Source organism: Amycolatopsis australiensis, assembly GCF_900119165.1.
GTDB lineage: Bacteria > Actinomycetota > Actinomycetes > Mycobacteriales > Pseudonocardiaceae > Amycolatopsis > Amycolatopsis australiensis.
Map to the genome: position 1 here is coordinate 3600326 of NZ_FPJG01000006.1, position 111135 is coordinate 3711460.

General features: G+C 70.1%; 122 protein-coding genes, 1 tRNA gene and 3 pseudogenes (1 of these 126 running past the window's edge). 81 read left to right on the plus strand and 45 right to left on the minus strand.

Annotated features, from left to right (window positions below; genetic code table 11):
- The 3 genes in view from hydA to BT341_RS18460 are tightly spaced (at most 10 nt apart) and all read right to left on the minus strand, a layout consistent with a single transcriptional unit that may run on beyond the window.
- Positions 1-494, minus strand: partial view of a dihydropyrimidinase gene (gene hydA / locus BT341_RS18450; RefSeq protein ID WP_072477490.1) — the 5' portion only. The gene continues 889 nt to the left of window position 1, outside the view; 494 of the gene's 1383 nt are visible here — the first part of the coding sequence; its start codon is at positions 492-494; its stop codon lies beyond the left edge, outside the window.
- Positions 494-1276 (minus strand): nitrilase-related carbon-nitrogen hydrolase, encoded by a 783-nt coding sequence (locus BT341_RS18455; protein WP_245805324.1) that lies wholly within the window; start codon positions 1274-1276, stop codon positions 494-496. The genes hydA and BT341_RS18455 overlap by 1 nt, the downstream gene beginning before the upstream one ends.
- A 10-nt stretch (positions 1277-1286) precedes the next feature.
- Positions 1287-2840: an NCS1 family nucleobase:cation symporter-1 gene (locus BT341_RS18460; protein WP_072477492.1), complete on the minus strand. Its 1554-nt coding sequence runs from the start codon at positions 2838-2840 to the stop codon at positions 1287-1289.
- 241 nt (positions 2841-3081) lie between these two features.
- Between BT341_RS18460 and BT341_RS18465 the strand changes: the two genes are divergently transcribed.
- From BT341_RS18465 to BT341_RS18475, 3 genes are all read left to right on the plus strand, one after another.
- Complete coding sequence (locus tag BT341_RS18465; RefSeq protein ID WP_072477493.1) at positions 3082-3756, plus strand: response regulator; 675 nt, start codon at positions 3082-3084, stop codon at positions 3754-3756.
- On the plus strand, positions 3753-4736 hold the full coding sequence (locus tag BT341_RS18470; protein ID WP_072477494.1) for a HAMP domain-containing sensor histidine kinase: 984 nt from the start codon (positions 3753-3755) through the stop codon (positions 4734-4736). Before BT341_RS18465 ends, BT341_RS18470 begins: the two co-directional genes overlap by 4 nt.
- Before the next feature lie 661 nt (positions 4737-5397).
- Positions 5398-6786: a DUF4153 domain-containing protein gene (locus BT341_RS18475; protein ID WP_245805012.1), complete on the plus strand. Its 1389-nt coding sequence runs from the start codon at positions 5398-5400 to the stop codon at positions 6784-6786.
- Between the two features lie 91 nt (positions 6787-6877).
- On the opposite strand, the gene BT341_RS18480 is transcribed toward BT341_RS18475, so the two are convergent.
- Together BT341_RS18480 and BT341_RS18485 are read right to left on the minus strand one after the other, a co-directional pair.
- On the minus strand, positions 6878-7240 hold the full coding sequence (locus BT341_RS18480; protein ID WP_245805013.1) for an SSI family serine proteinase inhibitor: 363 nt from the start codon (positions 7238-7240) through the stop codon (positions 6878-6880).
- Positions 7241-7268: 28 nt separating this feature from the next.
- Positions 7269-8903 carry a PucR family transcriptional regulator gene (locus tag BT341_RS18485; protein WP_072477496.1) on the minus strand — a complete coding sequence of 545 codons (1635 nt, stop codon included), beginning with the start codon at positions 8901-8903 and terminating at the stop codon, positions 7269-7271.
- A 134-nt stretch (positions 8904-9037) separates the two neighbouring features.
- On the opposite strand from BT341_RS18485, the gene BT341_RS18490 reads away from it, so the two are divergent.
- On the plus strand, positions 9038-10528 hold the full coding sequence (locus tag BT341_RS18490; protein WP_072477497.1) for a CoA-acylating methylmalonate-semialdehyde dehydrogenase: 1491 nt from the start codon (positions 9038-9040) through the stop codon (positions 10526-10528).
- 2 nt (positions 10529-10530) lie between these two features.
- On the opposite strand, the gene BT341_RS18495 is transcribed toward BT341_RS18490, so the two are convergent.
- Genes BT341_RS18495 through BT341_RS18510 form a run of 4 tightly spaced genes read right to left on the minus strand, consistent with a single transcriptional unit; the run spans position 10531 to position 12963 of the window.
- A complete protein-coding gene (locus BT341_RS18495; protein WP_072477498.1) occupies positions 10531-11067 on the minus strand; it encodes a hypothetical protein in 537 nt (178 codons plus the stop codon).
- Complete coding sequence (locus BT341_RS18500) at positions 11064-12269, minus strand: PPE domain-containing protein (protein WP_072477499.1); 1206 nt, start codon at positions 12267-12269, stop codon at positions 11064-11066. The genes BT341_RS18495 and BT341_RS18500 overlap by 4 nt, the downstream gene beginning before the upstream one ends.
- On the minus strand, positions 12266-12583 hold the full coding sequence (locus BT341_RS18505) for a type VII secretion target (RefSeq protein ID WP_072477500.1): 318 nt from the start codon (positions 12581-12583) through the stop codon (positions 12266-12268). Before BT341_RS18505 ends, BT341_RS18500 begins: the two co-directional genes overlap by 4 nt.
- Positions 12583-12963: a YbaB/EbfC family nucleoid-associated protein gene (locus BT341_RS18510; protein WP_177328844.1), complete on the minus strand. Its 381-nt coding sequence runs from the start codon at positions 12961-12963 to the stop codon at positions 12583-12585. The genes BT341_RS18505 and BT341_RS18510 overlap by 1 nt, the downstream gene beginning before the upstream one ends.
- Before the next feature lie 229 nt (positions 12964-13192).
- On the opposite strand from BT341_RS18510, the gene hrcA reads away from it, so the two are divergent.
- The 19 genes from hrcA to BT341_RS18605 all read left to right on the plus strand — a co-directional run bounded on the left by hrcA (position 13193) and on the right by BT341_RS18605 (position 28482).
- Complete coding sequence (gene hrcA, locus BT341_RS18515) at positions 13193-14218, plus strand: heat-inducible transcriptional repressor HrcA (protein ID WP_072477502.1); 1026 nt, start codon at positions 13193-13195, stop codon at positions 14216-14218.
- Between the two features lie 31 nt (positions 14219-14249).
- Positions 14250-15413 (plus strand): molecular chaperone DnaJ, encoded by a 1164-nt coding sequence (gene dnaJ, locus BT341_RS18520; RefSeq protein WP_072477503.1) that lies wholly within the window; start codon positions 14250-14252, stop codon positions 15411-15413.
- A 3-nt stretch (positions 15414-15416) separates the two neighbouring features.
- Complete coding sequence (locus BT341_RS18525) at positions 15417-16169, plus strand: 16S rRNA (uracil(1498)-N(3))-methyltransferase (RefSeq protein ID WP_072477504.1); 753 nt, start codon at positions 15417-15419, stop codon at positions 16167-16169.
- Positions 16170-16599: 430 nt separating this feature from the next.
- A complete protein-coding gene (locus tag BT341_RS18530; protein WP_072477505.1) occupies positions 16600-16962 on the plus strand; it encodes a histidine triad nucleotide-binding protein in 363 nt (120 codons plus the stop codon).
- An 86-nt stretch (positions 16963-17048) separates the two neighbouring features.
- Positions 17049-18125, plus strand: coding sequence for a PhoH family protein (locus BT341_RS18535; RefSeq protein WP_072477506.1), 1077 nt, complete (start codon positions 17049-17051; stop codon positions 18123-18125).
- On the plus strand, positions 18122-18682 hold the full coding sequence (gene ybeY / locus BT341_RS18540; RefSeq protein ID WP_072477507.1) for an rRNA maturation RNase YbeY: 561 nt from the start codon (positions 18122-18124) through the stop codon (positions 18680-18682). Before BT341_RS18535 ends, ybeY begins: the two co-directional genes overlap by 4 nt.
- A gap of 149 nt (positions 18683-18831) precedes the next feature.
- Complete coding sequence (locus tag BT341_RS18545) at positions 18832-20178, plus strand: hemolysin family protein (protein ID WP_072477508.1); 1347 nt, start codon at positions 18832-18834, stop codon at positions 20176-20178.
- A complete protein-coding gene (locus tag BT341_RS18550; protein ID WP_072477509.1) occupies positions 20171-20509 on the plus strand; it encodes a cytidine deaminase in 339 nt (112 codons plus the stop codon). Before BT341_RS18545 ends, BT341_RS18550 begins: the two co-directional genes overlap by 8 nt.
- Complete coding sequence (era, locus tag BT341_RS18555) at positions 20506-21402, plus strand: GTPase Era (protein WP_072477510.1); 897 nt, start codon at positions 20506-20508, stop codon at positions 21400-21402. The genes BT341_RS18550 and era overlap by 4 nt, the downstream gene beginning before the upstream one ends.
- Before the next feature lie 152 nt (positions 21403-21554).
- Entirely contained in the window at positions 21555-21947 is a 393-nt protein-coding gene (locus BT341_RS18560) for a CD225/dispanin family protein (protein WP_072477511.1), read from the plus strand.
- Between the two features lie 26 nt (positions 21948-21973).
- Positions 21974-22330: a CD225/dispanin family protein gene (locus BT341_RS18565; protein ID WP_072477512.1), complete on the plus strand. Its 357-nt coding sequence runs from the start codon at positions 21974-21976 to the stop codon at positions 22328-22330.
- Positions 22327-22782: a DUF2752 domain-containing protein gene (locus BT341_RS18570; protein WP_072477513.1), complete on the plus strand. Its 456-nt coding sequence runs from the start codon at positions 22327-22329 to the stop codon at positions 22780-22782. The genes BT341_RS18565 and BT341_RS18570 overlap by 4 nt, the downstream gene beginning before the upstream one ends.
- Before the next feature lie 180 nt (positions 22783-22962).
- The gene (locus BT341_RS47325) at positions 22963-23979 is read left to right on the plus strand and encodes an RDD family protein (RefSeq protein ID WP_072477514.1); all 1017 of its coding nucleotides are present in this window, start codon (positions 22963-22965) and stop codon (positions 23977-23979) included.
- Positions 23980-24044: 65 nt separating this feature from the next.
- The gene (locus BT341_RS18580) at positions 24045-24491 is read left to right on the plus strand and encodes a CD225/dispanin family protein (protein WP_177328845.1); all 447 of its coding nucleotides are present in this window, start codon (positions 24045-24047) and stop codon (positions 24489-24491) included.
- 49 nt (positions 24492-24540) lie between these two features.
- Complete coding sequence (gene recO, locus BT341_RS18585; RefSeq protein ID WP_072477516.1) at positions 24541-25365, plus strand: DNA repair protein RecO; 825 nt, start codon at positions 24541-24543, stop codon at positions 25363-25365.
- Between the two features lie 41 nt (positions 25366-25406).
- Positions 25407-26222, plus strand: coding sequence for an isoprenyl transferase (locus BT341_RS18590; protein WP_072477517.1), 816 nt, complete (start codon positions 25407-25409; stop codon positions 26220-26222).
- Positions 26219-26644, plus strand: coding sequence for a YbjN domain-containing protein (locus tag BT341_RS18595; protein ID WP_072477518.1), 426 nt, complete (start codon positions 26219-26221; stop codon positions 26642-26644). The genes BT341_RS18590 and BT341_RS18595 overlap by 4 nt, the downstream gene beginning before the upstream one ends.
- Positions 26645-26743: 99 nt before the next feature.
- The gene (locus tag BT341_RS18600; RefSeq protein WP_072482030.1) at positions 26744-27754 is read left to right on the plus strand and encodes a permease; all 1011 of its coding nucleotides are present in this window, start codon (positions 26744-26746) and stop codon (positions 27752-27754) included.
- The gene (locus BT341_RS18605) at positions 27751-28482 is read left to right on the plus strand and encodes a TIGR03943 family putative permease subunit (protein ID WP_072477519.1); all 732 of its coding nucleotides are present in this window, start codon (positions 27751-27753) and stop codon (positions 28480-28482) included. Before BT341_RS18600 ends, BT341_RS18605 begins: the two co-directional genes overlap by 4 nt.
- Before the next feature lie 560 nt (positions 28483-29042).
- Here BT341_RS18605 and BT341_RS18610 read toward each other — a convergent pair.
- Positions 29043-29456: a Fur family transcriptional regulator gene (locus tag BT341_RS18610; RefSeq protein WP_072477520.1), complete on the minus strand. Its 414-nt coding sequence runs from the start codon at positions 29454-29456 to the stop codon at positions 29043-29045.
- A complete protein-coding gene (locus tag BT341_RS18615) occupies positions 29453-29821 on the minus strand; it encodes an ArsR/SmtB family transcription factor (protein ID WP_072477521.1) in 369 nt (122 codons plus the stop codon). Before BT341_RS18615 ends, BT341_RS18610 begins: the two co-directional genes overlap by 4 nt.
- A gap of 273 nt (positions 29822-30094) precedes the next feature.
- Between BT341_RS18615 and BT341_RS18620 the strand changes: the two genes are divergently transcribed.
- The 13 genes from BT341_RS18620 to BT341_RS18680 all read left to right on the plus strand — a co-directional run bounded on the left by BT341_RS18620 (position 30095) and on the right by BT341_RS18680 (position 43836).
- Positions 30095-31180 carry a hypothetical protein gene (locus BT341_RS18620; protein WP_072477522.1) on the plus strand — a complete coding sequence of 362 codons (1086 nt, stop codon included), beginning with the start codon at positions 30095-30097 and terminating at the stop codon, positions 31178-31180.
- Positions 31181-31819 (plus strand): class F sortase, encoded by a 639-nt coding sequence (locus BT341_RS18625; RefSeq protein WP_072477523.1) that lies wholly within the window; start codon positions 31181-31183, stop codon positions 31817-31819.
- Between the two features lie 445 nt (positions 31820-32264).
- Complete coding sequence (locus BT341_RS18630) at positions 32265-32909, plus strand: class F sortase (RefSeq protein ID WP_072482031.1); 645 nt, start codon at positions 32265-32267, stop codon at positions 32907-32909.
- An 86-nt stretch (positions 32910-32995) separates the two neighbouring features.
- A complete protein-coding gene (locus BT341_RS18635; RefSeq protein ID WP_072477524.1) occupies positions 32996-34384 on the plus strand; it encodes a glycine--tRNA ligase in 1389 nt (462 codons plus the stop codon).
- 94 nt (positions 34385-34478) lie between these two features.
- Positions 34479-35411 carry an ABC transporter ATP-binding protein gene (locus BT341_RS18640; protein WP_177328846.1) on the plus strand — a complete coding sequence of 311 codons (933 nt, stop codon included), beginning with the start codon at positions 34479-34481 and terminating at the stop codon, positions 35409-35411.
- Positions 35408-36145 (plus strand): ABC transporter permease, encoded by a 738-nt coding sequence (locus BT341_RS18645; protein ID WP_072477526.1) that lies wholly within the window; start codon positions 35408-35410, stop codon positions 36143-36145. Before BT341_RS18640 ends, BT341_RS18645 begins: the two co-directional genes overlap by 4 nt.
- Positions 36146-36170: 25 nt before the next feature.
- Positions 36171-37373, plus strand: coding sequence for a sensor histidine kinase (locus BT341_RS18650; protein ID WP_072477527.1), 1203 nt, complete (start codon positions 36171-36173; stop codon positions 37371-37373).
- Positions 37370-37975 carry a response regulator transcription factor gene (locus tag BT341_RS18655; protein ID WP_072477528.1) on the plus strand — a complete coding sequence of 202 codons (606 nt, stop codon included), beginning with the start codon at positions 37370-37372 and terminating at the stop codon, positions 37973-37975. The genes BT341_RS18650 and BT341_RS18655 overlap by 4 nt, the downstream gene beginning before the upstream one ends.
- Before the next feature lie 32 nt (positions 37976-38007).
- On the plus strand, positions 38008-38661 hold the full coding sequence (locus tag BT341_RS18660; RefSeq protein WP_072482032.1) for a YdcF family protein: 654 nt from the start codon (positions 38008-38010) through the stop codon (positions 38659-38661).
- Positions 38662-38708: 47 nt separating this feature from the next.
- The gene (locus tag BT341_RS18665) at positions 38709-39983 is read left to right on the plus strand and encodes a deoxyguanosinetriphosphate triphosphohydrolase (protein ID WP_072477529.1); all 1275 of its coding nucleotides are present in this window, start codon (positions 38709-38711) and stop codon (positions 39981-39983) included.
- Positions 39984-40371: 388 nt separating this feature from the next.
- Entirely contained in the window at positions 40372-41466 is a 1095-nt protein-coding gene (locus BT341_RS18670; RefSeq protein WP_072477530.1) for a serpin family protein, read from the plus strand.
- Positions 41463-43274 carry a glycosyl transferase gene (locus BT341_RS18675; RefSeq protein ID WP_425426386.1) on the plus strand — a complete coding sequence of 604 codons (1812 nt, stop codon included), beginning with the start codon at positions 41463-41465 and terminating at the stop codon, positions 43272-43274. The genes BT341_RS18670 and BT341_RS18675 overlap by 4 nt, the downstream gene beginning before the upstream one ends.
- Positions 43275-43296: 22 nt before the next feature.
- Positions 43297-43836: a DinB family protein gene (locus BT341_RS18680; protein WP_072477531.1), complete on the plus strand. Its 540-nt coding sequence runs from the start codon at positions 43297-43299 to the stop codon at positions 43834-43836.
- 214 nt (positions 43837-44050) lie between these two features.
- On the opposite strand, the gene BT341_RS18685 is transcribed toward BT341_RS18680, so the two are convergent.
- Positions 44051-44656, minus strand: coding sequence for a TetR/AcrR family transcriptional regulator (locus tag BT341_RS18685; RefSeq protein ID WP_177328847.1), 606 nt, complete (start codon positions 44654-44656; stop codon positions 44051-44053).
- Positions 44657-44753: 97 nt separating this feature from the next.
- On the opposite strand from BT341_RS18685, the gene BT341_RS18690 reads away from it, so the two are divergent.
- Positions 44754-45470, plus strand: coding sequence for a carboxymuconolactone decarboxylase family protein (locus tag BT341_RS18690; RefSeq protein ID WP_245805014.1), 717 nt, complete (start codon positions 44754-44756; stop codon positions 45468-45470).
- Here the strand turns inward: BT341_RS18690 and BT341_RS18695 are convergent.
- Complete coding sequence (locus tag BT341_RS18695; RefSeq protein WP_072477533.1) at positions 45467-45916, minus strand: MarR family winged helix-turn-helix transcriptional regulator; 450 nt, start codon at positions 45914-45916, stop codon at positions 45467-45469. The two genes, BT341_RS18690 and BT341_RS18695, sit on opposite strands and share 4 nt — an antisense overlap.
- A gap of 24 nt (positions 45917-45940) precedes the next feature.
- Between BT341_RS18695 and BT341_RS18700 the strand changes: the two genes are divergently transcribed.
- The 3 genes and pseudogenes from BT341_RS18700 (at position 45941) to BT341_RS18710 (ending at position 48724) form a co-directional block, all read left to right on the plus strand.
- On the plus strand, positions 45941-47299 hold the full coding sequence (locus BT341_RS18700) for an MFS transporter (RefSeq protein ID WP_072477534.1): 1359 nt from the start codon (positions 45941-45943) through the stop codon (positions 47297-47299).
- A 23-nt stretch (positions 47300-47322) separates the two neighbouring features.
- Entirely contained in the window at positions 47323-47889 is a 567-nt protein-coding gene (locus BT341_RS18705) for a carboxymuconolactone decarboxylase family protein (RefSeq protein WP_072477535.1), read from the plus strand.
- 63 nt (positions 47890-47952) lie between these two features.
- Positions 47953-48724 (plus strand): annotated as a pseudogene (locus BT341_RS18710) (hypothetical protein).
- On the opposite strand, the gene BT341_RS18715 reads toward BT341_RS18710, so the two are convergent.
- Positions 48696-49643, minus strand: coding sequence for a sigma-70 family RNA polymerase sigma factor (locus BT341_RS18715; protein ID WP_072477536.1), 948 nt, complete (start codon positions 49641-49643; stop codon positions 48696-48698). The pseudogene BT341_RS18710 and the gene BT341_RS18715 overlap by 29 nt on opposite strands.
- 33 nt (positions 49644-49676) lie before the next feature.
- Between BT341_RS18715 and dnaG the strand changes: the two genes are divergently transcribed.
- The 3 genes from dnaG to BT341_RS18730 are packed head-to-tail and all read left to right on the plus strand — an operon-like array spanning position 49677 to position 52923.
- Positions 49677-51590, plus strand: coding sequence for a DNA primase (dnaG, locus tag BT341_RS18720; protein WP_072477537.1), 1914 nt, complete (start codon positions 49677-49679; stop codon positions 51588-51590).
- 1 nt (position 51591) lies between these two features.
- On the plus strand, positions 51592-52113 hold the full coding sequence (locus tag BT341_RS18725; RefSeq protein ID WP_072477538.1) for a hypothetical protein: 522 nt from the start codon (positions 51592-51594) through the stop codon (positions 52111-52113).
- Positions 52114-52161: 48 nt separating this feature from the next.
- Complete coding sequence (locus tag BT341_RS18730; protein WP_072477539.1) at positions 52162-52923, plus strand: trans-aconitate 2-methyltransferase; 762 nt, start codon at positions 52162-52164, stop codon at positions 52921-52923.
- Here the strand turns inward: BT341_RS18730 and BT341_RS45355 are convergent.
- Positions 52920-53090, minus strand: a complete 171-nt coding sequence (locus BT341_RS45355) for a hypothetical protein (RefSeq protein WP_177328848.1) — start codon at positions 53088-53090, stop codon at positions 52920-52922. The genes BT341_RS18730 and BT341_RS45355 overlap by 4 nt on opposite strands.
- Positions 53091-53256: 166 nt before the next feature.
- Here BT341_RS45355 and BT341_RS18735 point away from each other — a divergent pair.
- Positions 53257-53329, plus strand: a tRNA-Asn gene (locus BT341_RS18735).
- Positions 53330-53865: 536 nt separating this feature from the next.
- Positions 53866-54054, plus strand: coding sequence for a hypothetical protein (locus BT341_RS18740; RefSeq protein ID WP_072477540.1), 189 nt, complete (start codon positions 53866-53868; stop codon positions 54052-54054).
- A 753-nt stretch (positions 54055-54807) separates the two neighbouring features.
- On the opposite strand, the gene ligD (BT341_RS47640) is transcribed toward BT341_RS18740, so the two are convergent.
- The gene (ligD, locus tag BT341_RS47640) at positions 54808-55188 is read right to left on the minus strand and encodes a non-homologous end-joining DNA ligase LigD (RefSeq protein ID WP_342750221.1); all 381 of its coding nucleotides are present in this window, start codon (positions 55186-55188) and stop codon (positions 54808-54810) included.
- Positions 55189-55407: 219 nt separating this feature from the next.
- Between ligD (BT341_RS47640) and BT341_RS18745 the strand changes: the two genes are divergently transcribed.
- The 4 genes from BT341_RS18745 (at position 55408) to BT341_RS18755 (ending at position 59065) form a co-directional block, all read left to right on the plus strand.
- Positions 55408-56706, plus strand: a complete 1299-nt coding sequence (locus BT341_RS18745) for an alpha/beta hydrolase (RefSeq protein ID WP_143168585.1) — start codon at positions 55408-55410, stop codon at positions 56704-56706.
- Positions 56707-56883: 177 nt separating this feature from the next.
- The gene (locus tag BT341_RS45360) at positions 56884-57036 is read left to right on the plus strand and encodes a hypothetical protein (protein WP_177328849.1); all 153 of its coding nucleotides are present in this window, start codon (positions 56884-56886) and stop codon (positions 57034-57036) included.
- A gap of 537 nt (positions 57037-57573) precedes the next feature.
- A complete protein-coding gene (locus BT341_RS18750) occupies positions 57574-58107 on the plus strand; it encodes a TetR/AcrR family transcriptional regulator (protein ID WP_245805015.1) in 534 nt (177 codons plus the stop codon).
- Positions 58108-58207: 100 nt separating this feature from the next.
- Complete coding sequence (locus tag BT341_RS18755) at positions 58208-59065, plus strand: NmrA family NAD(P)-binding protein (protein ID WP_072477543.1); 858 nt, start codon at positions 58208-58210, stop codon at positions 59063-59065.
- Positions 59066-59395: 330 nt separating this feature from the next.
- Here BT341_RS18755 and BT341_RS18760 read toward each other — a convergent pair whose 3' ends face one another.
- Positions 59396-60262: a helix-turn-helix transcriptional regulator gene (locus tag BT341_RS18760; protein ID WP_072477544.1), complete on the minus strand. Its 867-nt coding sequence runs from the start codon at positions 60260-60262 to the stop codon at positions 59396-59398.
- Positions 60255-60401, minus strand: a complete 147-nt coding sequence (locus BT341_RS45365) for a hypothetical protein (protein ID WP_177328850.1) — start codon at positions 60399-60401, stop codon at positions 60255-60257. The genes BT341_RS18760 and BT341_RS45365 overlap by 8 nt, the downstream gene beginning before the upstream one ends.
- Before the next feature lie 18 nt (positions 60402-60419).
- On the opposite strand from BT341_RS45365, the gene BT341_RS18765 reads away from it, so the two are divergent.
- Together BT341_RS18765 and BT341_RS47330 are read left to right on the plus strand one after the other, a co-directional pair.
- Positions 60420-60782 (plus strand): cupin domain-containing protein, encoded by a 363-nt coding sequence (locus tag BT341_RS18765; protein WP_072477545.1) that lies wholly within the window; start codon positions 60420-60422, stop codon positions 60780-60782.
- Positions 60779-60904, plus strand: a complete 126-nt coding sequence (locus BT341_RS47330; RefSeq protein ID WP_281255993.1) for a hypothetical protein — start codon at positions 60779-60781, stop codon at positions 60902-60904. Before BT341_RS18765 ends, BT341_RS47330 begins: the two co-directional genes overlap by 4 nt.
- A gap of 666 nt (positions 60905-61570) precedes the next feature.
- Here the strand turns inward: BT341_RS47330 and BT341_RS46500 are convergent.
- From BT341_RS46500 to BT341_RS18785, 4 genes are all read right to left on the minus strand, one after another.
- Positions 61571-61720, minus strand: a complete 150-nt coding sequence (locus BT341_RS46500; RefSeq protein ID WP_245805016.1) for a hypothetical protein — start codon at positions 61718-61720, stop codon at positions 61571-61573.
- A 221-nt stretch (positions 61721-61941) separates the two neighbouring features.
- Positions 61942-62394 (minus strand): amidohydrolase family protein, encoded by a 453-nt coding sequence (locus tag BT341_RS46505; protein ID WP_245805017.1) that lies wholly within the window; start codon positions 62392-62394, stop codon positions 61942-61944.
- 218 nt (positions 62395-62612) lie between these two features.
- On the minus strand, positions 62613-62990 hold the full coding sequence (locus tag BT341_RS18780) for a VOC family protein (protein ID WP_245805018.1): 378 nt from the start codon (positions 62988-62990) through the stop codon (positions 62613-62615).
- Between the two features lie 35 nt (positions 62991-63025).
- On the minus strand, positions 63026-63583 hold the full coding sequence (locus BT341_RS18785) for a TetR/AcrR family transcriptional regulator (RefSeq protein WP_072477546.1): 558 nt from the start codon (positions 63581-63583) through the stop codon (positions 63026-63028).
- A 103-nt stretch (positions 63584-63686) separates the two neighbouring features.
- Here BT341_RS18785 and BT341_RS18790 point away from each other — a divergent pair, with 103 nt between their 5' ends.
- From BT341_RS18790 to BT341_RS18805, 4 genes are all read left to right on the plus strand, one after another.
- Positions 63687-64073, plus strand: coding sequence for a nuclear transport factor 2 family protein (locus BT341_RS18790; protein WP_072477547.1), 387 nt, complete (start codon positions 63687-63689; stop codon positions 64071-64073).
- A gap of 118 nt (positions 64074-64191) precedes the next feature.
- Positions 64192-64797, plus strand: coding sequence for a hypothetical protein (locus BT341_RS18795; RefSeq protein WP_072477548.1), 606 nt, complete (start codon positions 64192-64194; stop codon positions 64795-64797).
- A gap of 91 nt (positions 64798-64888) precedes the next feature.
- Positions 64889-66094, plus strand: coding sequence for a sensor histidine kinase (locus BT341_RS18800; protein ID WP_072477549.1), 1206 nt, complete (start codon positions 64889-64891; stop codon positions 66092-66094).
- Entirely contained in the window at positions 66091-66780 is a 690-nt protein-coding gene (locus BT341_RS18805) for a response regulator (RefSeq protein ID WP_072477550.1), read from the plus strand. The genes BT341_RS18800 and BT341_RS18805 overlap by 4 nt, the downstream gene beginning before the upstream one ends.
- 31 nt (positions 66781-66811) lie before the next feature.
- Here the strand turns inward: BT341_RS18805 and BT341_RS45370 are convergent, their stop codons facing one another.
- From BT341_RS45370 to BT341_RS44335, 15 genes are all read right to left on the minus strand, one after another.
- A complete protein-coding gene (locus BT341_RS45370) occupies positions 66812-67216 on the minus strand; it encodes a hypothetical protein (protein ID WP_177328708.1) in 405 nt (134 codons plus the stop codon).
- Between the two features lie 31 nt (positions 67217-67247).
- Positions 67248-67691: an LppA family lipoprotein gene (locus BT341_RS18810; protein WP_072477551.1), complete on the minus strand. Its 444-nt coding sequence runs from the start codon at positions 67689-67691 to the stop codon at positions 67248-67250.
- A gap of 384 nt (positions 67692-68075) precedes the next feature.
- The gene (locus BT341_RS18815; protein ID WP_177328851.1) at positions 68076-68666 is read right to left on the minus strand and encodes an LppA family lipoprotein; all 591 of its coding nucleotides are present in this window, start codon (positions 68664-68666) and stop codon (positions 68076-68078) included.
- A 199-nt stretch (positions 68667-68865) separates the two neighbouring features.
- A complete protein-coding gene (locus BT341_RS18820) occupies positions 68866-69600 on the minus strand; it encodes a DUF3558 domain-containing protein (RefSeq protein WP_245805019.1) in 735 nt (244 codons plus the stop codon).
- Between the two features lie 158 nt (positions 69601-69758).
- Entirely contained in the window at positions 69759-71051 is a 1293-nt protein-coding gene (locus BT341_RS46510; RefSeq protein WP_245805325.1) for an alpha/beta hydrolase family protein, read from the minus strand.
- A 643-nt stretch (positions 71052-71694) separates the two neighbouring features.
- Positions 71695-72681, minus strand: coding sequence for a trypsin-like serine protease (locus BT341_RS46515; protein ID WP_084742911.1), 987 nt, complete (start codon positions 72679-72681; stop codon positions 71695-71697).
- 92 nt (positions 72682-72773) lie between these two features.
- The gene (locus BT341_RS18835) at positions 72774-73697 is read right to left on the minus strand and encodes an SAM-dependent methyltransferase (RefSeq protein ID WP_072477555.1); all 924 of its coding nucleotides are present in this window, start codon (positions 73695-73697) and stop codon (positions 72774-72776) included.
- Positions 73694-74023, minus strand: coding sequence for a hypothetical protein (locus tag BT341_RS45375; RefSeq protein WP_072477556.1), 330 nt, complete (start codon positions 74021-74023; stop codon positions 73694-73696). The genes BT341_RS18835 and BT341_RS45375 overlap by 4 nt, the downstream gene beginning before the upstream one ends.
- A gap of 3 nt (positions 74024-74026) precedes the next feature.
- A complete protein-coding gene (locus BT341_RS18845; protein WP_143168586.1) occupies positions 74027-74215 on the minus strand; it encodes a hypothetical protein in 189 nt (62 codons plus the stop codon).
- An 8-nt stretch (positions 74216-74223) separates the two neighbouring features.
- Positions 74224-74871, minus strand: a complete 648-nt coding sequence (locus tag BT341_RS18850; protein WP_143168587.1) for a hypothetical protein — start codon at positions 74869-74871, stop codon at positions 74224-74226.
- Positions 74872-74905: 34 nt separating this feature from the next.
- Positions 74906-75559 carry a GNAT family N-acetyltransferase gene (locus tag BT341_RS18855; protein ID WP_177328852.1) on the minus strand — a complete coding sequence of 218 codons (654 nt, stop codon included), beginning with the start codon at positions 75557-75559 and terminating at the stop codon, positions 74906-74908.
- On the minus strand, positions 75556-77112 hold the full coding sequence (locus tag BT341_RS18860) for an APC family permease (protein ID WP_072477560.1): 1557 nt from the start codon (positions 77110-77112) through the stop codon (positions 75556-75558). Before BT341_RS18860 ends, BT341_RS18855 begins: the two co-directional genes overlap by 4 nt.
- A gap of 56 nt (positions 77113-77168) precedes the next feature.
- Complete coding sequence (locus BT341_RS43570) at positions 77169-78011, minus strand: GOLPH3/VPS74 family protein (protein WP_177328853.1); 843 nt, start codon at positions 78009-78011, stop codon at positions 77169-77171.
- 184 nt (positions 78012-78195) lie between these two features.
- The gene (locus BT341_RS18870; protein ID WP_072477562.1) at positions 78196-79272 is read right to left on the minus strand and encodes a hypothetical protein; all 1077 of its coding nucleotides are present in this window, start codon (positions 79270-79272) and stop codon (positions 78196-78198) included.
- A complete protein-coding gene (locus BT341_RS44335) occupies positions 79269-79457 on the minus strand; it encodes a hypothetical protein (RefSeq protein WP_143168588.1) in 189 nt (62 codons plus the stop codon). Before BT341_RS44335 ends, BT341_RS18870 begins: the two co-directional genes overlap by 4 nt.
- Positions 79458-79573: 116 nt before the next feature.
- Between BT341_RS44335 and BT341_RS18875 the strand changes: the two genes are divergently transcribed.
- The 3 genes from BT341_RS18875 (at position 79574) to BT341_RS45380 (ending at position 82030) form a co-directional block, all read left to right on the plus strand.
- Positions 79574-80056 (plus strand): hypothetical protein, encoded by a 483-nt coding sequence (locus tag BT341_RS18875; protein ID WP_072477563.1) that lies wholly within the window; start codon positions 79574-79576, stop codon positions 80054-80056.
- 27 nt (positions 80057-80083) lie between these two features.
- Positions 80084-81382 (plus strand): NsdA family TPR-like regulatory protein, encoded by a 1299-nt coding sequence (locus tag BT341_RS18880; RefSeq protein WP_218177743.1) that lies wholly within the window; start codon positions 80084-80086, stop codon positions 81380-81382.
- Between the two features lie 174 nt (positions 81383-81556).
- A complete protein-coding gene (locus BT341_RS45380; protein ID WP_072477564.1) occupies positions 81557-82030 on the plus strand; it encodes a hypothetical protein in 474 nt (157 codons plus the stop codon).
- A gap of 802 nt (positions 82031-82832) precedes the next feature.
- On the opposite strand, the gene BT341_RS18895 is transcribed toward BT341_RS45380, so the two are convergent.
- Positions 82833-83546, minus strand: coding sequence for an HAD family hydrolase (locus tag BT341_RS18895; protein WP_072477565.1), 714 nt, complete (start codon positions 83544-83546; stop codon positions 82833-82835).
- A gap of 88 nt (positions 83547-83634) precedes the next feature.
- On the opposite strand from BT341_RS18895, the gene BT341_RS18900 reads away from it, so the two are divergent.
- The 6 genes from BT341_RS18900 (at position 83635) to BT341_RS18925 (ending at position 88489) form a co-directional block, all read left to right on the plus strand.
- Positions 83635-84834: a helix-turn-helix domain-containing protein gene (locus tag BT341_RS18900; protein WP_072477566.1), complete on the plus strand. Its 1200-nt coding sequence runs from the start codon at positions 83635-83637 to the stop codon at positions 84832-84834.
- Positions 84835-85313: 479 nt separating this feature from the next.
- On the plus strand, positions 85314-85634 hold the full coding sequence (locus tag BT341_RS18910; RefSeq protein ID WP_245805020.1) for a hypothetical protein: 321 nt from the start codon (positions 85314-85316) through the stop codon (positions 85632-85634).
- Between the two features lie 4 nt (positions 85635-85638).
- Entirely contained in the window at positions 85639-86058 is a 420-nt protein-coding gene (locus BT341_RS18915) for a hypothetical protein (protein ID WP_072477569.1), read from the plus strand.
- A 17-nt stretch (positions 86059-86075) separates the two neighbouring features.
- Positions 86076-86492 carry a hypothetical protein gene (locus BT341_RS45385; RefSeq protein WP_177328709.1) on the plus strand — a complete coding sequence of 139 codons (417 nt, stop codon included), beginning with the start codon at positions 86076-86078 and terminating at the stop codon, positions 86490-86492.
- A gap of 43 nt (positions 86493-86535) precedes the next feature.
- Entirely contained in the window at positions 86536-87225 is a 690-nt protein-coding gene (locus tag BT341_RS43575) for an MvdC/MvdD family ATP grasp protein (RefSeq protein WP_245805021.1), read from the plus strand.
- Positions 87226-87313: 88 nt separating this feature from the next.
- Positions 87314-88489 (plus strand): methyltransferase domain-containing protein, encoded by a 1176-nt coding sequence (locus tag BT341_RS18925; protein ID WP_072477570.1) that lies wholly within the window; start codon positions 87314-87316, stop codon positions 88487-88489.
- 559 nt (positions 88490-89048) lie between these two features.
- On the opposite strand, the gene BT341_RS18930 is transcribed toward BT341_RS18925, so the two are convergent.
- Positions 89049-89321, minus strand: coding sequence for a hypothetical protein (locus BT341_RS18930; RefSeq protein WP_072477571.1), 273 nt, complete (start codon positions 89319-89321; stop codon positions 89049-89051).
- 201 nt (positions 89322-89522) lie between these two features.
- Here BT341_RS18930 and BT341_RS18935 point away from each other — a divergent pair, with 201 nt between their 5' ends.
- The 5 genes from BT341_RS18935 (at position 89523) to BT341_RS43580 (ending at position 93936) form a co-directional block, all read left to right on the plus strand.
- Positions 89523-89942, plus strand: a complete 420-nt coding sequence (locus BT341_RS18935; protein ID WP_072477572.1) for a DNA cytosine methyltransferase — start codon at positions 89523-89525, stop codon at positions 89940-89942.
- A 533-nt stretch (positions 89943-90475) separates the two neighbouring features.
- Positions 90476-91315 (plus strand): hypothetical protein, encoded by an 840-nt coding sequence (locus tag BT341_RS18940; protein ID WP_072477573.1) that lies wholly within the window; start codon positions 90476-90478, stop codon positions 91313-91315.
- A 43-nt stretch (positions 91316-91358) separates the two neighbouring features.
- On the plus strand, positions 91359-92111 hold the full coding sequence (locus BT341_RS18945; protein WP_072477574.1) for a hypothetical protein: 753 nt from the start codon (positions 91359-91361) through the stop codon (positions 92109-92111).
- Positions 92112-92119: 8 nt separating this feature from the next.
- Positions 92120-92824 carry a hypothetical protein gene (locus BT341_RS18950; RefSeq protein WP_072477575.1) on the plus strand — a complete coding sequence of 235 codons (705 nt, stop codon included), beginning with the start codon at positions 92120-92122 and terminating at the stop codon, positions 92822-92824.
- 482 nt (positions 92825-93306) lie between these two features.
- A complete protein-coding gene (locus tag BT341_RS43580; protein ID WP_143168590.1) occupies positions 93307-93936 on the plus strand; it encodes a hypothetical protein in 630 nt (209 codons plus the stop codon).
- Positions 93937-94570: 634 nt separating this feature from the next.
- On the opposite strand, the gene BT341_RS18960 is transcribed toward BT341_RS43580, so the two are convergent.
- Both BT341_RS18960 and BT341_RS18965 read right to left on the minus strand, forming a co-directional pair.
- A complete protein-coding gene (locus tag BT341_RS18960; RefSeq protein WP_143168591.1) occupies positions 94571-95071 on the minus strand; it encodes a hypothetical protein in 501 nt (166 codons plus the stop codon).
- Positions 95071-96243 (minus strand): hypothetical protein, encoded by a 1173-nt coding sequence (locus BT341_RS18965; RefSeq protein WP_072477577.1) that lies wholly within the window; start codon positions 96241-96243, stop codon positions 95071-95073. Before BT341_RS18965 ends, BT341_RS18960 begins: the two co-directional genes overlap by 1 nt.
- A gap of 254 nt (positions 96244-96497) precedes the next feature.
- Here BT341_RS18965 and BT341_RS18970 point away from each other — a divergent pair, with 254 nt between their 5' ends.
- The gene (locus tag BT341_RS18970) at positions 96498-97460 is read left to right on the plus strand and encodes an NHL repeat-containing protein (RefSeq protein WP_143168592.1); all 963 of its coding nucleotides are present in this window, start codon (positions 96498-96500) and stop codon (positions 97458-97460) included.
- The gene (locus BT341_RS18975) at positions 97457-97675 is read left to right on the plus strand and encodes a hypothetical protein (protein WP_072477579.1); all 219 of its coding nucleotides are present in this window, start codon (positions 97457-97459) and stop codon (positions 97673-97675) included. Before BT341_RS18970 ends, BT341_RS18975 begins: the two co-directional genes overlap by 4 nt.
- Positions 97676-98433: 758 nt before the next feature.
- Here BT341_RS18975 and BT341_RS47885 read toward each other — a convergent pair.
- Positions 98434-98695: pseudogene (locus tag BT341_RS47885) on the minus strand (hypothetical protein); the annotation flags it as partial.
- A 659-nt stretch (positions 98696-99354) separates the two neighbouring features.
- Here BT341_RS47885 and BT341_RS18985 point away from each other — a divergent pair.
- Positions 99355-99549, plus strand: a complete 195-nt coding sequence (locus BT341_RS18985) for a hypothetical protein (protein WP_072477580.1) — start codon at positions 99355-99357, stop codon at positions 99547-99549.
- A 458-nt stretch (positions 99550-100007) separates the two neighbouring features.
- Here the strand turns inward: BT341_RS18985 and BT341_RS18990 are convergent, their stop codons facing one another.
- Positions 100008-100829: an SAM-dependent methyltransferase gene (locus tag BT341_RS18990; protein WP_072477581.1), complete on the minus strand. Its 822-nt coding sequence runs from the start codon at positions 100827-100829 to the stop codon at positions 100008-100010.
- A gap of 315 nt (positions 100830-101144) precedes the next feature.
- Here BT341_RS18990 and BT341_RS45390 point away from each other — a divergent pair, with 315 nt between their 5' ends.
- The 5 genes from BT341_RS45390 (at position 101145) to BT341_RS47335 (ending at position 104532) form a co-directional block, all read left to right on the plus strand.
- The gene (locus BT341_RS45390) at positions 101145-101393 is read left to right on the plus strand and encodes a hypothetical protein (protein WP_218177744.1); all 249 of its coding nucleotides are present in this window, start codon (positions 101145-101147) and stop codon (positions 101391-101393) included.
- Positions 101390-101962, plus strand: a complete 573-nt coding sequence (locus tag BT341_RS45395; RefSeq protein WP_072477583.1) for an RNA polymerase sigma factor — start codon at positions 101390-101392, stop codon at positions 101960-101962. The genes BT341_RS45390 and BT341_RS45395 overlap by 4 nt, the downstream gene beginning before the upstream one ends.
- The gene (locus tag BT341_RS19005; protein WP_084742916.1) at positions 101959-103617 is read left to right on the plus strand and encodes a PAS domain S-box protein; all 1659 of its coding nucleotides are present in this window, start codon (positions 101959-101961) and stop codon (positions 103615-103617) included. The genes BT341_RS45395 and BT341_RS19005 overlap by 4 nt, the downstream gene beginning before the upstream one ends.
- Positions 103578-104276 carry an EAL domain-containing protein gene (locus BT341_RS19010; protein ID WP_177328854.1) on the plus strand — a complete coding sequence of 233 codons (699 nt, stop codon included), beginning with the start codon at positions 103578-103580 and terminating at the stop codon, positions 104274-104276. The genes BT341_RS19005 and BT341_RS19010 overlap by 40 nt, the downstream gene beginning before the upstream one ends.
- A 124-nt stretch (positions 104277-104400) precedes the next feature.
- Positions 104401-104532 (plus strand): hypothetical protein, encoded by a 132-nt coding sequence (locus BT341_RS47335; protein WP_281255994.1) that lies wholly within the window; start codon positions 104401-104403, stop codon positions 104530-104532.
- A 1126-nt stretch (positions 104533-105658) separates the two neighbouring features.
- Here the strand turns inward: BT341_RS47335 and BT341_RS19020 are convergent.
- A complete protein-coding gene (locus BT341_RS19020; RefSeq protein WP_072477587.1) occupies positions 105659-106426 on the minus strand; it encodes a DinB family protein in 768 nt (255 codons plus the stop codon).
- A gap of 18 nt (positions 106427-106444) precedes the next feature.
- On the opposite strand from BT341_RS19020, the pseudogene ligD (BT341_RS44345) reads away from it, so the two are divergent.
- The 3 genes and pseudogenes from ligD (BT341_RS44345) to BT341_RS19035 form a co-directional block, all read left to right on the plus strand.
- A pseudogene (ligD, locus tag BT341_RS44345) lies at positions 106445-107157 on the plus strand (non-homologous end-joining DNA ligase LigD); the annotation flags it as partial.
- A gap of 442 nt (positions 107158-107599) precedes the next feature.
- Positions 107600-107971, plus strand: a complete 372-nt coding sequence (locus BT341_RS19030) for a GNAT family N-acetyltransferase (protein ID WP_072477589.1) — start codon at positions 107600-107602, stop codon at positions 107969-107971.
- A gap of 833 nt (positions 107972-108804) precedes the next feature.
- Entirely contained in the window at positions 108805-109341 is a 537-nt protein-coding gene (locus tag BT341_RS19035; RefSeq protein WP_072477590.1) for a hypothetical protein, read from the plus strand.
- Between the two features lie 60 nt (positions 109342-109401).
- On the opposite strand, the gene BT341_RS19040 is transcribed toward BT341_RS19035, so the two are convergent.
- A complete protein-coding gene (locus BT341_RS19040) occupies positions 109402-109788 on the minus strand; it encodes a hypothetical protein (protein ID WP_143168595.1) in 387 nt (128 codons plus the stop codon).
- Between the two features lie 947 nt (positions 109789-110735).
- On the opposite strand from BT341_RS19040, the gene BT341_RS44350 reads away from it, so the two are divergent.
- On the plus strand, positions 110736-111134 hold the full coding sequence (locus BT341_RS44350) for a hypothetical protein (protein ID WP_143168596.1): 399 nt from the start codon (positions 110736-110738) through the stop codon (positions 111132-111134).
- Position 111135 lies beyond the last annotated feature (1 nt).

Here is a 111135-nt window from a genome sequence, read left to right on the forward strand (position 1 = left end):
ATTTCCCCGTCCGTGGAGTAGAACACCCCCGGATAGGCCATGAACATCTTGAAGCTGCCGACCCCGGCGTCGACGCAGGCTTCCATTTCCTTCAGCGACTGGTCGTTGACGTCGGACACGATCATGTGGAAGCCGTAGTCGATCGCGCAGTTGCCGTCGGCCTTGGCGTGCCACTTGTCCAAAGTGGACAACAGGGACGTGCCCTTGGCCTGCACGGCGAAGTCGATGATCGTCGTCGTCCCGCCCCACGCGGCCGCCGTGGTGCCGGTCGAGAAGGTGTCGACGGAGTGCGTGCCGCCGAACGGCATCTCCATGTGCGTGTGCGCGTCGATCCCGCCGGGCAGCACGTACTTCCCGGTGGCGTCGATGGTCTCGTCGCCGCTCAGCGTCCCGGGCGCCCCGACGGCGGCGATGGTCTCGCCGTCGACGAGGACGTCCGCCCGGAGCGCGCCGGACGGCGAAACGACCTGGCCACCACTGATGAGCGTGGTCATCAGGCCTCCGTGAGCGGGCCGTAGGTGTCCGGGCGGCGGTCGCGGTAGAACGCCCACGTGTTCCGGACCTCGTCGAGCAGGCCCAGGTCGAGGTCGCGCACCACGACCTCGTCTTCGGTGTCGGACGCGGCGTCGCCGACCAGCTGGCCGCGCGGGTCGACGAAGTACGTCTGGCCGTAGAAGTCGTTGTCGCCCAGCGGTTCCACGCCGACCCGGTTGATCGCGCCGACGAAGTACTCGTTCGCCACCGCGGCCGCCGGCTGCTCCAGCCGCCACAGGTACTGCGACAGGCTGCGGCTGGTCGCCGAGGGGTTGAACACGATCTTCGCCCCGGCCAGGCCGAGCGCGCGCCAGCCCTCCGGGAAGTGCCGCTCGTAGCAGATGTAGACGCCGATGCGGCCCACGGCCGTGTCGAACACCGGGTAGCCGAGGTTGCCGGGCCGGAAGTAGAACTTCTCCCAGAACCCCTTCACCTGCGGGATGTGGTTCTTGCGGTACTTGCCGAGGTACGTGCCGTCGGCGTCGATCACCGCGGCGGTGTTGTAGTACACGCCGGGCTGCTCGACCTCGTACATCGGCACGATGAGCACGATGCCGTGGCGCTCGGCGACCTCCTGCATCAGCTTGGTCGTCGGACCGTCGGGGATGGCCTCGGTGTAGGAGTAGTAGTCGGCGTCCTGCACCTGGCAGAAGTACGGCCCGTAGAACAGTTCCTGGAGGCAGACGACCTGGGCGCCCTGCGAGGCGGCGGTGGCGATGTGGTCGACCGCCGCCTTGATCATGGACTCCTTGTCACCCGTCCACCGCTGCTGGATCAATCCGGCTCGAACCACGCTCACTGAACTCCTCCTTCGGTGCGGGCAGGGCGAGAGCGGCGAAGACGACGAACGCGCCGACCAGGCCGACCACCCAGTTGTAGTCGTAAAGGGGCTTGAGGAACGGGATGATGCCGTCGGCGGGGAACGGCCCCCCGTAGGCACCACCGACCGCGAGAAGCGCTCCCACCAGCGTGGCGACCAGCGCGCGCCAGTTCCAGCCGCCGCTGAACCAATACACCCCATCGGGTGTGTAGAGGTCCTTCAGGCGCAGCTTCGTGCGGCTGACGACCCAGTAGCCGGCGACGAGCACCCCGGCCACCGCGCCGAGCAGGCCGCCGTAGAAGCCGAGCCAGGCGAAGATGTAGATGTTCGGGTCCGAGTACAGCCGCCACGGCTGGATGAGGATGCCGATGACACCCGTGATCCCACCGCCGACGGCGAAGGTGATCTTCTTAGGGAACGCGTTGGAGAAGTCGTAGGACGGGCTGACCACGTTGGCCGCCAGGTTCGCCGAGATGGTGGCGAGCACCAGCGCGACTAGCGCGACCACGACGACGGCCGGGCTGGAGAACTTGTCGGCCAGCTGCGCCGGGTCCCAGAGGTCCTGGCCGTAGAGGACGTGCCCGCCGGAGGTGGTCAGGATGGCCACGATCGCGATGAACGTCATCGTCGTCGGCAGGCCGAGGACCTGCCCGCGGACCTGCTTGCGCTGGCTGCCGCCGAAGCGGGTGAAGTCCGGCATGTTCAGCGACAGCGTCGACCAGAACGCGATCATCGCCATCAGCGACGGCGCGAACACCTTCCAGAATCCGGCGCCCCAGCCCAGCTTGCCGGGATCGGCCAGGATCGGGCCGAACCCGCCCGCCTTCACCAGCACGTAGCCGAGCATGATCAGGAAGCCGACCGACACCAGCGGCGCCGTCCAGTTCTCGAACCGGCGGACCGCCTCCATGCCGCGCCAGATGATGAGCATCTGGCCGATCCAGAACACGACGAACGACAGCCACAGCGTCCAGTGCTGCCCGGCGACCACGGCGGAGTCGCGCCACCCCGAGCCGAGGAGGCGGCCGAGGATGACGTAGATGGCTTCGCCGCCGACCCAGGTCTGGATGCCGAACCAGCCGCAGGCGATGAACGCGCGCAGCAACGCGGCCAGGTTGGCGCCGCGCACGCCGTAGAACGCGCGGGCGAACACCGGGAACGGGATGCCGTACTTCGTGCCGGCGTGGCTGTTGAGCAGCATCGGCGCGAGCACGATCAGGTTGCCGATGGTGATCGTGATCAGCGCCTGGACCCAGTTCATGCCGAGCGCGATCAGCGACGCGGCCAGGGCGTAGCTGGGGATGTTGTGGGCCATCCCCATCCAGAGCGCGAAGTAGTTGTAGGTGGTCCAGGTCCGTCTCGCGACGGGGACGGGGGCCAGCTCCTCGTTGAAGAACCGGCTGCCTTCGAGAGACCGGACGCCGGCGGGGTCGAGCTCGACCCGGCCGTCGTCGTGCACACGCTCGGATGCGGGTGTCGGCGCCATTGCGGCATCCTGCGCGCCTGGTCATCGCCGGGGCAACGGCAGAGTGTTCACTCTTCCGCGGCTGAGCGTGCATTCTGTCGATTGCGCGAACGGGCCGCGGGATGCATGACGTGCGTCACACGACCGGCCGTCACATCCCGGCAAAGCGGCCGAAACGTCTCCACAGGATCTTCACAGTTCGCGCGGACCGTCTCCACCGGGGGTGCCTAAGGTCGTCACCATGGAACTGGGTGGGCGGCGGGTGCTCGTCGTCGAGGACGACGTCACGATCGCCGCGTCGATCGCGGCCCGGCTGCGGGCCGAGGGGTTCACCGTGGACGTCGCCCACGACGGGCCGGCCGCGGTCGAGGCCGACGCGGCGGGGGAGCCGGAGCTGGTGGTGCTGGACGTCATGCTCCCGGGGTTCGACGGCCTGGAGGTCTGCCGCCGGATCCAGGGACGGCGGCCGGTGCCGGTGCTCATGCTGACCGCGCGGGCCGACGAGACGGACATGCTGGTCGGCCTCGGGGTCGGCGCCGACGACTACCTCACGAAGCCGTTCTCGATGCGGGTGCTCACCGCGCGGGTGCACGCGCTGCTGCGGCGGGTGCAGCGGTCGTCGTCGGGTGCTTCGGGGGCCCGGATCGTGCTCGGCGACCTCGAGATCGACGTCGACCAGCGGCGCGTCGCCCGGGCCGGCGTCGCGGCGCAGCTGACGCCGATCGAGTTCGACCTGCTGGTGTACTTCGCGCGGCGGCCCCGGGTGGTGCAGCCGCGGGAACGGCTGCTGTCGGAGGTGTGGGACTGGGACGTGCACGGCACGTCGGCGGGCACCCGGGCGGTCGACAGCCACATCAAGGCGCTGCGGCGGAAACTCGGCGCGGACCTCATCCGGACCGTGCACGGCGTCGGCTACGCGCTGGAGGCGGGCTCGTGAACCTCGTGCCGCGGCCGCTGGACCGGATCCGGTCGATCAAGCTGAAGCTGGCGATCCTGATGGTCGCGTCCGGCGGGATCGCGTTCGCGTTCTTCAACTGGCAGATCGGCTGGCTGCCGCCGAGGACGACGGTCACGGCGATGGTGCTGGCGCTGCTGTTGTCCCAGGTGCTGGCCCACGGCATGACCCGCCCGCTGCGCGAGATGACGGCGGCGGCGCGCGCGATGGCGAAGGGCGACTACACGCGCCGCATCCGCGCGACGACCCGGGACGAGGTGGGCGAGCTGGCGAGGGCGTTCAACCAGATGGCGGCCGACCTGGGCGACGCGGACCGCCAGCGCCGCGAGCTGGTGGCCAACGTGTCCCACGAGCTGCGGACCCCGATCACGGCGTTGAACGGGGTGCTGGAGAACCTGGTGGACGGGGTCGAGGACCCGGACCCGGCGACGCTGAAGACGGCGTTGCAGCAGACCGAGCGCCTGGCGACGCTGGTGGAGGAGCTGCTGGACCTGTCGCGCCTCGACGCGGGCGAGATCCCGCTGCACAAGACGACGTTCTCGCTGTCGTCGCTGTTGTCGGAGGCGGTCTCGGAGGCGGCCCTGGTACGCGGCGTGCGGTTCACGGTGTCGGTGAGCCCGCCGGAGGCGGTGGTGACCGCGGACCGCGGCCGGCTGTTCCAGGTGGTGGCCAACCTGCTGGAGAACGCGGCCCGCCACGGCCCGGCGGGCGGCTCGGTCGAGGTGCTGGCGGAGGTCCGGCCGGGCGAGGTGCGCATCGACGTGTGCGACGAGGGCCCGGGCATCGCCCCGGCGGACCGCGAGCGCGTGTTCGAGCGGTTCACGCGCGGGGAGCGGTCGGGCGGCGGGACGGGTCTGGGGCTCGCGATCGCGCGGTGGGCGGTGGAACTGCACGGCGGGACGATCGGGGTCGTGGCCGCCGGCGCGGGGAGCCGTATCCGGGTGACCCTTCCGACCGGTTAGGTCCCTGCTGCATTGTGCGGATCGGACTGCGCGGGCGCTGGTGTTTGCAAATGCGAAGCTGAGAGTGGTGGAGATGCCGAAGAACAGGATCGGTGAGCCGGGCGAGCCGGAGGCGGTGAAGGGCGCGCCGCGGGGTAAGCGGGCGCGCGGGGTCGCCGGGGAGGATGCGACGGGTGCGGCGGCCGCCGGGGAAAGTGCGCGGAGAGGAGCGCGGGAGGGGGAGGCGGGCGCAGTTGCGCGGGATCGTGCAGGGGTCGCGGCTGGAGATGGCTCGGGAGTGGCCGCGGGGCCAGGTTCGGGCGGGGCTGCGGGGGCTGGGGCTGGGCGGGCCGCGGGGCCAGGTTCGGGCGGGGCTGCGGGGGCTGGGGCTGGGCGGGCCGCGGGGCCAGATTCGGGCGGGGCCGCGGGGCCAGGTTCGGGCGGGGCTGCGGCTGAGCGGCCTGCGCGAGCCGGTTCGGGCGCAGCTGCGTTGGGCGGTAGCGCGCGGGGAGCGGCGCGGGCCCGGTATGCAGGCGCGGCGGTGGGTGGTGCGGCCGCGAAGGCAGCCTCGCCCGCCGCCGGGCCGGGGGTGGCAGGCGGAGTGGCGGCCGGTGGGGTCGCCGTCGCCGCTGCGCCTGTCCTCATGCGGCCCCTTCCGCCGCCCAAGTCCGCCCTTGTCCCGATGCCGCCCGCCGTCCTTCCCGCCGCCGGGCTGGCCGGTGTCGCCGGGGCCCTGCTCGTGCCCGTCGATCGACCTGGGATCGGGTGGGTGCTCGCCGGGCTGGCCGTTGCCGGGGCCGTTTTCGGGGCCGCTCGGCGTTCCGGGGCGACCGGGTCGTTCACCTGGCGCAGTGCCGGGTGGGCCTTCCTCGCCCTCGCGCTGCTCGGCATGGGTGCCGTGCGAGCCTCCGGGTGGCTTTTCGTCCTCTGCGTGCTCGGGGCCGTCGTCACCGGGTCGCTCGCCGTCGTCGGGGAACGGACCGTCCACTCCGTCTGCTACGACATGCTTGCCGTCCCCGTCGAGGCCCTGCGCTCGATCCCCTGGGCCGGGCGCGGCGTCGGACGGTTCGCCGCCCGGCGCGACGGTGTCGCCCGGCGGATCGCCCTCGCCGTCCTCGCCGCCGCCGCGCTCGTTGCCGTCTTCGTACCGCTGCTCGTCAGCGCCGACGCCGCCTTCGCCGCTGTCGTCAACGCTGTCATCCCCGATCTCGGTGTCGACGTCCTCGTGCGCTGGTGCTGCGTGTTCGCCGTCGTCGCGTTGGTCGTCGCCGGGTCGTGCTACTTCCTTGCCGCGCCACCGCGTCGCGCGTCGAACGACAGTCCGAAGAGGACGCGACACAGTCTGGAGTGGACGGTTCCGCTCGTCGTCCTGGTGCTGCTGTTCAGTGCCTTCGTCGGCGTACGGCTGGTGGTGCTGTTCGGCGGCACCGGATACGTCCTGCGCACCAGCGGCCTGACGTCCGCCGAGTACGCCCGCAGCGGCTTCTGGCAGCTGTGCGCGGTCACCGTCCTGACGCTGGCGATCGTCGCGGCGGCCCTGCGCTGGGCCCCGAACGCGGCCAAGGCCGACCGGCTCCGGCAGCGCGTCCTGCTCGGGGCGCTGAGCGCGCTGAGCCTGGTGCTCGTCGGCTCGGCACTGAGTCGCATGTGGACATACCAGGAGGCGTACGGCTTCACGGTCCTGCGGCTGCTCGTCGAGGTCTGCGAACTGTGGTTCGGCGCGGTCTTCGTGCTGGTCCTCGGGTCACTGGTCAAGCTGCGCCCGGCATGGCTGCCCCGGGCGGCGATCGGCACGGCCGCCGCGGCGCTGCTGACGCTGGCCGTCCTCGACCCCGAACGTCTCATCGCCGACGCCAACCTCGACCGCGCGGCCGGCGGCAAGCCCCTGGACGCGCACTACCTCGCCGGCTTCTCGGCCGACGTCGTCCCGGTGGTGTCGGCCCGGCTGCCGGAACCGCTGCGGACGTGCGTGCTGCGCGAAGTCCTGGCCACCGACACCCCGGACGGCTGGCCGGCCTGGAACCTGAGCCGCGCGACAGCCCGCGAGGTGACGCTCGGTCAGTGCGGCTGAACCGAACCGCCGGCAGCCCCGTGATTACGGGTTACGCGGAAGCCGCCGGACCGTCGTGGGGGCGGCCCGTCGGCTTCCGCGCACAACCGCGTCAGAAGCCGAAGACGCCGTCCGAATCGCGGTCCGCCGCGCAGTGGTTGGGGTATGTCGTGCGGTACGACACCGGCTTTCCGCGCCACGTGCCGGCCGCCGTCACGTCCACCGGCGCGTAGATCAGCGTGCACGCCTGGTGGCGGGCGTTGATCCGGGAGAAGTCGCCGTCGACGCCGTCGAGCACCGCGCACGCCTTGTCCCGGTGGGGGTGCGTGCCGCCGGGCGGGTCGCAGGTCAGGACCACCGCGCCGATGTGGTTGGCGGTGTCGTGGCTCGTCAGCTGCAGCGTCGACGCCGGCGGCTGCGCGGGCGCCAGGCAGCTCAAGCTCATCAGGCAGGCGGCGAAGGGAAGGATGGCCATATCGGTTCCATCGGCAGCCCGGGGGCGATCACTGTGCTCCACGTCCGGGTGAGTCTTCGTCGCTCGGCCGGGTGAGGTCCCAGGCGAGCAGGGCGACGTAGAGCGAGAGCATCGATTCCGGGTCCTCCAGCCGGACGCCGAGGACCTGCTCGATGCGGGCGAGCTGCTGGTAGTACGCCGTCCGGGACGTGTGTGCCGCCGCGGCCGCCGCCGACTTGTTGCCGCCCTGCTCGCAGTAGTGCCGCAACGCCTGGACCAGGCGGCTGCCGGACGCCGCGTCGCGCTGCAGCAGCGGGCCCAGCTCGCGCCGGGCGAACGCCGTCACGCGCTCGTCGCCCGAAAGCAGGTGCAGCAGACCGCGGAGGCGGACGTCGGACAGGCGGTGCAGGACCCGCTCGGAACCGGTGCCCAGCGCCGCCGCCGCGACCTGGGTGGCCTCCAGCAGCGTCCGGCCCGCGTCGGACGGCGACAGCACCGTCGTCCCGACCGCCAGCACGCCGGGCGCGCTGCTCCGCGCCTCGTGGACGTCGGTGGCGAGGCGGTGCAGCACCGCGTCGGCGTTCGCCTCCGGTGACAGCGCCAGCAGCGCCCGGACGCTGAGCTCGTCCGTGGCGACCAGCGCCGACACCTTCGCGCGGCGCGCCGCCAGCACCGTCGCTTCGGCCAGCTCGCGCAGCACCGGCGGCGTGGACAACGCCGGCCGGCCGCCGGTCAGCCGCGGACGCACCGCCAAGCCGACCAGCTGCCGCCCGGTGAGCGGCACGGCCAGCGCCGAAGCCCGCGCCAGCAGCTCCGCCGACGGCGCCGGCGAAGCGAGCAGCTCGGTCAGCACCGCGCGGTGGGCCTGCCGCTCCAGGCCGTCGGAGTCCTTGGCGACCAGCCGGTGCACGGCCAGCGCCGACGCCGCCCGCTCGGCCACCACCCGGTGCCGGTGCGGCGGCTGGTCGGCGCAGACGACGACCAGCCGTCCCCAGTCGTGGCCGCGGGCGCCGACGACGGTCACCAGCCAGCCCGAACCCGGGTGGTAGCCGGTCCGCTCGCCGACCTGGACCACGCGCGAGCGGGCCGGCCAGCCGGCGAGCAGCTCGGCCGGGTCGGTGCCCGCCGCGTCGTAGGCGAGCACCTCGTGCGAGAGCGTCTCCAGCACCACCGGCTGCTCGGTGAGCCGGGCGACCTCGCCCAGCACCACGCCGGGTTCGGCGCCCGCGACCGTCAGCGCGGTGAACGTCTCGTGCACCCGCTCGGCGGCACGCAGCTCCGCGACCTGCGCGTCGACGATCTGGCCGTTCACCGCCTCGGTGACGCTCACGTACCGGGTCTCCCGCGACAGCGTGACCAGGGGCAGGCCGTGCTCCTCGGCCGCCTCGACCAGCGCGGCGGGCAGCTTGTCGCTCCAGTGCCGGACCAGCTCGATCACCAGGCCCGCCGCGCCGACCCCGGCCAGGTCGGCGACGTAGCGGGCCAGCGCCGGGCCGTCGTCGGGCAGCGCGACGCCGGTGGTGAGCACCAGCTCGCCGCCGCGCAGCAGGTGCGCGATGTCGGCGACCTCGGCGACGTGCGCCCAGCGCACCGGCGCGTCCAGCCCGGCCGAGCCCGCGACGACGTGCGGGCGGCCCTGGCGCAGCACCGGCAGCGCGAGCACCTCGGCGACGGTCGGGTACATGGCTCCTCGCGGTGTGTTCGGCAGGGACAGACTGTACGGCCGGGACAGCGAGTCCGTACACGTTGCCGATGGCGTTGGCGTGGCGCCCGCCCGGAGACTCGGGGGGACGTTGCCGGAGTGAAGGAGTGCCTGCCGTGACCGACCGCATCAGCCACTGGATCGACGGCAAGCCGTTCACCGGGACCGCCGGGCGGACCGGCGAGGTGTTCGACCCCGCCACCGGCGAGGTCCGCGCGCACGTCGACTTCGCCGGTGAGGCCGAGGTCGACCAGGCCGTCGCCGCGGCCAAGGCGGCGCTGCCGGGCTGGCGCGGGACGTCGCTGGCCGGGCGGACGCGGGTGCTGTTCGCCTTCCGGGAGCTGCTGTCCGCGCGCAAGCACGAGCTGGCGAAGATCATCACCAGCGAGCACGGCAAGGTCGAGTCCGACGCGGCGGGGGAGATCGCCCGCGCGATCGAGAACGTCGAGTACGCGTGCGGCGCCCCGCAGCTGCTGAAGGGCGGGTTCAGCGAGAACGCCTCCACCGGCGTCGACGTCCACTCGATCGCGCAGCCGCTCGGCGTGGTCGGCGTGATCTCGCCGTTCAACTTCCCGGCCATGGTGCCGCTGTGGTTCGTCCCCAACGCGCTGGCCTGCGGCAACACCGTCGTGCTCAAGCCGAGCGAGAAGGACCCGTCGGCGGCGGTGTTCATCGCGGAGCTGTTCGCCGAGGCCGGGCTGCCCGCCGGCGCGCTCAACGTGCTGCACGGCGACAAGGAAGCCGTGGACGGGCTGCTGGCGCACGCCGACGTGAAGGCGATCTCGTTCGTCGGGTCGACGCCGATCGCGCGCTACGTCTACGAAACCGGCACCCGGCACGGCAAGCGCGTGCAGGCGCTCGGCGGCGCGAAGAACCACATGGTCGTGCTGCCGGACGCCGACCTCGACCTCGCCGCGGACGCGGCGGTGTCGGCCGGGTTCGGCTCGGCGGGGGAGCGCTGCATGGCGGTTTCGGTCGTCGTGGCCGTCGACCCGGTCGGCGACGAGCTGGTCGCGAAGATCACCGAGCGGATGGGCAGGCTGCGCGTCGGCGACGGCCGCGACCCCGAGTCGGAGATGGGCCCGCTGGTCACCAAGGCGCACCACGCGCGCGTGTCGTCGTATGTGGACGCCGGGGTCCGGGAGGGCGCGTCGCTGGTGGTCGACGGGCGCGGCATCGACGTGCCGGGCGACGGGTTCTGGCTCGGCCCGACGCTGTTCGACCACGTCCGCCCGGAGATGTCGATCTACACCGACGAGATCTTCGGCCCGGTGCTGTCGGTGGCGCGCACGGCGTCCTACGACGACGCGCTGGAGCTGGTCAACGCCAACCCGTACGGCAACGGCGTGGCGATCTTCACCGGCGACGGCGCGGCCGCGCGGCGGTTCTCCAGCGACGTCGAGGTCGGGATGGTCGGGGTGAACGTCCCGATCCCGGTCCCGGTGGGCTACTACTCCTTCGGCGGCTGGAAGGACTCGCTGTTCGGCGACAGCCACGCGTACGGGCCCGAGGGCTTCCACTTCTTCACGCGGACGAAGGTGGTCACGTCGCGGTGGCCGGACCGCTCGCACGCCGGGGTCAACCTGGGCTTCCCGCGCAACTCCTAGCCTCAGGCGGGCAGGACGTTGATCAGCAGCTTGCTCCGCGGGGTGAGGTAGACGGTGTTGTTCCGCTCGGCCTGGATCCGCTCCCGCAGCCCGGAGAGCCGGTAGAGCCGGAACTCCTTGCCGCCCGCCACGAGGAAGTACTGCTCGTTCAGGCCCTTGCTGAGCCGGGTGCGCAGCACGATCGGGTACGCGCGGTCGGGGCGCTGCCTGCCGAAGTCGTGCGTCCAGCCGGTGATCGCGACCAGCCTGCCCTCCCGCACGTCGGCGAGCCGTCGCCCGCAGACGAACGCGAGCCAGCAGGCCAGGGCCAGGATCGGGACCGCCGGGCCGAGCGCCGCGACCAGGGAGGCCGCGGCCAGGCCGGCGCCGAACCGGGTCTCGAGGCTCGTGACCGGCAGGGCCACGGCCGTGACCAGCCCGGCGGCCGCGAGGACCGCGGCCAGCCAGAACGTGCCGTCGAGCACCTGCCCCCGCTGCGACGGGTGGAGCCGGCCCTGCCGGTTGGCCAGCTCCACCTCCGCCCGCTCCGCCGTGGTCACTCGCCTTCGCCCTCCGGGTGTTCCTTCTCGTAAGCTTCCCGGGTTTCGTGGTAGCGGTCGAACTGCTCGTTCTCCTGCCGGCGCGCCTCGGCGCCCACACCCACGCCGTCGGCGAGGTTGAACCCGGGCACGCCGTCGCCTTCGCGCCACTGCTTCTGGCTGAGGAAGCTGCGGCCGTCGTCGGACAGCCGGTCGCCGAGGCCCTCGACCTTCTCCCGGCCGGGCACGTGCTCCTTCGCCGCGTCGCTCCACCGCTCGGCCGTCTCGGCGGCGGAGTCCGCCTCCCGGCCCGCCTGCTTCAGCTCACCGGCCTTCCGCTCGATGTTCGCCGCCGTCTCGACGCTGCGGTCCACGATCCGGTCAGCCGCCTTCCCGGCCTTCTTCAGCGCGTTCGCCGCGCCTTCGAGGGCCGCCTTCGACTTGCCGGCCCCCTTCGCGAGGCTCTCCAGCTTCTCGACGACCTTCGCGATCCGCGTGCTGATCTTCTCCGCGAGCACCCCGCCCTCGACGACCGTGTCGGCGATGAAGGCCGCGATCGTCCCGCCGAAGGTGCACCAAGACGCGGCGAGCGCGGCCAGCGCCTTGACGATCAGCTCGCCCACGAACGACGAGATCATGTCGCGGATCAGCCCGCGTTCGGTGCCGACCAGCGCGGCGCCGATGTTCATGGCGGTCGACGCGCCCTCGGCGTGCGACGCGGCACCGCGCAGGACGCCGACGTAGCTCTCGGCCGTCTTCTGGTACGCCTCGGCCGACCCGCAGTCGCTGAAGGACTGCTGGACCTGCTTCGCCCGCTGCTCGTACTGCTCGGCCGTCGCGGTGAGCTGCTTCGCGATGTTCGTCCAGGTCACGGCCTTGGCGGTGATCGCCTCGGGCTTGCCGGCGAGCTTGTCGAGGCCGTCCTTGAGGAAGCTGATGTGCTCGATCAGCCAGCCGACCCCGGCACTGGCCAGCGTGCCGAGCGGGTCCATCGCCGCGCCGAGCAGGTCGAGGGCGTCGGTGCCGACGTCCATGGCGAAGTTGCCCCAGTCGCCGTTGCGGGCGTCGGTGAGCGTGGCCGCGGCGTCGTTGAAGATCCCGGCGCCGCCGGTCTGGGCGTTGAGGTTGTCCGGCTCGCCCTTCGAGCCGTCACCCATGCCGCTCCAGAAGCCGCCCGGCGACTCGGCGGTCGCGACCAGCGGGTTCTCCTGCGTCTCGGTCATGCGGGCAGCTCCTTGCCGATGCCTTCGATCAGGGACTTCGTGGCCTGCTCGTGCTCGCGGAACGCGGTGTGCGCGGTCCGTACCCGGTCGGCCACCTCGTGCCCGGCCTCGACGGCCGCGGCGAGGAAGCTGTCGGCGGTGGCCAGCCACGCCTGGATCGGGATCGCGAACACCTGCCCGACCAGCCCGAACGCGTCGAAGTCGAGCGCCTGCGCGGTGCCCGCGGCGTCGAGCGCCTGCTGCACCTTGTCCGCGATCTCCCGGATCTCGCCCTCGTGCCCGCCGAGGACGTCGAAGTCGACCTTCATCGCCATCACAGCCCCCGGCGCAGGATCGGGCCGCCGAAATCGTCGTCGGACGGCGGTTTCCGGCGCGGTTCCCCGGCCGGCGATTCGGGCGCCGGGATCTGTTCCCGCAGGAATGACATCGCCGCGCTGTCGTCGCCGATCACCGGCGCCATGACGCTGGTCAGCTGCTGGGCCGCGTCGATCTGCGCGCGGCGGGCCGCGGCCAGGACCGCCTCCGCCAGCCGGGTCCGCGGCAGCTCGTCCGCGCGCGGCCCGAAGCTGAGTTCCTGCAGCGCACCGCTGGTGTTGACGGTCACCGTGACGGCGCCGTCGGGGCTCGTGGCGGTCGCGGAGAGGTGCTGCAGCCGCGCCTTGGCCTCGGCCGCGCGCCGGACGATTTCGGGCATTTCCGCCGAAGCGGGATCAATTCGGTTCACGGCGACCTCGGAAGTCGGGGGAAGGGACGCGGATCAGAGGGAGGAAACCGGTTTTCGGTTCCCCTTTCAAGTCGCGAAAACAATGCATGGGGATCCATTTGCGTGCCCTTTACCCGCCGCGCGCGGCCCGCGTTGAGCGCAACCGGCTCAGGCTTCCGTAAACTCGGGGTGGGCAGCGAGCGAGGTAGGTGAGGAACCGGTGGCCAACGCGGAGGAGCGCCGCTTCGAAGTGCTGCGCGCGATCGTGGCCGACTACGTGGCCAACCAGGAGCCGGTCGGCTCCAAGGCGATCGTCGAACGGCACAACCTGGGCGTGTCGAGCGCCACCGTGCGCAACGACATGGCCACCCTCGAGGAAGAGGGCTACATCACCCAGCCGCACACCAGTGCCGGCCGCGTCCCGACCGACAAGGGCTACCGCCTCTTCGTCGACCGGCTCTCGGAGATCAAGCCGCTGTCGGCCGCCGAGCGGCGGGCCATCACCACCTTCCTCGACAGCGGCACCGACCTCGACGACGTCCTCCGGCGCTCGGTCCGGCTGCTCGCCCAGCTGACCCGCCAGGTCGCCGTCGTCCAGTACCCGATGCTGACCAACGCCAAGGTGCGCCACCTCGAAGTGGTACCGCTCACCCCGGCGCGGCTCATGCTCGTGCTCATCACCGACAACGGCCGCGTCGACCAGCGCACGGTCGACCTCGGCGACATCATCACCGAAGAAGACGTGACCCGGCTGCGCACCGTGCTGAACGCGGCCATGGCCGGGCGGCGGCTCAACGAGGCCTCCGCCCGCGTCGCCGAGCTGCCCGAGAAATCGCCCGGCGAGCTGCGGGACGCGCTCATCCGCGTGACCACGGTGCTCGTCGAGTCGCTGGCCGAGCACCCGGAGGAACGCCTGGTCCTCGGCGGCACCGCCAACCTCACCCGCAACGTCGCCGACTTCCCCGGGTCGCTGCGCCAGGTCCTCGAAGCCCTCGAGGAGCAGGTCGTCGTGCTCAAGCTGCTGGCCGCCGCGCGCAACCCCGGTGCGATCACGGTGCGCATCGGTGAGGAAAATGAAGACGAGCAGATGCGCAGCACCTCGGTCGTCTCCATCGGCTACGGCCGCGACGACGTGGTGCTCGGCGGCATGGGGGTGGTCGGCCCGACCCGGATGGACTACCCCGGCACGATCGCCGCGGTCCGCGCGGTCGCCAACTACGTGGGGCAGATCCTGGCCGGCCGCTGAGCCGGGCAGAGCAGAAGGAGAAGCAGAGACGGTGGCGAGGGACTACTACGGCATCCTCGGGGTGGCCAAGAACGCGAGCGATCAGGAGATCAAGCGCGCGTACCGGAAGCTGGCCCGGGAGCTGCACCCCGACGTCAACCCGTCGGACGACGCCCAGCACAAGTTCGCCGAGGTCACCACGGCCTACGAGGTGCTGTCCGACCCGCAGAAACGCAAGATCGTCGACCTCGGCGGCGACCCCATGGACAACGGGGCCCGCGGCGGCGGGGGCGGCGACCCGTTCGCCGGCTTCGGCGGCCTCGGCGACATCATGGACGCCTTCTTCGGCGCCGCCGGCGGTGGCGGCCGCGGCCGCGGGCCCCGCAGCCGCGTCCAGCCCGGCTCCGACGCCCTCATCCGGCTCGGCCTCACCCTCGAAGAATGCGCCACCGGTGTCGACAAGGAGATCGCCGTCGACACCGCCATCGTCTGCGACCTCTGCCGCGGCGCCGGCACCGCCGAGGGCACCTCGGTCAAGACCTGCGACACCTGCGGCGGCGCCGGCGAGGTCCAGTCCGTCCAGCGGTCGTTCCTCGGCCAGGTCGTCACCGCCCGCCCCTGCCCGGTCTGCCGCGGCTTCGGCGAGGTCATCCCCGACCCCTGCCGCCAGTGCGGCGGCGACGGCCGCATCCGCGCCCGCCGCAACGTCACCGCCAAGATCCCGCCGGGCGTCGGCGACGGCATGCGCATCCGCCTCTCCGGCCAGGGCGAGGTCGGCCCCGGCGGCGGCCCCGCCGGCGACCTCTACGTCGAGATCGACGAGACCCCGCACGAGGTCTTCGTCCGCCAGGGCCACGACCTGCACTGCAACTTCCGCATCCCGATGACCACCGCCGCCCTCGGCGCCACGGTCCCCATCGCGACCCTCGTCGACGGCGACTACGAACTCGACATCGAACCCGGCACCCAGCCCAACGCCGAACTCGTCCTCACCGGCAAGGGCATGCCCCGGCTGCGGTCCTCCGGCCGCGTCGACGGCCGCGGCGACCTCCACGTCCACATCGACGTCGTCGTCCCCACCAAGCTCGACGAAGCCCAGCGCGAACTCCTCGTCGAACTCGCCCAGCAACGCGGCGAAGAAGTCCCCACGCTGGCCGCCAACGGCGCCAAGCACGGCGGCCTCTTCGCCAAGCTCCGCGCCAAGAACCACCGCTGACCCGTGCCCGACACCACCCTGCCGGTCTTCCTCGCCGCCACCGTCCCCGCCACCGGGCACGCGGTCCTCGACGGCGAGGAAGCCCGGCACGCGGCCACGGTCCGCCGCCTGCGCGCCGGAGAACGGCTGGTGCTCTCCGACGGCGCGGGCGCGATGGCCCGCTGCGTCGTCGAAACCGTCCGGCCCGGCCGCGACGCCGTCCTCACCCTCACCGTCGAGGAAAGCTGGACCGAACAACCACCCGCCCTGCGCGTCCTCGTCGCCCAAGCCCTCGCCAAAGGCGACCGCGGCGAACTCGCCGTCGAACTCGCCACCGAAGCCGGCGCCGACGCCGTCATCCCCTGGCGAGCCACCCGCAGCATCGCCAAATGGGAAGACGGCACCCGCGGCGGCAAAGCCCTCGCCCGCTGGCGAGCCACCGCCCGCGCCGCCGCCAAACAAGCCCGCCGCGCCCACATCCCCGACGTCACCGAACCCGTCACCACCCGCGAACTCGCCGGCCTCATCGCCACCATGTCCCAGGCCATCGTCCTCGAATCCGACGCCCCCGACCGCCTCACCGACCTCCCCCTCCCCGACACCGGCGACATCCTCCTCGTCGTCGGCCCCGAAGGCGGCATCACCGACGACGAACTCCGCACCCTCCAAGACGCCGGCGCCCACGCCGTCCGCCTCGGCCCCACCGTCCTGCGCACCTCCACCGCCGCCGCCGTCGCCCTCGGCGCCATCGGCGCCCTCACCACCCGCTGGAACTGAAAGATCAACCAAAAAACACCCCCGATTTTGCGCCCAGTTATGGCGCGATCACACTCCGACCCGTTACTCTCGTTTACTAACGCGCCACCCACCGTTTCGGCGCGCCACTGGGAAGACACAGACCCCGCCGGGCACCTCCCCCCTCGGTCCGGCGGCCGCCGCGGTGGCGGTAGATCGACCCCCAGGGTCTACCGCTCCGCGGCCCCCTTCGTCGCTTCGCTCCTTCGGGGGCCGCTTCGCGTTCGTTGGGTCCTCTGGGGGTCAAACCCCCAGACCCCCAGCCGGGGGCGCGCCCCCGGACCCCCCGCCGCTTTCGCTCGGTGCTAGTTGGCTGCCGCGTCTTCCGGTGTGGTCCTGTGGGTGTTGGCTCGGGCCCGCCTGTGCGGGTGGCTGTCGTGCCTCTTCTCCTCTTCGTCGATATGGTCTCCGCATGAGTGAGGATGAGACCCTGTTCGAGCGGATCATCGCCGGGGAGATCCCTGCCGATGTCGTCTACCAGGACGACACCACCTTCGCCTTCCGGGACATCCGGCCGCAGGCCCGGGTTCACGTTCTCGTCGTTCCGCGGAAGCGGTACCGGAACGTTGCCGAGCTCGCCGCCGCCGATCCTCGGCTTCTCGGTGATGTTGTCGCCACCGCCCGTAAGGTCGCCGAGCTCGAGGGCATCCTCGAGAGCGGGTATCGCCTCGTCTTCAACACCGACCGTGATGCCGGGCAGACCGTTTTCCACGTGCACGCCCACGTCCTCGGCGGCGAACCACTCGGGTTGTTCGGGGCTCCTGACGAGGACTGAGGAAACCGGCCTGCGTTCTGCCGGGGGGTGCCAGTAGCATCGGTGGGGTCCGTAGTCCCTCACCGAGAAAGCAGGCCTGAGGCCACGTGGCCGGAACCGTACCGGGTGGAGCCGCCCGACCCGACGTCCCCGGGGACGTCCCCAAGACCGAGGATGCCGCCGTCCAGTCCGCGCAGTCCCGGTTCCCCATCCCCGACGCCGCCGCACTGAGCCTGCTCGGCTCCCGCGACGAGAACCTGCGCGTCGCCGAGGAACTCCTCGCCGCCGACGTCCACGTCCGCGGCAACGAGGTCACCCTCACCGGCACCCCCGCCGACGTCGCCTTCGCCGAACGCGTCTTCGCCGAGCTCGTCCAGCTCGCCGGCGGCGGCCAGCAGGTCGGACCCGACACCGTCCGCCGCACCGTCTCCATGCTCTCCACCGGCGACGCGTCCCCGGCCGAGGTCCTCAGCCTCAACATCGTCTCCCGCCGCGGCAAGACCATCCGGCCCAAGACGCTCAACCAGAAGCGCTACGTCGACGCCATCGACAAGCACACCGTCGTCTTCGGCATCGGCCCTGCCGGCACCGGCAAGACCTACCTCGCCATGGCGAAGGCCGTCCAGGCGCTCCAGGCCAAGCAGGTCACCCGCATCGTCCTGACCCGCCCCGCCGTCGAAGCCGGCGAGCGCCTCGGCTACCTGCCCGGCACCCTCAACGAGAAGATCGACCCCTACCTGCGGCCCCTCTACGACGCGCTGCACGACATGGTCGAACCCGAGTCCATCCCGCGGCTCATGCAGGCAGGCACCATCGAGATCGCGCCCCTGGCCTACATGCGCGGCCGCACCCTCAACGACGCCTTCATCATCCTCGACGAGGCCCAGAACACCACGCCCGAGCAGATGAAGATGTTCCTCACCCGCCTCGGCTTCGGCTCCAAGATCGTCGTCACCGGCGACATCACCCAGGTCGACCTGCCCAGCGGCCAGCGCAGCGGCCTCCGCGTCGTCCGCGACATCCTCACCGGCGTCGACGACCTCCACTTCGCCGAACTCACCAGCCAGGACGTCGTCCGGCACAAGCTCGTCGGCGACATCGTCGACGCCTACGAGAAGTGGCAGGCCGTGCAGGACGCGCAGGAACAACAGCAGGGCAACGGCTGGAAGGGCAACCGGCGGTGAGCATCGAGATCGCCAACGAGTCCGGCGTCAACGTCGACGAGACCTCCATCGTCTCCGCCGCCCGCTACGCCCTCGACAAGATGGAAGTCAGCCCGCTCGCCGAGCTGTCCATCCTGCTCGTCACCCTCGACGTCATGGAAGACCTCCACGAACGCTGGATGGACCTCCCCGGCCCCACCGACGTCATGGCCTTCCCCATGGACGAGCTCGACTCCAGCCGCCGCCCCGACGCGCCCGACGCGTCCCCGGCCCTGCTCGGCGACATCGTGCTCTGCCCGGCGTTCGCCAAGGACCAGGCCAAGACCGCCGGCCACAGCCTCATCGACGAACTGCACCTGCTCACCGTGCACGGCGTCCTCCACCTCCTCGGCTACGACCACGCCGAACCCGCCGAGGAACGCGAGATGTTCGCCCTCCAGAAACGCATCCTCGGCGAGTACCAGGACGCGGTCGCGGCCCTGGAGAAGCAGAACGCCCAGCGCAGCACCGACGACCGCGTCCTCGGCATCGCCGGCCTCGACGCCCCCGCCGAACCACCCGCCGGAGAAACGCCGTAGTGCCGCCCGGAGCAAGCGCCCCAATGCGGCCTTCGGTGCGTCAGACGCACCCAAGGCGGCCTTCGGTGCGTGAGACGCAACCAAGGCCGCATTGGGGCGCCGTTCGCGGCCGGCGCCCGAGCCCCGAAGCGCGGCGCTAGGCGTCCCTCATGGTCCAGCTGCTCTTCGCGATCGCGCTCGTGCTTCTCGCGGGCGTGTTCGCCGCGGCCGACGCCGCCATCAGCACCGTCTCGCAAGCCCGCGCCGAAGGCCTCACCCGGCTCGGGCTGCCCGGGGCCCGCCAGCTCGCCGCCATCGTCGCCGAACGCCGCCGGCACATCAACCTCCTGCTCCTGCTGCGCCTCGGCTGCGAGCTCACCGCCACCGTGCTCGTCACCGTCGCGGTCGGCACCTGGATCCACCCGCTCGGCCTCGCCGTGCTCGTCACCGCCGTCGTCATGGTCGTCGTCAGCTACGTCCTCATCGGCGTCGGCCCCCGCACCCTCGGCCGCCAGCACCCCTACCGCATCGGCCGCTACGTCGCCGGGCCCGTCCGCGTCCTCGGCTCGGTCCTCGGCCCGCTGTCCCGGCTGCTCATCCTCATCGGCAACGCCATCACCCCCGGCCAGGGCTTCCGCGAAGGCCCGTTCACCTCCGAGGTCGAGCTGCGCGAGCTGGTCGACCTCGCCCAGGAACGAGGCGTCGTCGAAGACTCCGAGCGCGAGATGATCCACTCGGTGTTCGAGCTCGGCGACACCGTCGCCCGCGAAGTCATGGTGCCGCGCACCGAGATCGTCTGGATCGAGCGCACCAAGACCGTCCGCCAGGCCCTCGCCCTCGCGCTGCGCACCGGCTTCACCCGCCTGCCGGTGATCGACGAGTCCGTCGACGACATCGTCGGCGTCGTCAACATCAAGGACCTCATGGCCGGGTACATGGACCCGGACGGCCCGAGCACCCTCGTCGGCACGCTGATGAACGAAGCGTCCTTCGTCCCCGACTCGAAACGCCTCGCCGAGCTGCTCAAGGAAATGCAGCGCTCGCACAACCACATGGCGATCGCCGTCGACGAGTACGGCGGCACCGCGGGCCTGCTCACCATCGAAGACGTCCTCGAGGAGATCGTCGGCGAAATCACCGACGAGTCCGACGCCGACGAACGCCCCGAAGTCGAGGAGCTCGAAGACGGCGCGGTCCGCGTCTCGTCCCGGATGGGCGTCGACGACCTGGGCGAACTGTTCGGCATCGACCTCGAAGACCACGACGTGGAGACCGTGGGCGGGCTGCTCGCGGAACGACTGGGTAGGGTCCCGCTGCCGGGGGCCGAAGCCGAGGTCGCCGGCCTTCGGCTGTTCGCCGAAGGGGGCAAGGACCGGCGCGGCCGCATGCGGATCACCTCCGTGGTCGTGCACCCGGCCGACGCCGACGCGGTGACCGACCCGGCCGACCGCACCGCGCGCCGCCGCACGCGCCTGCCCCACCCCGACGAACGCGACAGGAGCGTCGAACATGCCTGACCTCGAGGCGGAGGACCAGAAGCTGGTCGTCCTCGCGCGGTCCTCGCGCGCCCGCACCCGAGCCGCCGAAGGCGCCGCGGTCCGCGACACCGACGGCCGCACCTACGCCGCGGCCACGGTCGACCAGCCGTCGTTCAAGCTGACCGCGCTGCAGGCCGCCGTCGCCGCCGCGGTCTCCAGCGGCGCCGAAAGCCTCGAGGCCGCCGCCGTCGTCAGCGGCGAAAGCCTGCTCAAGGAGGCGTCCGTGCACGCGGTCCGCGACATCGCGAAGCACGCCCCGATCATCCTCGCCGGCCCGGACGGCGAAGTCCTCAAGGTGCTCGACCGATGACCGAACACCGCTCCGGCTTCGCCTGCTTCGTCGGACGGCCCAACGCGGGCAAGTCGACGCTGACCAACGCCCTCGTCGGCACCAAGGTCGCGATCACCTCCAGCAAGCCCCAGACCACCCGCCACGCCATCCGCGGCATCGTCCACCGCGAGGACGCCCAGCTCGTCCTCATCGACACGCCGGGCCTGCACCGGCCGCGCACCCTGCTCGGCGAGCGGCTCAACGACATCGTGCACACCACATGGTCCGAAGTGGACGTCGTCGGGTTCTGCGTCCCGGCGAACGAAAAGATCGGGCCCGGCGACAAGTTCATCGCCGCCGAGCTGCAGAAGATCGCCAAGCGCACCCCCGTCATCGGCATCGTCACCAAGACCGACCTCGTCAAGCCGGACCAGGTCGCCGAGCAGCTGCTGGCCCTGCAGCAGGTGATGGACTTCGCCGAGCTCGTCCCGGTGTCCGCAGTGGACGGGTTCCAGGTGGACACGCTCGCGAAGCTGCTCATCGAGCGGCTGCCCGAAGGGCCGCAGCTCTACCCGGGCGGCGAGCTCACCGACGAGCCCGAGCAGACGCTGGTCGCCGAGCTGATCCGCGAAGCGGCGCTGGAAGGCGTCCGCGACGAGCTGCCGCACTCGATCGCCGTCACCGTCGAGGAGATGCTGCCCCGCGAAGGCCGCGACGACCTCATCGACGTGCACGCCTTCCTCTACGTCGAGCGGCCCAGCCAGAAGGGGATCATCCTCGGGCACAAGGGCGAACGGCTGCGGGAGGTCGGTGCCACCGCCCGCAAGCACATCGAACGGCTGCTCGGCTCGAAGGTCTACCTCGACCTGCACATCAAGGTGGCCAAGGACTGGCAGCGCGACCCGCGCCAGCTGCGCCGGCTCGGCTTCTGAATTCCTGATCTCGATTCGGTCGCGACGGGAGGAATCCCGGCGCGCCGGCCGCCTCGTACCCCTACAGTTCGCAGCTCGACCACACCGCGGCCGATCGGGGCGGCGGCGGACCAGGTGGTCGTCCATGGAGCACGACGAAGGGGAACGACCGAATGACCGACAGCCAGGGCATGCCCAACTACCCCGGCGACCAGCCCGGCGGGCAGCAGAACTACCCCGGCGGCCAGCCGGGCGGGCAGCAGAACTACCCCGGCGGCCAGCCGGGCGGGTACCAGCCGGGCCCGCCCCCGAGCAACAACCTGGTGTGGGCCATCCTCACCACCATCTTCTGCTGCCTCCCGTTCGGCGTCGTGTCGATCGTGCAGGCCGCGAAGGTGAACGGCCTGTGGGCGCAGGGCCAGACGGCCGCGGCGGAGGAAGCCGCGAACTCGGCCAAGAAGTGGGCGATCATCTCGGCGATCGTCGGCGTCGCGTGGCTCGTGCTGTGGATCATCCTCATGGTGGCGGGTGTGTTCACGTTCGGCACGGGCCGGACGTCATACTGACCTAGCCGAGCAGCAGGAGGATCCCGGTGACCGACCAGTACCCGCCGCCGTACCCGCCCCCGGGCGGGCCGCCACCCGGCTACGGCTACGGCTACCCGCCGCCGAACTACGGACCGCCGCCGGACAACAACATGGTCTGGGCGATCCTGAGCACGGTGCTGTGCTGCCTGCCACTGGGCGTCGTCTCCATCGTGAAGTCCAGCCAGGTCAGCTCGCTGTGGTTCCAGGGCTTCCACGCCGAGGCGCAGAAGGCCGCCGACGACGCCCGCAAGTGGGCGATGTGGTCGGCCATCACGACCGGGGCCCTCCTGCTGCTCTACATCATCTTCATCGTGGTGATGGTCGTGGTCGTCGGCGCCAACGCCGGCCGGTTCACGCCGTGACGGCCACGACCGTCTACACGGGAGTCCCGGCCCGCGGCGCGCGCGCCAAGCTGCGCGCGCTCGGGCCGCCCGCGGCGGTCGTCGCCGGCCTCGGCGTGTGCTGCGCGGTCGTCTGGATCGGCGACCCGACCACTCCCGGCGGCTTCCTGCCGGTCTGCCCGACCAAGGCCCTGTTCGGCATCGACTGCCCGGGCTGCGGCGGCATGCGGATGGCCTACAGCCTGATGCACGGCGACATCCCGGCCGCCCTGCACTACAACGCCGTGTCGTTCGTCGTGGTGCTGCTGTTCGGCTGGAGCACGGCCGCGTGGACGCTGGGACGGCTGCGCGGCCGCGCGATGAACAGCTGGCTGCACTGGCGGTGGACGCCACTGGTGTTCGCCGTCGTGTTCGTCGTCTGGTTCGTCATCCGCAACCTGCCGTTCGCCCCGTTCACCGGTTTGCGCGTCTGACCGGACACGCAGCGGAACCGGCGGCCGGACCAGCACGTCCGACCCGCGGGCGCATCACCCGGACAGCTGATGCCTGGGAGGCGCGTCCGTCACCCGAGCGAGTACGCTCCCGCGGACCGGTCCGATGCGGGCGGGGCCGATTCCGCAGTCGGGGAAGTGACCATCGAGGGGGAGACCCACATGACTGATCCCTACGGTCAGCAGTCCTTCGGGCAGCCGCCCGGTGGCCGGCAGCCGTTCGGACAACCGCAGCCGGGCCAGGCACCGCCGCCGTACGGCCAGCCCGCGCCCTTCGGGCAGCCGGCGCCGTACGGTCAGCCGGGCACCCCGTTCGGCGCGCCGCAGAACTACGCGAACTGGGGCCAGCGCGCGGGCGCGCTGATCATCGACCAGGCCCCGGTGCTCGTCGTCTACCTCCTCGCCGTGGTGCTGATGTTCACCGGCGCCCGCAGCATCGGCATCATCCTGTACGGGCTCGGCGGCCTCGCCGGCCTCGGCTGGAACATCTACAACCGGTGGATCCAGCAGGGCAACACCGGCCAGTCCCTCGGCAAGCGCGTCCTCGGCATCAAGCTCGTCGCCGAGCAGACCGGGCAGCCGGTCGGCGTCGGCACGGCGGTCCTGCGCGACATCTGCCACATCGTCGACAGCCTGCCCTGCTACGTCGGCTACCTGTGGCCGCTCTGGGACGACAAGAGCCAGACCTTCGCCGACAAGATCGTCAACTCCGTCGTGGTCCAGGGCGAGGCTTCGCCGGCGCAGGCGCCCTACGCTCAGCCCGGCGCGCAGCCGTTCGCCGGCGGCTACCCGCCGCCGGGGCAGCAGCCCGGCCAGTTCGGCCAGCCGTCCTCCGGCGGCTTCGGCCAGCCCACGTCCGGTGGCTTCCCGCAGCAGCCGTCCTCCGGTGGGTTCGCCCAGCCGTCTTCCGGTGGCTTCCCGCAGCAGCAGCCGGGCGGTTTCGGCCAGCCGCAGGGCCAGCCGCTCGCCCCGCCGCCGGGCGGCGGATCCGCCTTCGACGAAGGCGAGCGCACCCAGATGCTCCGCCCGGACACGCCCGCCGGCGGGTCCGCGTTCGACGAGCAGGCCGAGCGCACCCAGATGCTGCGCCCCGGCCAGCAGGGCGAGGGCGACGCGACCCAGAAGATCCAGCCGGGTCAGTTCGGGCAGCCGCCGCAGGACCAGCCGCCACACCACTGACCGGTTCTCCCTCCACCGCCCGGGTGACCCGGCGGGACGTTCACGAGTAGTTGGGGTACGAGTTCATGACCAATCCCTACGGCCAGCAGCCACAGCAGCCCTACGGCCAGCAGCCGCAGCCGGGCTACGGGCCGCCGTCCGGCGGCATGCCGGCGCCCTACGGCCAGCCCGCGCCGTACGGCCAGCCGGCCACGGGCGGCTTCGGCGCCCCCGGCTACGGCATGCCCGGCGGTGGCGACATCAACGCCATCAAGGACTACAAGGGCTGGGCGATCGGCTGCATCTTCCTCTGCTGGATCCTCGCGATCTTCGCGATCATGAAGTCCAACGAGGTCCAGACGTACAAGATGCAGGGCAACTACATGATGGCCGAGCAGGCGTCGCGCACGACCAAGACGCTCTGCCTGATCGCGTCGATCATCGGCGGCCTCGGCTGCTTGTTCGCGATCATCTGGATCATCATCGGCGTCACCGCCGCCACCACCTACCACTGCACGGGCTACTACTGCTGAACCCGGGTCGGTCCACCCCGGCATCGCCCGAGAGTGGGACGATGTCGGGGTGGTGAACCTCTACCGCGACACCGGAGTGGTGCTGCGCACGCACAAGCTGGGTGAGGCCGACCGGATCGTCACCCTGCTCACGCGGCGGCACGGCAAGGTCCGTGCCGTGGCGAAGGGCGTGCGGCGCACGTCGTCGCGCTTCGGGGCCCGGCTGGAGCCGTTCGGCCACGTCGACGTGCAGTTCTACACCGGGCGCACGCTCGACGTCATCACCCAGGTCGAGACCGTCGACGCGTTCCAGCTCCCGCTGGTCGCCGACTACCAGGCCTACACCGCGGCCAGCGCCATCGCGGAGACCGCGGACCGGCTCTCGGCCGAAGAGGGCGAGCCGGTGCTCAAGCTCTACCTCCTCGTCGTCGGGGCGCTGCGGGCGCTCGCCGCCGGTGAGCGGGACGCCTCCCTGGTGCTCGACGCGTTCTTCCTCCGCGCGATGTCCTACGCCGGCTGGGCGCCCGCGCTCACCGAATGCGCCCGCTGCGGCCTGCCGGGCCCGCACACGGCGTTCAGCGTCGCCGCCGGCGGCTCGATGTGCCAGGACTGCCGGGTGCCCGGCTGCGTGCACCCCGCGCCCGAGGTCCTCGACCTGCTCACCGCGCTCCTGCACGGCGAATGGCCGGTGGCCGAGGCCACCCTGCCCGGCACCCGCCGCGACGCGAGCGGCCTGGTCGCGGCGCATCTGCAGTGGCACCTCGAGCGGCAGCTGAGGTCGCTTCCGCTGGTCGAGCGACGCGCCCGGGAGACCGCAGTGACATCCGGGGCTTCGCCCCGGGCCGGGGGCTCCGCCACCCGCACCCCCGAAGGACAGGGGGTGTCCGGGCAGTAGGGTCGGGCCCGACCGGTTTCACCCATCCAGGGAGGCTCGCAGTGCTGCGCAGGGGACGCGAGAACAGGGCGTCGCGATTCGAGCTGCGGGCCCCGGATCCGCACCCGTCCGGCGCCAAGCCGCCGGAGATCCCGCGCGAGCTGCTCCCGAAGCACGTCGCGCTGGTCATGGACGGCAACGGCCGCTGGGCCAACCAGCGCGGCCTGCCGCGGATCGAGGGGCACAAACGCGGCGAAGCCGTGATGATCGACGTCGCCAGCGGGGCCGTCGAGCTCGGCATCAAGTGGCTGTCGGTGTACGCGTTCTCGACGGAGAACTGGAAGCGCAGCCCCGAAGAAGTGCGGTTCCTGATGGGCTTCAACCGCGACACCATCCGCCGCCAGGTCGACTACCTCGGCTCGATCGGCGTCCGGATCCGCTGGGCGGGGCGGCGGCCGAAACTGTGGGCGTCGGTGATCAAGGAACTGCAGGCGGCCGAAGAGAAGACCAAGCACAACACGGCGCTGAACATGACGATGTGCGTCAACTACGGCGGCCGCGCGGAGCTGGCCGACGCGATGCGGCGGATCGGGCAGGACGTCGCCGACGGGAAGCTGGACCCCGGCAAGATCAGCGAGAAGACCATCGGCAAGTACCTGTACCAACCGGACATGCCGGACGTGGATCTGTTCCTGCGGCCCTCGGGCGAGCAGCGGACGTCGAACTTCCTGCTGTGGCAGTCGGCCTACGCCGAGATGGTGTACCAGGACACGCTGTTCCCGGACTTCGACCGGACGCACCTGTGGCGCGCCTGCCTGGAGTTCGCGAAGCGCGATCGCCGCTTCGGCGGCGCCGTCGACCAGGCGGCTTCTTCGTGAGCGCCACCGAAGCGGCCGAGACCGCAGAGCTGCTGACGCAGGCGAAGGACGCCCTGGAGCGGTACCTCGAGGTGCACGTCGACGACGACGGCGCGCTGACGTTCTCCCACGGTGACGTCCCGTGCGTGATCCAGGCGACCCGGCTCGGCGAGGGCCTCACGGTGCTGACGCTGACCTGCGTGGTCGGCTGGGACCTGCCGGACCGGCCCGAGCTGTCGATCGCCGTGGCCGAGCGGGCGGGCCAGGGCCTGTTCGGGACGCTGGGGGTCGGGCACTCGGACAACGGCGTCGACGTGACCCTGCGGTACGCGTTCCCGGCGGCGGGGCTGGACGCCGCCGCGCTCGGGACGTTGCTGATGCTGGTCGTGTCGACGGCTTCCCAGCTGCGGACCGATTTGCCGGGAATCGTGCCGGGCGCGTAACCCACAAGTGGGACATTTCGGCCGCGAACGGAGTTTTGCGGACGGTTTCGGGTCGTGATCTTCCGTTCGCGCGCGGTGCTGTCGGTGGGCCCTGGCATCATCGCCGTCGTGAACATCGTTTCCGACACCGCCCGGCGCACCCGCCGGTTCCGGATCAGCTCGGTCGAGGTGCTGTGCGCGATCCTGCTGGTCGCGATCCTCGGCCAGGGCTGGCTGCAGCAGGCGTTCGACGTGCCCGCGCTGCGCACCGGCTCGACCGTGTTCGTCGCCGTGTGCGTGCAGGCACTGCCGTTCCTCGTGCTGGGCGTGCTGATCAGCGGCGCCATCGCCGCGTTCGTGCCCGCCCGCGCACTGGAGAAGGTGCTGCCACGCCGCGCCGGGGCGGCGGTCGGCGTCGCGGGGCTGGCAGGCGTCGCGTTGCCGGGTTGCGAGTGCGCGTCGGTGCCGGTGGCGCGCCGGCTGATGGGCCAGGGCGTGGCGCCCGCGGCGGCGCTGACGTTCCTGCTCGCCGCGCCGGCGGTCAACCCGGTGGTGCTGGTGGCGACGGCGGTGGCGTTCCCCGGCAAGCCGGAGATGGTGCTGGCCCGGTTCGCCGGCTCGCTGGCGACGGCGATGGTGATGGGCTGGCTGTGGGCCCGGTGGGGCAAGCTCGAGTGGATCACCGCCCGCGCGCTGCGCCGCCTGCCGGACGTGGCGGGCGGGCAGCGGTGGCGCGTGTTCGCCGAGACGGCTCGCACGGACCTGGTCGAGGCCGGCGGCTTCCTGGTGCTGGGGGCGCTGGTGTCGTCGGCGCTGAACGTGCTGGTGCCGGCTCGCTGGTTCGGGGTTCTCGGCGGCCAGCTGGTGCTGGGTGTGGTGGTGATGGCGGTGCTGGCGGTGGTGCTGGCGCTGTGCAGCGAGGCGGATGCGTTCGTGGCGGCGTCGCTGACGGCGTTGCCGCTGCTGCCGAAACTGGTGTTCCTGGTGGTGGGGCCGGCGGTGGACGTGAAGCTGTTCGCGTTGCAGGCGGGCACGTTCGGCCGGTCGTTCGCGGTCCGGTTCGCGCCGGTGACGTTCGTGGTGGCGGCGCTCTGCGCGGTGGCGGCCGGCCTGGCGGTGGGGCTGGCATGAGGCGCGAGACGCAGAACATCCTGCTGATCCTGCTCGGCGGCGCGCTGGTCAAGATCGCGGTGAACGGCGACTACCTGAGGTACGTGAAGCCGGCCCAGCAGCCGTGGATCATCGCGGGCGGTGCGGTGATGGTGCTGCTCGGCGCGGTGGCGATCGTGCGTGACCTGCTGGCGGCGCGCGCGAAAGCCGTGGCGGGCGCCGAGCCGGAGCACGCGGAGCACTCGCACTCCGCCCGGCCGGCCTGGCTGCTGCTGGTGCCGGTGCTGGCGGTGTTCCTCGTGGCCCCACCGGCACTGGGCGCCGACTCGGTGATCCGCACGGAAGCAAGGGTCCCGGCCAGCGCGGCGGCGGCCAACGCGGCGGCGTTCCCGCCCTTGCCGGCGGGGAACGTGGTGCCGTTGCCGCTGAACGAGTTCGTCAGCCGAGCGGGCTGGGACAAGGCGGGCACCCTGACGGGCCGGACGGTCTCGCTGACGGGCTTCGTGGTGCACACAGACGGCACAACGCTGCTGGCCCGCCTGGTGATCAGCTGCTGCGCTGCGGACGCGTTCCCGGTAACGGTCCGCCTCCGCGGCGGCGAAGCAACCCATCTTGCGAGCGACGCCTGGATCCAGGTGACGGGCCAGGTGGTCCCAGGCACGGCGACGCAGGCGAACAGCTATACGCCGGACTTCACGCCGGTCTCGGTCACGGCGGTGCCGGTGCCGAACGACCCGTACGAGTACTGACCGGCGCCGGTAGGAGGGGGAGAGGCACTGGACGATGCGCGAGCCGGGCCGGTCCGGCCGGGTCTCCGCGATGCCTTCGCGGACGGGGGCGACGCCACGCGCTGCCGGGGCTTCCGGCCGTAGGGCTGGCGGCCTTCGGGCTGGGTCGGCGACTGTCGGCGGGATGTGCGCCCAGGTTTGCCTGGCGGGGCGGTCGCGGCTGGGCGGACTTCGTGGCCGATCGGCCACGAAGTCCGCGGCGTTCGGGCCGCGTCGGTGGAGTCGCCCGGCGGTTTCGCGGGGCCGGGGCAGTCGAAGCGTTGTCGCGCGAGCGTTCGCGGCTGATCGACTCGCGGAGTTCTGGCCGATCGGCGGCGGGGCTGCCCGGCGGTTTCGCGGGGTCGGGGTGGCCGAGGCAGTGCCGCCGGTGTGCGCGGCTGATCGGCCGTCAGCCCGCGGCGTTCCCTTCGATCGGCGGAACTGCCCGGCGGCTTCGCGCGCTGGCCGCCCCGGGACCTCGCCGGCGATCCCGGTGCTTGCCGCCGATCCGCCGTCCAGACGCCTAACCCGCGCCGGCTGGGTCAGTGCTCCCCGCACGTACCGGTGATCTCCACCGTGTGCGAGATTTCCGAAAAGCCGTGCTCCGCCGCGATCTTCTCCGCCCAGCGCTCCACCGCCGGGCCCTCGACCTCCACCGTCCGGCCGCACAGGCGGCACACCAGATGATGGTGGTGGTGCGCCGAGCAGCGGCGGTAGATCGCCTCGCCCGAATCCGTGCGCAGCACGTCGATCTCGCCCGCCTCGGACAACGACTGCAGCGTGCGGTACACCGTCGTCAGGCCGATGCCGTCGCCGCGTTTGCGCAGCTCGTCGTGCAGTTCCTGGGCCGAACGGAAGTCGTCGATCGTGCTCAGCAGCTCGACGACCGCCGCTCGCTGGCGGGTTGATCGGCGCCCGGGCACCGGGGCCTGGCTGCGCGGTGCTGCCGGGTTCATCGCTTTCCTTCCTGCACGTGGGCGACGGCGTCCACGACGATGTGCGCGAGGTGGTCGTCGGCGAGCCGGTAGACGACCTCCCGCCCGCGTCGCTCGCCCTGGACCACGCCGGCCGTCTTCAGCACCCGCAGGTGCTGGCTGATCAGCGGCTGCGCGACGTCGAGAGCATCCACCAGCTCGTGCACGCACCGGTCGGCCGCGCGCAGCTGCAGCACGATCGCGATCCGGACCGGCGCGGCCAGCGCGCGCAGCAGGTCACCCGCGTCGGTCAGGACCGATGCCGGCGGGTGCGCCGGTGCCGCTGCCGCCGCCGGGGCGCACTCCGCGAGCTCCGGCTGGGCGCCACTGCCGGTGACCGTCGCCATTCCCGCCTCCACGCTGCTCGTCCGCCGCCGCGACCATGAATTCCGTAGTCATTGCCGATAACGGCGCCACCCATCCTAGTGTTCCCCCGCTCCAGACCCCGCTGCGTCACCACGCCTGTGCAATACGGCCGCTCGTATTGCTCCATTCGGGTGAGTTCGTGGGGAATTGCCTCTTCGGCTTCGCTTGTCGTGGCCGACGGTGCAAGGTTGTCGCGGAGCGTTTCGTCGCTTCTCGTACGCTGGCGACCCGCCCGAGCAGAGCAGTGGGGAGACATGACCCGTTTCGTGACGAAGGCAGCCGCGCTCACGGCGGTGCTGTTCCCGCTGGTCGGAGCCGGGGTGGCCGGGGCGCAGAGCCAGGCCGTGGACGAGAAGACCGGGCCGGTTTCGTTCGCGAACGTCGCGTCGGTGCGCATCGGCGGCGAGGACCGGCACGGCGGCGCCCTGATCACCGAAACCCAGCGTTCCCCGCTGCTGCCCGGCCAGTCGAAACTCGGCACGGACCGCATTTCGGTGCCGAAGGACGACGGCGAGCGCGCCACGTTCGGTGGCCACTACCAAATCGACCTGGGCCGCTACAGCAACGGCAATCCGTACCCGGCGGGCGTCGCGATCCGTGACCACAACGTCGTCGCCGCACTGCAGGCGACCACTGTGCCCACCGCCGTCGCCGAGACGAACTACGCGTTGCGCGACACCTGGCAGGGCGGTGCGAAGCCGGGCGACGACACCGTGCTCGTGCTGGAAGGGGCGAAGACGTCGGTGGACTGCACGGCACCGTCGAAGCTGACCGGCACGTCGTCGCTGAGCCGGCTGTGGGTGCGCCAGGGCGGCGGGCTGGGCGTCGTCGCGGTGCCCGGCGGCAACGCCGGTCTCGAGCTGAAGAACCTGCGGCTCGGCCCGCCCGGCGACATCGCGAACGCCAGCAAGGAGACCACCGTCTCCGAGCTGAAGCTGACCCGCGTTTCGACGTTCGACCAGCTGATCCGCCAGGACGGCTGGCGTTCGGGCGACTACACGGCCGCCGCCGGCTGGCGCGTCGAGATCACCACGCACGTCAAGGACGCGGCGGGGACGGCGCTGCAGGACGTCGTGACGAACATCGTGCTCGGCGGCGTCAGCTGCTCGGTGCCGAAGGGCTTCGTCGCGAAGGCCGCGGGCAGCACCGGCGGCGGCACGAGCGCGACGCAGGCCGCGGTGCCGACGCAGGTCCCGGCCGGCTACCTCGGCGCGGCCGCGCCGGACACCGGCAGCGACGGCTCGCGCGTCCCGCTGGGCATCGGCCTGCTGTTCGGCGGGGTGTTCTTCGCGGCGGTCGCGCTGCTGCTCGGCAAGCGGCGCAAGTCCGGGACGGACTAGGTGCTGCGCACCGGGCTGGCCGCCGTCTCCGCGGCGCTGGCCGTGGCCGCCTTCGCGGCCGGGATCATCCTGCTGACCTGGCTGCCGCCCGCGCCGCCGTCGCTCGCCGTACCCCCGCCGGGCGCGCTACCGGGCGAGAACGCGGCGCCCGCGATGCTGCCCGCGGACAGCGAGTCGGCGGCGCAGCAACGCCCGGGCACGGTCCGCCTGCCGGACGGTGCGACGGCCCGCCTGGTCCGCACGGAGCTGACCGACACCGGAGTCCTGCCGATCCCGCGCGGCTTGGGCGACGCGGCGTGGTGGGGCGCCAAGCTGGGCGCGGCGCAGGGAACGGCGCTGCTGTCGGGCCACGTGAACTGGGAGGGCAGGCGCGGCCCGTTCGACGAGCTGTGGCGCATGCGCGACGGCGACGAAGTGAGCATCGTCGACGCCCGCGGCGGCCACTGGGTGTACCGGGTGGACGACGTGGTGACGCTGCCGAAGGAGCAGCTGCCGGAGCAGGCGCCGAAGTGGTTCGCCCAGGACGGCCCGCATCGCTTGGTCCTGGTCACCTGCGGCGGCGACTACGTGGGCGGCACCCAGGGCTACGACGAGAACCGCCTGGTCACGGCCACCCTGGTGACGCGCCCCACCGGCTGAGCCAGGCCGCGGCCACGCCGGGTGCGGCACGGCCGGGCCGCTGAGCGGCTTGGGACGGCAATCGGGGGCCTGCGGCCGGGCGGGCTCGGCCGCTTCGGCCGGACCGCAAGCGTCACCGGTGGGGCGTGGCCGACGCAGGTTCGCGCAGCCGGGCGGGCTCGGCGGTTCGGTCAGACCGGCGAGCGGTCACCGGTGGGGCACGGCCGACGCAGGTTTGCGCAGCCGGGCGGGCTCGCCGGTTCGGCCGCTTCGGCCGGACCCGCGATCGGTCACCGGCGGGTCGTGGCCGACGCAGGTTCGCCCAGCCAGGCGGCCGATCGCAGCCGGGCGGCTCCACCCCGGCGGCCCGCGCCGCCGTCTTTCCACCGGATCCGGTGCAACCTCCCGCACTCGTCACCGCATGTCCTTCTTCGCCATGCCACGGACAGCGAAGGAGCACGAGCACATGCAGGAGCAGAACCCGGCGAAGCGGACGAAGGGCCCGGGCCGCTGGTGGATCGTCGGGGCCGCGGGCGCCTTCGTCGTCGCCGCGATCGTCGCCACCCTGCTCGTCTTCACCGGAAAGGATGAACCTGCCGTCGCCAACGGCACGTCCGCGCCCACCTCCGCCGCCGGGGAGACCCGACCCGGGCAGGCCGACGGGCAGGCGCCCGTGCAGCTGAGCCTCCCCGGTGGCGGCACCGCCAAGCTCGTCCAGGAAGACCTCGACGCGAACGGCGCCCTCAAGATCCCCGAGGGCCTCGACGAAGCCGCCTGGTGGGGCGCGAAGCTCGGCGCCGGCCACGGGGTCGCCCTGCTCTCCGGGCACGTCAACTGGAAGGGCCAGAAAGGCCCGTTCACCGAGCTGTGGCAGGTCGAGCCCGGCCAGGAGGTCAAGCTCACCGACGCCGCCGGCGGTGCCTGGGTCTACCGGATCGACTCGGCCGAGACCATCCACAAGTCCGAGCTCGCCGGCCGGTCCGAGCAGCTCTTCGATCCCGACGGCCCGCACAAGCTGCTCCTCGTCACCTGCGGTGGCGAGTACGTCGGCGGCAGCGAGGGCTACGAGGACAACCGCGTCGTGACGGCGTCGCTGGTCTCCCGGCCGTAGGCTCACCTGCGCGAAAAGCGGCGGGCCGCGGCGGATACCCTGGACGTCCGATACAGACCGTCCCCGCAAGCTTCCCGGAGCGTGGAGTGCCCACGAACACCATCGATACCGTAGTCAGCCTGTGCAAGCGCCGTGGTTTCGTCTTCCCCAGCGGGGAGATCTACGGCGGTACCCGCTCGGCCTGGGACTACGGACCGCTCGGGGTCGAGCTCAAGGACAACATCAAGCGCCAGTGGTGGAAGACCGTCGTGCAGGGCCGCGACGACGTCGTCGGCCTCGACTCGTCGGTCATCCTGCCGCGGCAGGTGTGGGTGGCCTCCGGCCACGTCAACGTCTTCACCGACCCGTTGATCGAATGCCTCTCCTGCCACAAGCGGTTCCGCGCCGACCAGCTGGCCGAGGAGTACGAAGCGCGCAGCGGCAAGCAGACGTCCGAGGACGACCTGTCCGACGTGCCCTGCCCGAACTGCGGCACCCGCGGCAAGTACACCGAGCCGCGGGACTTCAACATGATGCTGAAGACCTACCTCGGCCCGGTCGAGTCCGAGGAGGGCCTTGCCTACCTGCGCCCGGAGACCGCGCAGGGCATCTTCGTGAACTTCCTCAACGTCCAGACGACGTCGCGGAAGAAGCCGCCGTTCGGCATCGGCCAGATCGGCAAGTCGTTCCGCAACGAGATCACGCCGGGCAACTTCATCTTCCGCACCCGCGAGTTCGAGCAGATGGAGATGGAGTTCTTCGTCGAGCCGGGCGAAGACGAGCGCTGGCACCAGTACTGGATCGACGAGCGCACGAAGTGGTACACCGACCTCGGCATCAAGGCCGACAACCTGCGCCACTACGAGCACCCGAAGGAAAAGCTCTCCCACTACTCGAAGCGCACCGTCGACATCGAGTACCGGTTCGCCTTCAACGCGGGCCAGGAGTGGGGCGAGCTGGAGGGCATCGCCAACCGCACCGACTTCGACCTGACCACGCACTCGAACCACTCGGGTGTGGACCTGTCGTTCTTCGACCAGGCGGCCGGGCAGCGCTACCGGCCGTTCGTGATCGAGCCCGCCGCGGGCGTCGGCCGGTCGATGATGGCCTTCCTCGTCGACGCCTACCACGAGGAGGAGGCGCCGACCGCGAAGGGCGGTGTCGAGACCCGCGTCGTGCTGAAGCTCGACCCGCGGCTGTCGCCGTTCAAGGTCGCGGTGCTGCCGCTGTCGCGCAACGCCGACCTGACCCCGAAGGCGAAGGACGTCGCCGCGACGCTGCGCAAGCACTGGAACGTCGACTTCGACGACGCCCAGGCGATCGGCCGCCGCTACCGCCGCCAGGACGAGATCGGCACGCCGTACTGCGTCACCGTGGACTTCGACTCGCTCGAAGACCAGGCCGTGACGGTCCGCGAGCGCGACACCATGGCGCAGGAGCGCGTCGCGATCGACAAGCTGGAGTCGTACCTGGCCGCGCGCTTGATCGGCTGCTGACCCGCCCGGGGCCCGGGCACCCCTGACACCTGTCACGGTCAGGTCGTGACGCACGGTCTGGGGACCCGGGCCCGCCGGGCGGCAGCCTGGGGGCATGCGAGAAACAGACACCCAGGCGGTGGCGGCGGGGGCCGCGATCCACCTCACCGGCCTGCGCAAGCACTACGGCGACGTGTCCGCGGTCGACGGCGTCGACCTGACGATCGCCCCGGGCGAGGTGGTCGCCCTGCTCGGCCCCAACGGCGCCGGCAAGTCCACCACCGTCGACATGATCCTCGGCCTGACCACGCCCGACGCCGGCGAGGTCCGCGTCTTCGGCCGACGGCCCGGCGACGCCGTCCGCGCCGGGCTGATCGGCGCGATGCTGCAGGGCGGCGCCCTCATGGACGACCTGACCGTAGGCGAAACCGTCGGCATGGTCGCGGCGCTGCACCGGGCGCCGATGCCCGTCACCGAGGCGCTGCGCGCCGCCGGGATCGAGGAGCTGGCCGGCCGCCGCGCGAACAAGCTCTCCGGCGGGCAGAAGCAGCGTGTGCGCTTCGCCGTCGCCCTGGTCAGCAACCCGGACCTGCTGATCCTCGACGAGCCGACCGCCGCGATGGACGTCGGCACCCGCCGCGAGTTCTGGCAGTCGATGTACGCGTTCACCGAGTCGGGCCGCACGGTCCTGTTCGCCACGCATTACCTCGAGGAAGCCGAGGAGTTCGCGGACCGGGTCGTGCTGATGCGCCGCGGCCGGGTCGTCGCGGACGGGAGTGTCGCCGAGGTCCGCGCGCTGGCCGGTGGCCGCACGCTGCGCGCCGCCGTCCCGGGCGCCACCGAGGCGCTCATCGCGGCGCTGCCGGGGGTCAAGGAGTTCGAGCTGCGCGGCGACCGCGTCGCGATTTCCAGCGGCGACTCCGACGCGACGCTCTGGGCGCTCAAAGCCGCGGTCCCGGCCGTGCACGACGTCGAAATCAGCGCCGTCGGCCTCGAAGGCGCCTTCCTGTCCCTCACCGCCGACCAGACCCCGGAGTCCGTGCGATGACCACCTACCTGCTCACCGAGATCCGCCGGAACTTCCGCGCGCCCCGGTTCCTGATCTTCGTGATCGCCTTCCCGGTGCTGATGTACCTGTTGCAGGCCAACGTCTTCGTCAAACCCGGCAGTCCGGAGCACGCGCAGTTCGCGGCGGTCATCATGATCAACATGATGACGTTCGGCACCTTCGCCGCCGCCAACACCAGCGGCGGCAGGCTCGCGCTGGAGCGCGCGCTCGGCTGGCAGCGGCAGCTGCGGCTGACCCCGCTGACCGGGGCCGGCTATCTCGGCGGCAAGGCCCTGTCCGGGATGCTCGTCGGGCTGCCCGCGCTGATCCTGGTGCCGCTGCTGGCCGTGACCGTCGAGGGCGTGCACCTCGACCCCGCCGGCTGGGTCCGGATCCTGGCCGGCGTCTGGCTCGGCACGATCCCGCTGGTGCTGCTCGGCCTGCTGATCGGGCAGTTCGGCACCCCGGACTCGATGCAGCCGATCAGCATGCTCGTCACGCTCGGCATGGGCTTCCTCGGCGGCCTGTGGATCCCGCTGGAGGGCATGCCGTCCTGGATGCACGACCTCGCGCAGATCATGCCGACGTACTGGGTGCTGCAGGTGGCGCGGCCCGCCGTGACCGGCGACATGGTGGTCTCGCTGCCCACGGCCGCCGGCGTGCTCGCCGCGTGGACCGTCGTGCTGGGGGCGCTGGTGATCAGGCGATACCGTAAGGACAGCGCCCGCGTCTGAGGGCCGGAGGGGACGAGGAACGGCGATGGCGGAGTCCGAGAGGCACCGGTTCGGGCTGAACAGCAGGGAAGCCTGGTGGGAAGACCCGCTGGCCGACCCGGAGCGCAACGGTCCCGACCGGATGCGCTGGCCGCTGATGGGCGTGGTCTTCCTGCTGCCGTTCCTGATCCCGGTCACGAAGTCGCTGGCCGCGAAGCCGGAGGTGACCGTCCAGCTCGTGGTCACCGGCGCGCTGGTCTACGCCTACGCGCTGTGCTACCTGCTGTTCCCGTTCGTCTTCCGCCGGTCGCGGCGGGTGAAGCTGGGGTTCGGCATCGGGATGAACGTGCTGGGCCTGGCCACGGTCGCGGCGAGCGGGGCGAGCCCGTTCATCCTGCTCTACGGCACCGCGGTGATGGTGTTCCTGACCCCGGCCGCGTGGGCGGTGATCGTCGACGTCGCGACGCTGCTGACCGGCGCGGTGCTGCTGCTGGTGGCGGGCAAGCTCGGGGACGACTACGGCGACCTGGTCACGGTCGCCTCGGTGACGCTGGCGATGTTCTTCATGGCCAACCTCATCCGCGCCGTCCGCCGCCTCGAGCTGGCCAACAAGGAGATCGCGACGCTCGCCGTGGCCAACGAACGCCAGCGCGTCGCCCGCGACCTGCACGACCTGCTCGGGCACAGCCTCACCACGATCACCGTCAAGGCGGGGCTGGCCCGGCGGGTGCTGGAGAGCGCGGGTGACATCCCGCGCGCCGTCGAGGAGATCCGCGAGGTCGAGGGGCTCACGCGCAGCGCGCTTTCCGACGTCCGCGCGACCGTGTCGGAGTACCGCGAGGTGTCGCTGTCGGCGGAACTTGTCGGGGCCCGTGCCGCGCTGCGGGCCGCGGAGATCGACGCGGAGCTGCCGCACGCGGTCGACAACGTCCGGCCCGAGTTCCAGAACACCTTCGGGTACGTGCTGCGCGAAGCCGTGACGAACGTGCTGCGGCATTCCGGGGCCAGGCAGGTGAAGGTGCGGCTGGGCGGCAACTGGCTGGAGATCGAGGACGACGGCACGGCGGGCGAGGTCGTCCCGGGCAACGGCCTGCGCGGGCTCACCGAGCGGCTCGCGGCGGCCGGGGGCACCCTGCGGACGTCGGCCCGGCCCGGGGGAGGATTGCTGGTGCGGGCGGAGATCCCGCTGCCGGAACCGCGCGCGGCCGCCCCGGCCGTGCGCGCAGAACCCGCGGGAGGACTCGCTTGATCCGGGTGTTGCTGGCCGACGACCAGGCCATGGTGCGCGGCGCGCTGGCCACCGTGCTCGGCCTCGAATCGGACATCGAGGTCGTCGGGCAGGTCGGCTCGGGCGACGAGGTGGTCGCCGCCGCTCGCGAAGCCAAGCCCGACGTCGCCCTGCTGGACGTGCAGATGCCGGGCAAGGACGGCCTCGAAGCGGCCGCCGAGCTGCGGGCCGCGCTGCCGTCGTGCCGGGTGATCATCTGCACGACGTTCGGCAGGCCGGGCTACCTGGCCCGCGCGATGGCGGCGGGCGCGGCCGGGTTCGTCGTCAAGGACGCCCCGCCCGAGCAGCTCGTCGAAGCCGTCCGGCGAGTCCACAGTGGACTCCGGGTGGTCGACCCCGCGCTCGCCGCCGAGTCGCTGGCCACCGGCGCCAGCCCGCTCACCGCGCGCGAGCGGGACGTGCTGCGGGAAGCCAAAGACGGCAGCACGGTGGCCGATATCGCCCGCGCGTTGCACCTCTCCGAAGGCACCGTGCGCAACCACCTCTCGGCCGCGATCGGCAAGACCGGGGCACGGACGCGGGCCGAAGCGGTCCGGGTCGCCGAGGAGCGCGGCTGGCTCTGAACGGGCCGCCGCCGTCTGACAAGATGGGCCGGGTGGGTACCGCTGAACGCACCAAACCGTCGCGGGCGAGCTGGGCGCGCCGGATCGCCTTCGGCACGGTCCTCATGCTGCTGGCGCTCGTCGGCGGCACGGCGTTCCGCGTCTGGCAGGTCGCGCGCGAAAACGACCGCAGGCCGGCCGACGTCATCGTGGTGCTCGGCGCGGCGCAGTACAACGGCAAGCCGTCGGACATCTACGCGGCGCGGCTGATCAAGGCGAAGCAGCTGTACGACGCGGGTGTCGCGAAGACGATCGTCACCGCGGGCGGCAAGAAGGCCGAGGACAACTTCACCGAGGCCCGCGCGGGTCAGCTGTGGCTGACCCGGCACGGCGTGCCCCCGACGGCCACCCTCGCGGTCGGGGAGGGCAGCGACACGCTGCGCAGCCTGCGGGCGGTCGCCGACCAGGTGCACGCGCGCGGCTGGCACACGGCGGTGCTGGTCAGCGACCCGTGGCACTCCTTCCGCGCCCGGACCATGGCCGGCGACCTCGGCCTGGACGCCTGGACCGCGCCGACGCACAGCGGGCCGATCGTGCAGGAGCGCGTCACGCAGGTCCGCTACATCGTCCGCGAAACCGGCGCGCTGCTGTACTACCGGCTGACGAAGACCCCGGCCGACGACCTGTTCGCCACGTTCCTGGGCTGAGTTCCGCCGGCCGCGGTTTTGTCGGTGGCCGCGTTTAGGCTGGTCACGTGAACTACACCGAGCACGACACCGCCCGCCTGCTGCCGGAGCCGGCGAAGGGCGCGGCGCTGCCCGGCTCGCGTGCGGACGGGCGCAGCGCGTTCTCGCGCGACCGGGCCCGCGTGCTGCACTCCGCCGCGCTGCGGCGGCTCGCCGGCAAGACCCAGGTGGTCGGGCCGGGCGAGGGTGCCGAGGTCACCGGAGTCCCGCGCACCCGGCTGACGCACTCGCTGGAGGTCGCGCAGATCGGCCGGGGCATCGCGGAGGAGCTGGGCGCCGACCCGGACCTGGTGGACACCGCGGGGCTCGCGCACGACATCGGGCACCCGCCGTTCGGGCACAACGGCGAGCGCGCGCTCGACGAGGTGGCCGCGTCGTGCGGCGGGTTCGAGGGCAACGCGCAGACGTTGCGCATCCTCACCCGGCTCGAGCCGAAGCTGCTCGGCGCCGACGGCGACCCGGCGGGCCTGAACCTGACGCGGGCCTGCCTCGACGCGACCACGAAATATCCGTGGCCGCGCAAGCCGGGGCAGCCGAAGTACGGCGTCTACGGCGACGACACCGCGGTGTTTTCGTGGTACCGCGAGGGTGCGCCGCCGGAGCGGACGTGCCTGGAGGCCCAGATCATGGACTGGGCGGACGACGTCGCGTACTCGGTGCACGACGTCGAAGACGGCGTGCTGGCCGGCCGGATCAAGCTGCGGGTGCTCGCCCACCCGGACGAGCGCGCGGCGGTCGCCGAGGCCGCGGCCAAGCACTTCTCCGCCCAGTCGGTGTCCACATTGGAGGATGCGGCGGCGGAACTGCTGGCGCTGCCGGCGGTGGCGGAGGTGGCCGCGGCGGAGCCGGACGGCTCACCGCGCGCCCAGGTGGCGCTGAAGCGGCTGACGAGCGAGCTGGTGGGCCGGTTCACGACCGCGGCGGTCACCGGCACCCGCGCGGAGTTCGGCGAGGGACCGCTGAGCCGCTACCGGGCACGGTTGTGCGTCCCGGAGCAGGTGGCGGCGGAGGTGGCGCTGCTGAAGGCGCTGGCGCTGCGGTACGTGATGAGCGACCGCCGCCGGCTGGTGATGCAGGAGGGGCAGCGGGAGCTGCTGGTGGAGCTGGTGCACGCGCTGGCCCGGCGTGCCCCGGAGTCCCTGGACCCCCTGTTCGTCCCGGCGTGGACCACGGCCCGCGACGACGCCGGCCTGCTGAGGGTGGTGATCGACCAGGTCGCCTCCCTGACCGACGCGCAGGCCCACGCGTGGTACTCCTGGCACGTGACCCGCCTGCACCGCTGACCGGCCGGCGTCACGCTGATGCATGCCCGGACAGGGGGTCTCGGGGCCGGATCACGCGAGATGCCTGGTCATGCACGCGGCCCGGCTGTTCGGGTTGCGAGTTGACTGGTTCGGGGGCGGGAGTCGGCCGTTCGGGTGTGCGAGCTGATTGGTTCGAGGCGCGAGTCGGCCGTCTTGGTGCGCGAGTCGGTTGTTTGGTGCCCGAGCCGACCGTTCGCGCATGCCGGGCGGCTGTTTGGGTGCGGGAGGCGAGCGGCTCCTCGGCGCCCGGCGTTGGGCCGGGTGCGCTAGCACCTTGCGCGTGGTGGCCGGCGGGGGTTTTGTCACCCGTGGGCGGAGTTGTGCGTGGGGGCCCGGTCGGGGTGGCCGTTCCGGTACTCTCGCCCGCATGGCCACGGACAGCCACCTCCGGTTCGCCCTCGCCGTCCACTCGGCCCTCGGTGCCGGGGGCGGGAACTCCTGTTTCTCGCCGTATTCGGTGGCCAGCGCCCTGACCCTGGCCGCGCGGGCCGCCCGGGGACGGACGCGGGACGAGCTCACCCGCCTGATCGGGGACCCCGGCGAACAGGCCGTCCTGCTGCGGGAGGCCGCGCAGCTCCTCGACGAGGGCCGCGGTGCCGAACCGCCCCAGCTGGCCGTCTCCAACACCCTGTGGGCCGACGACCGGCTCCCGCTCGAAGACTCCTTCAAGGCCGAGCTGGCCGGCTGGCCCGGCGCCGCCGTCGCGAGCGCCCCCTTCGGAAAACAACCCGAAGCCGCCCGTGCCCTGGTCAACGAGGACGTCGAACGCACCACGCGCGGTCTCGTCCCGCAGCTGCTGCCGCCCGGCTCGATCGACCGGGACGTCGCCGCCGTGCTCGTCAACGCGCTGTACCTGAAGGCCGCGTGGAAGCTGCCGTTCCGCGAGGCCAACACCGCCGACGCGCCGTTCCACGCGCCGTCGGGCACCCGGGACGTCCCCACCATGTGGCTCAGCGAGCGCGTCGGCCACGCGCACGCCGGCGGCTGGCAGGTCGTGCAGCTCGCCGCCGCGGGCGGGCTGCAGGCCGTCGTCCTGCTGCCCGACGGTGACCTCGCCGACGCCGAAGCCGCCCTCGACCCGGCCACCTTGACGCGCCTGCTCGACGAGCCCCGGTTCACCTCCGTCGAGCTCGCGCTCCCGAAGATCTCCCTCGACGTCCCCAGTTCGCTCACCGGCGTGCTGCGCGGCCTCGGCGTCCGCACGTTGTTCACCGACGAAGCCGACCTGACCGGGCTTTCGCCGGATCCGCGGCTGACCGTGTCCGAGGTGCTGCACCAGGCCGTGCTGCGGGTGGACGAACAGGGTTTCGAGGGGGCCGCGGCGACCGCGCTGGTCATGCGGCTCACCGCGATGATCGTCGGCGAACCGGTCCAGGTCACGGTCGACCGGCCGTTCCTGCTCCTGGTCCGGCACGTCGGCACCGGGGCCCTTCACTTCTTCGCCAGGGTGGTCGAACCGTGAGCTTGAAGTCCGAAGCCGTGCCGGAGCTCGTCCCGCCGGCTCCCGAGCCCCCCGACGCCCCGAACCGCTGGGCGTGGCAGGACTCCGCCATCGCCGGCGGATTCCTGCTGTTCACCATCCTGCTCTACAACGGCCTGTGGTTCGACCTCAAGCGCGGCTACCTCTGGAACGGCGCCTCCGACCAAAGCCAGTGGGAGTGGTATTCCACGGTCGTCGCGAAGGCCGTGCTGCACTTCCAGAATCCGTTCACCACGGACCTGCAGAACTACCCGCTCGGCGTGAACATGGCGGCGAACGCGGCGATGTTCGGCCTGAACATCCCGCTCGCCCCGATCACGCTGACCTTCGGCGCGACGCTGACCTGGGCGATCGTCCTCACCGCCGGCCTCGCCGGCACCGCGACCGGCTGGTACTGGGTGTTTTCCCGGCACCTGGTGCCCAACCGCACGGCGGCCGCGATCGGCGGCGCCTTCTGCGGGTTCGCCCCGCCGATGATCTCCCACGGCAACGCGCACCCGAACTTCGTCGTGCTGTTCGTGCTGCCGTTCATCGCGCTCAAGACGATCCAGCTCGCGCACGGCGAACGCCCGGTGCGCAACGGGATCGTGCTCGGCCTGCTCGTCGCGTGGCAGATCCTGCTCGGCGAAGAGCCGCTGATGATCTTCGCGCTCACCTTCGTCGTCTTCGCGATCGCCTACCTCGTCCCGCGCCGCGCGGAAATCCGCGGCATGCTGGCGCCGCTGGCCAAGGGGATCGGCATCGGCGCGGTCGTCGCGCTGCTCATCGCCGGGTTCCCGCTGTACTGGCAGTTCTTCGGCCCGCAGAGCTTCCACTCGCTGCTGCACGGCCCGGCGGGCAACGACACGGCGGCGTTCACGCGATTCGCGACGCAGTCGATCGCCGGCGCGCCGGAGGCCGCTGCGGACGTGTCGATGAACCGCACGGAGGAGAACGCGTTCTTCGGCTGGCCGCTGATCGTGCTGATGGTGATGCTCACGATCTGGCTGTGGCGCGACGTCGTGTCGCGGGCGCTGGCGATCACGATGTACGTGATGGCCCTTCTTTCGCTGGGCGTCGAAATCACGGTGGCGCACGAGGACACCGGCATCGCCGGGCCGTGGAAGTGGCTCGGCCAGCTGCCGCTGCTGGACTCGCTGCTGGAGTCCCGCCTGGCGATGGGCTGCATCCCGCTGGCCGGCGCGCTCCTGGCGATCGCGACGCACCGCGTCTGGACGGCGGCGGCCGAGCTGCCCGCGCCGTCCGGCGGTCGTTCCGGGTTCCCGCTGCGCATGATCTGGATCGGCGCGGTGGTCGCGGTGCTGCTGCCGATCGCGCCGACGGCACTGGTGACCCACCAGCGCCCGCTCTCGCCACCGTTCTTCGCCGACGGGATCTGGCGCCAGTACGTCGCCCCGGGCGGCTCGCTCGTGCCGGTGCCGCTGCCGAGCACCGGCGAGGCGGAACCGCTGCACTGGCAGGTCGACGCGGGTCTCGGCTACCCGATGCCCGAGGGTTACTTCGTCGGGCCGACGTCGCCGGACGACCGCCGCGGCCGCTACGGCGCCGTCCCGCGGCCGACGTCGGACCTGTTCGCCGAAGTCGAGCGCACGGGCCAGGCCGCGCAGGTAACGGAGGCCGACCGCACGCAGGCCCTGGCGGACCTGCGGTACTGGAACGCCGACGTGCTCGTGGTCGGCCCGCGGCAGAACCAGGAAGCCCTGAAGTCCACTGTGGAGCTGCTGCTGCGCAAGCCGGCGGAGTTCGTCGGCGGGGTGTGGGTCTGGGATGTGCGCGCGTTGACGCCGTGACATTTCGGTACAGTCGGCGGCCGTGACCTCTGTGGACGAACAGGGCAGGCCCGAGCCGCCCCTCGACGGTGACGAAGCCGAAACCCTGCTGGGCTTCCTCGACTTCCACCGCGCGACGCTGGCCTGGAAGTGCGCCGGGCTGGGCGCGGACGGCCTGCGCGCGACGCACCCGCCGTCCACGATGACGCTCGGCGGCCTGCTGAAGCACCTCGCCTACGTGGAGGACCGCTGGTTTTCCGTCGTCCTCTTCGACCGCGCGCCCGCGGCGCCGTTCGACGCGGTCGACTGGGCGGCGACCCCGGACTGGGACTGGGATTCCGCCGTCGGCGACACCCCGGAGCAGCTGAAGGGACTCTGGGAAGACGCCGTCGCGCGCTCGCGGGAACTCACCACGCGGGCACTGGCGAACGGCGGCCTCGCGCACCCGTCCCGGCGCCGGTTGCGCGACGGCACCACGCCGAGCCTGCGCTGGATCCTGGTCCACATGGTCGAGGAGTACTCGCGCCACAACGGTCACGCCGATTTGATCCGCGAGTCGATCGACGGCAGCACGGGGGAGTAGTCACTCCGCGGCGACGAAGACGCAGCACGGGTGCCCCGCCGGGTCGGCGTAGACGCGCAGCGCGGGAGATCAGCTCGCCTTCGGCGGGCACCATCACCGGCGAGTCGCCAATGCGGGTCTCGCCCAGGCGCCTTCGGCGTCACCCATGGCCCCGAAGACCGTGCGCACGGCGGCGAGGTCGCTCACCACCGTCCGTTCCGGCCGGGAGCAAGGGTCACAGCCGCAGGCCGACCAGCTTCACCAGGAACCGGTCGAGCTGCTCGGCGGCGGGCGGCCACGGCAGGTCGGGCTCGTTGATCCGCTGTGCCAGCACGCCGTTGACCGCCGTCCGCAGGTCGATCGCGACGGTCGCGGCGTCGCCGGGCGGGGCCAGGCCCGCGTCCATGCACGCCTGGACGGCTTCGGTCGTGCGGGCGACCATGACCTCCTTGAACGGCATGCCGTGGCGCCGGTGGACCTTGCTTTCGTGCAGGACCTTGTAGAGCCCGGAATGCTCCCGCGCCCACTCGGCCTGCGCCAGGATCCGGGCGCGCAACGCCTGCGCCGGGTCCGGGGCGGCCGCGGCGGCGTCGTCGCCGGTCCGGACCAGGTCTTCGTGGCAGCGCTGCATCGCGGCCAGCACCAGCGCGTCGCGGTCCGGGAAGTGCAGGTAGACCGACGTCGCCGCGATCGACACCGCGCGCGCGACGGCCCGCAGCGAGAGCGCCTCGTCGTCGGCCAGCTCGTCGAGCATCCGCACGGCGGCCGTGACGATCTCTTCGCGCAGCAGTTCGCCCTGGCCGCGGGCGTTGGGGCGGCGGCGGGCGGTGGTCTCGTTCATCGCCGTCCAGTGTAGCTGGACACGCATTGCGCTACAGGTGTAGCGTGCTATTGCACTACAGCTGTAGCGCTACGTACGTTCACCATTCCGAGGGAGCATGATCTTGACCACCACCGAAACGCCGGCGAACCTCGACCGGCCGGCCGCGCCGGACCCGGTGTTCGCGCAGATGGCCGGCGCCACCGCGCGGTACGTCCGGGCGATCCCGGAGCTGACCGACCGCGAGAAGACGTTCCTGTGCGTCACGGCCGACGTCTGCCAGGGCAGCCTGGGCCTGGCGTTCACCGCCCACGTGCGGGCCGGGCTGCAGGCTGGAGTGTCCACTTCGGACATCCGGGAGCTGCTGCGGTTCGTCTCGTACGACTGCGGTTACCACGCCGCGACCGCGGGCATCGAGCGGATCGCCGGGCTGGAAGCGGAACTGGGCCTCTCGCAGCCGGACGCCGGACCGCTGGCGCCGGAGCTGCTGTCGACCGGGCCGGGCGCCGCGCCCAGCCCGTTGCCGGAGCCGACGAAGGCCCGGCTGGACGAGCTGGATCCACACTTCCGGGGGTTCTTCGACCTGCAGTCGCGGATGCGGACCGGCCACGGGCCCGGGACGCTCAGCGAACGCGAGCGCGGCCTGGTCAGCCTGAGCGTCGACGTCCACTACCAGACGCTGGCCGACACGTTCCGCACGCACGTCGGCCGGGCTCTGCGGGGCGGCGCGTCGAAGGAGGACGTGCGCGCCGCGCTGCGGTTCAACGCCCAGTTCGGCGTGACCCGGGCCTGGCACGCCTGGGAAGCGCTGAACGCGATCCTCGCGGAAAGCTAGCCGAGCACCTCGTCGGCCAGCCGGCTCAGGTACCCCGCGAACCGTTCGCGATCTTCCCGCGGCCAGTGGCCCACCAGCGAGTCGAACGCCTGACGCTGGTGAGCCTGCGAGGCCGCGAGGAACTCCTTCGCCGCGTCGGTGAGCGTGAGTGCCGCACGACGAGCGTCCCGGCTCGACGTCGAGCGCACCACGAAGCCGTCCCGGACGGCTTCGGCGACCATCCGGCTGGCCACCGAGCGGTCGATGCCCAGCTGGCGGGCCACGTCGGCGACCGTCACCTCCGCGCTCGCCGCGCCGTCGACCGCCTGGATGACGAACAGGTTCGGCACCGTCCACGCCGGGGGCGCGCCGGCGGAGAACCGGTCGACGACGTCCGGGGCCCACTGGCGCGCCCAGTGCCGGACCAGCCGGAACAGCGCGGGACCCCCGGAACTTGATGCGTGCATAAGGCACACTATAACGTGTGCTTTATGCACGCATCTCGTCGCCTCGCGTTCGCCGGTCTCCTGCTCGGCATGGCCATCGCCCAGCTCGACGGCCTGATCGTCACCGCGGCCCTGCCGTCCATCGGCGCGGACCTGCACGCCCGCACCGGGCTCGTCGCGGTGACCGGGGCCGGTCTGCTCACCCTCACCGTCGCGACGCCGCTGCACGGCAGGCTCGGCGACCTGCACGGCCGCCGGATCTGCTTCGCGGGGTCGGTCGTCGTGTTCGCCGCGGCCTCGGCGTGGTGCGCCGCCGCGCCGGACATCGGCTCGCTGATCGCCGCCCGCGCCCTCCAGGGCCTGGGTGGCAGCGGCCTGATCGTCACGGCGATGAGCGCTCTGGGCGAGCTGTTCGACCGCGACGAGCTGCTGCGCCGCCAGGGCCGGCAGATGGCGGTCTTCGCGGCCGCCACGCTCGGCGGGCCGCCGCTGGGCGGCCTGCTCGCGGCCGGGCCGGGCTGGCGGTGGATCTTCCTGGTCAACCTGCCGCTGTGCGTGGCCGCCCTGGTGCTCGGCCTGCGTGGCCTGCCGGGCAAACCGGCCCGTGCCGCGGGGAAGTTCGACGTCGGCAGCAGCGTCCTGCTGGTCGTCGCGGGTTCGGCGGTCGTCGCGACCGGGACGTTCGACGGCCTCGCGCGCAGTCCATTGTGGACCCCCGTGCTCGTGGTGAGCGCGCTGACGGCCGGCTTCCTGTTCGTGCGGCGGCAGCGGCGTACGCCGAGCCCGCTGATCTCGCCGGCGGTGTTCGCCGACACGGTGCTCAAGCGCGCGGTGGTGGTCAACGGCCTGGCGGGCGCCGCGCTCTACGGCACCTTCACCTACGTCGCGCTGGTCGCCGCGCTGCGGGCGGACGCGGCCGGGACCGGCGTGCTGCTCGTCGCGATGACCGCCGGGCAGCTAGCCTTGTCCGCGTCCTTCGCCGCGCTCGCCCGGAAACAACCCGAAATGACGGCGTGGGGCCGCTTCGGCTGCCTGCTCGGCACGGCCGGGCTGGCCGCGGTCGCCGTCGCCGCCGCGCTGCGCGGCACACCGTGGCTACTGGTGCCCGGGCTGTTCGCGATCGGCGCGGCCTTCGCGGCCTGCACGTCCGCGTACACCGTGCTGGGGCAGACCCGCGCCCGAAGCGGCCTGATGGGCGTCACGATGGGGTCGCTGACCTTCGCGCGGCAGGCCGGCGGGCTGGCCGGCGCCGCGGTGTTCGGCTGGCTCGCGCTGGCCACGACCGGCGGGCTGGCCGCGCCCGGCCTCACCGTCGTGTTCGCCGCCGCGGCCGCGGTCATGCTCGTGAGCCGGCTCACGGCGCCCGCTGTCACGTCTTCCGCGGCCGTCTCGTCCTCCTCGTGACCGCGACACGAAGGAGTACGCAGATGCCTCGCATCCCCGCGAAGAAGACGTCCGAAGCCGGCCCGTTCCTCAAGCTGGTCTACCGGATCGCCGGGCGGCGCTACGGCGCGGTGCCCGAGCCGATGGCCGTCGCCGCCCACCACCCGGGCCTGCTGCGGACGTACATGGCGCACGAACTGCTGGCCGAACGGGCGTCGCGGAAGGTGCCCGCGAACGTCCGCGAGCTCGCCGTCTACCGGGTCGCCACCCGGATCGGCTGCTCGTGGTGCGTCGACTTCGGCACGATGCTGCAGAAGCACGAGGGCCTGGACATCGAGCGGCTGAAGGAGATCGACGGCTACGCGACCTCGCCCGCGTTCAGCCGCCAGGAGCGGCTCGCGATCGCCTACGCCGACGCGATGTCCGGCGACCGGGTCACCGTGACCGACGAGCAGGTCGCCGAGCTCGAGCGCGAGTTCGGCCGCGACGGCGTCGTCGAGCTGACCTACCAGATCGCGCTGGAGAACATGCGCGCCCGGATGAACAGCGCGCTCGGCATCGTCGACCAGGGCTTCACCTCCGGCGACGCCTGCCGCGTCCCGCTCCCGTAGGACCCGGGGAACCGGACCCCGGGTGGACGCGCCGCCGGGGTCCGCCGCGGGACCGTTCCGGGCATGCACCTGCTCGCCGGTGAACGGATCAAGCTCTTCAGCATCGCCACGCCCTGGGTGTGCGGTGTGTTCACGCTCGTCGCGCTGGCCGCGCCGGCGGCGCTCACCGCGCTCACGGCCACCGAGTCCCGGCTGCCGCCCACGGTCGCGAGCACCCAGTTCGGCTACCAGCTCGGCCCGGTCGCCGTGCTGGTGCCGGCGGCGCTCGCGGTGACGAGCGAGTACCGGTCCGGCACGATCCACAGCACCTTCCAGGCCGTGCCGGGCCGGACCCCGGCGTTGCTCGCGAAGGCCGCGGTGGCCGCCGGGTACGCGTTCCTGCTCGGGGAAGCGGCCGCCTTCCCCGCCTGGCTGGTGGCACGCGTGCTCGCCCCGGACGCCGACCTGGCGCTGAACAAGCGCGCCCGACTGGCGGATCGTCGCCGGCACCGGGCCGGTGTTCGCGCTGGCCGCGGTCTGCGGGGTCGGCACCGGGCTGCTGCTGCGCCACACCGCCGGCGCGGTCGCGCTGCTCGTCGGCTACCCGCTCATGGCGGAGAACGTCGTGCAGCTGATCCCGCGGGCCGGGCAGGCGATCCACCGGTGGCTGCCGCTGAACGCCGTCACGAAGTTCCTCAGCGGCTCCGGGGAGGCCAACGCCGGTCGCGACGGCGGCAACGCCGCCGTCCTGTCCGACTCGCCGCTGAACCCGGGCTGGGCCCTGGCCTACTTCGCCGCCTTCGCCGGGCTCGTGCTGGCCGCCGGGATCACGCGGGCGAAACGGCGGGACGCGTGATCCGGGTCAGCTTCTCCGGGTTGACGACGTCGTAGATCGCCACGATCTTCCCGTCGCGGATGCTGACGGACTGCACGTGCTCGTCGAGCGCGAGGAAGCCGTCACGGCCCGGCATCGGCGCCAGGTACATCCCGAGGTCGCCGTTGACCAGCACCGGTGCGCCGCGCTCGACCATCCCCGGCGCGTACTTGCGCGTGATGCCCACGAAGAACCGGGCGACCTTGTCCGCGCCCACGACGAGCTGGCGCACGGTGCGGCCCTTGCCGTCCGAGTCGCCGATGAGCACGACGTCCGGGGCCAGCACCTCGGCCATCGCGCGGACGTCCCCGGCCTGCAGCGCGACGACGAACTTCCGGAGGATCCGCGCCTGGTCCTCCAGTGGCACGCGCGGGGCCGGATCGGCGTCGGCGAGGGCCTTGCGGCCGCGGGACGCGTGCTGCCGCGCGGCCTCCACCGACACCCCGAGCGCGTCCGCGATCTCGGCGAACGGCACCGAGAAGGCGTCGTGCAGCACGAACGCGACCCGCTGCTCCGGGGTCAGCTTGTCCAGCACGACGAGCGCGGCCATGCGCAGCCCGTCGTCGCGGACCGCGGCTTCGAGCGGGTCGTCGCCCACCGGCCGCCCGAACGGCGTCACCACCGGCTCGGGCAGCCAGTTGCCGACGTACATCTCCCGCTGGGCGGCGGCCGACTTGAGCCGGTCGAGGCAGATCCGGCCGACGACCGTGGTCAGCCAGCCGCGCAGGTCGCGGATCGCCGCGCGGCCGGCGTCGTCCAGGCCGGCCAGGCGCAGCCAGGACTCCTGGACCGCGTCCTCGGCGTCGGCGCGCGTGCCGGTCAGCCGGTAGGCGACCCCGATCAGGTGGCCGCGGTGCGCGGCGAACTCCGCGGCGAGCGCGTCCAGGGCGGTTGTGGCCATACCCCGAGTGTGCCGGATGGGGACCGATCTATTGTGGTAGGCGTGGCAGGACGGATTCGGGAGAGCGACATCGCGGAAGTGCGCGAGCGGAACCGGATCGACGAGGTCGTCGGGGAGTACGTGGCGCTGCGCCGCGCCGGCGGGGGCAGCCTGAAGGGCCTCTGCCCGTTCCACAACGAGAAGACCCCGTCGTTCAACGTCCGCCCGACGCACGGCACCTTCCACTGCTTCGGCTGCGGCGAAGGCGGCGACGTCATCAAGTTCGTCCAGAAGATCGACCTGATCTCGTTCGTCGAGGCCGTCGAGCGGCTGGCCGACCGGGTCGGCATCCGGCTCACCTACGAGGGCGGCGGCGCGACGATCCAGCGTGACCGCGGCAGCCGCACCCGGCTCGTCGAGGCCCACCGCGTCGCGCAGGAGTTCTACGCCGAGCAGCTGCTCACCGACGAGGCCCGCCCGGCGCGCGACTTCCTCTCCGAGCGCGGGTTCGACGCGGCGATGGCGAAGAAGTTCGGCTGCGGCTACGCGCCCGGCGGCTGGGACAAGCTGACCAAACACCTGCTCAACCGCGGTTTCGAGGTCAAGGAGCTGCTCACGGCCGGGCTGTCGAAGGAGGGCCAGCGCGGCCCGATGGACCGGTTCCACCGGCGCCTGGTCTGGCCGATCCGCGACGTCGGGAACGACGTCGTCGGGTTCGGCGCGCGGCGGCTGTTCGACGACGACCGGATCTCGGCGAAGTACCTCAACACCGCCGAGTCGCCGATCTACAAGAAGTCCCAGGTCATGTTCGGCCTCGACCTGGCCAAGCGCGAGATCGCGAAGCGGCACCAGGTCGTCGTGGTCGAGGGCTACACCGACGTGATGGCGATGCACGCGGCGGGCGTGCCGACCGCGGTCGCGTCGTCGGGCACGGCGTTCGGCGAAGACCACATGAAGGTGCTTCGCCGGCTGATGATGGACGACGACGCCTTCCGCGGCGAAGTGATCTTCACCTTCGACGGCGACGAAGCGGGCCAGAAGGCGGCGCTGCGGGCGTTCGAGGGCGACCAGACCTTCGCCGGCCAGACGTACATCGCGGTCGCGCCGGACGGCATGGACCCCTGTGAGCTGCGCCTGGCCAAGGGCGACAGCGCGGTGAAGGACCTGGTCGCGCGGCGGACCCCGCTGTTCGAGTTCGTCATCCGCAGCACGCTCAGGAACTACGACCTCGACTCGGTCGACGGCCAGGTGGCGGCGCTGCAGAAGACCGTGCCGATGGTCGCGTCGATCAAGGACCGCGCGGCCCGCGACGGGTACGCCTCGAAGCTCGCGTGGTGGGTCGGCTGGCAGGACGTGGCCCAGGTGGTCAACCGGGTCCGCGGCGCCGCGGGTGCGACGGACAAGCGCGGCGGGGCCCCTGTCCGGCAGCCCGCGCGGGCCCAGGCCGCTCCGGCCGCGCCGGCGCAGGACGTGGCCCGTCCCGCGCCGAAGGACCCGCGGTTCGCCGTCCAGCGCGAGGCGTTGAAGGCCGCGTTGCAGCAGCCCGCGATCGCCGGGCCGGAGTACGACGCGCTGCCGCTGGAGGCGTTCACGCACCCGGTGTACGCCGCGCTGCACGAAGCCGTCCTGAAGGCCGGCGGTGCGGCGTCCGGGCTGACCGGACCGGCGCTGCTGGACGCGGCCGCCCCGCACTGTCCGGAAGGGACGGTCCGGCGCGTGCTGTCCGAGCTGGCCGTGGAACCGTTGCAGGCCAAGGACGAGGTCGACTCGCGGTACATCTCGTCGATCCTCGCCCGGCTGCAGGAGAACCTCGTCGGGCGGCAGATCGCGGAGATCAAGGGCAAGCTGCAGCGGCTGTCGCCGGTCGAGTCCCCGGACGACTACCGCGCGCTGTTCGGCGACCTCGTCGCGCTGGAGCAGTACAAGAAGTCACTGGGCGAGCAGGCCGCCGCCGGCGCGTGGGGCTGAGATGAGCTTCCTGCGCCGGTTGCTGGGCGACCGCACGCCCGCCGGGTTCCCCGGTTCGCTCTCGCCGGGCGAAGAAGTCGTGGACAGCGCCCCGGTCGAGGGCGGCGGGCACCTGGTGGTGACGACGCTGGGGCTGTGGGTCCCGTCCGAGGGCGGGGCGCGGCGCGTCGGCTGGCACCTCGTCGGCAAGGCGGCCTGGGCGGACGGCGTTTTCACGCTGACCGAGTCGTCCGAAACCGGGACGGCCGGCTCGGCCGTCGTGCTGGCCGACCTGCCGCCGGTCCGCTTCCGGCTGCCTTCGCCGGGCAAGGTGCCGCACCAGGTCCGGCTGCGGGTCGACGGTTCCGTGCGGTCCCGGCACCGGCAGGAGATCGGGTCCGGCGGCGCGTGGTTCGTCCAGCGCAAGGTGCCCGGCCGCGACGGGACGGTCCTGCAGGTCCGGCCCGACCCGGGCACCGACGTCGCGCTGGTGACGGCCATCGCCGAGCAGGTCGCCGCGAAGCTGGCCAACCCCGCCGAGTAGCAGTACGCTCGTACTCAGTACAGGCGTACTGTTATCTGGGAGGCGGCCGTGTGGGATCCCGAGAAGTACCTCGACTACGCCGACCTGCGGGCCCGGCCGTTCCACGACCTCGTCGCCCGCATCGGGTCTTCTTCGCCGCGTCGCGTCGTCGACCTGGGCTGCGGTCCGGGCAACCTGACCGTTTCGCTGCGCGACCGTTGGCCGTCGGCCGCCCTCGAGTGCAGCGACAGTTCACCCGAAATGGTGGCGGCGGCACGGTCTCGCGGCCTGGACGCGGCAGTGCTCGACGTCCGCGACTGGTGCCCGGCGCCGGACACCGACGTCGTGGTCTCGAACGCCGTCCTGCAGTGGGTGCCGGGTCACGAGTCGCTGCTCCGCCGGTGGGTTTCGGAGCTGCCGAGCGGTGCGTTCGTCGCCGTCCAGGTGCCGGGCAACTTCAACGCGCCCTCACATGCGCTGACGCGGGAACTGGCGGCGTCGCCGGCTTGGTCGTCCCGGCTGGCGGACGTGGTGCTGCGAGAGGACGACGCGGTGCTGAGCCCACGGGGCTACGCCGACCTGCTGGCCGACGCGGGCTGCGGTGTCGACGCGTGGGAAACGACGTACGTCCAGCCCCTGCGGGGGCCGTCGCCGGTGCTGGAGTGGATCACGGGAACGGCGTTGCGCCCGGTCCGCGCGGCCCTGTCCGACGAGGAGTGGGAGCAGTTCCGCGCGGAACTGGCGCCCCGGCTGGAGCGGGCGTACCCACCGCGCGCCGACGGCACGACGTGGTTCGAGTTCCGCCGCGTGTTCTTCGTCGCCCAGGTCTAGCGCCGGACCTTCGCGCTGATCTTGGCCCGCGCGACCCCGGCGGCACCCTGCACCATGGGATGGTCGACGACCCGGCGGTAGGTGCGCACGAGCTGCTCGTAGCGCCCCCGCCCTGCCTTGGCGCCCAGCACGTACCCCAGGCCTGCCCCCAGCAGGAACTTCTTCATCCGAGTCCACACTCCATCCGTAGGTCGTCCGACTGTCCATTGTCCAGGAAAACACCGCCCGGCGGGCGGCCCGGGTGAAGAGGGGGGTGGTGTGAACGGGCTCGGAGGCATGAGCTAAAGTTCTTCTCGTCGGACGGAGACGACCGGCACCGGAAGTGAGCGACAATCCCCTGTAGCTCAACTGGCAGAGCATTCGGCTGTTAACCGGAGGGTTCTTGGTTCGAGTCCAAGCGGGGGAGCAAAGCCCAGGTCACAGACCTGGGCTTTTTTGCTACCCGGGAGTAGGGGCGATTTAGTGTCTATCTTGACGATCGTCCAAGGATCGGCCCGCTGTCCTGTGGGACCGGGACTGCCGTGGTCCGCTGGCTGGCCGCGTCGCCATCAAGACCGATCCTGTGGGTTCGGCGGCTAACCGGATGCGCCATGCCGCATGTGGCGTAGTGCCCCGCTCCTCTCTGTGGGTTTGGAGTTCAGAGTCGAAGGCCGTGAAGTCGCCGGTGTGCTCGGCCAAGCGGGCGTCCGTGGCACTGCTCAGCCCGGAGCCCCGAAGTCGATGTCTGTGACCGGAGGCCTGGCCGGCCGCGTTGTTGGTGCGGCCATCGCGCTGTCGAGCGAGCTGAAGGGGCCGGGCGAGCAGCTCGAAGTCGGTATGGGAAAGCGTTGAACGACGCAAGTCACATAGAAGGTCAGACTGCAGCGTCGCTGCGAGCACTCGTGACAAGGTCGGCTCGGTCGACGACGGTAGGTCGCGACGACGACAGGACGCCGAACTCAGATGACCTGGACGCGGCCGAGAGCCGAGACGCTGGCCCTGCCGATCGACGCGCTCGCCTTGTTGATCGTGCACGACTACAAGACTGGAGACGGCTGGAACTGGCAGAACTGGATGAGAAGCGCGAGCAACGGGGAACCGCCCGGGATCGTGAAATGGGCCGCGCGCTGTCAGAAGGCCGGAGTTGGTTGATGACTCACGGCCTGGTCGTACGTGATCCGTCGCAGCCGTCTGCAGACGCATATGTCGTCAGTCGCCTGGGCGACGAGACGTTACGGTACGGCGTCGGCAAGCTCGCTGCTGCCGAACGGCTGGGGATGTCGCTGCACCCGCGCATCGCCCAGCTCGTCGAGCGGCAATTCCTACTCGGTGAGTATGACGTCACCGTGTTCGTGGCCATGCGAGAGGTGGAGATCCGCGTCCGAGACCTCGCCGGCGCGTCGGACTCGGACTTAGGCTGCGGTCGTCAACGTCGACGGCAGGGCCAGCATCACCATGCGGCAGGCACTCCAGCTGGCCCGCGAGGTCACCTGTCGTGCCGTCTTGGTCGCCGAACTCGACGATCAGGCCGACGACGTGCGCGCCACCGAAGCCCGCACTCACCCTGGCCAGCCGCGTCCTGGGCTACCGGCCCGCGATCGGCCTCCACGACTGTATGACTGCGCAGGCTGTGTGGCTGGCAGCCCTCACTGACGTGCAGCGGAACGCCCTGCTCCGCGACTAGCTGTCGGTGACCAGATGATCACCTTGACGGTCGACTCGGCCACCGACCTGTTCCTTGCCGCCAATCGGGCGCTGCGCCGCCTGGGGACAAATCGTCACCCTGCGGGGCATGTCCACCACCGAAGTCCTCGGCGCCCACCTCTGCCTGACCAACTCCGGCCCCGCTTCGTCGACGCACGTCCGGCGCGGATCCTCAACCCGGCCGTCGCGGTCGCGTAAACGTTATGGATCCTGGAGGTCGAACACCAGCAGATCCGGCGGTAGCCGACGGACTTGTGTCGACGCGCCACTGTGGGACCTGGACTTCGAGGGCGGCCATGTTCGCCGCCCACCAGGGTGGCGAGTTCGTCGAGCAGGGCGTACTCGGTCTCGCCGTCGCTGCGGCGAGATCGGCTTGCGGTTGGGTAGCCGGACCGTGGGTAGCCCAGTCGGGGCGCCGTTCGGGACGTTCTTCTCGAAGAACTGCTGGCCGCCGGCACCATCCGGGAGGCGAAACAACGTCATCGGTCGGCCCGCCAGGTGCGGCAACAGGACGTTCGCGGCACCTGAGAAGTAGTTGATCACATCGCTCTTGGTGAAGTTGTTATGGATGCGCTGCAACACGTTGACTGGCTTCAGCGACTTTAACCGTCATGACTGATGCTTCTCGTCGCAGCCACCGATCGAAATTCGTCGTCGCATCAACGGTTGATGCAGGTCGGCAACCGCCGCCGCCTGAACTGACGCCAGCGAGCGTGCTTGAGCTGTTACTGGGTACTGCTCTCGCTGGCGAGCCTATGTCGGTGGGCGCGGGCAAGTAGGGTTCTCCCTACCGTGCAGCCGGTGGTGTACCGGCTGGGTGCTGCGGTTCTTCTCAGCCAGGCTTTTCTCATGAGTTTGAAGCTACGTCGGAATCGTCGCGGCGGACGTCGTGTGATCGCCGTCGCGTCCGCCGCTCTCGGTGTCGCGCTTGTGCTCGCCTCGGCGTCGCCCGCAGTCGCCGATACCGCGGCGGCGACACGAAACGCATGGCGTGGAACCTTTCTGGCCACGCTCGACACGCAGTCGGTATCGCAGAAGGACATCGGCGTGGTCGTGGCCAAGTCAAGCCTAACGAACCCGAAGACCAACTACGGTGTCGACGCATACACCATCCTCTACGGCACCGTCGACGCCAACGGCTTCCCGACCACGGCCAGCGGTCTCGTCGTGCTGCCGCGCGACGGCGGCGGCATGCTGCGTCCGCTGGTGTTCGAACACGGTACCCGGTCGGCCCGCACGGGCGTCGCGACCAGGGAGAAGACCAACGATGACCGGTACACGGCCTTGCTCATCGGTTCCACTGGATACGCCGCGATCGCACCGGACTACCTCGGACTTGGCTACGGACCCGGGTACCACCCGTACCTGAACGCGGCGACCGAAACCTCGGCGTCGCTCGACCTGCTTCGCGCGGCACGGACTGTTGCCGGACGGCACGGTCGCAAGTTGGACGCGAACGTGCGCGTGACCGGGTTCTCGCAGGGTGGACAGGCCGCGATGGCGCTGGCGAAGGCTCTGCAGTCCGGCGTCGACCCGAGGCTGCGGCTGGCCGGGGTCGCGACAATCAGCGGCCCCTTCGACGCCCAGTACGCGGAAATTCCGGCGGGGCTGGTCACCAGGACGCTCGACCAGCCGGGCACGGCGTTCTACCTGGCCTACGCCACGGTGTCGATGAATCGACTGTTCCATGTCTACCGTGATCCGTCGGAGGTCTTCAAAGCGCCGTACGACAAGACGGTCGAGTCGCTGTTCGACGGCTCTCACGAGGAAGCGGTGATCTTCCCGGCGTTGCCCGCGAATCCCGACGATCTGCTGACCGACAGCTACCGTCGGCGGCTGCTCAACCCGCAGGGGCAGCTCCTGCAAGCCTTCCAAGCCAGTGACGGCACCTGTGCGGGATGGCGCCCGAGCGTGCCAATGAGGCTGTTCGCCGCGAGCGGCGACGAACAGGTCGCTTTCGCCAATTCACAGAACTGCCAACAGCAACTGCGCGCCTCAGGCGCGGACGTGCCACTGGTGAACCTGGGCGGGATCCATCACTTCGACACCCGGGACCGAGCCGTCCCGATGATGCTGGACTGGTTCACCCACCAGCATTAATCCACACCGGCTGCCCAGCCTGGTGAGCAGCTGTCAGCCACAGGGTCACCACTTGACCACGGACGGTTCGGTCTACTCCGGGCGGCATAGACAATAGACGCGGGGAAGGAGACGCGACGATGAGCGACGAGGCCACAGGAATCCAGGCTGGCGGCGCGAGGGCGGCGAGAGCAGTGCGTGGCGTTGATGTCGTGGGCCGAGGCCTACCCCGCAGCGGGGCTGCTCGGGCAGTTCGCGCAGCTGGAGCCGCTGAGCACGCTAACCAGCTGGCCGCATCCCTGGCCGACCGCATCCCTGGCCAACCGCATCTACAGCCGCATCGGCGCCTGAGCACCCAGCACGAGGGTCAACCGGCCCGCAACCCATACGACGCACCCACGCCCACGAGGCGGACGTGATGGCCGAGCTGACAGGGAGCGTCAAAGACCACCAGCCTGCGCGTGCCGGCGAAGCGGAGCGCCTGTAAGCGGCGGCCAACGGCCGAGCAGCGCAAGCTCGCGGAGCTGATCACGGTCAGTGCTGCGAAAGGGCGTCGACGCCGTCGATGGTGGTGACCAGCACACGCCAGGGTCGTGGCAGCGGACTGGCCTTTCTCGGGGGAAGGGGGCCCGATGAACCGTCTCGTCTGTCGTGGTGCCTCACCGGGGCCACCTCGGCCGTGGTCATCGGCTTGACCGCGTTGCCCGCGCACGCCGTGCCCGCCGCTGCGGTGTCGCCGGTGGCGACGTGTTCGCAGTCGTTGATCTCCGGCGCACACAGGCCTACATTAGATTACGTGACCGTGTCGTTTCATAAATCGAGGTGAGTGTGCCTCGTACCCGTGATGCCGAGCCTGTCCGGGGCAGGCCACGTGACGCCGGCCGTGACGTGGCGATCCTCAACGCGACGCTGAAACTGCTGGTCGAGGTCGGATATGACCAGTTGTCCATTGAGGCGGTTGCGGCCGAGGCCGGGGTCGGCAAGCCGACGGTCTACCGGCGCCACGCCGACAAGGCCGCGCTGGTGGCCGCGGCGGTCGAGCACCGCGCGGCGAGCGTGCCTCCCGCGATTCGGACCGGAGATCTCCGGCAGGCCCTGCTGCAGACCGTGGAATGGCTGGCCGGGCAGATCGCAGGGCAGGAGATCGGGCTGCTCGGCGCTCTGTTCGCCGGCATGCGCAGCGATCCGGACCTGGCGGCGGAAATGCGGCGGATCCGGCGACGTGACGAAGCGGCGATGATCGAGCAGTCATTCGGTGGCGTGCGGGGCGTACACCTCGTCCCCGGAGCAGCAGCACTGTTCGCCGAGATCGTTCCGGCGCTTATCGTGCACCGGCTCGTGTTCGTCGGGGAGCCCAGCGACGAGGGCTTCGTTGAGCACATCGTGGACGACATCTTGCTGCCGCTGCTCCAGCGCGAGTGAGTGGTGAAGCGCGCCTTTGTCCGGCCTGACGGCCGACGGAATCCCGATATCGGGACGGACCGAGCGGTACCGACTCCTTAACGCAACGGAGGCAACAATCGTGATCGTCATCACCGGCGCGACCGGCGCCCTGGGCGGCGCTACCGTCGAGCATCTGCTCAAGCGCATCCCCGCGGACCGGATCGGCGTGAGCGTCCGCGACGTCGCCAAGGCACAGCCTTTCGCCGACCGCGGCGTGCGCGTACGGCGTGGCTCCTACGACGACCCGGCCGCACTTCGTGACTCGTTCGAGGGTGCCGAACAGGTACTGCTGGTGTCCCAGAACGACCCCGACGCCGACGGAATCGGCCTACACCGCAATGCAATCAAGGCCGCGGTCGCCGCAGGGGCCCAGCGCATCCTGTACACCAGCCACCAGAACGTGCGCAGCGACAGCCCGTTCGACCCGGCACACGAGCACGCCGGCACCGAAGCACTGCTCGCGCAGTCGGGAGTCGCTTGGACCTCACTTCGCAACGGCTTCTACGCGCACAGTCTCGACTGGCTGCTCGGCCCGTGGCAGCAGACCGGTGTCATCGCCGCGCCAGCCGACGGCCCAGTCTCGTGGACCGACCGCGCCGACGCGGCCGAAGCCACGGCGATCATCCTCACCGGGCAGCGTCCCTTCGACGGTCCTGTCACCCTCACCGCGCGCCATGCCGTCACCTTCGACGACATCGCCACTACGGTCACCGAACTCACCGGTCGCGACATCAGGCGAGTCGTCGTCGACGACGAGCGGTGGCTCGCCGACAAGATCGCGGCCGGCACACCCGAGCCCCTGGCTCACATGCTGATCCGGTTCTTTCACGCTGCCCGAAGCGGCCACTTCGCCGAAACCGACCCACTACTGGCCCAACTCCTCGGCCGCGAACCACGCACGGTCGCCGACCTGCTCACCGACCGGATCAGCGCCTGACCGATCAAAGGTTCCGGTCGGTTCGAGCCGACAGCGAGAGACGGTCAGCAAAGAGCAGCCGAGCGCACGGAACTCATGACAGCGCGTTCGCTGATACACGGCTGCACGACAACCTCGGTCATCCCGCAACCGGAGTGCCGGATCGACGGCGACCGGAATTCCGATGCTGACAGGCCATTGGGCTGCCGATCGCGAATCCGTTCGAGGCCGCCCAATTTCCGGCGGCGGCCCGGAGGCTAGCGGATGGCCGGAGAGGAGCTCTACGGGCTGGAGGACCGAGGCGGGCGACCACGGATGCGGTGGCCGTGCTTGGGACAGTGCGGGCTCAGTTCACTCGTCGAGGTGCTGGGCCAGTTCAACCCGGTTGTGGGTGCCGGTCTTGCGGTAGATCTTCGTGAGGTTGGCTTCGACTGCTTTGACCGACAGGTGCAAGCTGGTCGCTATTTTCTGGTTGGTCGCGCCGTCGCGGACGAGGGTCGCGATGCGGCATTCTACTTCTGTCAGCGGTGTGTTGTGGGGCTCGAGCTGGGTTGTTTCACGCTCGGTACGGAGTCGCCACGTCGTGCAGCCTGCCAGGGTGAAACGGCGGTGGGCTTCGCGGAGGGCCGTCGCTGCTGCGGCTCGGCGGCGAGCTTTCCGCTCAAGCTGGCCCAGGGTGAACCAGGCACGGGCCACTTCCAGCGGGTACGGGTGTTCGGCCGGAAGCGCCGCTCGCAGGTCGTCGGCTGCTTGGCGAGGTTCGCCGCGGGCTGCACGGATCTGGGCTGCCGCTCGGGTCAGGCCCAGGAGGACCACCGGGCGGCCCAGGTGGTCCGCGCGGGTTCGGGCTTCGGTGACGACTTCTGTGGCTTTGTCTGGATTAGCGGAGACGACGAGCGCTTCCGCTAGGTCGGCGTCGAGCAGGAAGAACGCCGGGTCGAGGTAGCCTATTTCGTGGCCGATCGTGCTCGCCTCGGCGAGCCAGCGGGCCGCGTCCACCGGATTGCCGCGCAGGTACTCCGCTCGGCCGTGGAGGCCGTGGGCGTAGAGCAGCCACTCCGGGTCGCGGGCTTGGTGCGCCGCCGTGGCCGCGCGTTGCGCCAGCTCGGCTGCGGTGTCGGCGGAACCGGTGAGCAGCTCGCCGATCGCTCGGAGTACCAGCGCCGGGCCGGGGGATAGGTCGATGTGCTCGCGCAGCTGGGCGCCGCGCTCAGCCACCTCTGCTGCGTCGTTGCAGCGGCGGGCCGCCGCCGATATGGGGCAGGGGGAAGTTCAGATTCTCCCAGCCGCCGCGGTCGAGGATGTCGTCGCATGTCCCCACCATCATGCCTGCAAGCTGGTCGACATCCGCGGCCACCGGTGCTATTTTCGGAACGTGTTCGAAAACTACGACCTGTTCAGCACCCTGATTCAGTTGCACGCCGGTGGGGTGGCCAAGCTGGTGAACCGTCGCGACGCACCCGGCCTGTGGACAGTCGGCGCGTTCCACGCCGAATCCGACCGGGCCGTGCACTCGGACGTCTGGGAACGCCACCCCGGAGGCCACGAAATCCTTGTCGTGCTGTCCGGCGAGCTGCATGTCCACCTGCGGGACGAGGGGCACGTGGTCACCTTGACGGCCGGACGGTCGTTCCTCGTCCCGCCCGGTTGCTGGCACCGCCTGACGGTCGGCGAGCCCGGCGACCTGCTCTCGATCACGCCCCGGGCCGGCACCGAGCACGAGAAGGCCGTGGTATGAAACGTCCGGTTCTCGTCGTCTGTCTGGCCGTGTTCGGCCTGATGGCGGGCCAGCAGATGCTCAACCCGATCCTGCCGCCGCTGGCCCGCGAGTTCGGCTTCAGCGAGTTCGCGCTGGCATGACCGAAACTGGGGCGGCGGCCGGGTCCGCCGGAGGGGGACGCATCCGCGGGACGGTCGCGGTGCGGGCAGTCGCGTTGGGCGGCGGTTAGCGGGACCGGCGCAGCCGGTCCCGGTGTCGGCGCCGCAGGCGCCGACACCGGCTTGTTGAGGGTGGCGTTGCTGCCGCCGGAGGTGAGCTGGGTGGCAGCGCGTTGCCCGGCGGCGGCGCGTTTGCTGAGCGGTGAGCAGTTGAGCCGGGTCTTGGCTTGGCAGCCGATGGCGATGAACAGCTCGGAGCAGAGCCGGCAGATCTTGGCGATGCTCTGGGTGGAGGTGTCAGGAGACATGTGCGTTCGCCGCCTGGCGGAGTTTGTCGGAGGTGGCTTGGTGGGGCGGAGCCGGTAGGACGGTCCGTCGATGCCGACGACGGTGGCCCGGTGCAGCAGCCGATCGAGCATGGTGGCGGCGACGGTGGCGTCGCCGAAAGTCGTTGCCCAGTCAGCGATCCGACGTTGGTGGTCAGGATCGTGGACGACTTGAGGTAGCGCTGATTGATCGCAGGGCAGGGTGGGCAAGATTGACTTCAATGCAGTGCCCGGAGTTCGGGCCGCATTGTGCCGGTCTGCGAGCCAGATGCGGAGAACACAGACTGGCGAGCGGGTTTCCGGTCATCGGTTCTCCTTCGGGTCAGCCGGCCAGCCGTGGGAGCAGAGCCTCGGCGTTGCCGCGGTCGATCGCCGCGTGTCCGGCCGCGTCGATGCCGGGGAAGGCGTCGAGCCCGCCGGTGAAGTAGCCGACCCCTTCGCTGGGGGAGAAGGGCCAGTCGGAGCCGAACACCACGTGCCCGGGCGGGCGAAGGCTAGCAAGCTGGGCAGAGCCGTCGGGCTGCCCGAGAGCGCGGTGTCGAACCCGAAGGTTCCCAAGCTTGCCAGCACTTTCTCCTGGTCGAGCCGGGAGTCCGACGTCACCAGGTCGTTCGCGCCGATCAGGTTGGCGATGCGGTGCGCCGCGTAGGGCAGGAACCCGCCCGCGTGCGAGAGGATCATCCGCACTCTCGGCTAGCGGCTCGGGACGCCGTGCAGGACCAGATTGACCGCGGCTCGGGTGGTGTCGAGCAGGAAGTCGACGACGGGCGGGGCCAGCCCGGGCACGACCGGGGCGGGCGGCTCCGCGGGGTGGACGAGCACGAGCGCGCCCCGGCGGTCGAGTTCGCCGAACACCGGGTCGAGCTCGGGCGCGCCGAGGTACACGCCGCGGTAGTTGGTCAGCAGGATGACGCCGTCGGCCCGCAGAAGGTCGAAGGCGTGGGCGATCGCGTCGAGCGCACCGTCCACATCGGGCAGGGGCACGGACGCGAACAAGCCGAACCGGTCGGGCCGGTCCTTGACCACTTCCGCCCCGGCTTCGTTGACCCGCAACGCGAGTCGTCGCGCGGCCGCATCGTCACCGAAGTGGGTGCCCGGCGCCGAGAGCGACAGCACCCCGGTCGCGATGGCGTGTTCGTCGATCATCGCGAGCGCGTCCGACGGCGTCCACTCCGGCAGCGAGTGACCCCCGCCCGCCGCCTCGAACGCTTCGCGATACCCCGGGGGGGACGAGGTGCTGGTGCAGGTCGATCCGGCCCGTCGAAACGCTGGTGTCCATGACGTTCACTTCGCTTCCCACGGCTTCGGCCATCTCGATTAACCCCTTCTTCGGCACAACAACGATGTCCGCTGAAACCAGGCGGTCAGCCGCGGGTCTGCTGCCCCGTCATCAGCCCTGCCAGGTCCTCGGGTTCCAGAAAGACGGTGGCGGCGGCCCCCCAGTCGAACAGGGCCCTTCGCGCCTTCCCAGCCCACGGTTTCCAGATGTCGTCCTCCGGGATGCAGTCCATGTCGGAGTAGTACTCGGAGAAATTGCCGGCGGGATCCTCGAGGCACAAGAAGAAGTCCGAGCCGGCGTGGTGGCGGTCGAGGCCCCACACGTGCCGTTCGGGGTGGCCGCCCAGTATGGCGCAGGCGCCCCTGCAGACGTCGTCGATGTCGTCGACCTGCCAGCTGGTGTGGTGCAGGAAGTTCACCGGCGAAGCCATCATCAGCATAACCGGCGCGAGTACGAGCAGCACGCCGACGGTAGCGCGCTGGTGCACGGAGATCGCGGCTACCCGCGGTCGCATAGCTCGCCGACGAGGGCGCGGGCGTAGTCTTCGTCGGTTTCCGGAATCGAGAACACCACCCGGAAGTAGATCGGAGCGACGACGCGGTCCAGCACCTGCTCCAGTGAGGGCGTCTTCTCGCCGCGCTCGGCCGCGGCCTCCAGGGCGATCCGGAACCGACCGCTCACCCGCCGCAGGCACTCGCTCAACCCGGCGCGGCGGTCGTCCACGTCCGGTGCCACCTCGGCGCGGAAGAACGCCACCCCGCCGGGCCGGGTCAGGTCCGCCAGCGTCCATACCGCCGTCCGCTCCAGGTCGCCCCGCAGGTCGCCGAGCAGCTCGGGCGCACCCTCCTCGTGCTGCTGGGCCGCGACGTCCGCCAGAAGCGCGGCGGTCGTTCCCCAGCGGCGGTAGACCGAGCTGGGGTTGACGCCGGCGCGGCGGGCCACCGCGGGGATCGTCACCTTGTCGGCGCCGGACTCCTGGACCAGCTCGACCGTCGCCCGGTGAACAGCGGCGCGCACGCGGGCGCTCCGGCCTCCGGGGCGGCTGTCTTTGCTCATGGTGCACACCCTGCCAGCTTAAAGCAATGAGTTGCGCTTTAGGGGACCTTCAGCTAACGTCGACTAAAGCAAAGATCGCCGCTTTAAGGTCCTTGGAGGACTCATGTCCCAGTACGAGGCCGCTCATCAACTCGGCAAGCAGTTCCACGCCTTCCTCGTCGCGGGGGACTGGGCCGGTATCCGGTCGCTGCTCACTGACGACGTCACCTGGACCCTGCCAGGCGACAACACGATCTCCGGCACCGCGGAGGGCGCCGAGGCGGTCGTGGAGCGGGCGAAGAAGATCGCCTCCTACGGCCTCCGCTTCGAACTGCTGCACATCCTGGTCAGCCGCGAGAACATGGCCCTGTCCCTGCACAACACCGCCCGCCGGGGCGAGGCCCGGCTGGACGAGTACCTGTCCACCGTCTGCCGGCTGCGCGACGGCAAGATCGCCGCCATCGAGACCTACCTGTCCGACGTCAACGGCATGAACGCTTTTTTCGTCTAAGCGCCGGCCATCGGCAGGGCGGGTGGACCGCGGTCTCCACCCCCCGCTCTCGCATTCCCGCCCGGTGACCAGCCCGGAGGCCGATGGCAGGACCGGGCATCGCGGCGAGGGTGGGGGCATGACAGCGAACATCGTGATCATGCAGCTGGCGATTCTGGCCGTGGTGCTCGAGTCCGATCTCGGCCGCCGCAAGATCGGCTGGTTCCGGGTGGGACGGCCGATCATCGGCGTCGCCCTCATCGTGCCGTTCTTCTTCACCTCGCTGCCCACCGGCGGCAACGACCTGCTGTTGCAAGGCGCCAGCGCGCTGGCCGGGGCGGCGCTCGGGCTGTTCGCGGTCTGCCCGCTGCTGGTGTCCGTCGACTACCACCCGGATTGGCGACGCCGCTGGCCGCGCGCCTCGCCCTCCTCGGGCAGGCCCGCCGCGGTCAGCCGCTCGGGTGTTGGTTACGCGGCGGTCTGGGTCGCCGTGACCGCAGCCCGGCTCGGCTTCGCCTACGGCGCCCAGCACATCTTTCCGGTCGGGCTCGGCGAGTTCATGACCAGCCATCACCTGAGCGAGGTCGCTCTGACGAACGGCTTCATCTTCCTGTCCGTGAGCATGAGCCTGTTCCGCAGTCTGGGGCTGTGGGTGCGACGCCGGGCGCGCCTGGCCCAGGCCGACACGGTCGTGGCGCAAGGATCGGTCGTGGGTGCCGCGCGTGTAACGGGCGGTAGGCGGTGATCCTCATACCGCTGCTCAGCGGGATCGTCGGGCCTGTCCGCACGCTGCGGGCGCGTTCTTCAGGCATACCGCTCTGGAATACTCCGTACTGATGAATATCGTCGGCAGATTCACCCCGGGCGCGGATCATCCCGGGATCGGGCTGAGCGGCGTGATCCGCGACCCGCGGGCGCGGTTCGCGGCCATGCTGGTGGGGCTGGGCGTGTCGATCTGGATCAACGTTGCCACGTTCCCCGCCGACCCCGGAGTCGTGGCGCCCGTCGCCCTGGCCGTCGCCGTGCTTGCCTGGATCGTCCTGATCGCCGGCGCGCGAGGTGCGCGTGTGGCCGCGGTCGTCGCGGTGATGTGCGCGGCCGGGGCGGTGATCGCCGTCACCGATGCCAACGGGCTGATCTTCACCGGCGTTGCGGCGAGCACAGCCGCCGTCGCATTCGATCCGCTCGCAGCCCTCCTGCTGTCCACCGCCGCTCCCGTCGCCTACTGCCTCGCAGCGATACCTCATGGGCTGTTTCCCGGGCGCCTGCTGGCCACCGCCGCCGTGGCCCTGGGCGGGCTGGTGGCCGGTGCGAGCCGACGCGAGATCGACCAGCGAGCCCGTGACCGCACACTGGTCGCCACCGAACGCCGGCGTACCGAGCTCGCTCGGGCCGAGGCGGAACTCGCCGCTGAACGCAACCGTCTCGGCCGCGAACTGCACGACGTGCTCGCCCATACTCTCGGCGCCTTGTCGATCCAGCTCACCGCGATCGACACTCTCGCCCGCAACGACGCGCCACGCGAGAAGCTCATCACCCAGATCGAGCTCGGTCACGAGCTGGTCAGTACGGGCCTGGACGAGGCAAGCCAGGCCGTCCGCGCGCTGCGCGGCGAGAGCGCACCGCTGGCCGCGCAGCTCGAACGGCTCTGCGAACTCCATCAGGCAGCGCTCGAGCTGGATGGTGGCCAGCAGGAGCTCGATGCCGACACCACGCTCACGCTCTACCGGCTCATCCAGGAGGCACTGACCAATGCCGCCAAACACGCACCGGGCACGCGCGTGAGCGTGCGGGTTGGCTTCGGTCCGCGGGACGTGGCCGTACAGGTCGGCAATGCGAGACCCGCCCCGGGCCCGAACACACCCCCGGCGCCGCGCGCGAGCGGCGGCGGATTCGGGCTCCAGGGCATGCGGGAACGCGTCGGGCAGGCGGGTGGCGATCTCCGAGCGGGCCCTACGCCCAACGGCGGATGGCAGGTCACCGCACGCATCCCCTACCAGCAGGCCAACCCGGGCCACCGCAGCGACGGGAGTGACCGATGAGCCCCACCCCGACCGCCGTGATCATCGCTGACGACCACCGGGTCGTGCGCGAGGGCCTGGCCACCATTCTCAGCGCCGTCGACGGGGTGCACGTCGCCGGGATGGCCGCGGACGGCGCGCAGGCCGTCGAGCTCGCCGTCGAGCACGAGGCCGACGTGGTCTTGATGGACCTTCACATGCCCGGCACTGACGGCGTCGAGGCCACACGCCGGCTGAAGACCGAGCGGCCGGCCACGGCCGTCGTGGTCCTCACCACCTACACCGACGACGACTCCATCCTCGCCGCACTCGAGGCAGGCGCCACCGGTTACCTGACGAAGAACGCCTCCGCCGCGGACATCCACCGCGCCATCAAGGCCGCCGCCTCCGGCCACACCATGCTGGACCCGCTCGCCGCCGCCCGACTGATCCACGCAAGCCGCCGCAACGACCCAGGCCACGCCAGGAAGGACGCCACCCTCCCCGACGGCCTCACCGAACGCGAGGGCCAAGTGCTCGGCTTGATCGCGCAGGGACTGTCCAACGCGGAGATCGCCGCCAGGCTGTACCTGAGTCGCTCCACGGTAAAGACTCACATCAATCAGATCTTCACCAAGACCGGCAGCCGCGACCGCCCGCAGGCCATCGTGTACGCGCACCGGCATGGGATCCACACCGAGGAGGACCCAGCCCAGCGGAACAGGTGACGGGCCGGTCCCGTCAGCACTGCAGTGGCAGTTAGGTGAGTGGGGAGCCGCGGCGTTTGTAGTGGCTGAGTCGGACTTGGTGTTGTCGTCGGCGGCGGAAGGATGACCGGGCCCGGATGTGGTCGGCGGCGTCGGTGACACGCAGGACGAGTTTGGTGAGCAGGCGGCGGATCTTCGGTAGCGTGAAGCCGATCATGCCCGGCACGGTGGCACCGGTTCCCCTTCTTGCGACAAGGATCAGCAGGCAGACGTTGTCCCGACAGGTCGGAACCGCCGCGGCTAGCCGCCAGCGGCGTTCGATCAGACCGGCTCGCTCATTGGCGGAATGCCGGGTCGAGGTGCGTCGCGTGGTTTGATCGATACGGGCGAGATAGACCTGGTCGAGGCGGTGATGCTCACGGCCGCGGTAGGCGAAGCGGCTTTCGCGCGGGTCCACAGGTTGCGGCCGGTCTCCTTGCGACCCCGGCCTATTTCTTGATCGGATGGCAGCCCGTAGTTAACGACAGGACAGTGTTGCTGCTCGTCCCGACTGACAGCTGAGCGCCTAGCTGGTCGGTGAGGTTCAGCTCAGCGTCGCCGGCCTGGTTCGCGTCCAGCGCCACCGTGGTGAACCCGAGCCCGCCGACGATCTCCCGCACGACAGGTTTCACCTCGTTCCAGCGGGACAGCAGAGAAGTCGGCGCATACCAGCGGGGGAGGAACTTCTTGCCCGCCTCCTGCTCGGTCAACGCGGGGAACTGCGGCGCGCAGCCGCTGAACTCGGCCGAGTTGGGTTCTTCAGTCCACCCGGTGACCCCGAAGTCCCTGGTGAGACGCTTGCGCAGTGCGGTCCGCAGCTTTTCGTAGCCGATGATCGCCTCACTCAGTGTCGGCCTGGTCGCCAGCTGTGCTTGCTGCTGTTGCTCCGACATCGACGGTCCTGTCGGTTGAGGATCAAGATACTCGTGGCCATCACTACACCCGGTCAACACCACAACGGTCGCCAGCGCCGCGGCCAGCTGCCATGCTCGTGACAACACGTGATCAACTTCCCTGGTGGGCGGGGACCGTCAGCTGCGGCTTGCCAGCCACGACCGCGGCGATGTTGTGCTTGCTGGGGCTGTCGACACCCTCCGGGTCGCGCGGGTGTACTCGCTATGCCCGTGCGAGGAAATGGCACGACGAAGGCGAGGACGATCGAGGCCATGGTGATGACCCCGGCCGGCTTGGCCGACGCGGTAACCAAGCAGCCGCAGTCGGATTGGCGTGATTTCGGCGAGGTCCGGCCAAGATGCAGACGCGGCTGAGAACGCTTGCTATCGTTGCGTGGTCGCGCTCGCGCTGATCCGCCCCTTTGCCTCTGTGGTCAGGTGGCAGCCTGTTTCGATGGAGATGACCGTCGTCGTGCCCGACGACAGCGTCAGGGTTGCTCCGTACTGGTCCCGCAATTCGAACTCGAACGTGGGCGGTTTGTTCGTCTGCACTCCTGGTTTGGTGAACCCGGAGCCCGCGCCGACTTCCGTCGCGATGCGCTTCGCGTCCGCCCATTGCTCACCGGAGATCCCTTTGGGTGCGGTAATGAAGCTGAGAAACGTGCGTACCGCGTCCCGGCTGTCGACCCCCGGGAACTCGTTAGCACAACCTGACTGGCGACCATCGTGCTTGTCGGCCCATCCGGGGATGCCGAGCTCGTCGGTCAACCTCGTCTGCAGTGTCTTGCGGGCTTGTTCGTAGCGGGCGACAGCCTCATCAATCGTCGGCCGCCGCAGGAGTTCGGCGTACTGCTGCTGACTGGGCACTGTTGTCTCCGATGACGGCGTTCCGAGGTATTGACCGCCGTCATCGCAGGCCGCGAACAGGAGCGTGCCCGCGACCATTGTGGCGGCCAACAAGATTTTGTTCGGCATGGGGGCCATCTTTCTACCGATCCGGTTCGGCGGCGTTCACGTGCGCAGCGTCGTCAGGGATTGCGGGGTCGGTCATCGGCGTCCTTCGGGGTTGCGGGTGGTGATGCAGGCTGGATCGGCGGGTTGTTCGGCGAGAGTTGCTGTGCCGGGACCGGGCTGGGCCCGGCGAGTCGATGGCTGCCGGGGGCGCGGGTGTGCTTTACGGGCGCACTTTGGCGCGCAGTGTCGTGATCACGAGGTCGCAGATCTGCCGAAGTGGTTCTCCGCATGGGTCGGCGATGCCTCGTTTGCTGCTGCCGAGGGTCAGGCTGATGTCGATGGAGTAGGTGTCGGCGAGCCCGACGCTGGCCTGGCAGAAATCCGACGGCGGTTTCTGACCCGCGCTGCCGGAGTGGGCGACGGCGGGGAAGCCCTGAACGGGTGGGAGCGGCCGCCAGGTCGCCGACTTGGGCCGGGTGTTGGCGTAGACGCTGCTGAGGCCGGTGTGGGTGTTGAGGGTGTAGGAGACGCCGACCGAGCCGAAGGTGTCGTCGTTGCTCCAGCTGCATGCCGGTCCGGTCGAGGCTAAGTCTTCTCGGACACCGGGAACCTGGATGCCGATGGCTGCTTGGACTTGGTCGGGTGTGAGCGCTTCGGTGCAGGGGTCGCCGTCAAGGACGGTTCTCGGCAGCGGATTGGCGACGGCGGGTGCGCCGCCGAAGGGCACGGACGGCGATACCGAGGTGGTGTCCGGCTCGTCGACGGACGGCGTTACCGAAGTGCTTTCCGGCTGGTCGATCGGGGCGGTTCGGGAGCCGTGGACACCCGACGAACACGCCGCGCAGAGGACGAGAACAGCAGCGACTGCACCGAGCCGGGTCATTGGTGGTGGCGCCGGGCTCTGTGATGCCAGCGCGGAGAGGCGAGTCGATGTGGATGGTGCGGTGTTGTTCACGCGAGCTCCCGGATGGTGTCGGTGACAAGGTGGCCCTCCGGCTGCGTCGCCCTCGGCTGGGTGGCCTCGTACGCCGGTCGGGTATGGGGCTCGAGGTCCTGGCCGCCGGGCGCAGACAGCCCCGCGTCGATCCGGGACTGTCTGCGCCGCAGCAGGGGTTACGCGGGTTCGGATTCGCAGTGGCCGCCGAGGTGTTCGGCCAGGAACTGCTCGGCCCTGGCGAAGAACGTCAACCGGTTCTCGGGTTTCTCCAGCCCGTGGCCTTCGTCGTCGAACAGCAGATACTCGGGAGGCACGCCGTTGTTCCGCAGCGCGGCGACGATCTGGTCGCTCTCCGATTGCGGGACCCGGGGGTCGTTGGCCCCTTGGACGATCATCAGCGGGATCTTCATGTTCTCGACGTGCGAGAGCGGCGATCGTGACCGCAGGAACTCCGGCTCGGTGTCCGGGTTGCCTACCGCCTCGTACATCTCGGCGGCCATCGGAGTCCAGTAGGGCGGTATCGCTCGCAGGAGCGTCTCGAGGTTGCTGGGCCCGCACACGTCGATGGCGCACCGGAACACCTCGGGGGTGAACGCCGCGGCGGCGAGGGCGGCGTATCCGCCGTACGAGCCGCCGTAGATTCCGATCCTGGCAGGGTCTGCGTACCCGGCCTCCACGACCCACGCGACGGCGTCGAGCAGGTCGTCCTGCATCTTGCCGCCCCACTCGCGATTCCCGGCGGCGGTGAACGCCTTGCCGTAGCCGGTCGAGCCGCGGTAGTTCACCTGGACGCAGAGGTAGCCGCGGTCGGCCAGCCACTGGGCTGCCGGGCGGAGCTGCCACACGTCCCGCGCTCGGGGACCGCCGTGCACCAGAAGCACGGTGGGCACCTTCTCGGCGTTCCCTTCCGGGAACGTCAGGTAGCCGTCGATCCGCAGGCCATCACGAGCGGTGAACGAGAACGGTTCGACGTCGTGCAGCCTGCCGGCGAGACCAGGGCGGTCGTAGAACAGGAACGTGTGCTGGCTGGTGGCGCGGTCGTACAGGTAGCTGGCCGTGGGCCCGTTGGCGTGGACGTACGAGACGATCCACCTGCGGTTTTCCCGGTCGGAGGAGGCCACCACCAGGTCGCCGTCATCGAGTGCGGCCAGCTTGTTCAGGTCGCGTTCGATCTCCGAGTCCGGGGCCTGCGTGTGCAGGCGGTCCCGCTCGAACGACACGATGAGCGGCTGGTGCGTCAACGCGTCGGTGCTGACGGAGCTGACGTCGTAGTCCGGATCTTCCGCGACCACCTCCTGCTCGCCGGTGGCAACGTCGATCCAGAGCACCCGTGCGGTGTTGGCTCCTGCCGAGGTTTGCACGAGCAGGCGGCGGCCGTCCCGGTCGAACGCCTGCGGCACGGTGCTGCCCGCGTCGGTCCGGTCGACTGTCAGCAGCGGGCGCCACGCGCCGTCGACCTCGCGCACCATGATTGTCCGGCCGCCGTCCGGGTTGGGCCGGACGCCGGCCCGCACGTGCAGCTGGCTGTCGGCGACGAATCCGAGGAGTCCGGGGTTGTCGAGGACCTTGGTCAGCTCGCCGGTCGCCACGTGCAGTGCATAGACATCGTGCAGATGGGGGTTGGTGTTGTTGAGTCCGATCAGGACCCGGTCGCTGATGTGGTCGTTCTGGGCCACCAGCACGGCCTTGACACCGTCGAACGGTGTCAGGTGGCGAACTTCGCCGCTTCGCACCGATACGTCAAAGAGGTGCTCGTCCTCGTCGCCACCCTGATCCCGGAAGTAGAGGAGGTGGTCGCTGTCGGGTGCCCAGCTGTACTGGCAGATGCCGCGATCCCGGTCGGCGGTGACGGGCCGGGCGTCCTCGTCGGTGCCGACGGGCCGGACCCACAGGTTGAGCACACCCTCGTCGGGGGCGACCCATGCCAGCCAGCGGCCATCGGGTGAGATCGACGGCGCGATCTGCTCGGGGTTACCGAACAGCTCGGCACGCGGAATGAGTGCGGTGTCGCTTGCGGGTGTCTTGTTCGGATGCTGGGCCGTACTAGTCACGCTGCGAGTTCTCCGATCTTCGTGAATGGTGTCGTTGCGGTCGACGGCGAGGTTTGCGCGGCTATCCGGCTTCCTTGACGGCGCGCTGCTCGAGGTCGGGCGCGGTGAGGAACGTGATGCCGGTGGTCGTTTCGATGAACTCGCGGTGGCGGGTGAGGTCGACGACGATCGCGGGGTCTGAGGTTGTGTCGTCCCCGAGCGGTGCGCCACGGCTGATGATGCCGGCCACTAGCGGAGATGGGTGGTGTTCGGGCTCGGGAAGGATCACCGTGGGCGCCCCGGAGCAGCCATTGCTCATGTCTGCCGGTTTGTCGGCGTTGGCGACGCAGAATTCGTCGGGCTTGATCGCGCCGCTCAGCCCGGCGAGGTGGGTCACGATGTGGGTATTGACCTGGGTGAGCGTCCCGGACCGTTCGGGGCCGCCGGGCCAGCCGAGGCAGCTCACCGCGGTGCCTTCGGCGATCGGCCCGGCGAGCAACCGGGCGGGGTCGGCCTCGGCCGGGGTGGCCAGTCGCAGGAGCGTGACGTCGGCGCTGAGCTTGCGACGATTCTTGCGGGATTTTTCGCGCTCTCCGGAACGGGGGTCGATGGGGCGGTAGTTGTTTTCGATTCGGTCGACGATCGCGTGCCGGGTGCCGGTGAACAGGCGAGGGTCGCCGACGCGGACGTGGAAGGTTTTGTCGGCGGTGGGCGGTTCCCCGGTTTCGGGCCGGTCGAAGACGGGACTGAACAAGTGAGCGCAGGTCAGGACCCACTCGGGGGCGATGAGGACGCCGACGCCGGTGAAGTAGTCGCTGCGGTCGCCGCCGTCGTAGTGGATGGCGGCAACCCATGGTGCGTCGATCGGACATTCCGCCGCGTGGGGCGGCGTGTCGAGTTTTGCCAACGCCTGCTGGTACGCCAGCCGGGGACCGGCGAGTGTCAGTTTCTGCAGGCTTTCTCGAAGAGGCATGTGTTGTTTTCCAGGATTCGGTAACGGTTTCTGCTGCGGCGGGTGCCGAGCAGTCGCGGGATGCCCGACCTGGGAAGAGGGGTTGAGGTCGGGCATCCCGCCCGGTGCCCGACCCAGGCGCAAGGCTGGGCGGGCACCGGTCCCGTCGCTCAGGAGGGTGAGCGCGGGAGATCGGGGGAGACGAGCAGCTAGCCGGCCGGGGCGGAGTCGGCGTGCTGGTCGACGGCAGCGACGACGGCCGCGACGAACTGGCCGGAGTCCGGGTCTGGCGTGGCGGCGGCGCCTCGGTAGGTGACGGGCGGCCCGTTGCGCCACCACATGGTGGCGGGGACGACGTCGGGTGGCTGGCCGTGGCCGGGTGGGAGGATCGTCGTGCCCGCGACCATCGCGCGGATCTGGGCGCGGGTGGCTACGCTGCCCGCCCACAGCGAGCCGTCCAGACCGTCGTGAAGCCGCCGCACCATAGGTGCGAGCTCGGGGATCTCCGGGTCGAGCAGGTGCGTGAGCACGATGAACGATCCGGGCGGCAGCTGGGCGACGTGCAGCTGCGCCACCGCGGCTGCGTCCTCGCGGGATCCGGGGTGAAAGGACAGGACCCCGCCGAGCACGAGGCAGATCGGTTCCTCATCGGGTGGCGACGGATGTTCGGCCAGCCGGTGCCAGACCGTGGCGGGGTCGAGCGGGTCGGCCTCGACGACGTGGACGAATCCACCGACGCCGTTGAGGCGGGCTCGCAGATGTGCCAGGACGACCGGCTCGTAGTCGATGTACCAGACACGGGCGTCGTGCTGACACCTGCGGGCGACGTCGTGGAGCTGATCGACGCGGTCAGGCAGAAGACCGGGGAGGGCGACGACGAACTGCTCGATGCCGCGCTCGCCGGCGATGTAGCGGACAGCGTGGGCCAGGAACTGGACCTCCGAACGGAACACGAAGTCAACCTGGGGCACCGAGGCGCGCAGCATGGTCAGCAGCGAGCGGTCCACTCCGTAGTTGTCGGTCCCGCCGAGAACGGCGTCGTAGAACCGGGCGAGCAGCGGGCGGTCGGAGTCCAGGCCGATCGGCTCGCGGGAGACGCACGCATCGGCCTCACGAGTGCGCGACGTGTTCACGGCGTCGTCCTGATGGCCGGTGGCTGCTCGCCGTGGTAGGCGCAGGCCTCGCTCGGCGGGTGGTGTCCGGGACAGCCGCTGCGGCACGGCGGCAGCGCTTCCAGCGCGGCCGCGATCCGCGCCAGCTGTTTCCCGTCGGCCGGGGCGTAGTCGCGTGGCAGCGGTGTCGTCACCCGGCCGTCGCGGCTGGTGGCCACGTCGGCGAATGTCACGGTCGTGCCCGGGAACCAGCCGAACTCGGCCTCTGCGGCGAGTTCGTCATCGAAGGCGGCACCGGGCCGGCGCCGAGGTAGGGGTTGCTTGTCGGTGTTCACGATGGCCTTCACGGATCACGGGATGAGGTGGGTGACGTAGGTCTGGGCGAGGACCACGGCGACGAGCACGCCGCCGCCGAGGATCGCCAGGAATGCGGCCGCGGCGCCGACGAGCCGCGCGATGTGCCCGCGCGTCGTCGGCACCGGTCTGCTGCGCGTGCCCGGCGTGGGCGGTGCGGGGGCGGCGTGTCGGCGAGCGGTCATCGCGGTCCTCATCGGTGTTGATCGGGCAGGTCAGGCAGCGCGGCGTTCGGTGTGCGCTGCAGGTCGGTCATGCCGGTGATGCCGGGTGGTGATGCACCCGGCATCGGCCTCGGATCCGAGGCTGCGGTGGTCGGCTGGCGTGATGCAGTCGGTATCGGCGGCGGTGAGAGGTGCCGGGCTGTGCCGTCGCCGGTCAGGCAGGGCGTGGTGGCACCGATCGCGAGGTGGGCCTCGGCGTTGGCTCTGAGGCTCATGAGGTAGCCGTCGCCGCTGATCGCGTTGGTGAACATGTCGCCGGGGCGGCTGTTGGCTGTGGAGGTCCAGCCGTGGTTGTCCCACCAGCGGTGCATAGCGTCGAAGTAGGCGTCGTTGCCGGTCGTGGCGACGCCGTCGACCCAGAAGGTGACGCCCACCTGAACGCGGCCGGTGGCCCGGTCGCGGAAGTCGGTGCAGTTCAGCGGTAACGGCGGCAGCGGCTGCAGCGTGTACCCGGGCGGGAACACAGCCGCTGCTGCTGCGCGGATCTGCCCAGCGGCGGCCGACTGGGCCTCGGCCAGGGTGATAGTGGGGTCGCCGCCGCAACCGGTCGCGCTGGCAAGCACAACCGCCAGCAGCAGCGGCCGCAGGTACAGCGGAGGTCGACGAGCGATCGTCACGGTGTGGCAGCGGGGGTGCACGGTGGACCGTCCTTTATGGCTGGACAACGCGAAGAGGGGCCGAGAGCGGAGCGGTCGCCGAGTGGCGGTGCATCGGGAACGCGTGGAGGCCGTCGCTGTGGGGGATCTCGGCGGGGTCGTCGGCTTCGAAGCCGTGTCGGATGTAGAGCTGGGCCGCGCGTGGGCTGCTGGCGTGCAGGTGCAGCATCGGCCGCACCGGGCGCTGTCGGTCGGCCCAGGCGAGGTAGGTGCTCAGCAAGGTGCTGCCGAGCCTGCGGCCACGGTCGGCGGCGGCCAGGAGCGCCAGGTGGTGGTGCGCCATCGTCGGGGTGGTGGCGGCGAGAACGTCGTCCAGGGCACGGAACCGCGGGTAGTGCGCGCCGGTGATCGAGCGCAGTGCTGTGTCGTAGCCCGGCGGCTCGGCGGGTTTGCCGCCCGGGTGGATGGTCCACAGCGCGGCGGCGACCAGGTGCCCGTTTTCGCGAATGCCGTGCAGCCGCCCGTCGTGGGCGAGGGCGGCGCTGATCAGCCAGGCGAACTGCTTGCGCAGGCACCGTTCCCGCTCGGCGGCGTCGTGGGGGACCAGCCAGCGGGCGATGTCGAGGTCGACGAACGTGGCCGCGATGACTGCGGCGGCGTCGCGGGTGTCGATCGGCCGCAACGGCTCGACGACGCTTGAGGCGGTCATCGGCGGTCCGTTCCGGCCGGCGCGGTGTGGCGGACTGCGGCCGACCGGCGGCAGAGGGCCCATGTGACCCCGGCGATGAACACGGCCAGGTAGGTCAGCTGCACCGCGAACGGCAGCGGGGAGTCCGGCGTGACACCGAGCAGCGTGTCCAGGTGCAGCATCACGATGGTCAAGAGGACGGCGAGCACGATGGTCGCGGGGATCGCGGCGGCCGCGGCCCAGCGGCGGTGCGCCGCGCCGAGCCGCCCGGTCGAGTCGTCAAGGTGGTCGAGCTCGGCGGGCGTCGCGGCGCCGTGCGCGGTCGTGCTGGAGGGCGTGGTGCGCTGGCGCAGCAGGATGACGGCGATGGCGAGCGCGGTCAGGGCGAGCAGGGCCAGGATGCCGACGGCCCCGGCGGTGCCGCCGTAGTAGAACAGGGTCTGGACGGGGTCGGCGCCGAGGACGGACACGGTGATGATCGCGGCGACCGCGAGGACGGTCTGGCTGAGCGAGGCGACGGTGGCGCTGCCGTGCTTGCGCCCGACGCGGGCGAGGGCTCTCGGGGCGGCATGGTCGCGGCCGAGGTGGACGCAGTAGAAGGCGGTCGCGCCGTGGAAGGCGATCGCCCCGGCCAGGAGGCTGCCGGCGAACAGGATCTGCACGATCGTGGCGGCGAGTTCACCCAGGTGCGTCCGTGCAGTGCTGACGAACAGGCCGCCGGGGTCGGCTTGGGCGGCGTGGACGACCCCGTCGACGCCGAGGGTCACGCTCAGCCCGGCCGGGGCGGCGACGTAGAGCACGGTGAGGACCGCGATGGTGGCGACGGTCGCGCGGGCCACGCCGCGGTGGCTGTCGCGGGCGTCGCGGGTGTGCACGACGGTGAGTTCCGTGCCGATGTAGCCGAGGACGGCGAGCGCGAGCTGCGCGGCGACGACGGGGGCACCGGTGGTCAGCTGGTGCGGGTTCAGGGCGTCCAGCGGGCTGGTGTCGGCCGCGGGGTGGAGCCAGTTGGCGGCGGTCACCACGGTGATCATGAGAACTTCGCAGGTGACCAGGACCATGAGGAACCGGGTGCCGACTTCAATTTTGAGGAGTCCGAGCCACCCGACCAGCAGGGCGGCGGGGATGGCGACGGCCTGCCAGGGCAGGGTGATGCCGAGCAGGCTCGACAGCGGCGGTCCGAGGATGGCGCCGATCAGCCCGTAGAGGCCGAGGGTGAGCGCGGTGTAGGCGGCGACGGCGACCCAGCCGGCGCCGACGCCCATGGTCTGGCTCAGGCCTCGGCTGACCAGGTTGTAGAAGGCGCCGCTGGCGGTGTCGGCCGGGACCATCCGGCTCGCGGCGAGGTAGCCGACGCAGAACAGCAGGTACACGGCCGCGATCACGATGAACAGGAGCGGGAAGTTGCCGCTGGTCACGGCGATCGCGACCGGCACGACCCCGGCGACCACGGTGGTCGGGGTGGCGGCGGCGACCGTCCGGCCGGTGATGAAGCTGGTGGACAGCTGGCCGGCGGCGAGCGCGGCGTCGAGGCCTCTCGTGGTCTCGGGAGCGCGGCGGCGCAGATCGGGCATGCAGGTACTCCTTGCAGGCAACGGGCTGGGTGGGGCCAGAGCGGGATGTCGGGCCGCTACAGCGGGGTGGCCACGCGGGCCAGGACGTCGGCGAGCGCGTCGAACAGCGGATCCAGCGCGGCCGGGAACTCCGCGCTGTCGAGCCGGCGCGCGATCTCGGGCTGCAAGTCGAGCGCGCGGGCGTCGAGGCGGAGCTGTTGGAGGCCATGCCAGAGGACGACGGCTGGGGCGGGTACGTCGCTGGCGGCGCCGTGGATTTCCAGGTACCGGCGCGTCCACCCGGTGGCCCGGACTTCGGTCAACACATGCCGGCGTCCGCGCCAGGTCCGCTCGGTCCGGGCGACGTCGTCGTGTTCAAGGCGTTTCCAGACGAACGTGGTCGCGCGGTCGTCCAGCGTGAAGTACTGAAGCCACTTCCGGGCCGGTTCGGCCGAGCGGAAGGTGTGCAGGTCCTCGAGGACCGGCGCCAGCGCGCAGTCGTCGGTGTCCGCCGGGCGCGCTGGGCCGATCCAGCCGTCGGGGCCTACCTTGATCAGGCCTGCCATGCGCAGCTCGGCCAGCAGCATGGCACCGAGGACGCACGCGATCCGGGCACGGTCCTGCACCAGCGGGTGGTGCATGTCCTGGGCGAAGTTGGCTGTCAGCACCAGGTCGGCCAACTTCTCCGAGCCGTGGTACGGCCTCGGCGTGTACCGGAAGATCGACTCGTACGGGGCGGGGTCAACCGGCAGGTCCGCGGGGTGTCGGATCGCCGCACGTCGGGCCTGAGGCTGAACTGAACCGTGCGGCTGCGGCCCCTGAGGAAGGCGTGCATGATGATCAGGGATCGCGCTCGGGTAGTGCAAGGCCCTGGGCGGAGGCAGGGGAGCGGTCACGGCGTTGAGGTCGGCCGAAGCCACGGCCGTAGCCGGGGATGGGCTTGGCCGACTCGCCGGCGCCCCTGTAGGTGTTGCCGTACGCCTCTGGCCCAGCCTCCAGTCGCGCTGTGTGGGCGCGGCGGCCGGCCCGGCGAGGTCGGCGTGGTGTTCGCCGCGGACAGGTTGGTGGTTCGGGCTCGGGTTCACGGTGGCCTCTGTGAACTGGTCAAGCGGCATGGTCTACCGCCGTGGGCAAGTGGTGGGCGTCGCGCTCGACGGTCGCGGTGATGCAGGCGGTATCGATTTCGGCGCTCCGCGTCCGGAGGCGGGAAGCCGTGTGCTCGGCTGAGGTCGAGCGGCGCTGGGTACCGCGCCAGGTGGCGACGGCGAGGACGGGCTGCAGAGCGAGGTCGAGTGGTGGCGCTGTCGGCCAGAGGTCACCGCGTATTGCGCCTCGGTGCGACGTCGCGTCGACCGTGCGGGGGTCCGCGGCCGGTTGGGCCTTGTCGTGTTCCCAGCAGGCTGAGCAGTCCTCGCGCTGGCCCACCGCATCGTCGGCGACGACCGCCAGGCAAAGGCAACCACACACGGCGAAGACGGCGTACTTGTTAAGCCAGCCGAGGTCTGCAGCGTTTTGCGATCCGAGACGGAACACGGGGGTGCCATATCGAACGCGGTGGAGGATCTGGGGGCGGAATACGCCGGCTGCGTAGATCACGCCACTCGGCGGCACTGCGCCGGGCTGCCAGCCGAACGCCGTGGTCATGGCCGCACCCCGAGCTGAGTGCGACCTGGCTGATTCCCCGCCGGGCGGCTGCAGTTGCGTGCGTGCCTGTTCTTTGGACTGGGGATCGTGCCAGCGGACGCGCGGCAGCGAAACCAGTGCCTGCCGTGCCTCGGCAACGGTGAGCCGTGGTCGCCCGTGTCGCCGCGCCCCCGGCCATCTGACGTTGTCCACAGTCGCGGAGCGGAGCTGATCACCAGACGGGGCGCGCGCAGCGGCGCTGGGCTGGGGAAGGTCGACGAGCTGGTGCAGGTTGGTGAGGGTGTCGCCCTCGCGTTCCCAGACCTTTTCGCCGGCGTGGTCTACGCGCATGGCGGCGGCGTCGGTCTCCCCTTTGACACGGACAGCGTCAACGAAGCCGTCCAACTCCCACGTGAAGGAGCCTGTGATCCGCTCTAGGCGGCTGTCGGCGTTGAACTCTGGGAGGAAGACCCGGTGGCGTGTCAGCAACGTGGTGAGCGGTTCGCTGGTCGGCTCGTCCCAGAGGGACGCGAACGGGTTCGTGACGGGCGAGATCATCGAAGATCACGACCTGACTCGTCGAGCCGCCCACGGCGCGGATGAGCGCTGCGGCTACCAGACGCGTGTGCTCGCCTCCGACTGGCTGCCCATTGCTGCGCCAGACCGATCGCGAACGTGATGGCGAACAGCGCCGTGAAGGTGATCAGCAGCAGCGTCGCCAGCGATTCAAAATCCACTGTCATCGTGCGCACCTCGCATTCCCGGGGATTCCGCAGCTGCGAAGGTGAGAGCTAGTCTCCGCCGCAGCCAGTCCAGTCATAAGATCGTCATCGAGCGCGACAGCGACAGATGACATTCGATGACATTCGAGGAGGAGCAGGCGGGCGTGACCCGACATGTAACAATCACCGGCACTCGCTCGGTCCCCGCCGAGTCGCAGCTTGCCGGCCTGTTTGACGACTACCTTCGGCCGTTCGCCGCCCCGGACGCGCACTTCTACCTGGGCGGCGCCGTCGGCATCGACACAGCCGCCCTGGATTGGCTGGCCGAGAACAGCGAGGCATCGTTGATCGTCGTGGTGCCCTGCACAGTCGTTGATCAGCCAGCTGCGGCGGTGGCGTCCATCCGCCGACAGCGGGACGCGGGCCGGCTCGCGGAGGTCGTGGAGCTGGGAGCTGACCGACTGGGCACCGCCGCGTACTATGCCCGGAACCGCTGGATGGTCGATCGCAGCGAATTCGTGGTCGGCTTCCCCCGCGGCACCGACCCGACCAGCGGTACCTGGTACACGGTGAATTACGCAGCCGAACAAGGCAAACCCCGGCTGATTGCACCCGTATGACAGCGTCCGAATGGTGTACTGGTTCTCGTGACCACGACTGATCGGGAATCCGCGGCCGTGCTGCTCCGGCGGCTGCGCGAAGGACGCGGCTGGTCCTGGGCTGACCTCGCTCGGGCGCTGCGGGATACTGCACGCCAGCTCGCAGTCACTTCGCTGATGGACAGGCAGCTCGCCAGCATCCAACGCGCGGTCGCTCGCTGGGAGAGCGTCTCCGACCGAACCAGTCCCAGCGACCGCTACCAGTTCCTCCTGGTGCACCTCTACGCGCGCACCCCAGCCGGCGACCAGGCGATCGGACCCGGATCTGATTTCGCCACCCTGCTGGATGCCCTTCGTCTCTTCGGGACGCCACCGGAGCGAGTGCAGCAGCTCGTCGCTCTCGTCACCCATCGCACGCAGGGCGACGACGGAAACCTGAGTGATCCTTCGCAGCTCGACCACGAGGACCTCACCCGGCTGAGCGAGGCTGTAACGGCGATCAACGGACAGGTCGGAGCCGTCCCGTTCGTTCGCCTCCAACTCCAGCTCACGCCCATCGTCGAGTCTTGCCGACGGCTCGTGCGGCATGAGCAGGTCGGCCGGCGCCAGGAACTCGTCTTGCTCGCCGCAGCCGCATACTCGCTGGCCGGTCGGCTGGCCTTTGAAACTCGTGACGACGAGGCGGCCATGGCCCTCTACACAGAAGCGACCGAGGTCGCCGCACACCTCGAGGACCGCAGCCACCGTGCCGCAATCCAGACCAGCCACACCATGGTGATCTTGCATGCCACTGATGACCTGGAGGCGGCTGGGACAATGGCCCATGCCGCGACGTTCGACGCTCATCGGGGTTCCAGCTACGCGATTCGTGCTCGAGCTCATGCCGTGCACGCGGAAATTTGCGCTCGGGCCGGCCATGCCGATAAAGCGGCTGCTGCCCTCGACCGTGCTTGGAAGACGGCGGAACAGGTGAGCATCGACGACCCGCACAGTGGCTTCACTACTGACAGGTTGGACGGATTTGACGGGTTGTGTGCACTTCATGCAGGAGACGCCAGCCACGCACATGACCGTCTTGACCGGTCGATGTCCGCATTGCGGTTCTCGCGAGACGCTGTGCAACGCGGCATCGTCAGCACCGACTTGGCGCTCGCCCGGCTCCGTCTGGGCGACCCAGCAGCCTGCGTTGACTTGCTGCACGAGGCCGTCGACATCACCGCCGCGACGGGCGGCCGAGTCGCAGCAAAACGAATCCGTCTTGCTCGGCGTGAACTCCGACCGTGGCGAAACGAGGACTTCCTGGCCGACCTCGACGACCACATCCACGACAGCCTGATCGGGCGATAACTGAGAGCGCTGCGATCGACCTGCTGAGGCGTTCCGTAAACCGAATGGGTCCTCAAGGGCACGATCCTCGAGGTCCAGCGCACCCGTCCGGTCATCGACGTCACCGCCCGCCAGGTCAGGCACGACGGCTTCCGGCTGGGCCGCTGGACGCTGCCGAAGGGTTACGCGTACCGGATGTCCCAGGAGGAGATCGACGTCACGGCGGGCCGCTGTGACGACCGCCAGGCAGAGGCAACCGCAGACGGCGAAGGCGGCGTACTTGTCGAGCCAGCCGAGGTCTGCGGCGTTTACACGGAGCAGGTCGGCGGGCGGCTGCGCGTGGTGGTTGGCGAGCTCGCGCAGCTGGTCGGCTGGGTCGCCAGTGACGCCGGAGCGTACCTGCGAGCCGAACGCATGTACCTGGATGGTGTTTCCGCGGCTCGTGAGGCTGAAGACGATGCGCCGGTCGGACAGTTGGGAGACCCGGGTGACGGCCAGCTGCTCGCCAGGAGCGCCGTGACCGGCGCCCGACGTGCCTCGCCAGTGGTCCGCACGCTCCTCCTTGAACGCCTGACCTGGGCCAGCGCACGAGTCCAGGACGAGGAGGTCGCTCGGCGGGCGCTGGATGAGGTGTACATCGCGTACGACCTGCTGACTCGGGGTCAGTAGGTGCTTGCCGACTTTTGTAAAGCGTGCCGTCACGCCGGTCGACGCTGAGGGCGACGATTCCTGGCCGGAGCTAAGCTCGGACGGTCGGCGATAGCCGTGAGCGCTGCGGTACGCATTGCGACGCATGCCGTGCACAGCGGGATGGGGCACCGGGATCGCCTCATTTGTTGTTCGCGGTCAGTGGCTGGTTGGCACCCCAACGCCGGGAACATCACGGTGAACGAGAAATGGTGCGTGCGGGAGTTCGCCCGTGACCTCGGAGGCGAGAGGAAGATCAACCGGCCGCCGGGGTGCTGCGAAGCAACGTATTTCAGTTACTCAAAGGTAACCCGAACTGTCAGTTCGGGTAGGTGACGGCAACGGTTTGCCCTAGACCGGCAGGCCGACGCGGTTGGCGAACTGTGCGGCGGCGGCCGACTCAGTTCGTTGTCCGCGTTCCATGACGGTACGGATAGGGTGTGCTCCGCGGGCCGGAACCGGACTTCTTCCGGTGTGTCGGCCTCCGCGGTCGTCAGCAAGGCCAGCGTCTGAGCGAACTCCCGTCGCTGCGCATAGCGCTTTGCCTGGCCCAGCAGGAACGCCACCCGTCGTTCGATCGACGGAGAACGCTCGTGGTCGGTCTTGGCCAGCGCAAGCCTTCGCGTGTAACAGACCCATTGTTGAGCGGGGAGGCTTCGACCCACACTCGCCCAAACTGAGTGGTGACGACGTTGAAGGCCTTCACCACGGCTTCATCGGGCCGGGCTAACTCTCCGCCGGAGAGCCAATCTTCGTCTCCTGCCAGGTGACACATCGGTCGGCTTCATCGGCGGTTTCCGCCTTCGATGAGTCGGGCGACGTCGGAGAGGTCAGGCACGACCGTCGAGGCCCCAGCCTCGCGCAGCTGCGTCTCCGTGTTCTTCCCCGTCGCCACCCCGATGACTCGCACCCCTGCGGTCAGCGCGGCCTTCACGTCGTTGGGCGTATCCCCGATGAGCACGATGTCGCGTAGCTCGAACCGCGCGCCGGACTGGGCTTCCGTCCGCTCACGTGCGATGCGCACCAGTTCGGGTCGGTCGGCGTGGTCGTCACCAAAGGCACTGGACTCGAAGTCCAGATACCGGTCGAGCCCGAACACCTCCAGCTTGATGCGCGCCACCTCGCGCAGGTTGCCGGTCAAGATGCCCTGGTGAATGGCGGGGTCAGCGGCCAGTTGCTGGAGTGCTTTGCGGGCGCCGGGCAGTGCGCGGCCGGTGGCGGCCAGCTCGTCGCGGGCGTCTTCGTATCCCTTCACGAGGGCGTCGGCCAACTTCTTCACGGCTTCGTCGGTCGGTTCCAGGCCGTTGACGCGCAGCGACTCGGCCATGATGTCGAGTTCCGTCCGCCCGGAAATCTGTGCCAGCTTCACCAGCGGCCGGCCGGTAGCAGCTGGAAACGCCCGGTCGTAGATCGCCCGGCCGACCCCTCGCGTCTCGATCAGGGTGTGGTCGACATCCCACAGCACCAAGGTGCGCGGCAGCGTGTTCGGCGCGGTCATGAACGCGAGTGTGCCACCAGTGACGGATCGTAGACGGCGCGATACCATTTGCGCTGGTCACGGCCCGGTAGGAGGGTGCAACAACGGCATGAACGATGATCTGGCGCGCAGGGTGGGAGACCGGGTGCGGTTCTACCGCACGGCGGCGCACCAGACCAAGACGGTCGTGGCGGGACTGACCGGCATCACCCCGGACTACCTCTACCAGATCGAGCGCGGCCAAAAGCTGCCGACGATTGCGGTGCTGGCTCAGCTGGCGGACGTGCTCAGTGTGAAGCCCGGCGATCTGCTCGACGGCCAGCTGGCGACCCGGCCGTCTCGCGCCAACAGCATCACGGCTGACGCCATCTACCGTGCCATGACCACCCCGCAGCGGCAGGCCGCGAGCCCGGCTGCGGTGCCTGAGTTGAAGACGCAGGTGCAAGCGGCCTGGCATGCCTGGCAGACCTCACCGCATCGCTACTCCGAACTGACGACCGATCTGCCAGAGCTCATCGCGGCGACCGAAGCCACCATCCGTGAGGCTGCTGGGCGTCAACAACGCCAGGCGCAGGCGGTGGCAGCTGACCTCTACGGGCTCCTGCGGACGGTGACCAAGCGTGTCGGCCGGGTCGACCTGTCACTGCTGGCCGCCGACCGGGCGCAACGGGCGGCCGAGCAGGCCGACGACCCGGTGCGCCTGGCCGGAGCCCGCTGGAACCTGACGCAAGTACTCCTGGCCGATGGCCGCGCGGAAGAGGCCGAAGCCGTGGCCTTGAGCGCGTTGGCTGACCTGCGACCGCTCCTGCAGGCCGACCACCGTGAGGCAGTGGCGCTGTCCGGCGCACTCCTGCTTATCGCCGCTGTGGCCGCGGTGCGCAACGGCGACGCCTGGATGGGCCGGGACCGACTGCGGCAGGCAGCCCCGCTGGCCGAGCGCACGGGCGACTGCAACACCTGCTGGACGGCCTTCGGCCCGACCAACGTGGCGATGTACGCGGTGACGGTCGAAGTGGAGTCAGGCGAAGCGGTGGAGGGTCTGCGGCTGGCGGCTCAGGTGGACCATGAGCGGTCGCCGTCCATTGAGCGGCGCGTGGCCTTCTTGCTCGACCAGGCCAAGGGCTACGTCCAGCGGCGGGACTTCGCTACGACACTGGCGCTGCTGGGCACGGCCGAGCAGGATGCGCCGGAAGACGTCCGCTTCCGTCCGGCGGCTCACGCCCTCCTGCGCACGGTCATCGAACGCGGACGGCGGACGGAATCGGCCGGGGCGGTGCGCCTGGCGGCCGACATCGGTCTGCCCGTCTAAGCCAGTTCGGGCGGAAACCCACCCGAACTGGCAGTTCGGGTTACTGGCCGGTAGTGGCCATACGTTCGCGTCTGGCATCCCGGCGGCCGGTTGACCATCTCAATTCGTGCCTCCGAGGTCACGGGCGAACTCCCGCACGCACCACCCGTTCCCCGCGAAGTCCTGGCCGCTGGGGTGCCACCTACCTGTACAAGCCCGGCCATCTTCAAGGCGGTACTTCCCATGGTCCAGTCTGGCTCACCCGGGTCGGCGACGGCGGCGCCTGCGGTGCTGGCCTCGCTCGAACCGCTCCAGCTGTATGCCCTGCTCCACGTATATCTCGTGACACACAGGCCGTCCCGGCTGCACCCCGGCCGGTGCGCGATGTGCCGCGTGCCCTGGCCGTGCCCGAAGGTGCGCCTGGCCGCCCGGCTGCGGGACGGGTTCTAATGACGGCCTCGGTGCTCATGCCAGCTCCCGCGACGGCGCAGCCGGCACCGGTGACCCAGCTGGCTTACGGCTACATGCGGGTTCCGGCCCATGTGCCTGACCACAAGGTGCGGGGGCTGGAGCGGGCTGTCGTCCGGTATGCGCGGAGCCTGGGCCTGGACTTCGTGTCGTTCTTCTTCGAGTTCCACTGCGGGGCGCGCGAGGGCTTCGACGAGCTGGTGACCGAACTGGTGCGCACGGGCGCCCGGCACGTGGTGGTGCCGAGCCTGCGGCACCTGGCGCTCAATGTCCGGCTACAGGACCTCATGCAAGAGCGGCTGGAGCAAGACGCCGGAGCGCAGGTCCACGCCATGCGCCACCGGACGGAGTAGCCCCGTGGACAAGGAGACTGCCGAACTGGTGCGGGCACTGGCCGGAGTCACCAGGCGCGTACCCCGGTTCACGAGCGAGCTCTTGACTGGCACGCTGCCGCCGGAGCGGGAGCGGACGTTCGCCGCCCTCCTGATGGACCTGGCCGACGTCCTGGTGACCCATGCCAGCACCCGGGAAGCCCCGGCCGCGCCCGTCAGCCTGGCCGACCGCGTGGGCGTCACCGGCCGCCAGCTGGTGGGGGTCAGTGCCCGGCTCCGCACCGGCACGGCCACGGGAAACCAGCTCCGCGAGGCGGCCCGGCTGCTCGAAGCCCTGGTCGAGGTGCTTGATCTGTATGCCGACAAGCTCGACGGCCCGCCGGCCGCTGCGGAGCGGCCCGACCTGCCGGAGCCACCGAACCCTGAGCCACCGCCGGAGCCGTGAGCGGTGGCGTGGTCTGCGTGCTGGTCGTCCTGGCCGTTCCAGTGGTGGCGGCCGTCGCCTTAAGCCTGGCGGACTACCGCTACAACCGGCGCGTACGGGCTCTGCCCAGCCGCACCGTGGCGGGTATCCAGGCCCGAGTAGCCCGTGAGCGCGCCGAAGCTGAAGCGGCCAACGCCTCCACCGAAGTCCTTCCCCGGATTCAGCCGACGCCTGCCGACCAGCCCACCCAGCTGCTGCCCCGGGTGCTGCCGAAGCGTCCCCGGCGCTACGTCAGCTCTCAGCGCGGGCCGCGTCCACCGGCCCGGTTCGCGGCACCGGACCCCGCCCTCATGCAGCGCGTGCTCGAGGTCCTGCGCCAGCTGCCGGAAGAGCCACCCGCACGGCCATCCCGCTGGCCAGGCTCCGACCCGGACACCGAAAGCCCTCCGGCTTGAACAATCAGGCCGGAACGGCACCTGGCACGGCGAAATTCGCAGTGTGGACCGCGTCGTCGACCTCGGCGACATCCGCAGCGTCTACGTCCGCCGACCGACCATGTTCAAGTTCCCGGACTCAATGACTGACGCGGAGCAGCGGTTCGCGGGTCGGGAAGCCCGCCGAGGTCTCGGCGGGCTTCTCCTGAGCCTGCCGTGCTCGTGGGTCAACCACCCATCTCGGGCGGCGGACGCCGAGTACAAACCGCTGCAGCTGCAGGCCGCTGCTGCGTGCGGGCTGTCCGTGCCGCGCACCGTCATCACCAACGCCCCGGAGCATGCCGCCGAGTACCGTGCCTACCTTGGTTCCTCGGTCGTGTACAAGGCCCTGGCGTCGGCGACGGTCGCCGATGGTGACCGGGTGGCCTTCATCCCCACGACCGAGGTAGCGACCTCGGACATGGCCGACCTGCGCGTCGCGCTGACCGCGCACCAGTTTCAAGCGCGCGTGCCGAAAGTCCGCGACGTCCGGGCAACCGTGGTTGGCAGCCAGGTGTTCGCCGCCAACATCCTGTCACCCGATGGGGGCGCGGTCGACTGGCGCACGAACTATGCCGCGCTTCGCTACGAACCGGTGATCTCCCGGGCGAGGTCGAAGCCGCCTTGCTCGCGCTGCTGGACCGGCTCGGCCTGGTCTTCGCGGCGGCCGACTTCGTCGTCACGGCCGACGGCTAGCACCACTTTGTCGACCTGAACCCGAGCGGGCAGTGGGGTTGGATTCAGGAGGCGACCGGGCTTCCCATCGCCGCCGCCTTCGCCACGCACCTGACAGGAGAAGCCCCATGACCCGTCTCGGCAGCCACCTGGAGCGCTTGGCCGGCGACCTTAACCACGCCTTGGTCGAGCAGTTGGTCGACAAGCGAGCGCTGACCACGCCTGGGTGGCGAGCGGCGTTCGAGGCTCTGCCGCGGCACTTGTTCGCGCCGCGCTTCACCTTGCCGGACAACCTGGGCGGCGAGTCTCACGATGCTGCCGACCGCGGGCGGCAAGAGGACTGGCTGCGCGCGGTCTACCAGGATGAGGCCCTGCTTACCGACTTCGATGAGCGAGGCATCCTCGTCAGCTCCTGTTCCGCCCCGACGGTGGTGGCCACCATGCTGGAGCAAAGCGGGGCGACCGAAGGCGACTCCGTGCTGGAGATCGGCACCGGCACCGGGTGGACTGCGGCCTTACTCTCGCGTCGGCTGGGGTCTGATGCGGTGACTTCGGTCGAGGTCAACCCGGCGTATGTCGCCCAGGCCCGGCAGCGGCTGGACGACCTCGGCCTGGCCCCGACGCTGGCCGTAGCGGACGGGTACCTCGGCTATCCGCAGCGCGCGCCGTATGACCGGATCATCGCTACCGCCTCGCTGCGGCGAGTGCCTCCGGCCTGGCTCGGACAGGTCCGGCCCGGCGGGACCATCCTCACCGACCTCCGTGGGGCATTCGCGGGCAACCTGGCCCGCCTGACGGTCGGCGACGACCAGTCCGCCCACGGCGAGTTCCTGCCCACGAGGCTCACCTTCATGCCGCTACGAAGCCCCGAACAGCCGTTCCTTCTACAGCCGGAACTGTCCAGCCGGGCTGTCCACCAAGCCGGCGAATCCCGCTTCACCCGGCTGGCGCCGACCGTGCTGCGGGAGCGCGGGCGCGTGTTCGCGTTCTTCGCCCAACTGGCGATGCCCGGCACCGAATCCGGCTACGTCAAGGTCGAAGGCGGCACGATGTACTTCTGCCTGACCGACCCGGGCACCGGGGCGTGGGCACGTGCCGACGCCACTCTGGGTGATCCGGCTGCTGACCGCCAGGTGACGCAAGGCGGCGACCGGCGCTTGTGGGATGAGCTGGAGGCCGCCCACATGCAGTGGCTCCAGCTCGGCCAGCCGCGGCCGGAGGACTTGAGTATCGTGGTCACCCCGGACGGCGAGCAGGTCGTAGCTCATCCGGCGACGGACACGCGGTGGTCGCTTCCGCTGTAGGAGCCAACCATTTGATCTCTGGTCGAGGGCACGTTCGCCGACGACACAAGCTGTACGAACGGGCCGCGGAACGACTCGCGCGGTGGCGCGTGCTACCTCGCGCCGCAGTGGCTCGCGGTGTCGGGTTGAGCTGGAGCGCGAACCCGGCGGAGCAGGCGTTCTGGGCCCGGATCGGCGCTCCGCGCGTGCCGGCGAGTCCGTGCTCTCACCAGGAGGCCGCCGGGCTGCGCATCGAACCCCGCTGGCCGAAATGGTGGTGACACTCGGCTGCGGCCGCCCGCGGCCGCAGCTCCGCCTGGACCGCGAACCCCGCTGCCGAGCGGGACGGCGCGTTCTGGCCCGGGTCGGCTCCCCGCGCGCCCGCGGCACGCCCGTGCTCGCACCACCTCGCCCCGACGAACCCGGCGGAGTTCCAGCAGATCGGCAACGCGATCCCGCCGGTCCTGGCCCGCGCTGTTCTCGCGGAGGCGAACACGTAGCGGGCTTGAGGGCCCCCGCGCCGCCAGCAGCGCGGGGGCCGCTCGTCCGTAGCGCCAGGACAGAAGGCCTCAGCGAAGGATTACTGACTGCACTCCTGCTGCGGCACCGCCTCGGAAAGGATGGGGATGTCCTGCACGGTGACGCTGGCGAGGAAATCGACGGCGACGTCGACGTCCTGGATAGCTGTACAAACGAGGCCGCCTTGCGCGCGCTGCAACTGGGAACTCGGGTGCCCAGCCCATCCCGCGGTGGACGATGTCTCCGCGGGTGCAGCAGCGGCGATGCCGGGGCCGGCGAGCAGGGCCACGGTGGTCAACCCCGCGGCCGCGGCCGTGGCGAGTGTGCGTCGCATGTTAGGTCCCCTTTCTCGTTGTTGCTGGTCAACGGGCCGGGTAGCCGCCGGTCGGCCGAGGTAACACCAGCACCAGTCGATCACCTGAAAGGGGACGGGAGCCTCGCGCAGGTCACGGCCTGAGCAGGACGGAAAGTCTCGCAGACCTCCCGGGAATGCCTGACTTTCACAGCGAAGAACCCCACGCCACCGACGTCTTCGGTGGCGCCGGAGGATGGGAACGTACCAGTCCGGCAGCTCGGCCTCGCCGCGCTCGGCGTCGAACGGGATGCCGCTGCGTGCATGACGCGCCGAGCGGCCGGGCTCCTCACGGTCGAGGGCGACGTCCGCGACTTTCATCCGCTCGACTTCGACCGCGTTCCGGGCTTCATCGCGTCCCCGCCGTGCCAGACCTTCTCAGCGGCGGGGAAGGGCGCGGGCCGCGCGGCGCTCGACACCGTCTACCAGCTCGCGAAGACGATGGAGGGCCGCCAGTCCGTCGACTTCTCGGTCTTCTCCGACGAGCGGACCGGGGTGATCCAGCTTCGCTGGGGCACTGCGATATACAGGCAGGTCGAGCCGTCGCTGTACCCGATCGACCGCCGCAGCCTGCTGCTCGGCCTGCGCATCGGACCCCGATAGCCGCGATGGTCATAGCCCGCGCTCACAGGTGGCGGCGATGCGGGCAGCCTGTGCCGCCGCAATGGCGAGGTGGTTCCCCGAACGGGCGAGATGGCGAAGAGCTGCCGTAGGCGCGAATCGGCCTGTGAAGCGGCCGGCCCTCGCCCGTTGCGCGAACGCGACGTGTGTGCTGTTCCCCGGGGCCGGACCTCTCGGTCAGGTGAGCGGAAACGTCGGTGTAGCCACAGCTCCAGCGTCACCTCCGGAGCTTCCATGCGGCCAAACCGGTGAGCACACCCCCTGCACAGTGAGCGGCTATCCGCGTGCCGCCCCAGGTTCGCGCCGCAAATGACGTTCGCGTCGATGGCAACCGGCCAACACTGTCGACGCCCCTTCACGCATTCGAGTCATCGTCCGAAATCGGCCTTGTGATTATCACTGGACACCCCGCAGCATTGAGTAGACGCCGAGGCCGCTGTCCAGAAGACGCGACCGGGCATTCTGAAGATGATTCATAAAATCTACATCCCCCAAAGAAGGTTGACGGTTCAATCATGACCAAGGCAGCTTCCGGCACCGACGTCGATCTGATCGAGATCGAGCAGATGCACAACGGGTTCCTGGTTCCCGAGCAGTACGCGGGCGGATACACGGCCGGCGGGAGCGGATCGGCCAAGAACATATTCCAGACCGGACAGCAAGGCGGCAACGCACTGGCCAACCTGACCGAAGCCGGGCTGCCACCGCGACTGCTGGAAAAGGCCCGCTCCATCGACCGCGACCTCCAAAGCGCGATCGGCATGGGGTCCGCGTGGCTGCGCAAGAAGGCAGACAAGGAGGGCGAGTCAGCTCTCTACGACGTCAAAAACCTGACCCACATCTACAGCCACCTCGCCTTCGTGAACTATGGCGGCATCCAGAACGTGGAATACGATGAGACCATCCGTTCGGTCGACATCGCCGCGAGTTTCCTGGGTATCCTGATGAACTTCGCGGTCGCGCCATGCCTTGGCCTCGACCGCTTCCGCAAGTTCCTCGGGGGGCTGCAGCAGGGCTTCAAGGCGCAGATGAAGGACGGCAGGCGAAAGTTCCAGAGTTTCCTGATGGCGCAAACCTACACGTACAACAAAAACCTGGACCAGGTCACCGCGAGGCTCGATGGGTACCTGATCGACTTCACATCCGAGAGCAAGTTGATCACTACCTCGTGCGCATCTTATGAGAGCATCAAGATCAAGTTCAAATACCAGTTGCTTCCCGGTGAGTTCAATTACCAGAAATTGGACAAGTCGGAGAACCGCGCAAAATGGAACAAGGTCGTCGACAAGTCGGACAAGGACGACCTGGACAATATGGAGAACGGATTCAAAGATGACACCATCGCCAGGAAGTAGCCAGACAGCGAAACCGGTCACCGCAGCCCCGAAGAAGCGGGTCATGCCCGTCGCGTTCCACCGGGGCGGGCTCCTCGCCGCCGTGGTTGTGGTGGAGGACGTGGCCCCGGAGCACCGCGCTTTAATGGACTTGAATCGGGACGAGCTGGTCAAGCTGTTGAGCATCGTCTCGCGCCAGATCCGCGATGACGACCCGTACGAGTTCGATCACTTCCCGCCAATATTCAGCAAGGTCGCCAAGACGGAGGTCCTCCCACCCAAACCGGAATGGCTGCCGGGTACTGGGACGGGGACGCTGTCGACCGGCGCACTGCTGGCAACCATCGCCGGATTGCCGACGGCGACGCGATTCCACGGCGCCGCCGACAGTCTGCACGCTCGACTCCGGGAGGCGCAGAGCGCCGCGCGGGAGTGGCTCTCCGACGTCGACGTGACGCCGTACACGGCAACCATCATGGTCGGTCGCGTCGAGTTCAACGCGACAATCGCTGCCCCGCGCGACGTTCTGCGAATAGTGTCGGTCAAATTCAGCCCACCGGCGGAGGAAAAGCCCGACGCCGCAGTCCGGCAGCCGCCTGCGCCGGACTGGACGACCCCGCGGTGGGATGCGCACGAGTTCTCCTTCGATCACACGCAGATGAATAGGCGATTCATCAACGCCTTCCTTCAAAAACATTCAGAGGATAAAGAACGCAAGCGCTGGCACGAGATGATCAACAGGCTGCCCAAGGACCCGATCGAGAAGTCGAGCGTGTACTTCGAGCACCGGTACTCCCGCTCTTCGCCGGCAAACTGAGGAGCGACATGCCGGGCAAGAACGACCGGAGCGTCATCGGCCTCTACCAGCAAGGTACGGCGTCCTGCCTTTCCGTGGTGGGACGGACGTCGCAACGGATCGAGCCTGAGACCGCCGTGAACCACGCCCGGCTCATCGACGTGATCGGGGCGCTGTCGGCGGACTTCCGGAAGTCCGCGTCCGGAGTGGAACTGTTCCTGCTGGTGTCCGACGTCACCGAGTGGGCGGACCGGTTCAACAAGATCCCGCTCGTCCAAGGAGGTCTCGACCCCCAAGAGCGCTTCTCCGACCTGGATCCTGCGGCCGAGGCCGAGCGCGTCGTGCGGTGTCAGCTCGGCCAGATCGCCGAAGGCCAGTCGCTCGCGCCGGTCCGGAACTTCTTCGAAAGCACTATCGCTGAGATCAGCCGGCGGGTCGGTGGCCCGTTCAACGCGCGCAGCGTCGTCATCAGCACCGGGGTGTACCGGACGACCGGTACGCCAGCGCGCACCCGCGCCGTGATCCGGCTCGAAGTGGCCAGCTATCAGCGGGACGCGAACAAACGGCTCTGCGGGTCCCGCGTGCGCGGGGAGTACTTCCTCGAACTCGACAAGTTCGCCAACCCCCGCCGCCGGAAGGAGTTCGAGGACTACATCACTCACAGCGACCTCGACGACATCGAGAACATGGCCAAAGGGTTCCTGCGCCAAGACTACCTGCTGGCCCATCATTAGCCTGTCCAGCTCGTTGACGAGTCGAACCCGATTACGGGTGCCTTGGACTGGGATGATCGGCTGATACGCGTGGTGCGGAGGACATCCGCGCCGAGCAGGTGGCTGCCGGTGACCCGTTCACCCGGTCGCGAGGATCGCCGCCGGTCGACCGCGTCGCGGGTCGACCGGCGTCGGATTGAGCAGCGGACCCTCGCCCGGGTCCATCCAGAACTCGAAGAGGAAGACTCGAGATCGGTTGACCACGCCGGCGGTGGTCTGGCGGCCATCGTCGTCGCCCTCGCGACGTGGGGTGGGAAGCGCAGCCACAACTTCCGTGGCCGAACATGGCCGGTCGCGCTGTGCGAACGGGCGCACCGATCGCGGGACCGGTCCCCCATCTGCGCGGGGAAGCCGCTTTGCCCAGGGCGTGCTCCGCCCCGAATCTGGACTCCAGGACCGGCCGAAACCGGGCCGGGCAACGATCTTCGCGAAAGGAGACACTCATGACCCGACATCGATACCCGGTGGCGCTGCTGGCGGTGCTCGCCGCGTTGACGATCACCGCGCCCGCCGCGCAAGCGCGACCGGCGCAGTACCCGCTGCCTCCGCCCGGCGTGCAGCTCCCGCTGACCGCGCGGGCGCTCGACTCCCAGTTGCAGCTGCGGGACGAGACCCTCTCGGTGGACTTCCACGGTGGCCTGCGGGTCCGAGTGGAACCCAACCCCGACGATCCGGACAACTCCCGGCGGCTGCGCCTGGTCGGGATGCGGTTCGACGCCGACCTGCCCGAGGGCGGCCGGCAGGCCCGTCAGGGCGGCGGCTCGATCACCATCGAGCAGAGCGGCGACGATACCGACCCACAGAGCGTTCTGCGGCTGACGCAGCAGTCCCCGCCGCGGTACGAGAACATCATGGTGGTCAGCTTCAGCATGACGATCGACCAGCCCGGCCGCGCCGAACCCCTCGTCCTGACCACCAAGGATCCGGCCCGGCTGGTCGGACAGCTCAGCCAGTTCCCCCCTCAGGCCGACATCTACCAGCTGCAGAACCCGATCGACCTGGTACTTCCGGAAAGCCCGGACGACACCGTCGCCACCCTCCAGACGTTCCCCGTCAAGCTCAGCGAGGCGTGAGGCGCCGGGGTCTGCGGTGCACGGGCCGGCGACCAACCGCGGCCGCCGGCCCGGCAGCCTCCCGGACCGGGAGCGCCGGGGAGGGCGGCATCCTCGTCGTCATGACCGCAGGACGGGCATCCCGATGCTGACCGGTCAGCCGTCGCGGCGGGCCGAGCAAGGCGCCAGCAATTTGAAGCAGGCCGGCGAGAAGGTCAAGGATGCCGCGAAGAAGGTGCTGGGCGGCTGACCGGGCTGGTGCGACCACGGCGGATCTTGGCTGACGTCGAGAGTGGCGAGGGCCAGGGTCGGTCTCCCGTCGTGTCAGCCAGTCCGTCGAGCTGTGGCCGCCCTCAGGCCGGCATCGACATGCTCATCAGGACGTGGCGGGGTGATGGGACAGCGCCGAGGTCGCGACGGTGCCGGGTGGGCGGGCTGCTGCGGTGCTCGTTGGGTGCGCGGCCCGGGTGACCCGGTGGTGGCGTCCACGTCCTCGCCTGTGATCGCGGGCTCTCCCCGAACACGGGAAAGAGCCACCCCGTGGCGGTTCAAGTCCCCGCTCCTCGCGGCGGCGGTGAGCGGGCTCGCTAGCGGCGGCGGGTGACGTGCAGTGGCTGGCCCCGTGCCGGTGAGGTGGCGTCACTCGCGCTGAGGTCTATGTGAGGGGGTTCAGCACGAGGACGGCACTCACCGCCATCAGGCAGAGGGCGCACACCTCCACCAGCAGTCCGGCCAGCACCACGCGTGCCCGCCACCGATTCACGCGGCGAATCTCCATGAGGAGTTGCGCCTGGAGCCGGTACTCGGCGCGGCGGCTGTCGGCGTCGACGTGGTCCCAGTCGGTCTGTTCCGCAATCGCCAGGAGTTCCTGCGCGTCGATGACCGGCATCCTGGCGGGGGCGTTGACCAGGAGCCCGGCGGCCGCGGCGACGACAAGCCCGGCCAGCGCGACGACCAGCAGGGCAACCACGGTCGCGGGCGGCACGAAGGCGGGGTTCCGCGTGGCGAGCGCGACGAAGCCGAGGACGATCGCGACCAGCGTGCCCGACGTCGAAATGATCGCGATGCCGCGTTGTTCGAGCGAGCCTTTCTTCCGTCGTTCTTCGGTCAGCTGGTCGAGCAGCAGCGAATGGTGCCGTCCCAGTGCGTCACCCATCACGACCACCTGAACCGCATCCGCGGAGTGGCCCGCTTGGGGCGCGCGAGGACGGAGATCGGCCATGCCAGCTCACGCCATTCCCTGAGCCTGACGTCGCCGTCGGGGACCAGTCCGAAATTCGCCGCGGCGGAAACCACTGCGGCGTTGAGAGCGAGGTCGCGGCCGAGGTCGTCCAAGTCTTGCTTGATCCCGCCGATGCGGTCCTGAGCCGCGTCCTCGGCGGCCTCTGCGGCGGCCAGCCGGGCGGCGACCTCCGTGCCGGCCGGGTAACGGGCGTCCAGCCGGGGCAGAGCCCTTCGGATTCGCTTCTCCAGCCGGCCGCGGCCGCGCAGCGCGCGGGCGGCCTGGCGAGCCTGTTCCCGCTCTTCGCCGGAGAGCGGTTGGTCGGTGCGCAGCCGCCCGGCCAGCCATCGGCAGCGCGTGGCGTCGTCGTCGGCCAGATCACCGGCGGTCGCGTCGAGGTCGGCGGCCAGCTGAAGCTTCTGGTCGGTCCATTGCGCCTGCAGGGTGGCCAGGGTGGCGCGCAGTTCGCCGATTTTCTGCTCGTTGCGGATCCGGGCGCGGGCGGCTTTGGCCTCCACCAGCTCTTGTTCTTTCCGGCTGATCCGTGCGGTGGCAGGCTCGATCTCCGCCTTGATCGACTTCAGCAGCCGGTACATACTGGATTCGTCGTCGAGGGCGACGCACAGCGCTGATGTCTCGTGCAGGGACACGATGACGGCGCAGGGGAGCAACGATTCCGGAATTCCGAAGAACTCTTGCAGGTCGTTGACCGCCGTGGTGTGCGTGTCCTGGTGCCGGCGCACACTTGCTGTCCGCGATGGCGTCACCTCGGTCATCCGCACGGACGATGGCCACCTCCGGTTGACCGCGCGGCTGAGCCGGCCGCCACCGCTCGGGCACGACACGTCGGGCACCAGCGCGCCGTACTGGGTTCGGTACAGCTCTTCGTCGAGCAGGATGCTGCTGCCGGGTGAGGGGGTGATAACGGCGAGGTAGGGGCCGGTGACGTCGTGGATGTCGCTCCATTCCTGGAAGAAGCGCCGGTGCAGCCGAGGGGCGTCGGCAGAGCGCGAAACGAGGAACACCAGGCCGGCGTAGCCGCCGTCGGCCAGGGTGGCGAACGAGGTCCGCAAGAAGCGCCGGAACGGGTAGGTTGTGGTCAGCATGCCGCCTCACCGGTGTTGGTTCCTGCCAAAATGGTACTCTTCGGGCGTCCTTGGCCGGGGCCCTTCCGCTGGACCGGTTTTCCGATCCTTCACGCTCGGTCTAGCTCGTGACTGCGCGCCTTCAGCATTTGGTCCGTCGGACACCTCAAACGAATGGGAAAGTCATGGCCGATTCGCGCCACCGCCCCGAGTGATCCAACGGCTGACTCACCCGGCGCGGAGGGCCCCTGCTGCGGATCGACATGCTCGGGAACTTGGAGATTCTCGTGGATCGACGGACCTTCCACCGCTCTGTGCTGCTCACGACGCTCGCCGCACCGCTCGCGAGCGTCGGTGTCGCTGCGGCTGAATCCCGTACTGAGGTTCCCCGCCACGCGGTGGTGGAATTCGGCCTGCCCCCGGCGGTGGAAACCCACGAAATGGTCAAGCTGCCCGGCGTTCCCCTTGTGCTTGTTTCGCAGATGTCCAACAGTCACCTGGTGAAACTCGGACTCGACCCCGCCACCGAGGAAGTCGCCGCCGCCCGCGCGTTCCCGCTGGGGGAATCGGACGCGATGCTGCACGGTCTCGCGTTGTCCCGCTGCTATCCCGGACACGTGTGGGCCACCCACGAAGGCCGCAACTGGCTGCTACTCGTCGATCCTGGCACCGCGGACGTCAACAGCGCACTTCGGATCATGCGCAGCATTCCCGTGCCCGACGGCGGCTGCGGCCCGCACTACGTCGGCGAATACGACGACATGCTCTGGGTTGGCCTCAAAGGCAGCACGCAGGTCCTGGCCATCAACCACACCAACCCGGCCAGCTACCACCTCTACACCGCCTCGCGCACCCCTATTTTCGTCGCCCGTCATCCCGGCACGGGGGAGTTCTACGCCAGCCAGGACGAAACTAGCCAGATTCTGCACATCAATCCCAGAACCCGCGCCACTGACCAGCTCCCTATCCCCGCCGCAGCCGGCCGCACCCCAGTCGGCCTGATCGCCGGCCCCACCGGCCTGGTGGGTCGCCCTGCTCGGCTCGGCACACCCCAGCAAGGCACCGGCACCTTCGGCCGCATCGACAACCACGGCCGGCTCACCTGGTTCCATCTCGAGTCACCCGAAGTCAGCCAAGCCGGACTGCTCCACATCGCCTTCGACCCACCGGAAAAGACCATCCGTCCCAGTGCCTGGCTCCTGGGCTCGTCGATCATCTGCCCACTGCACCAAATGTGATCATCCGCGTCACCTTCGATGACCAGTACACCCGCGTGGTGAACGAAGAAGTCGCCTTCCTCCCCACTCAGCAATGCAAGGCCCACCGCCTGCTGCCCCTGGACAACAACGTGCTGGCCACCGAACTCACCAGCTCGACCATCGCCCGGCTCACCAACACGCGCGACGCCACCTGGGACCGCCCCACCACACCCACCCCCGCGCCACCCAGCTGAGAACGATCAGCCGTAACACGCGTTCAGCGGGTCTATCGGGCGCATCGTCGGCGGAGGCAGCGATACAAGCGGGAATGCCGCGGGCTGGCCGGCGTAGGTGACGTTGCCGGGGCGGCTGGATTCGGCTCGGCGACTCCTGTGTGCGCCGGTGGTGGCCGAGACCGTGGTGGTGTGCGGCCCGGCCGGGCCGATTGTCGTCTCAGACGTTCAGAATTGTGGAACATCTCGTCGGGGGCAACCATGAACGGGGGCGCAGCGGCCGAGGGCCACCCGAGCCGGACCTGACCGGCGCGATCGCCTACGCCAGCCAGCATGGGCGCGGCGGAGTTCTCGAGGGTGTCGGCCGCGGCGAGATAGGGCCTCGGTGACTGCGACGGAGGAGTGGCCGAGGTCGGCGGCGATCTGGCGGATGTGGACGCCGTGGGCTTACCTGCTGCATCGCGTTAGAGCGAATGGCGCGTATCCGCTGGGCGGATGGTCGGCGTGCCGTGTGCGTGTCCGCACGCTGTGGCGGTGTCCGTCGGCTCAGGCGATCGATGATCCGGTCGTGGATGCGGGCTGAGCAGCAGCTGCACGGCGAGTCCACCGCCGAGTGCGCAGGTCATGTCGCCGGTCCGGCTACCCGGCAGGAATGGCGGTAAGCGACCGGTGTCCGCCGACGACCTGAGCAGGACTGCCCCAGACGCACCTTCCGAGGTCGCTGCTCCCCGGCCGGGGAGCGTGATGTTCGGTCTGGGGGCGTGCCCCGGTTTCGTCGCCTCAACAAGAGCTTCGGGGCGGCTGGCGCCGTCGAGGAAGCTGAAATTGGAGTGCACGTGCAACTCGGCATAAGGGGCGCGGAGCCGGTCGCCGCCGTCGTCCCGGCCGCGGCGGTCGCGCAGGTCGGCCGGCGCGCCGGCGTGGCCCTCGCGCTTGCGGAGACCAGGCCGGCGAGTCGCTGCCATCAGCGAGCACGGGCGCGCGCCCGGAGACGATCCGCTCGACTTCCGACCAGGGCACGCTGGGGTTGTTGAACGCCACGACAAGCTCCCACACCATGCCAATTTCGCTGTGGGGAAGTCAGCGACGTGCATCGAACACAAGTACGGACTTGACCGGAGCCACGGTGTACGAGGCTACGGAGGGGCTGTCGCTCGGCGGTGGACGTTGGTACGCGCTGCCCGATGACACGACCTACTTCAAACCACGGACGGGCAGCTGCGCCAATCGCTGATCCCAGCGCATACGCTCCGCGATCGACCCGCTTGGACTAAGGTCGCCGGCGGCTGAGGCGCTCGGGTCGTCCGGTCGCCCAAGCAAGCGCGGGCAGTTCACGGAGGCCGCGTCGTCAGCGTGGTTTGGGCAGCCGCAGCGCCGGGCGGTGACACCGTGCGCGAGTCGGATGCGCGACGCTGTTGACCGACAACGACCTCGCCTTGCCCGACCGGGCCGACCTGTCCGCCGACTCAGCAGGGCTCACGCCACTCCCGCCCGCCGGGGTGCGCGCTTCTTCGGGTCAGCCTCCTGGCCGAGCGCGTTGCCTTCGACCTCCCAACCCGGCGACGTGGACTACACACCGTAAGACCGATTGGGCCAGCTCGGTGACTTGCCTCCCCGCGCGTCTGAAAAGCGTATATAAAGCAAAGCGAGCCCCGCAGGGACCTGGCCTCACCTGAATTTTCAGGTGAGGAAGGTGTGCGATGCCGGAGTGGCTCATCGCGTTGGCGGCCGGATACGTCCTGCTGCTGATCTCGTTCGTCGTCGTGGTTGCGGTGCTCGACCGCAACCACCGCCGCGCCGACCGCGCTGTGCGCGTACTGCGGATGCTGCTGATCGGCGCCACCCCGGGCGTCGCTGGCGCGCTGCTGAAGCTGCACCAGGCCGGCCTGCTGTGACGTTGGAGCCCGCGTTCATCCCGCGGTTCTTCCGACGATCGCGTGCTGGAGCCGTGGGGGCACGCGAGCACGAGGGCGGCGGCGTTGTCGGCCTTGCTTTCGCCGGCGTGGCGTACGGTCGCGATCGCCAACTGTACGAGCGCCATCGCGAGGCGCTGAGGGTTTTCGTCGCATGCCGCCGAGGGATCCTGCGTCATCGCGGTAGCGGGAAGGGGTTAATGAGCGCCGCCGCTGGTCAAGATGATCAGCTCGACGTCGCCGTCGGCGCCTCTCAGCGGGCCGGTATGTGCCCGGCCGCGGCTACCGCAATACGTGGCAGTGGGAACTGGAACCACAGAAGCGGACCAGCCCCGCGCGGTGGTTCCGGTTCTCACAGCCTCGTCAGCCGTTCTCGGTGATCGTGTTCTTCGGGTGACGAGCGGAGGTGGCGCCGATGACGTACCGGTTTGCCGGTCACTTCACGTCGGGAGCTGGGCGAGGCCGGCGATGACCAGGTCATGATCCGAGCCCGACGGCGGGAGGCTTTCAGGATTCCACTGGTTGGCGATGGTGACACCCGGAGGAATCAGTGTGAGTCCGTCGATCCATTGCGACAGCGTGTGGCGGGTGCGGGCGACCAGCGGGCTGGCGCTGTTCTGGTACAGGTCGATGCAGGTGCGAACTTGCCGACGGAGCTCGGGCGACGCGGTTTCGTCGGTGAGGTGCGACAGTGCGAGGTAGCTGCCGCGGGGCAGGGCGTCGCGGTAGGCGGCGATGATGCCGGCGGGGTCGTCGCGGTCGGGGATGAAGTGCAGGACCGCGATCATCAGCAGCGCGATCGGTGAGTCGAAGTCGAGCACCGCCCGGGTGTCGGGGTGGTTGAGGATGGCGTCGGGGTAGCGGAGGTCGGCGTCGATGACGGTGGTGGCGGGATCGTCGCGCAGCAGAAGCCGGCTCTGGGTGACGGCGACGGGGTCATTGTCGACGTAGACGACGTTAACATCGGGGGCCAGGTCTCGGGCGACTTCGTGGACGTTGCCGACGGTGGGGATGCCAGAGCCGATGTCGATGAACTGCCGCACGCCAGCGTCGACGAGGTAGGTCACGACGCGGCGGAGGAAGTTGCGGTTGTCCACCGCCATGGTTTTCGCGGGCGGCAGGACCGTCAGGATGCGTTCGGCGAAGGCTCGGTCGATGGGGGTGTTGGTCGAGCCGCCCAGGTACCAGTCGTAGGCGCGGGCGACGCTGGGTTTCTCGGGGTCGACGGCTGCGGTATCGGACGGGTTTTTCTCGTTCGACACATATTCTCCCCTCGCCGAAAATTCAGGCTAGCAACCGCAAGATGCAGAAAGCATCCACCACTTGGGCATCGTGGTGCCCACTACATCACAGTCACTGTGATGGCCGCACGCGAAACTGATCCGAGTGACCAACTCCGCCGCAATTGTGACGGTGCGCGACGGCCGTCACGCTTGTGGGCGAGTCTATGTTTTTTCGAGGGACATCGTGTCAAAACTGGCTCTGTGGCCGAGTAACAGGTGTGAGCGTTGCTTTCCCCCGGGCGCGCTACTCCCGTCCCCGCAGAATCTGGAAAGGACTACCCCGAGATGTCCTCGATGTCCTCGAGCTGGCCGCCGCCGCTGCTGCTGATGGCGGCGATGACGGCCGCACTGGCCTGGCGGCGCGCCCGCCCCGTCTTGGTTCGTGCCGTGCGCTGTGCCGCGGCGACGTGCCTGGCCTTGTGGTCGCTGCGCGTGCTCGGCGACCCCGCCGCCACGGCACCTCCGGCGGCGCTGCGACGGCGCGCGCCGAGGCTGGTGCTGACGGTCGTGCTGGGGTCGCCGCTGGGCCAGGGCGCGGAGTGACCGATTCCGCTCAACCTCCGGCCCGCAGACCGTGGACGGAGCAGGACTACCTCGAGTGCTCGACGATCGTCACCGAGAGGCGGAAGATGTTGACCTCCTACGTCCGCCGGCTGGCCCCGGGAGTGGATCACGACAACGTCGTCGGCGAAGCGCTGCTGGCGTTATATCAGCGGTGGGACCGCATTGACGGCGACAAACTGGCCTGGCTTTACCGGGTCGCCCGCAACAAGGCCGTCGATGCGACCCGGCACAAGGACGCCGGGCACGCCGAGATCGATGAAGCGGCCGGGGTAACCGACAAGGCTGCGCCGATCGGTGTGTGGACTCCGCCCGGCCCGGGGGAGCGGCTGGTGTTCGTCGAGGCGATCGGTGCGCTGCCGCGCCGGCTGGGCCTGCCGCTGACGCTGCTGGAGAAGGGCTGGCGGGTCGAGGACATCGCCGAGTACATGGGCCTGCCCGCCTCGACCGTCGGCATCTACCTGTCCCGGGCGAAGAACTACCTCAACCGCTTGCTCACCGCCGCCGACGAGGCCAGACCAGCTCACCGATCGGAAAGGAGGGACCGATGACTCCGTCGGCGCCCATGCCCACCAGTCCCCAGCCCGGCCGCCGCGACGCGGCCGCCGCGGTCCCCGCCGCGCTGCAGGATCGGGCCGTCGCGCTGCTTGCCCGGATCAGCGCCTTCACCATCGCCGTCGATGACCGGATCAGCGACCCGGTGGCCACGGCCGACGTCGAGGCGGCGGTGCGGGACGCGCGGAACCCGGTGCTGCCGGGGCTGGTGTTGACCGTCGACGACGCGATCGATTTCGGGCATCGCTGGTACGCGGCGCTGACCAGCGACACCTATCTGCAGATCCACCGCAGGTTCGCCGAGCAGCAGTTCGGCCGGTGGACTGCGGCGATGCTCGCCACGTTCGGCGCCCGCATCCTCGATCCGCACCGCCGGCTCGGCCCGCCCGGCGAGGTACCTGACCCGCCGCGGATCGGATACGAACTGGCCTACGTGCACAAGCTGCCCGCCGCCGCGCTCGGCACGTGTGTGGCGCTGCTGTCGGACCTGGCCGCCGAATACACCCCCGGCGCGTCCCGCGCGGTCCGCACGGCGGCCGTCGGGGCGTTCGCCAGCGGATTCGGCGAAGGACTACAGGAACGCGTCCGGGACGAGCAGACCGCGCTCACCTCCGCGTTCCTGCACCTCAACTCGGCCACCGGCCGCGACGACGGCCCGGCAGCGCGGCGATTCCGCGCCGCGGTCGCCGACACCGTCACCGCCGTGCTGGCTCTGGACGAGCACGGCGGCATCCTGGAGGCCAACACCACCGCGCAGAACCTGCTCGGCCGCACGCTGGCCGAGCTACGCGGGCACACCTTGGCCGAGCTGGCCGTGTGCGCCGATGACGCCGAGCAGATCAACCGCGCCGCCGAGGCTCTGCGCGCGGCCGACCACGACCTGCCCGCCACCGCGCAGGCGCACGTGGAGTTCCGCATCACCAGCGACACCCACCCCGGCACCCGCTGGCTAACTGCGACCCTCGGGCGCGCCGGCGGGACCCAGCGCGGCTACTCGGTCGTGCTGGAGGACGTCACGTTCCTGCGCGGCCTCGAGCACGGCATCGACATCGAACCCGCCACCGGGCTGCTGACCGAGCAGGCCTTCACCGCCCAGACGGCCCGCATCCTGGCCGAATCCCGAGACCGGATCGCGTTGCTGACGATCCGGTTGTCCGGCTGGGCCCACCTCGACCACGTCCTGCCCCAGGACCTGCGTGCCGGGCTGCTTAGCCAGCTGCACACCCGCATCCGCGCCGCCCACGACCCCGCCCGCCACCGCCAGCTCGTCGGCCGCCGCGGCGACGAAGTCCTGGTGCTGCTCTACGACCTCACCGATTGGTCCACCGTGATCCACCTGGTCAAGCAACTGTCGGACTGGCTCCGCGACCCCGTGCACCTCGAAGCCCACCAGATCCGGCTGCACCCGCGCATCGGCATCACCCAAGCCCGACCGGCCGACACTCTCGACGATCTGCTGCGCCGCACCCGACGCGCCCTGCACGATCCCGCCCACGCCCGCGTCCCCTGGATCCACGCCGACCCCGCTACCGCGCCTACCGCCGCGACAACGCCCACCGGGTGGAACTGCTCGCCGAACTCACCAGCGTCCTGGACGCCAGCACCCTGCACGTGGACTACCAACCCATCCGCACCGCGACGGGCAGGCTGAGCGCGGTCTGCCCCCGGCCGTACTGGCTCAGCGCCACCGGTGCGCGCCGCGACTTGGCCGACATCGCCGAACTGGCCGAGCACACCGGCCTGCTCGCCGCCGCCCTGCCGCACGTGCTCGCCACCGCCGCCCGCGACACCACCACTTGGGCTACTGCCGGCCGTCGGGCACCGGCGGTACTGCTGAGCCTGCCCGGCGCCACCGTCCACGACGAGGTCCTGCTCGACACCCTGACCGCCCAGGCTGTCGACAGCGGCGTGTCGGCCGGGTGGCTGCAGCTGGGCATCCCCGCCCGCACCCTCACCGGCACCCCCGCGATCCTGCGCCGACTCCGCGAACTACCCATCGGATCCGCCCGGATTCGGCTGGCGCTGACCGAGGTGCTCGACGATCACGTCCCGATCCAGGCGTTCACCACCGTCCCCTGGGCCACGATCAGCCTCAGCTCCGCCACCGTCACCGCGCTGACCACCACTCCCGCCGGCACCACGCCGTTGGTCGCCGCGCTGACCACGATCCGGGCATTCGGTGCTCAGGCCCTCACCGACACCGTGGCCGGGCAGCCGCCGCGTCGCGGCTTCGACCTCTACCACGCTCGCGAGGCCATCACCGCCGATGCGGTGCACGCGCTGCTATCCGCGTCGGGGACACGCGCGTGACCGCGGCGCCCGACAGGGAGGTGATGCCGCGTCCCCCCCCCGGATGCGCGTCTTCCTGCCGAGGAAAACTCATTGCATCGCAACAGAATCCGATCGAGAGTGATCTCGGCGGGAGGGAGAAGCGATGAACGGGCAGGAGCACGGTCCGATGTCGATGCGTCGACGCGTGGTGATGATCGTGCTGCGGGTGCTCGCGATCGTCGGCGGGATCGGGATGTGCGGGTGGGTGGCGCTCTGGCTCGCCTTCACCGTGTAACTCCCGCTCCTGCGGCATCGGGGAGGTGACGGGCGTGCGTGTTCAGTGCAAGACGGTCCTGCGCCTGCCCGCCGCCGCGGCCGCACCGACGCGGAGCTGGAACGGCGGGCCAGGGGAGGGGAGGTCAAGGCGTTCGGGGAATTGGTGCAGCGGTACTGCGCCGCAGTGGCCTACATGATCAATTCACGCGTCAGCGACCCGTTGGAGGTCGAGCGCCGGGTGATCGAGGTCTTCTGCGCGACGTGGCGGGACCTGCGGCGCCCGCTGTGTCCCCGCCACGGGTTCCTCGGGGTCCTTAGCCACGCTGTCGCCACGAGTGTCGCCGAACTTGACCCGCCCGCAGCACCGTGGCGCCTGCATCGGCGGCACGTGGAGGAAATTTCGGTGAGTGAGGCGTTTTTGGCCGTGGAGCTGGGTAGGTTTGGGTGCGCGGGCCCGGTCGTTACCTCCCCCCTCGACGACCGGGCCCGCCTTCTCGACCTGACTGGCCGTTCACCGGCCGTGGACGCCGAGTCGGATCATCACCAGACGCCGTTGCCGGCTGCACGCGCAGTGACCGACGCCGACCCCGCGGTGGGCGTGGAGCTCCGGGGAGCAGGCTGCGGATAGTGATGCTCGCAAGTACTTACCGGACTCGGGGCGCCGACCTGCGTGGCGAGAACGATCAACCCGGTCGCGGCGGCGGCTACCACCACGGTGATGAACGCTCGGCGTGAGGTCGAGGGCAGCCGCGACCAGGTGTGTGTCGGGTCCGCATTCATCGGTTCACCTCACGCTGGCGGGGTACGAGCTCAGTGATCGTCGCGCGGCCCGGCCGCGAGGGCAAGATCGCCGGCCCAGGAGGGCGAGCGACTTCGGTGGCGGAGGCTGGCGGGCGGGCTGAACACGGCTTGGTCGTGCTGGCGGCACAGCAGGCGTACTCGGTGGCGCTGGCCGGGGAGGCGCTCGCCGGAAACCGCGGTCTGCTGGCAGATCCAGCAGAAGCCACCGGTAGCAGGAACTCGCCGGATCCCCCTTTGCGCGGCGCGGTCCCGGTCATAACGATGATCGTCGCGTTGGCCGGCATGATCGCGCGAGAGCGGCGGCAGCTCTCGCGTCGCCACTTGGCCGGGGAACCGCTCGGCGACTACTGCGGTTCAGGCACACCTGCCTCGAGCACCGCGAGGTCGCGCACCGCGTAACGGTGGTGCTCGGCTTCTTCCTTCAGCACTACCTTGAGGCAGCGGCGCACGACGTACTCCTGGTCGGGATACATGTCCGCCGGCTTGCGACCGCACACCCGGTCGAGCTCGGCCGCGGTGAGCCCGTCGACGACACGTCGCATCGCGGCCATGCGGGCGAGCCGCGGCGCGAGCACCTCGTCGAGCGTCGGGGTGGCTTCGAGGGTAAGGCCGAGCTTCGCCGCCTCCTCGGGCGGCGTCCCTCCGGCGGGGAAGCCCATCGGGTGGTAAGGCGCTTCCTCCTCGAGCACGGCATTGCCGAGCCAGGCATCGCAGGCGAACAACAGATGCCGTTGTGTCTCGACGAACGACCACTCGCCGTCGACCTGCTCGTGCAGTTTGGAGTCGGGCAACAGTCTCGCCCGGTCGAGCGTCGCGCTCCACAGGGTCTCAATGACGTCCCAAGCAGCCCGGTAGTCCTCGGGGGACGCCGCATTCCGCGCCAGCGCCCGTGCGGGGTGGCGGCGGTCGAGCTCGGCCTCGACGTAGGCGGTCACGTCGACGTCGTTGACGACGAGGCGCTCGAAGTAGCCACCGATGTAGACGTCGCTGCCGTAGCAGTCGACGATCTTCAGACCGTTCACCTCGCAATCGCGGATCTCGAGGCCAGCAAGGTTGCACAGGTGGATACGAGCACCGCGGAATTGGTCGCTCTGGGCGTATTCGGAAACCATCGAAGCAGTCTCACTCACGAGAAGAACGTGCCCAACGGCGCCCCGGACTGGCTGCCCACCGTCGCGCTGCCGAGCACCGGCTCCCGCTCCGGCCGCGGCGAAGGCACCATCACCTACGCGTTGCTGGAGGAGCTGGCGGCGTTGGTGTGGGCGGCGAACATGGCCGCGCTCGAGCTGCACGTCCCGCAATGGCAGATTGACCCCGCCGGCGGGCGGCGCCGGCCGGACCGGCTGGTGTTCGACCTCGACCCGGGGCGGGCACCACGATTGTGGATTGCTGCCGGGTGGCCGCCCGACTCCACAACGTGCTCGTCGCGGACGGGCTCACACCGTACACGAAGACGTCCGGGTCGAAGGGAATGCAGCTGTACTGCGGCATCGCCACCGACGCCCCGGCCGCGGCGTCGGCCTACGCCAAGAAGCTCGCCCAGCAGTTAGCCCGCGAGACCCCCGAGACGGTCACCGCGGTCATGGCGAAAAACCAGCGCATCGGCCGGGTGTTCATCGACTGGTCCCAGAACAACCCGGCCAAGACCACCATGGCCCCCTACTCCCTGCGCGGCCGCGCCCACCCGACCGCCTCCACGCCGATCACCCGGGCCGAAGTCGAGGACTGCTCCCACGTCGCCCAGCTCACCTTCACTGCCGAGGACGTCCTCGACCGCGTCGAGCAGCACGGCGACCTCCTCGGCGCGCTCGACGAGAGCAAGACGCCGCTACTCGAACGGTGACTTCGGTCCGCACGCACTGCAGTCATCGTGTCGAGTTAAGGCTCGGCGGCACACGGGGGGCGTTGTGCCGCCGAGCCAGACTGGCGGTGATCGGGACGGTCGGGGGGCGTGCCGGACCGATCACCTCAGCGTCAGACAAGAGGGCACGCGGCGGCGACAATGACGTCCGGAACCGGAGTTCACCGAGTCGGGTGACGCGCCGATGCCCGGAGCCCGCAGGGCATCGGCCCCCCGAACCTGCCGGGGCATCCGGGCACCGACTGGCACCTTGTATCGCCATCGGCCAACGCAGACGAGTCCCAGGGCGCAGGCTTCCCCCGAACGCGGTTCTGATTCCACACTGCCGGGACCATCGGAAACACAATGAGAGCAGTGGACCAGCGGGACGCGCGGTCGTTACACGGTCGGTGGCGTGGTTGGGTCGGCGGCGGAGCCATCCGCGGTGGCGAGTTCGGTGGGTGCCGCGAGAACGACGCGGTTGCGGCCGGTCTTTTTCATCACCGCCGACGGCACAGACGCCGGCATGCTCCACATCGAGCACCGGCCGACGGACATCTACCCTGCGAGAATCGAGATCCACCCCGACCGCCAGGGACGCGGGATCGGCAGCCAGCTCATCCGCAGCCTCCTGCACCAGGCCCGCCAGCAGGGTTGGGAACTCAACTTGGACGTTCTCGTCGTCAACCAGCGGGCCCAGGCCCTCTACCAGCGACTGGACCTGCACGAAGTCACCCAGCACGGCGAGAACAACATCAAGGTCAGGATGTCCGCCAAAACGCTTCAGCCTGGCCCGATCCACAGATCTTGGCAATGACTCAGCGATCATGCCCCGCGCCGCCGACCATGCCTGCGCTGCCTAGCTCAATCGGGAGATGACGCGCGGAAGCGGCCGCCACGGCCGCGTTGGCAGTGACACCGCCGCCGACCGGACCGACCGGCTCGCCGGATACCCGGCCGGTCGCGGCCACCGTTGGCCGACGGTCAGCAATATCCGAGCGGTCGGAGACATCTTACTCTCAACGGCACAATGAGCCGTGGTCGGTCCGGTGGCAAGAATCCCGTCCCCGCCTTGCCGCCGGACCATGAAACAGCGATTCACACGGATGACGCGGCGACCGGCTCAAAACAGCAGCCAGCGGTAGCCGGGCAGCTCGGTGAGTTCGTGGCCGGAGGCCATGGCAGCTCACGGATGCTTGCTCCGTCCCGGAACTTGTGACCAGTTTCGTCGATCTCGGCTGGTCGGAGCTGACGTCCGGTGTGAGTTGGGCTACGTACGGCTGGAAGCGCCTCGGCGACGCCTGGCTTGCCCAGCTTGAACCCTCGACTACCACGCGGCCGCGGACAACGTGCCGTCCGTCAACCTTGGAGCCTAAAAGGCGGCCAGTCAAGGCCCTGCCGTTATTCCGCCCTGGTTGGCTACTGGCCGAGATGTTGAGGATGTGCCAGTATCGGGAACTACGTCGTTGCTCTTTGGAAAAATCGAGGCGTCCGATGTCAAGCTCAGCCGACCTTTTGCGTGCCTTGGCTGATCGTGTGAGTCGTGCACCGGTTCCGCGGGGGACCGGGCTGTACCACTATGTGCATACGTCGGGGTGGTATCGACACACCATCCGCACCGTCGATCGCACGGGTGTCCAGGTTCGTTCGGTGAGCACGGATTTCCTCGATCGCCGTCAGTGGATAGCACCAGACGGTTCGGGTCGCCTGCTGGTCATCCAAGGTGAAACGGCGGTCCGCCCGAGCGGGTATTACCCGCCCGGCGGCCTGCCGGCCGATTTTCTGACCGCTGCCGATTTGCCCACGATCGCTGGCCGACTGCAGGGGAAGAGCCGTCGTGAGTCCACGGCGAGCGTGATGAAGTCGTTCACAACGGTGTGGCAGACGCAGGTTGTCTCACCGGAGTTACAACGTTTGCTTCTGCTCTGCTTGGCGCAGCAACCCGACTTGACGGTGGAGAGTGCAATCGAGGACAGGCTCGGCAGGTCCGGCGTCGCGATCAGCCACATCGATACCGATCGGCACGTCCGGCACCGATTGTTGCTTCATGAGGAAAACGGAATGTTGCTGACGAGTCAAAACATCGACGCAGACAGCAGCGCCGAGGCAGATGCGGCACCAACGATCATCAACTGCACCATGTGGCTTGACGCTTACTACACGACGACAACCGAATCTTCTTCATAAACCCAGGCGACGCCGTCCGGCACTCCGCAATGGAGTGCCGGACGTCGGGATATGATCTGCCTAGCTGTGTCGAAGCTTCATCGAGTAGAGATTGTCATTCCACGTGTCGCCAACATACGGACAGTCGTTGAGGTTGCTGTTGGAGGCGCCGGAGTAGTCCGTGTCTGTCCAGTACGTCTGGTCGTTGCAGTCGTTGCCGTAGATGTACGAGCTGATGCCAGACACATTGTCGCTGGCATCGCTCAGGTCGGACAACCCATAGCCTTCTGAGTCGCACGGGCCAGAGCTGCCATATACATCGTCGTGGTCGCCGCCATAGGCAGCATCCTGATAGAAGGTGACCAGCAAGACATCGGACGCGGGCGCGAAAAGCGGCTCCGCAGAAGTGGCGCACCTGTTCGAGACCACTCTGGACTTTCCATGCTTGCCTGGAATCTTCTCGACCACCGTGATGCAGTGCTTAGGTGTCCGGGTTGAACTGGCGTTTGCGACGCCTACGACGCCGAACATTGTCAGGACCACTGCGGCACACAGCGCCATGCACCTCTTGGGCAAATTCGATCGTAACATGACCCCACCTGAGATAAGTGTTCAGCCAGATTATCTGATGAATAAAAATTAATCCGAGGTATGCCGGCACAAACGTAACAATCACAACTCAAGACTGAGTACCCAAGCAGACCCCCCTGCTCACTACGATTGGCGTTCACCTAACCGCCTAATCGCAGGCTATCGACGTGAAGGTAGATCCACACCGCTGAACGGGTGAAGTGGTCAAACATCCTCCGAGAGCGCGACCAAGCCGTGGCTTTTGCCTCGATTAGGGCCTTCTGTCCTGATTGTTGGCGTGTTCACGCGCACCGGAGCCAGGTTCCCCGGCCGGCCGTCAGTTGTCGCCGCGCGGGGAATCAGCTTGACCTGGCGCGACCAGATCAAGGGAACGGTGGCGCGGCGCTCGCTCGTGGTCACGGTGGATTCCCGGCCGGCGCACGCACGGGTGTCAAGCCGCCGCCATCAGGACGGCTCAACTCCCTCGCGCCAGTAGTCAGCGGTCCGCCACCGTGGCGAGGGGTGTTTGTCTTCGATTATCCCAGATTTACATAATTGTGCAACGTGTCGCTTTTGCCTTTTCCAGCCTGCGCAGCCCAGTGTCGACAGACACGCAGATGAGCAATCTGCCAAAAACGCTCCCACGTCGGGAACTTTCAGCGAAAATCACAACAGATGCTGACCTTGGGGGCACTTTTTGATAGTCCACCGTCGGTCACCCGTATGGACTATTGCCCCAACTCGACCAGCCGTCACACGATAACTACGATCCAACCGGGTTGGTTACCTTCTGTCGCAGACTGCTAGTTTCCGCTCGTTGGGATCCTTCCGAGGGGGTTCAAAAAATGAAACGCGCTTCGACCATTCTTGTTGCAACGATCGCGTTCTGCCTGACACTTTTCGTTTCTGGTGCTGGTGCCGCGCTCGCTCACGCGACACCAACACCTGGCGGGACCGCGGTCACGCAAGGCGTCGTCCAGAGTCCCATGCGCGTTGACTCGAACGCCTGGTGCAAGGACGGCAACACCACGCCATACCCCTGCCCGTGGGCGCCGGACTGCAGCGCCGGAAACGACGGCGACATTTGGGCCGACGACACCGGCGAGTTGTATGAGTGCATCTATCACGACAATCGCGATCAGTGGCTGTGGTACAACAGCAGGGGATGTCTCGCCTCTGACAGTGCCACGCCCTGCGCTGTGGAGCTGCAGCGTGCGGTGTCGCTGGCTGGCGCTCGGAACTAAG

Excerpts from the sequence above, each read along its gene's own strand:
- BT341_RS18455 (WP_245805324.1), bottom strand. The coding sequence starts at position 1,276 with ATGATCAAGGCGGCGGTCGACCACATCGCCACCGCCGCCTCGCAGGGC.
- BT341_RS18460 (WP_072477492.1), bottom strand. The coding sequence starts at position 2,840 with ATGGCGCCGACACCCGCATCCGAGCGTGTGCACGACGACGGCCGGGTC.
- BT341_RS18475 (WP_245805012.1), top strand. The coding sequence starts at position 5,398 with ATGCCGCCCGCCGTCCTTCCCGCCGCCGGGCTGGCCGGTGTCGCCGGG.
- BT341_RS18480 (WP_245805013.1), bottom strand. The coding sequence starts at position 7,240 with ATGGCCATCCTTCCCTTCGCCGCCTGCCTGATGAGCTTGAGCTGCCTG.
- BT341_RS18485 (WP_072477496.1), bottom strand. The coding sequence starts at position 8,903 with ATGTACCCGACCGTCGCCGAGGTGCTCGCGCTGCCGGTGCTGCGCCAG.
- BT341_RS18500 (WP_072477499.1), bottom strand. The coding sequence starts at position 12,269 with ATGACCGAGACGCAGGAGAACCCGCTGGTCGCGACCGCCGAGTCGCCG.
- BT341_RS18505 (WP_072477500.1), bottom strand. The coding sequence starts at position 12,583 with ATGGCGATGAAGGTCGACTTCGACGTCCTCGGCGGGCACGAGGGCGAG.
- BT341_RS18510 (WP_177328844.1), bottom strand. The coding sequence starts at position 12,963 with ATGCCCGAAATCGTCCGGCGCGCGGCCGAGGCCAAGGCGCGGCTGCAG.
- BT341_RS18530 (WP_072477505.1), top strand. The coding sequence starts at position 16,600 with ATGAGTGAGGATGAGACCCTGTTCGAGCGGATCATCGCCGGGGAGATC.
- BT341_RS18545 (WP_072477508.1), top strand. The coding sequence starts at position 18,832 with ATGGTCCAGCTGCTCTTCGCGATCGCGCTCGTGCTTCTCGCGGGCGTG.
- BT341_RS18550 (WP_072477509.1), top strand. The coding sequence starts at position 20,171 with ATGCCTGACCTCGAGGCGGAGGACCAGAAGCTGGTCGTCCTCGCGCGG.
- era (WP_072477510.1), top strand. The coding sequence starts at position 20,506 with ATGACCGAACACCGCTCCGGCTTCGCCTGCTTCGTCGGACGGCCCAAC.
- BT341_RS18560 (WP_072477511.1), top strand. The coding sequence starts at position 21,555 with ATGACCGACAGCCAGGGCATGCCCAACTACCCCGGCGACCAGCCCGGC.
- BT341_RS47325 (WP_072477514.1), top strand. The coding sequence starts at position 22,963 with ATGACTGATCCCTACGGTCAGCAGTCCTTCGGGCAGCCGCCCGGTGGC.
- BT341_RS18580 (WP_177328845.1), top strand. The coding sequence starts at position 24,045 with ATGACCAATCCCTACGGCCAGCAGCCACAGCAGCCCTACGGCCAGCAG.
- BT341_RS18605 (WP_072477519.1), top strand. The coding sequence starts at position 27,751 with ATGAGGCGCGAGACGCAGAACATCCTGCTGATCCTGCTCGGCGGCGCG.
- BT341_RS18610 (WP_072477520.1), bottom strand. The coding sequence starts at position 29,456 with ATGAACCCGGCAGCACCGCGCAGCCAGGCCCCGGTGCCCGGGCGCCGA.
- BT341_RS18615 (WP_072477521.1), bottom strand. The coding sequence starts at position 29,821 with ATGGCGACGGTCACCGGCAGTGGCGCCCAGCCGGAGCTCGCGGAGTGC.
- BT341_RS18620 (WP_072477522.1), top strand. The coding sequence starts at position 30,095 with ATGACCCGTTTCGTGACGAAGGCAGCCGCGCTCACGGCGGTGCTGTTC.
- BT341_RS18630 (WP_072482031.1), top strand. The coding sequence starts at position 32,265 with ATGCAGGAGCAGAACCCGGCGAAGCGGACGAAGGGCCCGGGCCGCTGG.
- BT341_RS18640 (WP_177328846.1), top strand. The coding sequence starts at position 34,479 with ATGCGAGAAACAGACACCCAGGCGGTGGCGGCGGGGGCCGCGATCCAC.
- BT341_RS18645 (WP_072477526.1), top strand. The coding sequence starts at position 35,408 with ATGACCACCTACCTGCTCACCGAGATCCGCCGGAACTTCCGCGCGCCC.
- BT341_RS18650 (WP_072477527.1), top strand. The coding sequence starts at position 36,171 with ATGGCGGAGTCCGAGAGGCACCGGTTCGGGCTGAACAGCAGGGAAGCC.
- BT341_RS18670 (WP_072477530.1), top strand. The coding sequence starts at position 40,372 with ATGGCCACGGACAGCCACCTCCGGTTCGCCCTCGCCGTCCACTCGGCC.
- BT341_RS18685 (WP_177328847.1), bottom strand. The coding sequence starts at position 44,656 with ATGAACGAGACCACCGCCCGCCGCCGCCCCAACGCCCGCGGCCAGGGC.
- BT341_RS18690 (WP_245805014.1), top strand. The coding sequence starts at position 44,754 with ATGATCTTGACCACCACCGAAACGCCGGCGAACCTCGACCGGCCGGCC.
- BT341_RS18695 (WP_072477533.1), bottom strand. The coding sequence starts at position 45,916 with ATGCACGCATCAAGTTCCGGGGGTCCCGCGCTGTTCCGGCTGGTCCGG.
- BT341_RS18700 (WP_072477534.1), top strand. The coding sequence starts at position 45,941 with ATGCACGCATCTCGTCGCCTCGCGTTCGCCGGTCTCCTGCTCGGCATG.
- BT341_RS18705 (WP_072477535.1), top strand. The coding sequence starts at position 47,323 with ATGCCTCGCATCCCCGCGAAGAAGACGTCCGAAGCCGGCCCGTTCCTC.
- BT341_RS18715 (WP_072477536.1), bottom strand. The coding sequence starts at position 49,643 with ATGGCCACAACCGCCCTGGACGCGCTCGCCGCGGAGTTCGCCGCGCAC.
- BT341_RS18725 (WP_072477538.1), top strand. The coding sequence starts at position 51,592 with ATGAGCTTCCTGCGCCGGTTGCTGGGCGACCGCACGCCCGCCGGGTTC.
- BT341_RS45355 (WP_177328848.1), bottom strand. The coding sequence starts at position 53,090 with ATGAAGAAGTTCCTGCTGGGGGCAGGCCTGGGGTACGTGCTGGGCGCC.
- BT341_RS18740 (WP_072477540.1), top strand. The coding sequence starts at position 53,866 with ATGACCTGGACGCGGCCGAGAGCCGAGACGCTGGCCCTGCCGATCGAC.
- BT341_RS47330 (WP_281255993.1), top strand. The coding sequence starts at position 60,779 with ATGAAACGTCCGGTTCTCGTCGTCTGTCTGGCCGTGTTCGGCCTGATG.
- BT341_RS46505 (WP_245805017.1), bottom strand. The coding sequence starts at position 62,394 with ATGATCGACGAACACGCCATCGCGACCGGGGTGCTGTCGCTCTCGGCG.
- BT341_RS18785 (WP_072477546.1), bottom strand. The coding sequence starts at position 63,583 with ATGAGCAAAGACAGCCGCCCCGGAGGCCGGAGCGCCCGCGTGCGCGCC.
- BT341_RS18790 (WP_072477547.1), top strand. The coding sequence starts at position 63,687 with ATGTCCCAGTACGAGGCCGCTCATCAACTCGGCAAGCAGTTCCACGCC.
- BT341_RS18795 (WP_072477548.1), top strand. The coding sequence starts at position 64,192 with ATGACAGCGAACATCGTGATCATGCAGCTGGCGATTCTGGCCGTGGTG.
- BT341_RS18800 (WP_072477549.1), top strand. The coding sequence starts at position 64,889 with ATGAATATCGTCGGCAGATTCACCCCGGGCGCGGATCATCCCGGGATC.
- BT341_RS18805 (WP_072477550.1), top strand. The coding sequence starts at position 66,091 with ATGAGCCCCACCCCGACCGCCGTGATCATCGCTGACGACCACCGGGTC.
- BT341_RS18810 (WP_072477551.1), bottom strand. The coding sequence starts at position 67,691 with ATGTCGGAGCAACAGCAGCAAGCACAGCTGGCGACCAGGCCGACACTG.
- BT341_RS18815 (WP_177328851.1), bottom strand. The coding sequence starts at position 68,666 with ATGCCGAACAAAATCTTGTTGGCCGCCACAATGGTCGCGGGCACGCTC.
- BT341_RS46510 (WP_245805325.1), bottom strand. The coding sequence starts at position 71,051 with ATGGTGCGCGAGGTCGACGGCGCGTGGCGCCCGCTGCTGACAGTCGAC.
- BT341_RS46515 (WP_084742911.1), bottom strand. The coding sequence starts at position 72,681 with ATGCCCGACCTCAACCCCTCTTCCCAGGTCGGGCATCCCGCGACTGCT.
- BT341_RS18845 (WP_143168586.1), bottom strand. The coding sequence starts at position 74,215 with ATGACCGCTCGCCGACACGCCGCCCCCGCACCGCCCACGCCGGGCACG.
- BT341_RS18855 (WP_177328852.1), bottom strand. The coding sequence starts at position 75,559 with ATGACCGCCTCAAGCGTCGTCGAGCCGTTGCGGCCGATCGACACCCGC.
- BT341_RS18860 (WP_072477560.1), bottom strand. The coding sequence starts at position 77,112 with ATGCCCGATCTGCGCCGCCGCGCTCCCGAGACCACGAGAGGCCTCGAC.
- BT341_RS18870 (WP_072477562.1), bottom strand. The coding sequence starts at position 79,272 with ATGATCTCGCCCGTCACGAACCCGTTCGCGTCCCTCTGGGACGAGCCG.
- BT341_RS44335 (WP_143168588.1), bottom strand. The coding sequence starts at position 79,457 with ATGACAGTGGATTTTGAATCGCTGGCGACGCTGCTGCTGATCACCTTC.
- BT341_RS18875 (WP_072477563.1), top strand. The coding sequence starts at position 79,574 with ATGACATTCGAGGAGGAGCAGGCGGGCGTGACCCGACATGTAACAATC.
- BT341_RS45380 (WP_072477564.1), top strand. The coding sequence starts at position 81,557 with ATGTCCCAGGAGGAGATCGACGTCACGGCGGGCCGCTGTGACGACCGC.
- BT341_RS18895 (WP_072477565.1), bottom strand. The coding sequence starts at position 83,546 with ATGACCGCGCCGAACACGCTGCCGCGCACCTTGGTGCTGTGGGATGTC.
- BT341_RS18900 (WP_072477566.1), top strand. The coding sequence starts at position 83,635 with ATGAACGATGATCTGGCGCGCAGGGTGGGAGACCGGGTGCGGTTCTAC.
- BT341_RS18925 (WP_072477570.1), top strand. The coding sequence starts at position 87,314 with ATGACCCGTCTCGGCAGCCACCTGGAGCGCTTGGCCGGCGACCTTAAC.
- BT341_RS18930 (WP_072477571.1), bottom strand. The coding sequence starts at position 89,321 with ATGCGACGCACACTCGCCACGGCCGCGGCCGCGGGGTTGACCACCGTG.
- BT341_RS18940 (WP_072477573.1), top strand. The coding sequence starts at position 90,476 with ATGACCAAGGCAGCTTCCGGCACCGACGTCGATCTGATCGAGATCGAG.
- BT341_RS18945 (WP_072477574.1), top strand. The coding sequence starts at position 91,359 with ATGCCCGTCGCGTTCCACCGGGGCGGGCTCCTCGCCGCCGTGGTTGTG.
- BT341_RS18950 (WP_072477575.1), top strand. The coding sequence starts at position 92,120 with ATGCCGGGCAAGAACGACCGGAGCGTCATCGGCCTCTACCAGCAAGGT.
- BT341_RS43580 (WP_143168590.1), top strand. The coding sequence starts at position 93,307 with ATGACCCGACATCGATACCCGGTGGCGCTGCTGGCGGTGCTCGCCGCG.
- BT341_RS18960 (WP_143168591.1), bottom strand. The coding sequence starts at position 95,071 with ATGGGTGACGCACTGGGACGGCACCATTCGCTGCTGCTCGACCAGCTG.
- BT341_RS18965 (WP_072477577.1), bottom strand. The coding sequence starts at position 96,243 with ATGCTGACCACAACCTACCCGTTCCGGCGCTTCTTGCGGACCTCGTTC.
- BT341_RS18985 (WP_072477580.1), top strand. The coding sequence starts at position 99,355 with ATGCCGGAGTGGCTCATCGCGTTGGCGGCCGGATACGTCCTGCTGCTG.
- BT341_RS45390 (WP_218177744.1), top strand. The coding sequence starts at position 101,145 with ATGTCCTCGAGCTGGCCGCCGCCGCTGCTGCTGATGGCGGCGATGACG.
- BT341_RS19005 (WP_084742916.1), top strand. The coding sequence starts at position 101,959 with ATGACTCCGTCGGCGCCCATGCCCACCAGTCCCCAGCCCGGCCGCCGC.
- BT341_RS47335 (WP_281255994.1), top strand. The coding sequence starts at position 104,401 with ATGAACGGGCAGGAGCACGGTCCGATGTCGATGCGTCGACGCGTGGTG.
- BT341_RS19020 (WP_072477587.1), bottom strand. The coding sequence starts at position 106,426 with ATGGTTTCCGAATACGCCCAGAGCGACCAATTCCGCGGTGCTCGTATC.
- BT341_RS44350 (WP_143168596.1), top strand. The coding sequence starts at position 110,736 with ATGAAACGCGCTTCGACCATTCTTGTTGCAACGATCGCGTTCTGCCTG.